At 69.6% G+C, this 115,343-nt stretch carries 100 protein-coding genes, 3 tRNA genes and 2 pseudogenes (1 of these 105 only partly in view); 59 read left to right on the top strand and 46 right to left on the bottom strand.

Annotated elements, in window-relative coordinates; genetic code table 11:
- Positions 1-155 carry the 3' end of a dihydrofolate reductase family protein gene (locus I004_RS0131150; protein ID WP_028438666.1) on the top strand. It extends 457 nt beyond the left edge of the window, so the window shows 155 of its 612 coding nt (coding positions 458-612); its start codon lies off the left edge, out of view; it ends in the stop codon at positions 153-155.
- Here the strand turns inward: I004_RS0131150 and I004_RS0131145 are convergent.
- Both I004_RS0131145 and I004_RS37285 read right to left on the bottom strand, forming a co-directional pair.
- On the bottom strand, positions 149-1,459 hold the full coding sequence (locus I004_RS0131145) for a winged helix-turn-helix domain-containing protein (protein WP_486580741.1): 1,311 nt from the start codon (positions 1,457-1,459) through the stop codon (positions 149-151). The genes I004_RS0131150 and I004_RS0131145 overlap by 7 nt on opposite strands.
- 462 nt (positions 1,460-1,921) lie before the next feature.
- On the bottom strand, positions 1,922-2,851 hold the full coding sequence (locus tag I004_RS37285; RefSeq protein ID WP_078511967.1) for a LysR family transcriptional regulator: 930 nt from the start codon (positions 2,849-2,851) through the stop codon (positions 1,922-1,924).
- A gap of 137 nt (positions 2,852-2,988) precedes the next feature.
- On the opposite strand from I004_RS37285, the gene I004_RS0131130 reads away from it, so the two are divergent.
- From I004_RS0131130 to I004_RS0131110, 5 genes are all read left to right on the top strand, one after another.
- On the top strand, positions 2,989-4,146 hold the full coding sequence (locus I004_RS0131130; protein WP_028438664.1) for a PrpF domain-containing protein: 1,158 nt from the start codon (positions 2,989-2,991) through the stop codon (positions 4,144-4,146).
- Between the two features lie 163 nt (positions 4,147-4,309).
- Positions 4,310-5,434, top strand: coding sequence for a type 2 periplasmic-binding domain-containing protein (locus I004_RS37280; protein ID WP_037978520.1), 1,125 nt, complete (start codon positions 4,310-4,312; stop codon positions 5,432-5,434).
- A gap of 92 nt (positions 5,435-5,526) precedes the next feature.
- Positions 5,527-7,512, top strand: coding sequence for a tripartite tricarboxylate transporter permease (locus I004_RS0131120; protein ID WP_028438663.1), 1,986 nt, complete (start codon positions 5,527-5,529; stop codon positions 7,510-7,512).
- Positions 7,509-8,030 carry an AbrB family transcriptional regulator gene (locus I004_RS0131115; RefSeq protein ID WP_028438662.1) on the top strand — a complete coding sequence of 174 codons (522 nt, stop codon included), beginning with the start codon at positions 7,509-7,511 and terminating at the stop codon, positions 8,028-8,030. The genes I004_RS0131120 and I004_RS0131115 overlap by 4 nt, the downstream gene beginning before the upstream one ends.
- Complete coding sequence (locus I004_RS0131110) at positions 8,027-8,545, top strand: AbrB family transcriptional regulator (RefSeq protein ID WP_028438661.1); 519 nt, start codon at positions 8,027-8,029, stop codon at positions 8,543-8,545. The genes I004_RS0131115 and I004_RS0131110 overlap by 4 nt, the downstream gene beginning before the upstream one ends.
- A 5-nt stretch (positions 8,546-8,550) precedes the next feature.
- Here I004_RS0131110 and I004_RS0131105 read toward each other — a convergent pair whose 3' ends face one another.
- Positions 8,551-9,288 (bottom strand): GntR family transcriptional regulator, encoded by a 738-nt coding sequence (locus tag I004_RS0131105; RefSeq protein WP_199779498.1) that lies wholly within the window; start codon positions 9,286-9,288, stop codon positions 8,551-8,553.
- A gap of 99 nt (positions 9,289-9,387) precedes the next feature.
- Here I004_RS0131105 and tcuA point away from each other — a divergent pair, with 99 nt between their 5' ends.
- The 3 genes from tcuA (at position 9,388) to I004_RS0131090 (ending at position 13,568) form a co-directional block, all read left to right on the top strand.
- On the top strand, positions 9,388-10,869 hold the full coding sequence (gene tcuA, locus I004_RS0131100) for an FAD-dependent tricarballylate dehydrogenase TcuA (protein WP_028438659.1): 1,482 nt from the start codon (positions 9,388-9,390) through the stop codon (positions 10,867-10,869).
- A 5-nt stretch (positions 10,870-10,874) separates the two neighbouring features.
- Positions 10,875-12,035, top strand: a complete 1,161-nt coding sequence (locus I004_RS0131095; protein ID WP_078511965.1) for an isocitrate/isopropylmalate family dehydrogenase — start codon at positions 10,875-10,877, stop codon at positions 12,033-12,035.
- A gap of 234 nt (positions 12,036-12,269) precedes the next feature.
- Positions 12,270-13,568, top strand: coding sequence for a hydroxyacid-oxoacid transhydrogenase (locus tag I004_RS0131090; protein ID WP_028438657.1), 1,299 nt, complete (start codon positions 12,270-12,272; stop codon positions 13,566-13,568).
- Between the two features lie 52 nt (positions 13,569-13,620).
- Here I004_RS0131090 and I004_RS37275 read toward each other — a convergent pair whose 3' ends face one another.
- Together I004_RS37275 and I004_RS0131080 are read right to left on the bottom strand one after the other, a co-directional pair.
- A complete protein-coding gene (locus I004_RS37275; RefSeq protein ID WP_051345638.1) occupies positions 13,621-14,220 on the bottom strand; it encodes a GNAT family N-acetyltransferase in 600 nt (199 codons plus the stop codon).
- Positions 14,221-14,284: 64 nt separating this feature from the next.
- On the bottom strand, positions 14,285-15,469 hold the full coding sequence (locus I004_RS0131080; RefSeq protein WP_028438656.1) for a Gfo/Idh/MocA family protein: 1,185 nt from the start codon (positions 15,467-15,469) through the stop codon (positions 14,285-14,287).
- A 178-nt stretch (positions 15,470-15,647) separates the two neighbouring features.
- Between I004_RS0131080 and I004_RS37270 the strand changes: the two genes are divergently transcribed.
- The 6 genes from I004_RS37270 (at position 15,648) to I004_RS0131050 (ending at position 22,285) form a co-directional block, all read left to right on the top strand.
- Positions 15,648-16,841 (top strand): ROK family transcriptional regulator, encoded by a 1,194-nt coding sequence (locus I004_RS37270; protein ID WP_051345637.1) that lies wholly within the window; start codon positions 15,648-15,650, stop codon positions 16,839-16,841.
- 107 nt (positions 16,842-16,948) lie between these two features.
- Entirely contained in the window at positions 16,949-18,217 is a 1,269-nt protein-coding gene (locus tag I004_RS0131070) for an ABC transporter substrate-binding protein (RefSeq protein WP_028438655.1), read from the top strand.
- 1 nt (position 18,218) lies between these two features.
- A complete protein-coding gene (locus I004_RS0131065; protein ID WP_028438654.1) occupies positions 18,219-19,205 on the top strand; it encodes a carbohydrate ABC transporter permease in 987 nt (328 codons plus the stop codon).
- Positions 19,198-20,124 carry a carbohydrate ABC transporter permease gene (locus tag I004_RS37265; protein ID WP_078511964.1) on the top strand — a complete coding sequence of 309 codons (927 nt, stop codon included), beginning with the start codon at positions 19,198-19,200 and terminating at the stop codon, positions 20,122-20,124. Before I004_RS0131065 ends, I004_RS37265 begins: the two co-directional genes overlap by 8 nt.
- 86 nt (positions 20,125-20,210) lie before the next feature.
- On the top strand, positions 20,211-21,266 hold the full coding sequence (locus tag I004_RS0131055) for a Gfo/Idh/MocA family protein (protein ID WP_028438653.1): 1,056 nt from the start codon (positions 20,211-20,213) through the stop codon (positions 21,264-21,266).
- Positions 21,263-22,285 (top strand): Gfo/Idh/MocA family protein, encoded by a 1,023-nt coding sequence (locus tag I004_RS0131050; protein WP_028438652.1) that lies wholly within the window; start codon positions 21,263-21,265, stop codon positions 22,283-22,285. The genes I004_RS0131055 and I004_RS0131050 overlap by 4 nt, the downstream gene beginning before the upstream one ends.
- 154 nt (positions 22,286-22,439) lie before the next feature.
- Here I004_RS0131050 and I004_RS0131045 read toward each other — a convergent pair whose 3' ends face one another.
- From I004_RS0131045 to I004_RS0131035, 3 genes are all read right to left on the bottom strand, one after another.
- A complete protein-coding gene (locus tag I004_RS0131045; RefSeq protein WP_028438651.1) occupies positions 22,440-22,958 on the bottom strand; it encodes an AAA family ATPase in 519 nt (172 codons plus the stop codon).
- A 110-nt stretch (positions 22,959-23,068) separates the two neighbouring features.
- A complete protein-coding gene (locus I004_RS37260) occupies positions 23,069-24,145 on the bottom strand; it encodes a hypothetical protein (protein WP_037978508.1) in 1,077 nt (358 codons plus the stop codon).
- Positions 24,142-24,504, bottom strand: a complete 363-nt coding sequence (locus I004_RS0131035) for a PadR family transcriptional regulator (protein ID WP_051345654.1) — start codon at positions 24,502-24,504, stop codon at positions 24,142-24,144. Before I004_RS0131035 ends, I004_RS37260 begins: the two co-directional genes overlap by 4 nt.
- A gap of 211 nt (positions 24,505-24,715) precedes the next feature.
- On the opposite strand from I004_RS0131035, the gene I004_RS0131030 reads away from it, so the two are divergent.
- Positions 24,716-25,204 (top strand): cupin domain-containing protein, encoded by a 489-nt coding sequence (locus I004_RS0131030; RefSeq protein ID WP_028438649.1) that lies wholly within the window; start codon positions 24,716-24,718, stop codon positions 25,202-25,204.
- A gap of 196 nt (positions 25,205-25,400) precedes the next feature.
- On the opposite strand, the gene I004_RS0131025 is transcribed toward I004_RS0131030, so the two are convergent.
- The 5 genes from I004_RS0131025 to I004_RS0131005 all read right to left on the bottom strand — a co-directional run bounded on the left by I004_RS0131025 (position 25,401) and on the right by I004_RS0131005 (position 32,117).
- Positions 25,401-27,086, bottom strand: a complete 1,686-nt coding sequence (locus I004_RS0131025) for a glycoside hydrolase family 13 protein (protein WP_028438648.1) — start codon at positions 27,084-27,086, stop codon at positions 25,401-25,403.
- A 178-nt stretch (positions 27,087-27,264) separates the two neighbouring features.
- Positions 27,265-28,905: a glycoside hydrolase family 13 protein gene (locus tag I004_RS0131020; RefSeq protein WP_028438647.1), complete on the bottom strand. Its 1,641-nt coding sequence runs from the start codon at positions 28,903-28,905 to the stop codon at positions 27,265-27,267.
- Positions 28,906-28,951: 46 nt separating this feature from the next.
- A complete protein-coding gene (locus tag I004_RS0131015; RefSeq protein ID WP_028438646.1) occupies positions 28,952-29,785 on the bottom strand; it encodes a carbohydrate ABC transporter permease in 834 nt (277 codons plus the stop codon).
- Complete coding sequence (locus I004_RS37255; protein WP_078511963.1) at positions 29,782-30,852, bottom strand: carbohydrate ABC transporter permease; 1,071 nt, start codon at positions 30,850-30,852, stop codon at positions 29,782-29,784. Before I004_RS37255 ends, I004_RS0131015 begins: the two co-directional genes overlap by 4 nt.
- 14 nt (positions 30,853-30,866) lie before the next feature.
- Entirely contained in the window at positions 30,867-32,117 is a 1,251-nt protein-coding gene (locus tag I004_RS0131005; protein ID WP_051345636.1) for an ABC transporter substrate-binding protein, read from the bottom strand.
- A gap of 735 nt (positions 32,118-32,852) precedes the next feature.
- Between I004_RS0131005 and I004_RS37250 the strand changes: the two genes are divergently transcribed.
- Positions 32,853-33,953, top strand: a complete 1,101-nt coding sequence (locus tag I004_RS37250; protein ID WP_486580731.1) for a LacI family DNA-binding transcriptional regulator — start codon at positions 32,853-32,855, stop codon at positions 33,951-33,953.
- A gap of 37 nt (positions 33,954-33,990) precedes the next feature.
- Here the strand turns inward: I004_RS37250 and I004_RS0130995 are convergent, their stop codons facing one another.
- Positions 33,991-34,686, bottom strand: coding sequence for a hypothetical protein (locus I004_RS0130995; protein WP_028438644.1), 696 nt, complete (start codon positions 34,684-34,686; stop codon positions 33,991-33,993).
- Between the two features lie 317 nt (positions 34,687-35,003).
- Between I004_RS0130995 and I004_RS37850 the strand changes: the two genes are divergently transcribed.
- From I004_RS37850 to I004_RS0130975, 4 genes are all read left to right on the top strand, one after another.
- Positions 35,004-35,801 carry a helix-turn-helix domain-containing protein gene (locus I004_RS37850; protein ID WP_051345635.1) on the top strand — a complete coding sequence of 266 codons (798 nt, stop codon included), beginning with the start codon at positions 35,004-35,006 and terminating at the stop codon, positions 35,799-35,801.
- Positions 35,802-35,997: 196 nt separating this feature from the next.
- Positions 35,998-36,966, top strand: coding sequence for a glycoside hydrolase domain-containing protein (locus I004_RS0130985; RefSeq protein ID WP_078511960.1), 969 nt, complete (start codon positions 35,998-36,000; stop codon positions 36,964-36,966).
- Between the two features lie 195 nt (positions 36,967-37,161).
- The gene (locus tag I004_RS37240; RefSeq protein ID WP_078511959.1) at positions 37,162-37,782 is read left to right on the top strand and encodes a SigE family RNA polymerase sigma factor; all 621 of its coding nucleotides are present in this window, start codon (positions 37,162-37,164) and stop codon (positions 37,780-37,782) included.
- 194 nt (positions 37,783-37,976) lie between these two features.
- Entirely contained in the window at positions 37,977-39,629 is a 1,653-nt protein-coding gene (locus tag I004_RS0130975) for a long-chain fatty acid--CoA ligase (RefSeq protein ID WP_028438642.1), read from the top strand.
- Between the two features lie 118 nt (positions 39,630-39,747).
- Here the strand turns inward: I004_RS0130975 and I004_RS0130970 are convergent, their stop codons facing one another.
- Positions 39,748-43,413, bottom strand: coding sequence for a PAS domain-containing protein (locus I004_RS0130970; protein ID WP_028438641.1), 3,666 nt, complete (start codon positions 43,411-43,413; stop codon positions 39,748-39,750).
- A 487-nt stretch (positions 43,414-43,900) separates the two neighbouring features.
- On the opposite strand from I004_RS0130970, the gene I004_RS0130965 reads away from it, so the two are divergent.
- From I004_RS0130965 to I004_RS37230, 5 genes are all read left to right on the top strand, one after another.
- Positions 43,901-43,991, top strand: a tRNA-Ser gene (locus tag I004_RS0130965).
- Between the two features lie 223 nt (positions 43,992-44,214).
- Positions 44,215-44,287 (top strand) — tRNA-Arg (locus I004_RS0130960).
- 745 nt (positions 44,288-45,032) lie between these two features.
- Positions 45,033-45,347: a circadian clock KaiB family protein gene (locus I004_RS0130955; protein WP_051345634.1), complete on the top strand. Its 315-nt coding sequence runs from the start codon at positions 45,033-45,035 to the stop codon at positions 45,345-45,347.
- Positions 45,340-46,845 carry a circadian clock protein KaiC gene (kaiC, locus tag I004_RS37235; RefSeq protein ID WP_078511957.1) on the top strand — a complete coding sequence of 502 codons (1,506 nt, stop codon included), beginning with the start codon at positions 45,340-45,342 and terminating at the stop codon, positions 46,843-46,845. Before I004_RS0130955 ends, kaiC begins: the two co-directional genes overlap by 8 nt.
- Before the next feature lie 13 nt (positions 46,846-46,858).
- Positions 46,859-47,920, top strand: a complete 1,062-nt coding sequence (locus tag I004_RS37230; RefSeq protein WP_051345633.1) for a SpoIIE family protein phosphatase — start codon at positions 46,859-46,861, stop codon at positions 47,918-47,920.
- A 326-nt stretch (positions 47,921-48,246) separates the two neighbouring features.
- Here the strand turns inward: I004_RS37230 and I004_RS0130940 are convergent, their stop codons facing one another.
- Both I004_RS0130940 and I004_RS0130935 read right to left on the bottom strand, forming a co-directional pair.
- Complete coding sequence (locus I004_RS0130940; protein WP_028438639.1) at positions 48,247-48,594, bottom strand: DUF1330 domain-containing protein; 348 nt, start codon at positions 48,592-48,594, stop codon at positions 48,247-48,249.
- 462 nt (positions 48,595-49,056) lie between these two features.
- Positions 49,057-49,293: a hypothetical protein gene (locus tag I004_RS0130935; protein ID WP_158677156.1), complete on the bottom strand. Its 237-nt coding sequence runs from the start codon at positions 49,291-49,293 to the stop codon at positions 49,057-49,059.
- Positions 49,294-49,702: 409 nt separating this feature from the next.
- Between I004_RS0130935 and I004_RS0130930 the strand changes: the two genes are divergently transcribed.
- From I004_RS0130930 to I004_RS0130915, 3 genes are all read left to right on the top strand, one after another.
- A complete protein-coding gene (locus I004_RS0130930) occupies positions 49,703-50,965 on the top strand; it encodes a PP2C family protein-serine/threonine phosphatase (RefSeq protein WP_051345632.1) in 1,263 nt (420 codons plus the stop codon).
- Between the two features lie 286 nt (positions 50,966-51,251).
- Complete coding sequence (locus I004_RS0130920) at positions 51,252-52,289, top strand: uroporphyrinogen decarboxylase family protein (RefSeq protein WP_028438635.1); 1,038 nt, start codon at positions 51,252-51,254, stop codon at positions 52,287-52,289.
- A 297-nt stretch (positions 52,290-52,586) separates the two neighbouring features.
- Entirely contained in the window at positions 52,587-53,345 is a 759-nt protein-coding gene (locus tag I004_RS0130915; RefSeq protein ID WP_028438634.1) for an alpha/beta hydrolase, read from the top strand.
- Between the two features lie 81 nt (positions 53,346-53,426).
- Here I004_RS0130915 and I004_RS0130910 read toward each other — a convergent pair whose 3' ends face one another.
- Positions 53,427-54,893 (bottom strand): amidohydrolase family protein, encoded by a 1,467-nt coding sequence (locus tag I004_RS0130910; protein ID WP_486580725.1) that lies wholly within the window; start codon positions 54,891-54,893, stop codon positions 53,427-53,429.
- Positions 54,894-54,933: 40 nt separating this feature from the next.
- Positions 54,934-56,199, bottom strand: a complete 1,266-nt coding sequence (locus I004_RS0130905) for an MFS transporter (protein ID WP_051345631.1) — start codon at positions 56,197-56,199, stop codon at positions 54,934-54,936.
- Positions 56,200-56,396: 197 nt separating this feature from the next.
- Between I004_RS0130905 and I004_RS0130900 the strand changes: the two genes are divergently transcribed.
- The 6 genes from I004_RS0130900 to I004_RS37225 all read left to right on the top strand — a co-directional run bounded on the left by I004_RS0130900 (position 56,397) and on the right by I004_RS37225 (position 61,633).
- A complete protein-coding gene (locus I004_RS0130900) occupies positions 56,397-57,209 on the top strand; it encodes an IclR family transcriptional regulator domain-containing protein (RefSeq protein ID WP_028438631.1) in 813 nt (270 codons plus the stop codon).
- Positions 57,210-57,323: 114 nt separating this feature from the next.
- Positions 57,324-58,493, top strand: a complete 1,170-nt coding sequence (locus tag I004_RS0130895; RefSeq protein WP_028438630.1) for a CoA transferase — start codon at positions 57,324-57,326, stop codon at positions 58,491-58,493.
- A gap of 57 nt (positions 58,494-58,550) precedes the next feature.
- Positions 58,551-59,372, top strand: a complete 822-nt coding sequence (locus I004_RS0130890) for a citryl-CoA lyase (protein ID WP_028438629.1) — start codon at positions 58,551-58,553, stop codon at positions 59,370-59,372.
- A gap of 20 nt (positions 59,373-59,392) precedes the next feature.
- Positions 59,393-60,256 (top strand): DODA-type extradiol aromatic ring-opening family dioxygenase, encoded by an 864-nt coding sequence (locus tag I004_RS0130885; RefSeq protein ID WP_028438628.1) that lies wholly within the window; start codon positions 59,393-59,395, stop codon positions 60,254-60,256.
- Positions 60,253-60,612 (top strand): hypothetical protein, encoded by a 360-nt coding sequence (locus tag I004_RS0130880; RefSeq protein WP_028438627.1) that lies wholly within the window; start codon positions 60,253-60,255, stop codon positions 60,610-60,612. The genes I004_RS0130885 and I004_RS0130880 overlap by 4 nt, the downstream gene beginning before the upstream one ends.
- Positions 60,613-60,619: 7 nt before the next feature.
- A complete protein-coding gene (locus I004_RS37225; protein ID WP_078511956.1) occupies positions 60,620-61,633 on the top strand; it encodes a zinc-binding dehydrogenase in 1,014 nt (337 codons plus the stop codon).
- Positions 61,634-61,730: 97 nt separating this feature from the next.
- On the opposite strand, the gene I004_RS0130870 is transcribed toward I004_RS37225, so the two are convergent.
- Positions 61,731-62,468 carry a class I SAM-dependent methyltransferase gene (locus tag I004_RS0130870; RefSeq protein WP_028438626.1) on the bottom strand — a complete coding sequence of 246 codons (738 nt, stop codon included), beginning with the start codon at positions 62,466-62,468 and terminating at the stop codon, positions 61,731-61,733.
- 274 nt (positions 62,469-62,742) lie between these two features.
- Between I004_RS0130870 and I004_RS0130865 the strand changes: the two genes are divergently transcribed.
- The 3 genes from I004_RS0130865 to I004_RS37220 all read left to right on the top strand — a co-directional run bounded on the left by I004_RS0130865 (position 62,743) and on the right by I004_RS37220 (position 65,992).
- Complete coding sequence (locus tag I004_RS0130865) at positions 62,743-63,597, top strand: caspase family protein (protein WP_028438625.1); 855 nt, start codon at positions 62,743-62,745, stop codon at positions 63,595-63,597.
- A gap of 562 nt (positions 63,598-64,159) precedes the next feature.
- Positions 64,160-64,681, top strand: a complete 522-nt coding sequence (locus tag I004_RS0130860) for a M23 family metallopeptidase (RefSeq protein WP_028438624.1) — start codon at positions 64,160-64,162, stop codon at positions 64,679-64,681.
- Positions 64,682-64,906: 225 nt separating this feature from the next.
- Positions 64,907-65,992, top strand: coding sequence for a peptidoglycan recognition protein family protein (locus I004_RS37220; RefSeq protein WP_037978503.1), 1,086 nt, complete (start codon positions 64,907-64,909; stop codon positions 65,990-65,992).
- Positions 65,993-66,247: 255 nt separating this feature from the next.
- On the opposite strand, the gene I004_RS0130850 is transcribed toward I004_RS37220, so the two are convergent.
- The 3 genes from I004_RS0130850 to I004_RS40670 all read right to left on the bottom strand — a co-directional run bounded on the left by I004_RS0130850 (position 66,248) and on the right by I004_RS40670 (position 70,277).
- Positions 66,248-67,078: a YceI family protein gene (locus I004_RS0130850; protein WP_028438623.1), complete on the bottom strand. Its 831-nt coding sequence runs from the start codon at positions 67,076-67,078 to the stop codon at positions 66,248-66,250.
- Between the two features lie 261 nt (positions 67,079-67,339).
- The gene (locus tag I004_RS0130845; RefSeq protein WP_037978659.1) at positions 67,340-69,766 is read right to left on the bottom strand and encodes an MFS transporter; all 2,427 of its coding nucleotides are present in this window, start codon (positions 69,764-69,766) and stop codon (positions 67,340-67,342) included.
- Positions 69,767-70,070: 304 nt separating this feature from the next.
- Complete coding sequence (locus tag I004_RS40670) at positions 70,071-70,277, bottom strand: hypothetical protein (RefSeq protein ID WP_486580720.1); 207 nt, start codon at positions 70,275-70,277, stop codon at positions 70,071-70,073.
- Between the two features lie 376 nt (positions 70,278-70,653).
- On the opposite strand from I004_RS40670, the gene I004_RS0130840 reads away from it, so the two are divergent.
- Complete coding sequence (locus I004_RS0130840; RefSeq protein ID WP_028438621.1) at positions 70,654-70,878, top strand: hypothetical protein; 225 nt, start codon at positions 70,654-70,656, stop codon at positions 70,876-70,878.
- A gap of 192 nt (positions 70,879-71,070) precedes the next feature.
- Here the strand turns inward: I004_RS0130840 and I004_RS0130835 are convergent, their stop codons facing one another.
- The 5 genes from I004_RS0130835 to I004_RS0130815 all read right to left on the bottom strand — a co-directional run bounded on the left by I004_RS0130835 (position 71,071) and on the right by I004_RS0130815 (position 75,398).
- Positions 71,071-71,961 (bottom strand): RNA polymerase sigma factor SigF, encoded by an 891-nt coding sequence (locus I004_RS0130835; protein ID WP_028438620.1) that lies wholly within the window; start codon positions 71,959-71,961, stop codon positions 71,071-71,073.
- 198 nt (positions 71,962-72,159) lie between these two features.
- Entirely contained in the window at positions 72,160-72,951 is a 792-nt protein-coding gene (locus tag I004_RS0130830; protein ID WP_028438619.1) for an RNA polymerase sigma factor SigF, read from the bottom strand.
- Between the two features lie 361 nt (positions 72,952-73,312).
- Positions 73,313-73,474 carry a hypothetical protein gene (locus I004_RS40020; protein WP_199779502.1) on the bottom strand — a complete coding sequence of 54 codons (162 nt, stop codon included), beginning with the start codon at positions 73,472-73,474 and terminating at the stop codon, positions 73,313-73,315.
- A gap of 288 nt (positions 73,475-73,762) precedes the next feature.
- Positions 73,763-74,350, bottom strand: coding sequence for a hemerythrin domain-containing protein (locus I004_RS0130820; protein ID WP_028438618.1), 588 nt, complete (start codon positions 74,348-74,350; stop codon positions 73,763-73,765).
- Positions 74,351-74,540: 190 nt separating this feature from the next.
- On the bottom strand, positions 74,541-75,398 hold the full coding sequence (locus I004_RS0130815; RefSeq protein WP_028438617.1) for an LLM class flavin-dependent oxidoreductase: 858 nt from the start codon (positions 75,396-75,398) through the stop codon (positions 74,541-74,543).
- 399 nt (positions 75,399-75,797) lie between these two features.
- On the opposite strand from I004_RS0130815, the gene I004_RS0130810 reads away from it, so the two are divergent.
- The 4 genes from I004_RS0130810 (at position 75,798) to I004_RS0130795 (ending at position 78,045) form a co-directional block, all read left to right on the top strand.
- On the top strand, positions 75,798-76,397 hold the full coding sequence (locus tag I004_RS0130810) for a sulfite oxidase-like oxidoreductase (protein WP_028438616.1): 600 nt from the start codon (positions 75,798-75,800) through the stop codon (positions 76,395-76,397).
- On the top strand, positions 76,367-77,122 hold the full coding sequence (locus I004_RS0130805; protein WP_028438615.1) for a ferredoxin reductase: 756 nt from the start codon (positions 76,367-76,369) through the stop codon (positions 77,120-77,122). The genes I004_RS0130810 and I004_RS0130805 overlap by 31 nt, the downstream gene beginning before the upstream one ends.
- 1 nt (position 77,123) lies before the next feature.
- The gene (locus tag I004_RS0130800; protein WP_028438614.1) at positions 77,124-77,408 is read left to right on the top strand and encodes a DUF6510 family protein; all 285 of its coding nucleotides are present in this window, start codon (positions 77,124-77,126) and stop codon (positions 77,406-77,408) included.
- Positions 77,409-77,472: 64 nt separating this feature from the next.
- A complete protein-coding gene (locus I004_RS0130795) occupies positions 77,473-78,045 on the top strand; it encodes a GNAT family N-acetyltransferase (RefSeq protein WP_028438613.1) in 573 nt (190 codons plus the stop codon).
- 1,107 nt (positions 78,046-79,152) lie between these two features.
- Here I004_RS0130795 and I004_RS37215 read toward each other — a convergent pair.
- On the bottom strand, positions 79,153-82,212 hold the full coding sequence (locus I004_RS37215; RefSeq protein WP_051345630.1) for a tetratricopeptide repeat protein: 3,060 nt from the start codon (positions 82,210-82,212) through the stop codon (positions 79,153-79,155).
- 243 nt (positions 82,213-82,455) lie between these two features.
- Here I004_RS37215 and I004_RS37210 point away from each other — a divergent pair, with 243 nt between their 5' ends.
- Positions 82,456-84,894: an NB-ARC domain-containing protein gene (locus I004_RS37210; RefSeq protein ID WP_078511954.1), complete on the top strand. Its 2,439-nt coding sequence runs from the start codon at positions 82,456-82,458 to the stop codon at positions 84,892-84,894.
- A gap of 549 nt (positions 84,895-85,443) precedes the next feature.
- Here the strand turns inward: I004_RS37210 and I004_RS0130775 are convergent.
- Complete coding sequence (locus I004_RS0130775) at positions 85,444-86,682, bottom strand: hypothetical protein (RefSeq protein ID WP_199779497.1); 1,239 nt, start codon at positions 86,680-86,682, stop codon at positions 85,444-85,446.
- Between the two features lie 767 nt (positions 86,683-87,449).
- Here I004_RS0130775 and I004_RS40665 point away from each other — a divergent pair.
- Together I004_RS40665 and I004_RS40660 are read left to right on the top strand one after the other, a co-directional pair.
- Positions 87,450-87,715, top strand: a pseudogene (locus I004_RS40665) (UTRA domain-containing protein); the annotation flags it as partial.
- A gap of 238 nt (positions 87,716-87,953) precedes the next feature.
- Entirely contained in the window at positions 87,954-88,220 is a 267-nt protein-coding gene (locus I004_RS40660) for a hypothetical protein (protein WP_051345628.1), read from the top strand.
- 21 nt (positions 88,221-88,241) lie between these two features.
- On the opposite strand, the gene I004_RS0130760 is transcribed toward I004_RS40660, so the two are convergent.
- A complete protein-coding gene (locus tag I004_RS0130760) occupies positions 88,242-88,778 on the bottom strand; it encodes a DM13 domain-containing protein (RefSeq protein ID WP_486580714.1) in 537 nt (178 codons plus the stop codon).
- Positions 88,779-89,199: 421 nt separating this feature from the next.
- Here I004_RS0130760 and I004_RS40655 point away from each other — a divergent pair.
- Positions 89,200-89,396, top strand: a pseudogene (locus I004_RS40655) (IS481 family transposase); the annotation flags it as partial.
- A 133-nt stretch (positions 89,397-89,529) separates the two neighbouring features.
- On the opposite strand, the gene I004_RS0130750 reads toward I004_RS40655, so the two are convergent.
- The 4 genes from I004_RS0130750 to I004_RS0130735 all read right to left on the bottom strand — a co-directional run bounded on the left by I004_RS0130750 (position 89,530) and on the right by I004_RS0130735 (position 91,324).
- A tRNA-Ser gene (locus I004_RS0130750) sits at positions 89,530-89,614 on the bottom strand.
- 97 nt (positions 89,615-89,711) lie between these two features.
- Entirely contained in the window at positions 89,712-90,206 is a 495-nt protein-coding gene (gene tadA, locus I004_RS0130745; protein WP_028438608.1) for a tRNA adenosine(34) deaminase TadA, read from the bottom strand.
- A 35-nt stretch (positions 90,207-90,241) separates the two neighbouring features.
- Entirely contained in the window at positions 90,242-90,787 is a 546-nt protein-coding gene (locus I004_RS0130740; RefSeq protein ID WP_028438607.1) for a tRNA adenosine deaminase-associated protein, read from the bottom strand.
- Positions 90,788-91,033: 246 nt separating this feature from the next.
- Positions 91,034-91,324 (bottom strand): hypothetical protein, encoded by a 291-nt coding sequence (locus tag I004_RS0130735; RefSeq protein WP_486580711.1) that lies wholly within the window; start codon positions 91,322-91,324, stop codon positions 91,034-91,036.
- Between the two features lie 91 nt (positions 91,325-91,415).
- On the opposite strand from I004_RS0130735, the gene upp reads away from it, so the two are divergent.
- The gene (upp, locus tag I004_RS0130730) at positions 91,416-92,051 is read left to right on the top strand and encodes a uracil phosphoribosyltransferase (RefSeq protein WP_028438605.1); all 636 of its coding nucleotides are present in this window, start codon (positions 91,416-91,418) and stop codon (positions 92,049-92,051) included.
- A 132-nt stretch (positions 92,052-92,183) separates the two neighbouring features.
- On the opposite strand, the gene I004_RS0130725 is transcribed toward upp, so the two are convergent.
- From I004_RS0130725 to I004_RS37195, 5 genes are all read right to left on the bottom strand, one after another.
- On the bottom strand, positions 92,184-92,858 hold the full coding sequence (locus I004_RS0130725; RefSeq protein ID WP_078511952.1) for a LytR C-terminal domain-containing protein: 675 nt from the start codon (positions 92,856-92,858) through the stop codon (positions 92,184-92,186).
- A 95-nt stretch (positions 92,859-92,953) separates the two neighbouring features.
- Entirely contained in the window at positions 92,954-93,250 is a 297-nt protein-coding gene (locus I004_RS0130720; RefSeq protein ID WP_028438603.1) for a type II toxin-antitoxin system VapB family antitoxin, read from the bottom strand.
- Positions 93,251-93,539: 289 nt separating this feature from the next.
- Positions 93,540-95,099 carry a M28 family metallopeptidase gene (locus I004_RS37200; RefSeq protein WP_051345627.1) on the bottom strand — a complete coding sequence of 520 codons (1,560 nt, stop codon included), beginning with the start codon at positions 95,097-95,099 and terminating at the stop codon, positions 93,540-93,542.
- Between the two features lie 447 nt (positions 95,100-95,546).
- Positions 95,547-96,728: an acyltransferase family protein gene (locus I004_RS0130710; protein ID WP_106965485.1), complete on the bottom strand. Its 1,182-nt coding sequence runs from the start codon at positions 96,726-96,728 to the stop codon at positions 95,547-95,549.
- 351 nt (positions 96,729-97,079) lie between these two features.
- Positions 97,080-98,195 carry a tetratricopeptide repeat protein gene (locus I004_RS37195; RefSeq protein WP_078511976.1) on the bottom strand — a complete coding sequence of 372 codons (1,116 nt, stop codon included), beginning with the start codon at positions 98,193-98,195 and terminating at the stop codon, positions 97,080-97,082.
- Positions 98,196-98,639: 444 nt separating this feature from the next.
- Between I004_RS37195 and I004_RS0130700 the strand changes: the two genes are divergently transcribed.
- Positions 98,640-100,886, top strand: a complete 2,247-nt coding sequence (locus I004_RS0130700; RefSeq protein ID WP_037978644.1) for a terpene synthase family protein — start codon at positions 98,640-98,642, stop codon at positions 100,884-100,886.
- An 88-nt stretch (positions 100,887-100,974) separates the two neighbouring features.
- Here the strand turns inward: I004_RS0130700 and I004_RS37845 are convergent, their stop codons facing one another.
- From I004_RS37845 to I004_RS0130685, 3 genes are read right to left on the bottom strand one after another with little or no spacing between them, the layout of a single operon-like run.
- On the bottom strand, positions 100,975-101,502 hold the full coding sequence (locus I004_RS37845) for a hypothetical protein (RefSeq protein ID WP_051345626.1): 528 nt from the start codon (positions 101,500-101,502) through the stop codon (positions 100,975-100,977).
- Positions 101,503-101,562: 60 nt separating this feature from the next.
- Positions 101,563-103,119 (bottom strand): sensor histidine kinase, encoded by a 1,557-nt coding sequence (locus tag I004_RS0130690; RefSeq protein ID WP_486580707.1) that lies wholly within the window; start codon positions 103,117-103,119, stop codon positions 101,563-101,565.
- A complete protein-coding gene (locus tag I004_RS0130685) occupies positions 103,116-104,018 on the bottom strand; it encodes a response regulator transcription factor (protein WP_078511950.1) in 903 nt (300 codons plus the stop codon). The genes I004_RS0130690 and I004_RS0130685 overlap by 4 nt, the downstream gene beginning before the upstream one ends.
- A 315-nt stretch (positions 104,019-104,333) precedes the next feature.
- On the opposite strand from I004_RS0130685, the gene glgC reads away from it, so the two are divergent.
- The 3 genes from glgC to I004_RS37180 all read left to right on the top strand — a co-directional run bounded on the left by glgC (position 104,334) and on the right by I004_RS37180 (position 108,081).
- On the top strand, positions 104,334-105,554 hold the full coding sequence (gene glgC, locus I004_RS0130680) for a glucose-1-phosphate adenylyltransferase (protein ID WP_028438598.1): 1,221 nt from the start codon (positions 104,334-104,336) through the stop codon (positions 105,552-105,554).
- Between the two features lie 461 nt (positions 105,555-106,015).
- Positions 106,016-106,456 carry a DUF485 domain-containing protein gene (locus I004_RS37185; RefSeq protein WP_037978498.1) on the top strand — a complete coding sequence of 147 codons (441 nt, stop codon included), beginning with the start codon at positions 106,016-106,018 and terminating at the stop codon, positions 106,454-106,456.
- Entirely contained in the window at positions 106,453-108,081 is a 1,629-nt protein-coding gene (locus I004_RS37180) for a sodium:solute symporter family transporter (protein ID WP_051345625.1), read from the top strand. The genes I004_RS37185 and I004_RS37180 overlap by 4 nt, the downstream gene beginning before the upstream one ends.
- On the opposite strand, the gene I004_RS0130665 is transcribed toward I004_RS37180, so the two are convergent.
- Together I004_RS0130665 and I004_RS0130660 are read right to left on the bottom strand one after the other, a co-directional pair.
- Positions 108,053-108,268, bottom strand: coding sequence for a DUF397 domain-containing protein (locus I004_RS0130665; RefSeq protein ID WP_028438597.1), 216 nt, complete (start codon positions 108,266-108,268; stop codon positions 108,053-108,055). The genes I004_RS37180 and I004_RS0130665 overlap by 29 nt on opposite strands.
- A complete protein-coding gene (locus tag I004_RS0130660; RefSeq protein ID WP_028438596.1) occupies positions 108,265-109,095 on the bottom strand; it encodes a Scr1 family TA system antitoxin-like transcriptional regulator in 831 nt (276 codons plus the stop codon). The genes I004_RS0130665 and I004_RS0130660 overlap by 4 nt, the downstream gene beginning before the upstream one ends.
- Positions 109,096-109,218: 123 nt before the next feature.
- On the opposite strand from I004_RS0130660, the gene I004_RS0130655 reads away from it, so the two are divergent.
- From I004_RS0130655 to fdhA, 7 genes are all read left to right on the top strand, one after another.
- The gene (locus tag I004_RS0130655; RefSeq protein ID WP_037978638.1) at positions 109,219-109,464 is read left to right on the top strand and encodes a hypothetical protein; all 246 of its coding nucleotides are present in this window, start codon (positions 109,219-109,221) and stop codon (positions 109,462-109,464) included.
- Positions 109,461-109,730: a hypothetical protein gene (locus tag I004_RS37175; protein ID WP_486580704.1), complete on the top strand. Its 270-nt coding sequence runs from the start codon at positions 109,461-109,463 to the stop codon at positions 109,728-109,730. The genes I004_RS0130655 and I004_RS37175 overlap by 4 nt, the downstream gene beginning before the upstream one ends.
- Before the next feature lie 101 nt (positions 109,731-109,831).
- A complete protein-coding gene (locus tag I004_RS0130645) occupies positions 109,832-110,074 on the top strand; it encodes a type II toxin-antitoxin system prevent-host-death family antitoxin (protein ID WP_028438594.1) in 243 nt (80 codons plus the stop codon).
- Positions 110,074-110,448, top strand: a complete 375-nt coding sequence (locus I004_RS0130640; protein WP_028438593.1) for a type II toxin-antitoxin system VapC family toxin — start codon at positions 110,074-110,076, stop codon at positions 110,446-110,448. Before I004_RS0130645 ends, I004_RS0130640 begins: the two co-directional genes overlap by 1 nt.
- Positions 110,449-110,884: 436 nt before the next feature.
- The gene (locus I004_RS0130635) at positions 110,885-112,282 is read left to right on the top strand and encodes an FAD-binding oxidoreductase (protein WP_051345624.1); all 1,398 of its coding nucleotides are present in this window, start codon (positions 110,885-110,887) and stop codon (positions 112,280-112,282) included.
- A gap of 216 nt (positions 112,283-112,498) precedes the next feature.
- Positions 112,499-113,284 (top strand): DNA-formamidopyrimidine glycosylase family protein, encoded by a 786-nt coding sequence (locus I004_RS0130630; protein WP_028438591.1) that lies wholly within the window; start codon positions 112,499-112,501, stop codon positions 113,282-113,284.
- A 145-nt stretch (positions 113,285-113,429) separates the two neighbouring features.
- Positions 113,430-114,659, top strand: coding sequence for a formaldehyde dehydrogenase, glutathione-independent (gene fdhA / locus I004_RS0130625; RefSeq protein WP_028438590.1), 1,230 nt, complete (start codon positions 113,430-113,432; stop codon positions 114,657-114,659).
- A gap of 110 nt (positions 114,660-114,769) precedes the next feature.
- On the opposite strand, the gene I004_RS0130620 is transcribed toward fdhA, so the two are convergent.
- Positions 114,770-115,072, bottom strand: coding sequence for a hypothetical protein (locus tag I004_RS0130620; RefSeq protein WP_158677154.1), 303 nt, complete (start codon positions 115,070-115,072; stop codon positions 114,770-114,772).
- Between the last annotated feature and the right edge of the window lie 271 nt (positions 115,073-115,343).

Below are 115,343 nucleotides of genomic sequence, written 5' to 3'. Positions count from 1 at the left end.
GCCTCTTCGACGAGGGTGAGACCGCGATCCCCTTGCGACTGATCTCGTCGGAGGCGTTCCGGACCGGCGTGCTGAACCTTGTCTACGCCCCGGACGCGACGGTCGGCGACGCCACGTACGACGACGCCAAGGAGCACCTGCCCCAGGGCTACTGAACTGGCCCGGTGGTGTGGGTGCGGGGAGGTTCCTGAGGGGTGGTGACCGCCTTCGCCAGCTTCCCGGCGAGGTCGCCCTTCCTGGCCACCGAGACGTGTTCGAGGCCGAGCCAGCGGGCGAGCAGCCGCAGTTCGTCCGCCAGTTCCAGAGCCACCGCGCCGAGATCGGCCCCCGGCTCGGCGAACGCACCGAGCACCCGCAGGACCCCCGCACCGCGGTCCCTCTTGACGTCGATCCGTGCCACAAGAGCGTCGCCGAGGAGGAACGGAAGCACGTAGTAACCGTGGACCCGCTTGGCCGCCGGGGTGTAGAGCTCGATCCGGTGGCGGAAGTCGAAGAGCCGTTCGGTGCGTGACCGCGACCAGACCAGCGGGTCGAAGGGCGTCAGCAGGGCGCGTGCTTCGCGCACAGGCGTGGGAAGCCGTCCCGCCGTGACGTAGGCAGGGGCACTCCAGCCCTCGACCCGGGTCGGGGTGAGGAGGCCGGCCTCGACCAGTTCGGCCAGGCGCGCCTTGGACTCCTTCCGCGGCAGGCGGAAGTAGTCGCCGAGGTCGGGCTCGGTCGCGACGCCGAGGCGTGCCGCTGCGATCAGCAGCAGCTGCCGCTGCGCCTCGTCTTCGGCCGGGGTCGGGGCGTCGAGGACGCCCTTCGGCAACACCCGCTCGGGAAGGTCGTAGCGGCGCTCGAAGCGGACACGATGGTCGGCGCAGACGAGGCCGGCGAAGAAGAGGTAGTCGAGCGCGATCTTGGCCTCGCTCCAGTTGTACCAGGGGTTTTTGGGCTTGCGCACCGGAGCGGCGAGCTCGGCGGCACGGATCGGCCCCCGCTCGCGCACAGTGCGCAGAACCGACTGGAGCAGTTCGGGCTTCTCCGCGGCCAGGAGGCGGGCCGGCTTCTCGGTGAGCGTTTCCGCCCGCGCCATCCGCCAGCGCAGCAGCGGCTGCATGTCGACCGGCAGCAGCGAAGCTTCGTGTCCCCAGTACTCGAACAGGCTGCGGTCGCTGCCGGCTCGCGGTGCGGGTCCGGCGGCGTCAGCATGTGAGGCCAGGCGGTCGAGGATGGTCCGCGAGTAGGGGCCGAGCCGGGAGAAGAGCGGCATGTAATGAGCGCGGCAAAGGACGTTGACCGAGTCCAGCTGCAGCAGGCCGACTTCGTCGATCCCACGCCGCAGGCGTCGGGCGTCGACCCGGCCGTTGGGCCGCGGTCGGCCCAGGCCCTGCGCTGCGAGTGCGACGCCTCGCGCCTCCGCCGCACTCAGCTCGATCTCGGCGCCGAGGCTCACCGTCCTTGTTCCGGCGCTCACGTTGATCGCCTCCTACCTTTCGATGGCGCCGGAGGAGACGCACACCGGTCTTCGTGGACGGTTCGAGGATGTCCCACTCGTGGTAGAACCTTCGACGACCGCCCGGAGTGTGCCCGTCAGGCGTGTGCAAGCGTAGCCCCCTCCTCGGCCGGGTCGGGTGCAGCGTCAGGTGGTGGACCTGCGGAAGCCGTGGCGGTGGCCGGTTCGGCGGCGCCCGTGACGTGCAGGATTCAGGGAGCGCAGGTTGGGGAGCGCGGCGACGTGAACGCCGACTGGCTCACCGTCTTCCAGCTGCCTGCCTACGCGCCGGACCTGAACCGCCTGATCACGGGTGGCTGACCGGCATCACGCGTTCACGTTTCATGGCGTCCTCTCCCGAAGTCCTCCCGCTCTGCCGGGAGTTCGGCTGCGCGTGCGCGCACCTCAGCCGGTCACCGGAGACCCGCCGTCGGCGACCGCGGATCACGAAGCCGGAGCCTCGCGGTTCCAGCCGCCCTCCCGTACCACCTGCCGCAGGATCCTCGCCATCGCCGTCCCCACCGGGGACGGCGCACGGTCGGCGGAGTGGGCGAGCATGATCCGTCGCGACGGTGCCTGGCCGCCGAGTTCGAGGACGCGCACGTCCTCGCGCACTCCGCTCAAGGCCAGTTGAGGCACGAGCGCGACGCCGAGGCCCGCGGCGACCATCGCCTGGGCCTCCTGGTAGTCGTGCGCCTCGAAGGCGACGGCGGGTTCGTAACCGGCCGACTGGCATGTCCTCAGCAGCACCTCGACCACGGGATGGTGGTCGGCCCGCGTGATCCACCGCTCCTCGGCGAGCTCGTCCACGCCGACGGCGTCCCGGTCGGCCAGGCGATGGCTGCGCGAGACGACCAGCCGCGTCGGGTCGGCGAGCAGCTCGTGGACGCTGAGGCCCTGCTCGTCCAGCCGGGACCACTCGTAGTCCCAGAGAACGGCCATCTCGATCTCCCGCGAGTGGAGCAGGTCGAGCAGCCCGGTGAGGCGGGCGCTGCGCACGGAGAGCGAGACGTCCGGGTGGCGTGAAGTGAAGCTCGTGATCGCGAAGGGCAGCAGCGAGGCGCCGAAGGTGGGGAAGGTGCCGAGCCGCAGCGTGCCCGCACGCGCGCCGCGGATGTCCTCCAACTGCTCGCGCAGCGCGGCCAGTTCACGTTCGATTCCGGCGACGTGCTCGACCACCGCACGCCCGGCGTCGGTGAGGTCCACCCCTTTGGCATGACGGGCGAGGACGCGGAGGCCCAGTTCGGTCTCCAGTTTGCGGATCTGCTGGGAGACGGCGGAGGGCGTGTAGGCGAGCCGGTCGGCGGCGGCGGTCATCGATCCGTACCGTGCGACCGCGGCCAGCAGCCTCGACCGTCCGATGTCGACATGCACGGGACGGGACTTTAGCAAAAGTTAAGCCTGCGTGGAGAGATGGGAGATGGTGTTCAAGCCGCACCTGTAGCAGGGTGTCTCCCACTTGGCGTACAGATTGCATGCAACTTGCATGGCGAAGGGGAGGCGGGCGAACGATGCAGGTACCGGCGGTACTGATGCGGGGCGGGACCAGCCGGGGACTGTTCTTCCACGAGTCGGACCTTCCCGCCGACCCGGAGCTGCGCGACCGGTTCATCCTGGCCGCGTACGGCAGCCCCGATCCGTACCGCAGGCAGGTCGACGGTGTCGGCGGAGCCACCTCCGCCACCAGCAAGGTGGCGATCATCGCCGACGGGACCCACCTCGGCGTCGACGTGACGTACGAGTTCGGGCAGGTCTCGATCGACCAGCCGTTGGTGGACAGGACGGGCACCTGCGGAAACATGTCCGCCGCCGTCGGGATCTTCGCCGTCGACGAGGGGCTGGTGCCGGCGACGGACCCCGTCACGCAGGTGAAGTTCCTCAACATCAACACCGGCAAGGCGGTCACCGCCCACGTGCCCACCCGCGACGGCCGGTTCGATCCGACGGGCGACTTCGCGATGCCCGGTGTCCCCGGGACGGGCTCCAGCATCCGGCTCGACTACCTGCACCCCGGCGGCGCCGTCACCGGCTCGCTGCTGCCCACGGGGCAGACGGTCGACAAGGTGGACGTTCCCGGCATCGGGACCGTCGAGATGTCCATCGTCGACGCTGCCAACCCGCTGCTGTTCGTCAGGTGGGAGGCCCTCGGCCTGACAGGCAGGGAACTCCCCGACGAGATCGACTCCGACCACGAACTACTCGCCCGGCTCGAACTCGTCCGCGCCTCCGCGGGCGTGCACATCGGGACGGCGTCATCCGCCGAGGACGCGACGAAGCGGACGCCCTCGGTCCCGAAGCTGGCCCTCGTCGGACCGCCGTGCGACTATCCCCTGCCGGACGGCACCGTGCAGAGTCACACGGGCCAGACGCTGAGGGCGTCGATGATGTCGATGGGCAGGCTCCACCGGTCCTACGCGCTCAGCGGAGCCATCTGCACCGCCGTCGCCGTGGCGATCCCCGGGACCCTCGTCTCCCAGGTCGCCCGGGCCGGTTCCCCTGACGACGAGATCCGAATAGCTCATCCCTCGGGCGTGCTTCCGATGACGGCCCAGGTCGAACGCAGCGGCGACGGATGGGCCGTGCCCGTCGTCTCCGGCTACCGCACGGGACGGCGGCTCATGGCCGGAGAGGTCCTCGTGCCCGACGCGAGGGTCGCCTCTCCCGCGTAGCGGTCCCGAACCCGCATCCCGATCCCCGATCCGCGAGCACGAATCCCGTATCCCCGAGTCCTTGATCCCCGAGCCCCCGATCCGACGAAGACAAGCTCAGCAGCCAGGTGGACGCCTGCCGCAGGTCAGCCAGGACACGTCACCGCTCAAAGGAGGACCCTCGATGAGCCGCAAACCGATGGCACGAATACGCGTAACCGTGGTGGTGGCCGCGGCCGGCCTCGGGCTCGGAGCCTGCGGCAACCCCCAAGGCGTCGGGGACGACGGCAAGACCGACGCGGGGGCGAAGGTCCCGTCACGCGTCGAGATGGTCATCCCCTACGACGAGGGCGGCGGCACCGACACCTGGGCGCGCTTCCTCGCGCCGTATCTGAAGAAGCACACCGCCGGCGGCCCGACGTTCCTGCCGGAGAACAAGCCGGGCGGCGAGAGCATCACCGGCTCCAACGAGTTCGTGCGCTCGGGCGGAACCGACGGCAAGGAGGTCCTGGTCACCTCCGGGACCACCTACTACCAGGCGCTGCTGAAGCGTCCCGAGGTCGAGTTCGACTTCTCCAAGATGCGGCCGCTGATCATGAACGGCTCGGGCGGCGTCATCTACACCTCTCCGAAGTCCGGCATCAAGAGCGCGAAGGATCTGGTGAAGTCCAAGAAGAAGCTCAAGTACGGCGGCATCAGTGCCACCGGTCTCGACATGACGATGCTGCAGGCGATGGACGTGCTGAAGAAGCCCGTCGACGCCACGTTCGGTTTCGAGGGACGTGAGACGGCGCTGCTGGCCTACCAGCGCGGCGAGGTCGACATCGACTACCAGACCACGTCCGCCTACAAGACCCAGGTGGAGCCGCTGGTCAAGAAGGACAAGGCCGTTCCGCTGATGTCCTTCGGCGTCATCAAGGACGGGAAGGTCGTCCGCGACCCGAACGTGCCCGACCTGCCGACGGTCGAGGAGTTCTACAAGAAGATGTACGGCAAGAAGCCGTCCGGGTCCGCCTACGACTCGTACAGGGCCTTCCTCGTCCCCGGCTGCACGTACCAGAAGGGCCTGTGGGCGAACGAGGACACCCCCGACTCGATCGTGAAGGCCTACTGGAGCTCGGTCGACAAGCTCAAGAAGGACAAGGAGTTTGCCGAGAAGAGCGGCGACGTGCTCGGCGGCTACCCCCTCTACTCCGGTGAGAAGGGGGAGAAGCAGATCCAGAAGGCGTTCGAGATCGACCCCTCCGCCCGCAAGTACGCCCTCGACATGCTCGAGCGCGAGTACGGCGAGAAGCTCGGCGGAACCTGACCGGCCCGTCCCCGGGGGCGCCTTCGCACGGCGGCGCCCCCGGTGCGGTGTCCCGGAGCGAATGTGAAGCAGCACCCCGAAAGGCTTGATCGATGCTAGACGCCGCGTTCAGCGCGCTGGGCAACCTCTTCGCCCTGTCGAACTTGATATTCCTGCTGCTGGGAGTCGGCTCCGGCCTGGTCATCGGCATGATCCCCGGACTCGGCGGCACGGGTGCGGTGGCGATGCTGCTGCCGTTCGTCTTCGCGCTGGAGCCGACGCAGGCGCTGGCCCTCATCATCGGCGCGGTCGCCGTCGTCCACACCTCCGACACCATCGCCTCGGTGCTGCTGGGCATACCCGGGTCCGCCTCCGCGAGTGTGCTGATGCTCGACGGACATCAGATGGCGAAGAAGGGTCAGGGCGCGCGGGCGCTGTCGATCGCCTTCATGTCGTCGATGATCGGCGGGCTCCTCGGCGCTCTCGGGCTGACGCTCTCGATACCCGTCGCCCGCCCGCTGGTTCTCAGCTTCGGCGCGCCCGAACTGTTCATGCTGACGCTGCTCGGCGTATCGCTGACCGCGGTGCTCTCGCGCGGGAACATGGTCAAAGGGCTGCTCGCCGGCGCGTTCGGACTGCTGCTCGGGGGGATCGGCGCGGCACCGGCGGCGGCCGACTACCGGTTCACTTTCGGCTCGCTGTTCCTCTCCGAGGGCCTCGACCTCGTCGCCGTGGCTCTGGGCATCTTCGGCATCGCCGAGATCGTCACGCTGGTCGGCACCCGTTCCAGCGTCGCCACCGGGTCCGGACTCGGCAGCGGCTGGCGGACGGGCCTGCGCGACGTGCTGCACCACTGGCGCCACGTCATACGCGGAGCCCTCGTGGGGATGTGGGCCGGTGTCCTGCCGGGACTGGGCGCCACCGCGGGGACGTGGATGGCGTACGGTCAGGCGAGGGCGACCACCCGCAAGGAGACCAAGAAGACCTTCGGCAAGGGGGATCCCCGCGGGATCATCGCGCCGGAGAGCGCCAACAACTCCGTCGAGGCCGGGGACCTGATCCCCACGCTGCTGTTCGGGATTCCCGGAGGCGCTCCGGCGGCCCTGCTCCTGGGCGCCCTGCTGGCCTTCAACATCGAGCCGGGTCCGGCGATCATCACCAAGGACCTCGACATCGTCTACACGATCATCTGGTCCTTCGCGCTGGCCAGCATCCTCGGGGCGGCGGCCTGCTTCCTGCTGAGCCGTCCGCTGGCGAAGCTCAGCTTCGTGCGGTTCCCGGTGCTGGCCGGCGGGCTCATCGTCGTACTGTTCACCGCCGGCTTCCAGGAGTCCGAGCAGATCGCGCTGCTCCAGGTCATGCTCCTGCTCGGCGCCCTCGGGTGGGTCATGAAGGTGTGCGGCATCCCACGGGCGCCGTTCCTGATCGGCTTCGTGCTGAGCCTGCCGATGGAGCGCTACTACTTCCTCACCGCGAACCTCTACAAGTTCGACCAGTGGGTCGTGCGCCCCTGGGTCCTGATCCTTCTCGGCGTGCTCGTCGTGCCGACCGTCTTCTCCCTGGTGAAGAAGCTCCGCTCCCGCCGCGACGAGGAGGCGGCCGACGAGCCGGACGACGAGGTGGGCGAGGGGCCGCAGCCGCCGAGGATCTGGGGCGTCGTGGTCCCGGCCGCCTTCCTCGCGGTCTTCGTCGCGGCGTTCGTGATCTCCCGCGGTTACAGCAGCCAGGCGCGGCTCGTGCCGGGGCTGGTGACGGTGGTCGGAGCCGCGATGGCCGCGACGGCACTCGTCATCGGCATCCTCGCGCTGCGGCGGGCCGGGGCGCGGGAGGAGTCCGAGCGTGAGGCGTGGGTCGTCGAATGGCGCGCCGTGCTGCGCTCGTTCGGATGGCTCGTCGTGTTCATCGCGCTCACCTACGTCCTCGGCGTGCTTCTCGCGGCGCTGGTGTTCCTGCCGCTGTTCCTGCGCCGGGTGGCAGAGATGAGCTGGCGCACCATCGCCGTCTACACCGTGTGCACGGTCGCGGCGCTCGGCGCCCTGGCGGCCTTCGCGGACATCGCCCTGCCCATCGGCTATCTCACGCCGGTCGGGCTGCTGTGAGCGAGGCGTCGCCCTCCTTCCCCCGTGCTGCGGTCGGACTGCTGGCCGGGGCGGCCGGCGGGCTGCTGCTCACATGGCTGCGGGTACCGGCCGGGACGCTGGTGGGTGCCGTGCTCGGGAGCGCGGTGGCCGGCGGCGTCGTGAACGCGCGGCGGCATCCGGTGCAGCGCTGGGTGCGTACGGCCGGGCTGGTGCTGATCGGCTGTGTCTCGGCGGCACGGCTCGACGGGGAGAGCCTGGAGATGATGGGGCGCATCGCGCTTCCCGTCCTGGGGGCCGTGCTGCTGCTGCTCGTCCTCAATGCCGTGCTGGCGCGCTGGCTGATCCTGCGTCACGGGCTCGACCCGACGACGGCGGTTCTCGCCTGTGCGCCGGGCGGGCTGAGTGAACTTGCCGTACTCGCGGTCAAGGAGCGGGCGGACGTCCCGACCGTCACCGTCATCCACCTCGTCCGCGTGCTGCTGGTCGTCCTGGTGGCACTGCCGGCGCTCGTCTTCGTCCTGGGCCGATCGGCATGACGGGCGCACCGGGCCTGGTGCTGCTGCTCGGGCTCGCCGGCGCCGGGGCAGGGCTCGGCCGGATGCTGCGTCTGCCGATGTGGCCGGTCACGGGCTCGATCCTGGGGGCGGCGACGGCTCCGCTGGTCGGGCTGGGCGGCGTCGTACCGCCCGGGTGGTGGTCGGTGACCGGCCAGTTGCTGGTCGGTTCGGGTGTCGGCTCCATGGTGGGACGAGGCTTCTTCGCCTCCGTGCGGCGCGTCAGCGGGCCCGGGGCCCTCGTTGTGCTGCTGATCGTCGCCGTGGGAGCCGGTGCGGGGGCGGCACTCGCGGCGAGCGGCGCGCTCGAACCCGTGCCGGCGCTGCTGGGCTCCGTCCCGGGTGGCGTCGGGGAGATGGTCGCCGCGACGGCGGGGCTGGGCGGCGACAGCGGACTGGTCGCCGGGATGCATCTGATCCGGTTGGTCGTCGTGCTCTCGGCGCTGCCCTTGCTGCTGCGGTGGGCCCGCCGCCGGTACGGCCGGAGCGGAGTATGACGGCGTCAGCCGCCCAGCAGCACGGCGAGCCGGATCTCACGGGCGCGCCGCATATGGGCCCTGGCCTCCGCCTCGGCCGCCTCGCCGTCGCGTTCCTTAACCGCGCGGGCGACCGCCTCGTGTTCGGCCAGGACCTCCTCGGGCCGGCCCGGATGCACGAGGGTCGTCGCCGGGAGCCGCCGCACGGCGTGCTCGACCTGGTTGAGGAACCTCTCCAGGTACGGGTTGGCTGCGCCGGTGCGCAGTGCCCTGTGCCAGGCGAGGTTGAGCTTGGACAGGCCGGTGACGTCACCGCGCTCGGCGGCTTCCCGCATGCTCGCGTTGATCTCGTCGAGCTGGTCGACCAGTCCCTCCGGACACCGCACGGCCGCCAGCCGGGCGGCGAGCCCTTCGAGGTCCTCGCGGACGACGTAGAGAGCGAGCACGTCCTCCAGCGACAGGGCGGCGACCATCGCGCCGTGGTGGGCGGTCTTGACGACCAGGCCCTCGTCGGCGAGCCGCTTCAGCGCCTCACGGACCGGGGTGCGGCTGACCTTGAAGGCAGCCGCGAGTTCGCTCTCACGCAGCCACGTGGACGGGGAGAGGACGCCGTCCAGGATCGCCTCTCGCATGGCGCCCGTGACGTCGTCGGTCGTGCGGCCCCGTACCGCTGCCCCCTGGTGCAGGTAAGCGCGAAGGCGCTCCACCGACTCCTCTGACTGACTCGTGATGCCGCTGGTCGTAGGTGCTTTGTCCTCCTGCACGGAGTGAACCGTACGGGAGTGGTCAGATCGTCCGCAAGTTGCGTACAATTCTGAGTCGATTGCATGCAATTTGAATGTGACAAGGATGCGGGAGTGGGCATGGCAAGTCGGCGAGTCATCGTTGTCGGAGCGGGAAACGCGGCGCTGTGCGCGGCGTTGGCCGCGCGGGAGCAGGGCGCGGAGGTCCTGGTCCTGGAGCGGGCGCCGAAGAAGGTGCGCGGCGGCAACACCGCGTTCACCGCCGGTGCCATGCGCGTCGTCTACTCCGGCGTCGAGGATCTGAAGAAGCTGATGCCCGACCTGACCCCGGAGGAGATCGACAGCACCGACTTCGGGAGCTACACCGCCGAGGCGTATCTCGACGACCTGGCCCGCGTCACCGAGTACCGGACCGACCCCGAACTCGCCTCCACCCTGGTGGAGAAGAGCCTGCCGACCCTGCTGTGGATGTCGGAGAAGGGCGTGCGCTTCGTGCCGATCTACGGGCGGCAGGCCTTCAAGGTGGGCGGACGCTTCACCTTCTGGGGAGGCCTGACCGTCGAGGCGTCCGGCGGTGGAATGGGTCTCGTCGAGGCCCTGACGCGCGCGGCGGAACGGGCGGGGATACGCATCGAATACGGGGCGCGTGCCCTCGGACTGCTCCAGGACGACGGCGGCGCAGTCCAGGGTGTGAGCCTGCGTCAGGACGGCCGGACGCGTGAGGAGCGTGCCGACGCGGTGGTGCTGGCCAGCGGTGGCTTCCAGTCCAGCCCCGAGATGCGCGCCCGTTACCTGGGCCCCGGCTGGGACCTCGCCAAGGTACGGGGAACGATGTACAACACCGGCGACGGTCTGCGGATGGCGCTGCGCGCGGGGGCGAGCCCCGCGGGGAACTGGTCCGGCTGCCACGCCGTCGGCTGGGACCGCAACGCCCCCGAGTTCGGTGACCTGGCGGTCGGCGACAGCTTCCAGAAGCACAGCTATCCCTGGGGCGTCATGGTCAACGGCCGCGGCCGGCGGTTCGTCGACGAGGGCGCCGACTTCCGCAACTACACCTACGCCAAGTACGGCCGCGTGATCCTGGAACAGCCCGGCCAGTTCGCCTGGCAGGTCTTCGACCAGAAGGTCACGCACCTGCTCCGCGACGAGTACCGGATCCGCCAGATCACCAAGGTGACCGCGCCGACCCTGGAGAAGCTGGCCGAGAAGATGGACGGGGTGGACCCGGCCGGGTTCGTGGCGGAGATGGCGGCCTACAACGCGGCCGTCGACACCGGCACGCCGTTCAATCCGAACGTTCGGGACGGCCGCGGCACGACGGGCCTCGCCGTCGACAAGACCAACTGGGCGAACACAGTGGACGAGGGGCCGTTCGAGGCGTACGCGGTGACGTGCGGCATCACCTTCACGTTCGGCGGCGTGCGCATCGTTCCCGACACCGCGCAGGTCCTGGACACCGACATGAATCCGATCTCCGGTCTCTTCGCCGCGGGGGAACTGGTCGGCGGGCTCTTCTACTTCAACTACCCCGGTGGCACCGGCCTGACGAACGGGTCGGTCTTCGGGCGCATGGCCGGGAGCTCGGCCGGACGGGCGGAGTGACGCCGATGCCAGGAGAGCGGGAGCAGCCCGAGCAAGAGCAGGACCGGGACCGGGCGCGGAACGAGGAGCAGGACCGGGACCGGGCGCGGGAAGCCGGGCCGGAGCCGCTGGACCTCGTGGTGATCCCCGGGGACGGCATTGGGCCCGAACTGGTGGACAGCGCGCTGCGCGTGCTGGAGCGGCTGGCGGCCATGGACGGCTTCGAGTACCGCGTCACCACCGTCGAGGCGGGCGCCGGCGCGTACCGGAACACCGGACGGGCACTGCCGGAGGACGCCGTGGACCGCCTGCGCGCCGCCGACGGAGTGCTCAAAGGTCCCGTGGGTCTCCCCGGCGTCAGGCATCCGGACGGTACCGAGGCCGGGCTGCTCGGCGGACTGCTGCGGATCGGCCTGGACACCTTCGCCAACGTCCGGCCGATGAAGCTGCTTCCGGGCGTCCCCGGCGGCACGCGGCATGACGCGGGCGAGATCGACTACGTGGTGGTGCGCGAGAACACCGAGGGCCTGTATCTCTCGCGGGGAGCGGGCGCCGCCACTGCGCACGCCGCCTGCGACCAGCTGATGGTCACGCGCGCGGGCACCGAGCGCGTCGTGCGGTACGCGTTCGAGCTGGCGCGGGCGCGCTCCGGCGCCCCCGTCGACGGTGCACGCCGGGTGACCTGCGTCGACAAGAGCAACGTGCTGCGCAGCTACGCGCTCTTCCGCAGGGTGTTCGACGAGGTGGCCGAGGAGTACCCGGACATCGAGACCGAACATCTCTACGCCGACGCCGCGGCGCACGACCTCGTGGCGCGACCGCAGTGCTTCGACGTGATGGTGATGGAGAACTTCCTCGGAGACGTGCTCAGCGACCTCGGCGCCGCCACGGTGGGGGGCCTCGGCATGTGCGGTTCCCTCAACGTCGGTGCGGACGCGGCCTACGCGGAGCCCGTGCACGGCAGCGCTCCCGACATCGCGGAGCAGGGCATGGCCAATCCGCTCTCCCAGATCCTGAGCCTCGCGCTGCTGCTGGACCACGCGGACCTGCCCTCATCGGGTGACCGCGTCAGGCGTGCCGTGGAGTCGGCGCTCCTGCTGGGAGCCGTCGAGCTGGGCGAGAGGGGACAGCCCGCGGGAGGGACGCAGTCCGTCACGGCGGCCGTGTGCGAGAACCTGAGGCCGTGAAGCCGTGAAGCCGTGAAGCCGTGAAGCCGTGAAGCCGTGAAGCCGTGAAGCCGTGAAGCCGTGAAGCCGTGAAGCCGGGGGCGCCGGGCGGGCCGGGCAGCCGGCTCCGGCGAGGCAGAACCGGTAGGCGGAACCGGAGCGTCCGTGTCGCGGTGGTCGCACGCGGGCATCCGCAGTTGGGAGACCGGCACGGCTGGTTCCTTCCTCAACCGCGAGCGTGGAGGCGTACATCCGATGAGCAGTGGCAGCGACGTGGACCCGGCCGAGGAGACGATCTTCACCTGGGGGGCGCCCCCGCTGAAGTTCGGTGCCGGCGCCTCCGACGAGATCGGCTTCGACATGGCGCAGTTCGGGGCGGAGCGTGTGCTCGTACTGACCGATCCCGGCGTCGCCGCTCTCGGGATTCCCCAGCGCGTGGCCGAGAACATGAAGCGGTACGGCATCACCGCGGAGGTCTTCGACGGGGTGCACATCGAACCGAGTGACGCCGCCTTCGAGACGGCCGTCGACTACGCGCGCGCCCAGGGCCCCTGGGACGGGTTCGTGGCCGTCGGCGGCGGCTCGGCCATCGACACCGCGAAGGCGGTCAACCTGCTCACGTCCTGCTCCGGCGAGTTGATGCACTACGTCAACAAGCCGATCGGACGGGCGGAGGTGCCGCCGCACCAGCTCAAGCCGCTCGTCGCCGTGCCGACGACCGCGGGCACGGGCGCCGAGTCCACAGCCATGTGTGTGCTGGACGTCCTGTCGATGAAGGTCAAGACCGGCATCAGCCACTGGCGGCTGCGTCCCACGCTCGCGGTGGTCGACCCGCTGCTGACGATGAGCCTTCCGCCCGAGGTCACCGCGTCGGCGGGCATGGACATCGTCTGCCACGCCCTCGAGTCGTACACGGCCAAGTGGTACGGGGATTCCGGCCGGCGCCGCCCCGAGGAGCGGGTGACGTACTGCGGCTCGAACCCGGTCTCCGACCTGTGGTGCGGGAGGGCGATGGAACTGATCGCGAAGTCCTTCCGCCGGGCCGTGCACAGCGGGGCCGACGACGTCGAGGCGCGTACGGACATGATGATGGCGGCGACCTTCGCGGGCATGGGCTTCGGGAACTCAGGCGTCCACATCCCGCACGCCAACGGCTACCCGATCGCCGGCATGGTGAAGGACTACCGTCCCGCCGGCTACCCGCAGGACGAGCCGATGGTGCCGCACGGGCAGGCGGTCTCACTGACGGCGCCGGAGGCCTTCCGGTTCAGCTTCCCCTCCGCTCCCGAGCGGCATCTGCGGGCCGCGGAACTGCTGGCGCCGCAGACGGAGCGGCTCCCCGACCCCGTCGAGCAACTGCCGCAAGTGCTCGTCGAGTTGATGCGCGACATCGGCATCCCCAACGGCATCGGCGCCGTCGGCTACGGCGAGAGCGACGTGCCGGACTTGGTGCCGGGGACGATGAAGCAGCAGAGGCTGCTGTCGACCTGCCCCCGCCCCGTGGGCGAGGAGGAGATCGAGCGCATCCTGCTGCGTTCCGTGCAGAACTGGTAGCTCCGTCAGGGCCGTTGCCCTGCCCGGCCGTCGCCCCGCCCCCTGTCGTCCCTCAGCCCGCCTCGACCTGACCGGCCGTCGCGGGATCAGCGGCGGGGGGCAGGGGCGAACGGCCGCGCAGGGCCCGCCAGACGACCTCGACACCCGACTCGCCCGGTGCCGCCGGGCCCTCGATGGCGCGCCGCCGCTCGACCTCCGTGAAGCCCAGGCGCATCGGCACTCCCCCGCTGGCCTCGTTGGCCTCGTCGTTGTGGATCTCCACCACGTCGATCCCGGGCAGCGAGAACGCCTCGCGCAGCAGGGCCGCCGCGGCCGCGGTCGCGAAGCCCTGCCGCGTCCACGACGGGTGAATCCAGTAGCCGATCTCCAGGCCACCGGGGCCGATGCGGCGCATCAGGCCGCAGCTGCCCACGGTCGAACCGTCCACCGACACCGCGTAGTTGTACGCCTTGCCCTCGGCCCATTCACGCTCGCACCTGGTCACGAATTCGAGCGACGAATCAGGGCTGTAGCCGTCGTCGGCCCACGGCATCCACGGCACGAGGTGGGCGAGCGATTCCGTGACCACGCGGTAGTGCACGTCGGCGTCCCCGTAGCGCCAGCGGCGCAGTTCGACGCGGTCGTGGCGGAGCCGCTCCGCAGGCTGGTTCATGCGGGGAGCATTCCCCGCATGAACCTGTCCACAACTCGAGGGCGTGTGGAGGCCGTTGCCTTTCTCACGCCTGTCCGCGGGTGTAGTAGGACATCAACTCCTCCGGAAGCGGCGGCACTTCGACAGGAACGTTCCCTGAGCGCAGCGACCTCGCGGCAGCGTGCCCCGCCGCGACCGCCTCACGTGCCGCGAGCGGCGAGGTCTCCGTCGGTCCGCCGGCCGCGGCGAAACGGAGGAACTCCTCCACCAGCAGGCGGTCTGCTCCCCCGTGCATCCCCTCCGACCGCGGTACGGGGACGGTCAGATCGGCGTCGTCGCGGTAGCCGGAGCGGCGGGAGTTCCAGACCTTGATGACCGATCCGTCGAGGTCGCCGAAGTTCTCCAGCCGTCCGTGGTCACCGATCACCGTGTAGTTGCGCCAGTAGTCGGGAGTGAAGTGGCACTGCTCGTAACTGACGAGCACGCCGTTGTCGGTGCGGCCGTGCAGCATGCTGATGTCCTCGACGTCGACGACCGGGTTGAGCCCGCTCAGTGAGGTCGGCGGCCAGTTCGCCTCGGGGTCGTGCCACTCCGACATCCGCTCCCCGCAGCGGTCGCGCCGGTCGGAGATGCCGCCGTAGACGGCGAGTTCGCCGACCGCCGTCACCCGGCGCAGGGAACCACCGGCGAGCCAGTGGATGACATCGAGGTCGTGCGCACCCTTCTGCAGCAGCAGGCTCGTGGTGTTGCGCCGCTCCGCGTGCCAGTCCTTGAAGTAGAAGTCGCCCCCGTGGCCGACGAAGTGGCGGCACCACACGGCCCGTACCCGCCCGATCGCCCCGTTCAGGACGAGCTGCCGCATCCGGCGGACGAAGGGCGCGTGCCGCAGGTTGTGGCCGACGTAGAGCCGGCTGCCCGTCGTTCTCGCGGTGCGCAGGACCAGATCGCAGTCCTCCGTGGTGATGGCGAGCGGCTTCTCGACGAAGACGGCGATGCCGGCGCGCAGCGCATCGAGCACGCACCGCGCGTGGAGATGGTCGGGGGAGAGGACCATGACGGCGTCGAGCCCGCCCGCCGCCAGCATCTCCTCATGCCCCCGGTGTACGGGCACTTCGGGGCCGAAGAGCGTGCGCGCCGCCTCCTGCCCGCGCGGATGAGGGTCGGCGCAGGCCACGACGCGTGCTCCGGCCCCGGGGTGGTGGGCGTGCGACGCCAGCACCGCCCTTTCGCCCACGCCCACGACTCCGATCCGCAGGTCGTCGCTCGACATGGCCCGCCCCTTCTCATATCCAGGAGTCCTTCGTAATTGCCCGGTCGGAAGCCTTCACGCCCGCTCGTGTTTATGCAACAGTCCTCAATCAATCAATCCGTACAAGCGACGCGGACGGGCCTCACAGGCTCCCCGCCTGTCCGGACCGGACCCTGCGTACGTGGAGGAGGTGCACGGGATGCGAGGCCACGACCTGGCCGCTCTCCGGCGGTTGAACACGATCGCCGTGCTGCGTTTCCTGCGCTCCCAGGGGCCGGGCCGTCCGCAGTCGCTCAGTCAACTCGCCGCCGCCACAGGGCTGTCGCGTCCCACCGTCGACCAGGTCGTCGAGGAACTGACCGCCCAGGGCTGGCTCACCGAGGCGTCCGACCCGGTGGCCGGACGCTCCGGCCGTCCGGCCAGGCGCTTCCGGTTCCGGGGCGAGGCGGGGCGGGTCGTCGGCGTCGACATCGGGCTGCACAAGATCGTGCTGCTGCTCTCCGACCTCGCCGGTGACATCACCGCAAGCGAACGCGAGGAGATGGACCCGGACATGGGCGGCGCGGAACGCCTCGCCTTCCTCCGTGCCCGCGTCGCACGCTTCCTCGACGAGCAGAAGGTGCACCCGGACGAACTCTGGGCCCTGTGCGTCGGGGTGCCGGGAGTCGTCGGCGAGACGGGCCGCATCACTTCGGTGATCGTGCCGGAGTGGTCGGACTTCGAGCTGGCGCGCAGGCTCGGCGAATCCTTCCCCTGCCGGATACTCGCCGAGAACGACGTCAACCTGGCGACCCTCGCCGAACACTGGCAGGGCGCCGCCCAACTCGCCGACGACGTCGTGTGTCTGCTGATCGGCCACCGATCCTCGTGCGGGGTGCTGCTCGGCGGCCGGCTCCACCGCGGTCACCGCGGCTGGGCCGGTGAACTCGGGCTGCACCGCGGGCTCGGACTCGCACACGCCCACGAGGCGCTGTCCTGGCGGGGCGAGCGGCGCACCGGGGCCTCCCCGCCGGAGGCAGGGGAAGAGTCGGAGGTCGCGGCGCTCGCCCGCGCCGCCGGTGAGCGGGACCCGGACGCGCTCGACGTCCTCGACCGCTACGCGGCCCGGCTCGCACCCGGCATCGGCGCGCTTCTGCTCGCAGTCGACCCCGAACTCGTCGTTCTCTCGGGCGGGATGACCCCCGTCGGGGAGGCGCTGACCCCGCTGCTCACACAGCATCTGCGGGACGTCGCGCTGGACGTGTCGCTGCACGTGCCGCGCATCACCGTCAGCACGCTGGGCGAGCAGGGCGTGGCGCTGGGCGCCGTGCGCAAGGCGCTCGACAGCGTCGAAGCCCTGCTCTCCGACGCCACCGGTCCCCTGCCCTCCGTGCCGCCGTCCCCGATCCGCTGAGGCGGGCCCGCCCGGCCCGCGCCTGCCGTTCACGAATCAGATCCGGACACGTCGTCCGGACCCGCCCCTCACCCTCCCCGTGCCCACACCGTCCCCGGGAGTCCCCGATGCGAAGGAGAACACTGCTCGCCGGAGCGCTGGCCGCAACGCCGGTCGCCGCCGGCGCGGCCACGGGCTGTTCCGCGGGAGGCGCGTCCGCGCGCACTTCCGGCGGCCGCACCACCATCTCGTACGGGATGTGGGACCAGCTCCAGGTCGCCGGCATGGAGAAGATCATCAAGGCGTTCGAGGCGGAGCACCCGAAGATCTCCGTCACCATCCAGGTCACGCCCTTCACCTCGTACTGGACGACCCTCAAGACCGCCATGCGCGGCGGCTCCGCCCCGGACGTGTTCTGGATGAACGCGGTGAACCTCCAGCTGTACGCCTCGGAGGGCGTTCTGGAGCCGCTGGATCCCTTCATCGAGCGCGACGGGTTCGACATGGGCGTTCATCCGGAGGAACTGCTGCGGATGTACACCTACGAGCGCACGCGCTACGCGATGCCGAAGGACTTCGACACGATCGGGCTCTGGTACAACAAGGAGCTCTTCGACAAGGCCGGCATCAAGTACCCGGACGAGAGCTGGACCTGGGACACCGTCCGGGACGCGGCGGCCGAGCTGACCGACCCGCGTGCGGGCGTCCACGGCATCGCCGCCGAGATGAGCAGGCAGTACACGTACTACAACTCCATCGCCCAGGCCGGGGGTCACGTCATCCGCGACGGGCGCTCCGGCTTCGGCGACCCCCGGACCATCGACGGACTGCGCTTCTGGACCGAGCTGATCGACCGGGGCCACTCGCCCTCGCAGAGCGCGATGACCGACACGAGGGGCCGCCAGCTGTATCTGTCGGAGAAGGTCGCGATGAACTACGACCTCTCCGCGATGGCCTCGCAGATGTACGCGGAGCCCGCGATCAAGGACCACGGCGGTGTCGCCGTGCTGCCGAGGGGGCGCCGGCGCGGCACAACCATCCACGGCCTGGCCAACGCGATATCCGGAAAGAGTCCCAACACCGAGGCGGCGTGGGAGTTCGTGAGGTTCCTCGGCTCGCGGAAGGCCGCCGAGATCCAGGCGCGTGAGGGCGTGACGATCTCCTCGTACGACGGCACGCAGGACGCCTGGGTGAAGTCCATGCCGGAGTTCGACCTGAAGGTCTTCATCGACATGCTCGACTACGCGGTCCCTTATCCGGCCTCGAAGTACACGACGGTGTGGGAGAACCTCCAACCGCAGCTGCTGGGCGGCCCGTTCACCGGCAAGGGCGGCATCGAGGACGCCTCGCGCACCCTGGGCCGCCAGATGGACCTCGCCCTGGAACAGGAGAAGTGACATGGCTGTCTTTCCCTCCACGGCCGGGGCGCAGCAGGCGGAGCGGCGCTTCCGCAACAGCGGGCGCGGCGACCGTCGTTCACCGGCGAGCGGCGGGGGCGCGGGCGCCAAGGGCGGCCGACGCTCGCAACGTGCCGCGTACCTGTTCATCGCGCCCATCGCGCTGGGCTTCCTCGTCTTCTACATCTGGCCGCTGCTGGAGACGTTCTGGTTCAGCTTCACTTCCTTCGGCGCCTTCGGCGGCAACTCCTGGGTGGGCGGCGAGAACTACGAACGTGTGGTGCGGGACGTCACCGTCGGCAGGGCGCTGGGCAACACGCTGCTGTACATGGTGATGGGACTGATGACGCTGCCCGTCGCCATCGTGCTGGCCGAGCTGATGAACCGGCGCGGGCTGCGCGGCGTACCCGTCTACCGGGCGCTGTACTTCATGCCGTTCGTGACGCTCCCGGCGGCCGTCGGCCTGGTCTGGAACTGGCTCTACAACGGCGACTTCGGCATGGTCAACGAGGCGCTGTCGTGGATCGGCGTCGACGGGCGGTACTGGGTCTCCGACCCCTCGACCGCCGTGTACGCGATCGGCATCGTGATGATCTGGTCCCACATCGGCTACTACCTGATCATTTTCACCGCGGGTGTGAAGGCCATACCGCGCGACTACTACGAGGCGGCCGAGATCGACGGCGCCGGGCCCCTGCGCCGCTTCTTCCGCATCACGCTGCCGTTGCTGAGCCCGAGCATCTTTTTCGCCTCCGTCATCTGCATCATCAACTCGCTCCAGCAGTTCGACCTGATCTTCGTGATGATGAGCCCCGAGAACCCGGCGCTCGGCGAGACGCAGTCCATCGTGACGCTCTTCTTCAAGTGGGCCTTCGACGAGAACTCCCAGGGCGCGGCTGCCGCCCTCGCCTTCCTCCTCATGCTGCTGATAGCGGCGCTCACTTACCTGCAGTTCCGGTTCCAGAAGAGGTGGGTGCACTATGCCTGAACCGGCTCCCGTGACACCGGCCGCCGCTGCGGCGGCCGTGACGACACCTGACCCGGCGGCCCCCGCGGCTTCGTCAACCGGGCGCCCGGCGCGCGGCCGAAGGTGCGACCCCGGATCCGTCGCCACCCACGCGGTCCTTTCGCTGGGTGCGCTCGCCATGGTCTTCCCGTTCGTGTGGCAGCTGCTGACCGCGTTCAAGACCATGCCGGAGGCGGTGCGCGTACCGCCGACGATCCTGCCCGAGGCGTGGAACTGGGCGGCGTTCGAACAGGTCTTCACCGCGGTGCCGTTCGCGGAGATGCTCACCAACAGCCTTCTGAACACGGCCGGCCGGACACTCGGGCAGCTGGTCTTCTGCTCCCTCGCCGCCTACGCTTTCGCGCGGCTCCAATTCCGCGGCAGGAACGTGCTGTTCGCGGTCTTCCTGTCGGTGCTGATGGTGCCGCCGCAGCTTCTCGTGCTCCCGCAGCACGAGATCATGATGAAGCTGGGGCTGCTCAACAGCGTCCCCGCGCTCTTCCTGCCGGGCATGTTCAGCGCGTTCGGCACGTTCCTGCTGCGGCAGTTCTTCCTCGCCCTGCCGAGGGAGCTGGAGGAGGCCGCCCGCATCGACGGGGCCGGGCCGTTCCGGATCTTCTGGAGCATCATGCTCCCGCTCGTACGGCCCGCGCTCGCGGCTCTCGCCGTCATCACGGCGATGTGGTCGTGGAACGACCTTCTGTGGCCGCTGGTGGTCAACACCGACCCCGCGAAGGCGCCGGTCAGTGCCGGACTGATCTCCCTGGAGGGGCAGTTCATGACCAACTACCCGGTCATGATGGCCGGTTCGGTCATCGCCAGCCTCCCGATGCTGCTCCTCTACGTGCTGCTCCAGCGCCACTTCGTCCAGGGAATCGCGCTCAGCGGCTCGAAGGGCTGAACCGCCGGGGCCACCACGGCCCGCAACCGCCCCTCGGCCCGTCACCTCGCATCCGCACCCCCGACAAAGGAAGGCAGTCACTCCCTATGCCGGAACTCGCAGTGGGGCTCATCGGCGCGGGCGGCATCGCCCGCGCCCATCTGCCCGCGTGGCTCGAGCTGGGAGCGCGGGTCACCGTGTTCACCCCCGACGACAGCGGAGGGAAACTCGCCGCGCAGTACGCGCAGCAGGGCGTGCGGGCGGCGAGCAGCCTCGGTGAACTCCTGGAGGTGGCCGAGGCGGTCGACGTCTGCACGCCCACGCACACCCATCGGGAGGTCGCACTCACCGCGCTGCGCGCCGGGCGTCACGTCGCGTGCGAGAAGCCGCTCGCGCTCACCGCGGAGGACGTCGAGGAGATGATCGCGGAGGCGGAGCGGGCGGGCGTCCTGCTCTTCCCCGCCCACGTGGTGCGGTACTTCCCCGAGTACGCGGCCATGGCGAAGGCCGTCGCCGGCGGTGCGGTCGGGGAGCCGGCGGTGCTGCGCTTCACGCGCACGGGCACCTACCCGGTCTGGTCTCCGTGGTTCGCCGACCCGTCGCTCTCCGGCGGACTGCTCGTGGACCAGATGATCCACGACTTCGACTTCGCGCGGCTGCTGGCGGGTGAGGTGGCCCGGGTGCACGCGCAGGTACGGGGACACCAGGAGGCGCCCGCGCCGGCGGGCTGCGTCGCCTCGGCCACCGCGGTGCTGACCCACGCGTCGGGCGCGATCAGCCACGTGCACGGAGTATGGGGCCTGCCCGACTCACAGTTCCGCACGACCTTCCGCATCGCCGGACGCCGCGGGGTGCTCCAGCACGACTCCGCGCAGACCAAGGCGTTCCGCGTGATCTCGCAGGGCGGGGCCGCCGAGGGCGAGGGGATCCCCGCGACGAACCTCACCGAGAGCCCTTTCCTCACCGAGCTGCGGGAGTTCGCGGAAGCGGTCCGGGGCGGCCCGGCCCCGCGGGTGACCGCACGGGACGGACTTGCCGCGGTACGCATCGCCCTCGCCGCGTCCGCATCGGCACGCACGGGACGGGCGGTGGCGACCGGCAGCGGCAACGACGAGGCCGCCGGGGACCCCGCGGCCCACGAGACCAGGGAGGTGGCCCGATGAAGGTCGGCGTGCTCTCGTTCGCCCACGTGCACGCGGCGGGCTACGCGAAGCTGCTCCGCGGCATGGACGGCGTCGAGGTCCTCACCAGCGATCCGGAGGGCGGCTCGGCACCCGCGGGCGAGGTGCGCGGCAGCGCGCTGGCCGAGCAACTCGAAGTGCCCTACGCCGACACTTACCAGGAGGTGTTCGACTGGGGACCGGACGTGGTCGTCGTCGCCGCCGAGAACTCCCGGCACCGTCCGCTCGTCGAACTCGCCGCGAAGCACGGCGTGGACGTGCTCTGCGAGAAGCCGCTGGCGACCACCGTGGAGGACGGTGAGGCGATGGTCGCGGCCTGCCGTGAGGCAGGCGTACGGCTGGGTGTCGCCTACCCCGTGCGCTTCAGCCCCGCCTACGCGGCGCTGCGGGAGGCGGTACGCGGTGGCGGCACCGGGCCGGTGCTGACCGTCGCCGGGGCGAACAACGGACGGCTCCCGGCGGACGCCCGCGCCTGGTTCGCCGATGCCCGGCTGGCCGGTGGCGGCGCCCTGATGGACCACACGGTGCACATCGCCGACCTCCTGGACGACCTGTTCGGCGACGCACGCGCCGAAGAGGTCTACGCACAGACGAACAACCTCATGTACGAGGCCGACGGCGTCGAGGTGGAAACCGCCGGTCTCGTGACGGTCCGCTACGGCAACGGCGCCGTCGCCACCATCGACTGCAGCTGGAGCCATCCCGACCATCACCCCACCTGGGGCGGTCTCGAACTCCAACTCGTCGGCGAGCGGGCCACGGTGGAGATGGACGCCTTCGGCCAGGTCGTCTCCGGCTTCGACGAGTCGCGCCGCGAGGGCGTGCTGCTGCCGTGGGGGAGCGACCTCGACGATGCGATGGTTCGGGCATTCCTCCACGGAACGCGGGACGACTCCGCGGTCCAGGTCGCCGACGGTGCGGCCGGCCTCCGCTCACTGCGCATCGCCCTGGCGGGCTATGCCTCGGCACGCTCGGGGCAGCCGGTGCGGCTGGAAGGCTGAGCGAGGCCGCGCACGGACCCGCCGCTACTGCTGCGACCGGTGCAACGACCGGGCCGCCGCGACCGCTTACCGGAGGCGGCAGGACTGACCGCGGGTGGTCATGGCCCCGTGCCGGGACGGGACGCTCACGCGGCTGTCAACCTCGCGGTCGCAGTCAGCCCAGCGCCCCCGCGTCCTCCGCGATCGCCTTCGCGACGTCTTTCGGCTGCCGGTGCGTCGTGTCCACGATCTGCGCCGCGTCGCGCAGCCAGGGCAGCGCTTCCTCGTAGTCGGTGAGATGCCGCAGGCGCCAGTCGTGGCCCGTCGGCCGGTCGTTGACGATCCGGTGGGCGAGGGTGTCGCGGTCGGTGTGGAGCACGTAGTGGTGCACCTCGATGCCGGCTTCGGCGAGGCCGGTGCTGATCTCGGCCCAGTACTGCTTCACGAGGACGGTCTGCGGGACGACGAGGATTCCGCCCACGTAGTCGAGGAGTTGGGAGGCCGTCTCGACGACGAGGTGGCGCCACGGCGGCCAGTGCTGGAAGTCCCCGAGTTCGGGGAGGTCCGGCACGGTCGCGAGCATGCCTCCGACCTGCTCGGTGTCGAAGAACCGTGCCTGCGGGAGGAGTTCGGCCAGCGTCCCGGCGGTGGTGGTCTTGCCCGCCCCGAATGTTCCGTTCAGCCAGATGATCACGGGAGCTGAGCCTAGTCCCGTGGAGGGCACCCGCTCAGCCGTTCGCACGATGGAGACGCGGAGTCCGCCCGTCCCCTCTCCCGCGCGTCACCTCGTCACCCCGCCACCTGTCACCGCCCGTCCGGGGACGAACCCGCCGTCCGCGTCCGCCACTTGCTGCGGTAGTGCCTGACGAGGCCGAATCCTGTCAGCACAGCCATGGCCAAGAAGCCCCACTTGCTCCACCCGATGTCGACCCAGGGTGTCTGGGCGAGTTGCAGCACGGCGATGCCGAAGAGCCCCCACCGCCTGTAGAGGCTGAGCTCCTGGCGGGAGGGGCGCTTCGCGCCGCCCTCCTCCACGAGGCTCAGTGCGTATCGCTCCACGTCGCCGAACTCGTCCTGCGGCCGGGCGCCGGACGCCTCCAGGTGCTGCCGTGCATCGGCGACGAGACGCCGTGCCTCGCTTCGTCTCACGTGGTGCCGCCCCCTGAGCAGCCCGTGGAGGTGCGCGAGCCAGCGGCGGGTCTCGCGGGCGTCAGGTGCGCCGGAGGCAGTCGAGCCACGCCGCGCCGCACGCCGCCGGAGTGCCTCGATCGCTCTGCGCTCAGCCGTGTCGGGCCGCTCCAGTCGCTCGCCCGCCCAGTTGAGCAGCAGGGCCACGACGATGAGCGTCGGAGTGGGTATCCGGCCCAACCCGTCGTGGGGCAGTTCGAAGAAGGCCAGGGCGGTCGGGCCGGTCAGCGCGAGCGCGACGCACAGCGTGACGAGTGCGGCGCGCCGGTGGCCGGCCGCCCGGAGGGAGTGCGCGCCTCCCAGAACGGCGCAGATGACCCCGAGCAGGAAACTCCCCACGAGCCCGGCGACGGTGACCCGGATCCACAGCCCCGCGTCGATCCACGCGAGGATTCCGCCCAGGAACATGTAGAAGGCCGGCATTGTCAGCGGCGCGCCCCAGTATTCGTCCATGCTGACGTTGTCGTAGTCCGTCCGCGCACGCTTCGAGACGGGGATACGGCTGGTGGCGACGGAGTCGGCGTACTCCTCGGGATCGCCGAACGCCTGCCGGAGGCTCTCGCCGGACTCCTCGCAGTGGGCGACGGCTTCTGCCACGCAGGCCTCGGCGGTCTTCTCGTCCAGTCCGCGCTCCATCAGCGCGGTCGTGAATTCGTCGTCCCAGCCGATGTCTTCTTCCGTGGTGCTGCTCATGCGGTGCGGCCCTTCTGGACGTTGGTGGTCAGCAACTGGTCCATGCGTTCGGCGAAGCGGCCCCACAGGGTGCTCTGTTCCGCCAGCCACCGGGCGCCGGAGGCGGTGAGCGAGTAGACCTTGCGGCCCGGTCCGCCTTCCCCCGCCGCCCACGTCGAGCTGAGGATCCCCTCCGACTCCAGCCGCGCCAGGACGGGATAGAGCACCCCGCCCTTCATCCGTCCGAAGCCCGCTTCGGTGAGGCGCTGAGCCACGGCATAGCCGTGGTTGTCGCCCTCTGCGAGCACGGCGGCGGCCGCCAGTTCGATCACCCCGCGCAGCCACGCGGCGGGTTCCTCGTTCGTCGCTTCGGTGGTCACGAACTGAGAGTAGACGGTTTCGAGCACTAGTCAATATTTCGACTAGTCTTCGTGGTAAGCCCGCCACTGGCCTGTGGTCCGAGCCCGCCTCGGACCTGCGGTGCGGTACGGGAGACGTACGCCCGACCCGGCCCCGCGTCCGATGCCGGACGGCAGCCGCCGTGGCCACAATCGCGGGAACGGGAGAGGGACGGACGGGAAGGAGAGCCGCATGTCGTATCCGGAGCCCCGGTACCTCGGCGAAGGAGGCGAGGTCACCGCGGTGTTCAGGCCGTCCTCCACGGACCCCGACATCACGACCGGGACGGGCAACCGCACGCACTACCTCGCCACGGGCGCCGGCACCGGGGGCGAGTTCGGGCTCTACAAGGTGGACATGGGACCTCGGTCGCCCGGGCCGAGCACGCACTTCCACCGTTCGATCTCGGAGTCGTTCTACGTGCTGTCCGGGGAGGTGCAGCTCTTCAACGGCGAGCGCTGGATCACCGGACGTGAGGGGGACTTCCTGTATGTGCCGGTCGGCGGGCTGCACGCGTTCAAGAACGCCTCCGACGGCCCGACGTCGATGCTCCTGCTGTTCTCGCCCGGCGCACCCCGCGAGGAGTACTTCGAGCGGGTGGCCGAGATGGCGCAGCGCGGAGGCAAGGAGTTCGAGGACTTCCTCGTGAAGCACGACAGCTTCTTCGTCGACACGGAGTGAGGGCGAGGAAAGCGCGCCGCACCTGAAACGGCAACGGCACGGCGGCCCCCGTCGCTCGCCCGGGGATACCCGCCGTGCCGTTCGCTCCGTTCGCTCCGTTCGTGCGGTCGGCACGGAGCCGGAGGCCGTCGGCCGGTCTCAGCCGTCGGCCCGTGGCCATCGGCTCCCGGCCGAGGACCGCCGTCCGCTCCGGTCCTCAGCCCTCGCCGGCTCCGTCCCGCAGCCACACCGTCGTCTCCCCGGGGATGCCCTCGCCGTTCAGCGGGCCGCTGCTCAGCAGGACCTCACCCTCGGGCAGCGGCTTCGTGTCCGTGCCGAAGTTGGTCAGGCAGTGCCATCCCTCGGGACGTACGAAGTGCAGCAGGCCCTCCCGCTCCGACTCCTCGTCGCCGCGCCACGTCAGCGACTCGTCGGTGCCGACGAGCTTGTGCCGCAGCCGCAGCGCTTCCCGGTAGAGCTCCAGCGTGGAGCCCTCCTGGCCCTCCTGCGCCTCCGCGGACAGCTCGCCGAAGCCGGCGGGCTGCGGCAGCCACGGGTTCTCGCCGCCGAAGCCGAACGAGGCGCCCGTACGCGTCCACGGCAGCGGTACGCGGCAGCCGTCGCGCCCCTTGCGGGTGTGCGAACTGCGGATCCACGTCGGGTCCTGGAGGTCCTCCTCCTTGAGAGAGGCGACCTCGGGCAGCCCCAGCTCCTCGCCCTGGTACATGTACGCGGACCCCGGCAGCGCCAGCTCCAGCATGGTGGCGGCCCGCGCCCGCCGCAGCCCGCGCTCGACGTCGGCCGGCGGCTTCGTGCCGCCGCTGAGCAGCCACTCGTCGGTGTCGGTGCCCTCAGGGAGCGCGAAGCGCGAAGCGTGCCTGATGACGTCGTGGTTGGAGAGCACCCACGTCGCCGAGGCCCCGGCCTCCTGCGCCGTGCGCAGCGAGACGTCGATGACGCGGCGGAGCTCCTGCGCGTCCCAACCGGTCTTCAGATACTCGAAGTTGAAGGCCTGGCCCAGGCCCTCGGGACGTGCGTAGAGCACCAGGCGGTGGTTCTTCACCCATGCTTCGGCGATGCCGACCCGGGGCGGGTCGTACTCGTTGAAGACCTCGCGCCAGTCCCGGTAGATCTCGTGGACCTCGTCGCGGTCCCAGAACGGGTGGCTGCCGTCCTCCAAGTCCTCCATCTGATCGTCGAAGGAGATCGGCCCCATGTCGCGCAGCGGGTCCTCGAGGTCCTTCATCAGGGCGTTGGCCACATCGATCCGGTAGCCGTCGACGCCGCGGTCCGACCAGAAGCGCAGCGTCTTGCGGAAGTCCTCGCGCACCTCCGGGTTCTCCCAGTTGAGGTCCGGCTGCTCCGGCGCGAAGAGGTGCAGGTACCACCAGCCGTCGGGCAGCCGGGTCCAGGCCGGGCCGCCGAAGGCGGACTGCCAGTCGGCCGGCGGCAGTTCACCGTTCTCACCCTTGCCCTGGCGGAAGACGTAGCGCTGCCGCTCCGGCGATCCTGGCACGGCACGCAGCGCCTGCTGGAACCACTCGTGGTCCTCCGAGGTGTGGTTGGGCACGATGTCGATGATCACCTTGATGCCGAATCGGTGTGCCTCGGCGACCATCGCGTCGAAGTCGTCCAGCGTGCCCAGGCGCGGGTCCACGTTGCGGTAGTCGGCGACGTCGTAACCGCCGTCGGCCAGTGCCGAGGGGTAGAAGGGGCTCAGCCAGACGGCGTCGACCCCGAGTTCGGCGAGGTAGGGCAGCCGGGAGGTGATGCCGGGTATGTCGCCCAGGCCGTCACCGTCGGAGTCGGCGAAGCTGCGGGGATAGATCTGGTAGACGGCGGCCTGCCGCCACCAGTCGGGGCCGTCCTGGCGGTGCGGTGCGGATGCGGTGCGGTCGGTCACGTGAGTCCTCGCTCATACGGTCCTGTGCGGATCAGTGGTCTGGTGTCGATGGGGCCGGGGTCCCGGTGGCTCAGCGGCTCGTTCGGAGGCGTCGAAGGAGAGCCGCCGAAGACCTGGACGGCGCCCCGCGGTTGGGGGCGCGGGCGCCCTGGGCCCGGAAGCCGTACGGAACCGGCGCTCACAGTGCGAGCCATACCGCGGCGTCCGGCGCCAGGTAGCCGTCGTCGAGCTGCCGGCTCGCGAGCAGCACCTCGTGCCGCTGCGGCAGCCGGTACGGCTCGGCCGAGAAGTTGACGACGCACGCGAAGTCAGGATCGCGGTTGAAGGCGAGCACTCCCTCGGGGGCATCCCACCAGGTCAGGCTGCCCTCGCCGAGGGCAGGACACGCGCGCCGCAGGTGCAGGGCGCTGCGGTAGAGCTCCAGCATCGATGCGTCGTCACCGGTCTGGATCTCGACGCTGTGCTCCTTCCAGTGCGCAGGCTGGGGCAGCCAGGGCTCGCCGGTGGCGCCTTCGGGGCTGAAGCCGAACGGCGCCGTCTCCCCGGACCACGGAATGGGCACGCGGCAGCCGTCACGTCCGCGGTCGGTGTGCCCGGACCGCTCCCACATCGGGTCCTGGAGGACGTCGTCGGGCAGGTCCTCGACCTCCGGCAGGCCCAGTTCCTCACCCTGGTAGATGTAGGCGCCGCCGGGGAGGGAGAGCATCAGCAGGGCGGCCGCGCGGGCCCGCCGCACTCCGAGTTCGAGGTCCAGGGGACCTTCGGGCCGGAAGCGCTCGTTGGCCACCCACTTCTTCACCTGGTCGCGGCCGAAACGACTGGGAGGGCGCGCGACGTCGTGGTTGGAGAGCACCCAGGTGGCCGGTGCGCCGACCGAGCCGAGCGTGGCGAGCGAGTCGTCGATGACCGCCCGCAGCTCCTTGGGGCCCCAACTGGCCATCAGGAAGTCGAAGTTGAACGTCGTGTGCAGGCCGTCCTGCCGTACGTAGGCGGCGAGCCGCTCGGGGGTCTCCGCCCAGGCTTCGGCGACGAACGACCGGTCGCCGGGGAACTCATCGGCCACCCGACGCCACGCGCGGTAGATGTCGTGCACCTCGTCGCGGTCCCAGTGCGGGTGGGCCACCCGTTCCTGAGGCGCCGGGCCGTCCGGGTCGACGCGCGGTGGCAGATCAGGCAGTTCGGGGTGCTTGATCAGGCCGTGCGCCACATCGATGCGGAATCCGTCCACCCCACGGCTGAACCAGAAGCGCAGGATGTCCTCGAACTCCGCCCTGACCTCCGGGTGTTCCCAGTTGAGGTCCGGCTGCTCCGGGGCGAACAGATGCAGATACCACTGCCCGTCGGGCACCCGGGTCCAGGCCGGACCGCCGAAGACCGACCTCCAGTCATTGGGCGGCTCGGCGCCTTCGGGGCCGCGCCCGGCCCGGAATATGTAGCGATCCCGCTCGGGACCGCCCGGCCGGTCGGACAGTGCGGCCCGGAACCACTCGTGCTGGTCGGAGGTGTGGTTCGGCACGATGTCGGGGATGACGCGGAGGCCGTACTGGTGCGCCTCCTCGATGAGTTCCTCGGCCTCGGCCACGGTGCCGAACTGCGGGTCGATCTCACGGAAGTCCGCCACGTCGTAACCGTGGTCGGCCATCGGCGACTTGTACCACGGGTTGATCCAAATGGCGTCGACGCCCAGCGACTTGAGATACGGCAAGCGGGAGCGAATGCCCGCGATGTCACCGACTCCGTCGCCGTTCCCGTCGGCGAAGCTGCGGATGTAGACCTGGTAAATGACGGCACTGCGCCACCAGGGTGCGGTGCTTGACATGCTGCTGCAGGCTCCTTCGAGTAAGTGATCCGCGGAGAAGGCCGGGCTACTTCGCCGAACCGGAGGTGAGGCCGGCAACGATGCGGCGCTGGAAGACGATCACCAGGACGACGAGCGGGATGGTGACGAGCACGCCCGCCGCCATCTGGCTGCCGAACGGGACCTCGAATTCAGAGGCGCCGGTGAATTTGGAAACGGCGACAGGAGCGGTCTGCATGTCCTCCTTGTTCGTCATCGTCACGGCGATGAGGAATTCGTTCCAGGCGATGATGAAGACGATGATCGCGGTGGTGAACAGGCCGGGCGCGGCAAGGGGAATGATGATCTTGCGGAACGCCTGGCCCCGCGTGCAGCCGTCGACCATGGCCGAGTGCTCGAGTTCCTCCGGCAACTGCCGGAAGAAGGTCGTGAGGTTCCATACAGCGAGCGGCAGCGCGAAGGACAAGCTCGGCGCGATCAACGCCTGATAGCTGTTGATCCAGCCCAGGTCCGTGAACAGCTTCAGCAGCGGGACCACGATCGCCACCACGGGAAACATCGAAGTGGCGATGATGACCGTGAGCACGACGCGCTTGAAGCGGAAACGGAGCCGTGCCATGGCGTAGGCGGTGAAGGTGGCCAGTACCAGAGCCACGGACGTGGTGACGCCGGCCACGACGATGCTGTTGAGCATCGCCCTGGTGAACGACTGGGAGGGGTCGAAGACCGCGATGTAGTTCTCGAGGGACGGGTGGCTGGGAAGCGGCGCGTTCTCGAAGATGTCCGAGGTACGCCGAAGGCTGGACACCACCATCCAGTAGAACGGCGCCAGGCAGTAGGCGACGACGACGGCGACACCCACATACGGAAGCCACCTGCGGATCTTTACCGGGATGTTCATGCCGACACCTCCGTGCGACGTCGCGTCAGCCACCGGCGGCGGCGCTTGGGGGTGGGGTCGTCGTCGCGGACGAGATCGGTGCCCAGCAACCGGACGAAAGCGAGCGCGATCAGGAAGACATAGATGAAGAGGACCACCGCGTATGCCGCGGCCGGTCCGAACCGCACGTTCGACGCCTCGTCCTGGGCCAGCATCGACAACGTCTCCACCGATGCCTTCTTCGCGCCGATGAGCACGTAGGGAAGTTCGAACATCCGCAGTGCGTCCAGCGTCCGGAACAGCACGGCCACCAGCAGCGCGGGCTTCACCAGGGGCAGAGTGATGTTCCAGAACTGGCGCAGTGCGGTTGCCCCGTCGATCCGGGCGGCTTCGTAGACCTCCTTGGGGATCACCTGGAGGCCGGCCAGCACGAGCAGACCGATGAACGGCGCGGTCTTCCACACCTCGGCGATGATGACCGCGACCTGGGCGTGGAATCCCTCCGTGGTCCACAGGACCTGCTCGCCGATGATCTTGTTGGCCACGCCGTCGCTGTTGAATATCCAGCGCCAAAGGATCGCGGAAATGGCGGTGGGGATCGCCCATGGGATCAGGATGCTGGCACGGACCAGTGCCCGGCCCTTGAATGCCTTGTGCATGATCAGCGCCATGGCCACGCCGATCACCGTTTCCAGCGCGACCGTGGTGACGGTGAAGAACGAGGTGTTCCAGAAGGCGTTCCAGAACCGGGAGCCCGCCTCGCCGAAGATGTCGGCGTAGTTGGACCAGCCCACGAACGGTTCCGTCTTGCTGACGAACCCCGTCTTCGGGTCCAGACCCGCGGTGCCGTAGAGCGAGTCCCTCAACGCCAGGATCGTGGGGTAGAGCACGACGATCGTCAGCACCAGCAGAGTGGGGGAGACCAGCAGCGCGGCCATCCGCGCCGATCCCGACGTCGCCCCGGGCTGCCGGCGCCGGCGCTTCGCCGGCGCCGGCAGCCCGTCGGGCGAACTGCCGCCCGAGCGGTCGCGCGACGACTGATCCGCACCGGCCGTCGCACTGCCGCCAGGGTTATGCGTTTCCACCATGAGCGGGCCGCTCCTTACTGCTGCGCCGTGGGCTTCTGAAGGGCCTTCTGCAGGTCCTTCAGGGCCTCAGCACTGCTCTTGGTGCCCGTCATGGCTGCGTAGGCCTCCTTCTGCATCGCACTGCTCGCGTCGCCGTAGTTGACGACGCGGGGACGCGGCTCGGCGGTCAGGATCGACTTCTTGAGCGTGGGCAGGTACGGGAATTGCTTGACCAGCGCCTTTTCGGTGTAGAGGCGCTCGTAGGGCGGCGCGAGAGAAGCCTCCTCGAGGGCGAACCGGGCCTTCTGCTCACTGGTGAAGAACTTCATGAAGTCGATCGCCGTGGCCTTGTTCTTCGCCGAGGACGACAGGGCGACGTTGTGGCCGCCCAGGCTCGAGGTGCCGGGCCCCTTCAGGCCGGGCAGAGGGGCCACGTCGAACTTCCCCGCGACCTTGCTGGAACCGTCCTTCTTCGATGCGAGGGAGTGCACGTACGGCCAGTTCCTCAGGAAGATCAAATCCCCACCCTGGAAGGCCTGTCGGCCCTGTTCCTCCTGGTAGGTGGTGGCTTCCTTGGGGATCGTCTTGTCCTTGACGGACTTGGCGAGGAAGTCCAGGCCCTTCTTCGCCTCGGGGGTGTCGAGGTTCGGCTTGCCCTTCGCGTCGAGCACTTCACCGCCCGCGGAGTTCACGGCCTCGGAGAAGTTGACCGTCAGACCCTCGTACTTCTGGTGCTGCCCCGCGTAGCAGTCCATTCCCTTCGCCTCGGGCAGCTTCTTGACCTTGGCGCAGTCGTCCTGCATCTCCGCCCAGGTGGCCGGGGCCTTGTCGATGCCGGCCTTCTCCAGCAGGTCTTTGCGGTAGTAGAGCAGACCGCCGTCCGAGGCGTGCGGGATCGAGTACTGCCCGCCCCGGTACTTCCCGGTCTCCACGACAGGCTTCATCATCTTGTCCAGCGGGAACTTGTCCGCGGGCAGCCTGTCGATCCACTGATGGGCCGCGAACTCCGAGGTCCACACGACGTCGAGGGACAGCACCGAGTACGCGTCGGACTTCGTCTGCGCGTTCTGGATCATCTGCTGACGCTGCGCGTCGGCGTCCGTGGGCAGCTCGACGAAGGTCACCTTTTCCTTCGGGTGCGCCTTGTTCCATTTGTCGATCACCTTCTGGACGGACCCTCCGGCGTCCTTGCCGGCCACGTACTTGATGGGGCCGCGGCCCTTGAACGAGGGGTTCTTCTGAGCGGCGTCATCGCCACCGGACGATCCGCAGGCGGTTGTGGCCATGAGGCTGGCAAGAACGACAGCCGAGCACTGAACCGCCCTGGTAGCACTGGTCTTCACGTTGTCTCTCCTAACGGTGTGGAACCGAATCGGCCGGATCGTTCCGGCGCGCAGCCGCTGACCGGTTCCGGCGAACGAAGGCGTACTCCCCGCTGGGACGAAGGCACACAGTTGTCCGCCGATCCCCGGCGGTGCGAACTCTGCGGGTGGGCGCAGCGATGACGGCGACCCCTGTCCCGTTGTCACGGTTGCCCGGGCGGGTCACGTACGCGTAGGCCTCGGCAAGCAGATCTCCATCGGCAACGTCCCAATACAGGCCATCGACAGCCGAGCGGTCACTCCAGGGGCAGCACCTGGTGACCCTCTCGGGACTCGCTGCAGCCATGCGAATCTCATCCCTTCACCGGCCGCGCTTTCAGACGGTGTGCATGGACGCTCAAACGGCCTGATAAAGGCGCTGTCATAGACGTGTTGAACGACCGACCTGCAGGTCAAAGCCATGAAGACGCACGCAACGCGTGCATGGTGTTGACTACTTCAAGACAGCGCGTTCAACGTATGGATGCATATGCGGGAAGTCAATGGGTGTCACGCAGGGATCTCTCGAACTTCTGCTATGGAATGTCCGTTTTGGGCCGAGAAAAACCAAGCATTCAAAGGTTGAATCGTCGCGAACTTCCGTGGCAGCGCTGTCATAAGCTGCCGCTGCGAGGGGCTTCCCGTGCTAGCGTCCCCGTCATGCCACCAGCGCAACGGCACCCCACGATGGTCGATGTCGCCGTACGGGCCGGGGTCTCCCCTTCCACCGTCTCTCGCACGCTGCGCGGGCTCTCGACCGTCTCGCCCGAAGTCCGCGTCAGGGTCGAACAGGCAGCCCGCGAGCTGAACTTCGCGGTCTCCAGGCAGGCCGCCAGTCTGGCCACCGGCAAGACGGGGGTGGTAGCCGTACTCACACCCGTTCTCAACTCGTGGTTCATGGGCTCTGCGTTGGACAGCCTGGCGCCGATATTGCGCGCGGCGGGCATGGATCTGCTCATCTACGTCACGCCCAACATGACCGAACGCGCCGACTTCTTCGAACGTCTTCCGGCCCGGCGGAACGCCGACGCCCTGCTGGTCTTCTCCTTCGACCTCACCGAGGAGGAAGGTGCGCGTCTGGACGACCTGGAGATTCCGGTCATCTACGTGAGCCAGCACGCCGAGGGGCGAGCGAGCGTGTACATCGACGATGTCGCCGGGGGGCGCCGCGGCACGCAGTATCTGCTCAACCTCGGACACAGCCGTATCGCCTTCGTGAAGACGATCGGTCCCAGTGGGTTCAGCTTCAGCTCCAACGAACGGCTGACCGGCTACCGGCAGGCGCTCACCGAAGCGGGAATCCCCCTGGACGACAGTCTTGTGGTCACCGCCTCCAGCTTCGGCGACAAGCGAAGAGTCGTGGAGTCGGTCGGGCAGCTGCTCAGCCAGCGGCAGCCACCCACCGCGATCTTCGCCGAACAGGACCAAGCTGCCGTCTCGGTTCTCTGGACGCTGCGCAAGAGCGGCATCGACGTCCCCGAGCGGGTATCCGTACTCGGCTTCGACGACCATGAGATCGCCCGGTGGTCAGACCTGTCCACCATCGCCCAGTCGCCCACGGACATCGGACGTGTCGCCGGCGAACTGGTTCGTTCACTTGTCAACGACAGCGATGCCGACCAAGGCCAGCACATCGTCCTGCCAACACGTCTGATCCTGCGGGCCAGTACGGCGCCGTTGTTGCGCGAGGAGACGCTGCCCCACAGTGGCGCGGACCCACTGGAGGCGGCGTCCCCCGCTCACGCCGACGACGGCTCCTGACGGCCGGCCGGCGAAAGAAGCGACCAGGCCGCGGAGGCTAGTCGTTGTCGTTGTGGAACGTCACGCCCCGCCAGTCGGTGACGCAGTCGCGGTCCATGAAGACCCAGCCCAGGTTCGAATCGCGCACGACGACCGCGGGGTTGGAGCCGTTGGTCGTGTACCGGTACTGCACCTGGGCCGCAGGTGTGCCGGCCGGGTCGCGCAGTGAACCGCTGTTGTAGTCGCTGGAGTTGTAGTAGTTGAGGAACGCGCCTCCCGAGCAGGCCGGGTCGACCGAGACGGCGCTGCCGTCCTCCGCCTCGTGGGCGCGGGCGTTGAAGTCGGAGCCGAACGAGCGGCGGTGGCCTATCCGTTCCTTCGTCGCGGCGCTGCACGACTCGTCGGCCGTGCCCGTGGGCGAGCCGCTGAGTGCGCCCGGCGGCACCCAGGCACACAGGTTGTTGCCGCCGTAGTTGTGCCCGTAGTGGTAGTCGCTCTGCGCGGTCTCGTGCACGTCGAAGGCGGTGCCGGCCAGCGCCGTACCGACGAAGTAGCCGCACACCTTGTTCTGCAGCCAGGTCCCGGCCGGGACGGTGCCGTGGTTCTTGCAGGCCTCGGGCTTGGGGGAGTTGGCCTGGATCGTGTAGCGGTTCACGGCGGCCTCGGCGTCGGAGGACCAGAGCGTGAGCGTGCTTCCGAGCGCGGTGATCAGGGCGCCGGCGAAGACGAGTTGGAGCTTCCTCTTGATGGTCATCGGTCTTCTCTCTTCGAGCGTTCGGTTGTCCGGTTGCGCCGGACACGTCGAGACGGCTCGAAGTGCCCGGGGCTCGCATCGGCCCGCCGGATCCCGGTGCGCACCGTTCCGGCACCGCGCCCGCCCGCCGCGTGAGAACATGCGGGCGTTCCCGGAGCGCAGGGGCCGGTGAACCGCCGAAGTGCACGGCGGACGAGCCGGGTTGATTCTTCGGTCCCGCCGCCTGGCACCGCCACGGGTTGCGTGCGACCAGGGACAACGGGAGGTGCGCGAGCCCCTGACCGGCGAAGAGGGACGTGGATGAGGGAGGCAGGGACGTGCCCGAGCCAGGCAGACGCCCGCTGAAACCGCTGCCCGACGAACTCGGCGGGCCTGTCAGAGACTTCACGGAGCAGCTGCGTGCCGTCTACCGGTACAGGACGGAGCTGAACCAGCGCGAGCTCGCCGAGGCGCTGCATCTCACCAAGTCGCCTGTCTCCCGCTACGTGAACGGCCAGGAGGTCATGCCCGCCGACACCTTCGCCGCCCTGTGCGATCTCGCCGGGCTGACGCCCCGGGAGCGGCAACGGCTGGGCAGGCTGCGCGAGCAGGCGGCGGAGGCCGCCGAGCGCGGAAGGAACGAGCCGGAGCAGGACGGGGAGCAGCCGGCGCGGCCCGGACAACCCCGGGAGGCGGGACGCAGGGACACCCCGACAGCTCTGCTGCAGCGCCTGCGCCTGCCGGCCAGGCTCCGCTCGCCGGCCGGGCTGGTCGCGCTGGCGGCCGCGGTCGCGGTCTGCGCGGGGACGTTCGCGGTGGTGTGGTCGGACACCTCGGGGACGCCGGACCGCTCGCGCAGCTCCGCGAACATGACGGCCGACGAACCGGACAGCAGCTCGAGTTGCCGTATGACCCGCGTCTACCGGGTGATGCGGGAGGGGGACATCCTCGACGCCGACCGCAACGACATCGGGGACGTTCACACCGACGACGTCTTCCGCCTCGACCAGGCTCCCGCGGGGCGCCCGTACCGCTTCCGCGACTACGGCCATGTCGCCGGCAGCCGCACGAAGGGCTACGTCGACCAGGCCAAGCTCACGTCCCTCGGCAGCCGCTGCGTCGGCGAGCGCGGCTGAGCGGCCCGCTCCGCCGGGACGGTCCCGGCCGGCACCCGGCAATGGCGGACAGGGGTAACGGGCATGGACGCGCGGCCTGTTCGGGCAGCGGACCCGCGCCGCGGGAGTCACCGGGCGGACGGCCCAGTCGGGCGAAACCGCTGCTGCGGCGGCGAGCCTCAGCGGCGCCGCCGCGTGGTGCCCGTTCACTCGGGCCATGTGGCATAAAAATCACATCATTCGCAAAACCGCCGTCTCCCTTGCCTCGATCACCCTGCTCACCGGCCTCGCCGCCACCGACGAGATCCCCGCGCACGCCGCGAGCGGGCAGGCGGCCGACCCGGCCCCAACTCCGACGGCCACCGCGACGCCCGCTGCGACGTCTACCGCGACCGCCACTCCCGGCGCCCGCAAGGGCTCCGTCTCCGGCAAGCGGCTGAAGCGCGACCCCCGCCTGACAGGCGCCGAGATCTTCCAGGGCCATGCCTTCGACACCTGCCACACCCCTTCTTCGTCCCTCATGCGTGCATGGGACGGCACATCCCCGTTCGGCGCGGTCGGCGTCTACATCGGCGGCCGTGCCCGGGCATGCCCGAACCAGCCGAACCTGAACACCTCCTGGATGCGGTCCGTGGACCGCATGGGCTGGAAGGTGCTGCCCATCTACATCGGTTCGCAGTCGCCCTGCGTCGAATCCGCGCGTAAGGGCCGGTACTCGATGAGCCACACCGCGCCCACCCGGCAGGGCCTGCGCGAGGGACGCGACGCCGTGGCCGCGGCCAAGAAGCTGGACATGGCCAGGCACAGCGCCGTCTACCTCGACATGGAGTCCTACGACAACTCCTCGACGCGCTGCGCCGCCACCACGCTCAGCTTCATCCAGGGGTGGAACCGCTCCGTGCGCAAGGCGGGCTACCTCCCCGGCTTCTACAGCAGCTCCAACTCCGGCATCGCGCACATGAACGGCGCGCGCAAGGCGGGCAGGAAGGACCTTCCCGATGTGCTGTGGTTCGCGGACTGGAAGGCGAAGGCGTCCGTGACCAGCAACAAGTACATCGACGCGGGTGCCTGGCAGCCGCACCGCCGCATCCACCAGTACGACGGCAACGTGACCCGCACCTACGGCGGCCGCCGCCTGACCATCGACCGCAATCTCGTGGACGCCCCCGTTGCCGTCATCCCCTGACCCCCGGCCCGAACCGCTCGTCCCGGCACGGCGCCCCGGACCCGGAGGCGCGCCCCTGAGGCACCCTGACCCCCGGGTACCCCCGGGGTCCACCCAGCGGAGGTGGAGCCGGCACCGCCTCTCCCCCCAGAGGCGGAGGCCGCTTCGGGACCTCGGGGCGATCCGCGGCGGGCCGCCCGCTCCTAGCGTTGAGCCATGACCACGCCTGGGACAGCCGGGACGGCCCGCAACACCTCTCCGTCCGTGACGCCGCTGACGTTCACGTCGTACGTGCGGGACCGCGGGCCGGTGCTGCTGCGCACTGCGCGCTCGCTCACAGCCAACCCCTGCGACGCCGAGGACCTGCTCCAGACGGCGCTCACCAAGACGTATCTGGCCTGGGAGCGGATCGAGGACCACCGCGCGCTCGACGGCTACGTGCGCAAGGCACTGGTGAACACGCGCACCTCGCAGTGGCGCAAGCGCCGAGTCGACGAGTTCGTGTGCGACGAACTGCCCGAGCCCGAGCCGCAGCAGGGACCCGACCCCGCCGAGGCGCAGGCGGTGCGCGACGCGCTGTGGCACGCCATCCTCAAACTGCCCGCCCGGCAGCGCGCGATGGTCGTGCTGCGCTTCTACGAGGACCTGAGCGAGGCACAGACGGCCGCGGTGCTCGGGGTGTCCGTGGGGACGGTCAAGAGCGCCGTCTCGCGCGCGCTCTCGAAGCTCCGCGAGGACCCGCAGCTCGCGACGGACGTGCTGGGCGCCGGAGAGGACGAGCCGGCCGAGCCGGCCCGGACCGCGGAGCCTGCTCATGAGGCGGCCGCGGCGGCTTGAGCAGTGCGGCCTCGGTCCGGCAGAGGTGCGACCGAGGTGCCGCAGACGTGCGGACGAGACGGTTCCCGGCGTTCCCCGGTGCGTGCCGCACCCCGTCCTGCCTTGAAGTTCTCGCCTCCGAGTAGTGACGTACCGCGCGGTATGCGTCCAGAATCGCAGCACCAGTACCCGTCCGTAACTCGGGGAGGCCCCAGGTGCTCAGCACAATGCAGGACGTACCCCTGCTCGTTTCACGCATCCTCCGTCATGGTTCGACCGTTCACGCGGAATCGACGATCACGACCTGGACGGGAGAGGGGGAGCCGCACAGGCAGAGCTTCGGGGAGACGGGTGAGCGTGCCGCCCGGTTCGCCCACGCGCTCCGCGACGAGCTGGGCATCGTGCGCGACGACCGCATAGGCACCCTCATGTGGAACAACGCCGAGCACGTGGAGGCGTACTTCGCCGTCCCCTCTATGGGGGCGATCCTGCACACCCTGAACCTCCGGCTGCCCACGGACCAGCTGGTGTTCATCATCAACCACGCCGCCGACCGCGTCATCGTGGTCAACGGCTCCCTGCTCCCGCTGCTCGCTCCCCTGCTGCCGTCCCTGGAGTCGGTCGAGCACATCGTCGTCGTCGGTCCCGGTGACACCTCCGTGCTCGACGGCTGCCGCCAGTCCGTGCACGACTACGAGCAGCTGCTGGAGGGCCGCCCCTCCACCTACGACTGGCCCGAGCTGGACGAGCGCGACGCCGCCGCCATGTGCTACACCTCCGGCACCACCGGCGACCCGAAGGGCGTCCTCTTCTCCCACCGCTCCATGTATCTGCACAGCATGCAGGTCAACATGACGCAGTCCATGGGCCTCACGGACGCCGACACCGCGCTGCCGGTCGTGCCGATGTTCCACGTCAACGCCTGGGGACTGCCCCACGCGACGTTCATGACCGGCGTGAACCTGCTGATGCCGGACCGCTTTCTGCAGCCCGGCCCGATCGCCGAGATGATCGAATCCGAACGCCCCACGTACGCCGCCGCCGTACCGACCATCTGGCAGGGACTGCTGAGCGAACTCGTCGAGAAGCCGCGCGACATATCGAGCCTGAAGCTGGTCACCATAGGCGGCTCCGCGTGCCCGCCGGCGATGATGCGGGCCTTCGAGGAGGACCACGGCGTGCGCGTCTGCCACGCCTGGGGCATGACGGAGACCTCGCCCCTGGGCAGCTTCGCCCACCCGCCCGCCGGGCTCAGCGCCGAGGACGAGTGGCCGTACCGCATCAGCCAGGGCCGCTTCCCCGCTTCCGTCGAGCCCAGGCTGGCCGCGCCGGACGGCAGCTTCGCCCCCTGGGACGGGAAGTCGCCGGGCGAGCTGGAGGTGCGCGGCCCTTGGATCACCAGCGCCTACTACGGCGGCGCGACCGGCGAACCCCTGCGCCCCGAGGACAAGTTCAGCCCCGACGGATGGCTTCGCACGGGCGACGTCGGCGTGATCACCCCCAACGGCTATCTGACGCTCACCGACCGCGCCAAGGACGTCATCAAGTCCGGCGGCGAGTGGATCTCCTCCGTCGAGCTGGAGAACGCGCTCATGGCACACGAGGCCGTCGCCGAGGCGGCGGTCGTTGCGGTGCCGGACGAGAAGTGGGGGGAGCGGCCGCTGGCCACCGTCGTCCTCAAGGAGGGCGCGGACAACGTGGGTTACGAGGAACTGCGTGCCTTCCTCGCCGAGCGCATCGCACGCTGGCAGGTGCCGGAGCGGTGGGCGCTCATCCCCGCCGTGCCGAAGACGAGCGTCGGCAAGTTCGACAAGAAGGTGCTGCGGGGGCAGTTCGCGGCAGGAGAGCTGGACGTCACCCGGCTCTGAGAGGGACGGACGGGGCCGGTCCGGGCAGACGCGCCGGGGCCGGCCCGGGCGGGCACGGCCGCGGAATTCCCGTGCCCGCCCGCGTCAACGCGCGGAGATCATGTTCCGAACGGGACGCTCACTGCGCGCCGATCTTGGACAGCATGTCCACGATGCGCTGCTGGACCGCGTCGCTCGTCGACCGCTCCGCGAGGAAGAGCACCGTCTCGCCCGTCGCCAGTCGCGGCAGGTCCGCCGGGTTCATGTCGGCGGACGTGTAGATGACGAACGGCGTCCGGCTCAGCAGCCTGTTCACCCGCAGCCAGTCGATGATCCCGGCACGCCGGGTGCGCACCTGCATCGCGTCCATCACGACGAGGTTGGGCCGCATCTGCGCCGCCACGTTGACCGCGACCTCGTCCGTCTGCGCGTGCGCGACCTGGATTCCGCGCCTCTCCAGGGACGCGGCCAGCGCGCCCGCGATCGGCGGCCGCTCCTCGACCAGGAGCACACGCGGCGGGTGCTGCTCGCTGTCGCGCGGGGCGAGGGCCTTGAGGAGGACGGCCGGGTCGGCGCCGTACGCGGCTTCGCGGGTCGCCTGCCCGAGCCCCGATGTGACCATCACAGGCACCTCGGCGGCGACCGCCGCCGTACGCAGCGCCTGCAGCGCGGTGCGCGTGATCGGGCCGGTGAGCGGGTCCACGAACAGCGCGGCGGGACGGGCCGCGATCTGAGCCGCGACCTCCTCGCGCGAGTGCACGATGACGGGACGGTAGCCGTGCGACGAGAGCGCGTGCTGCGTCGCGGCGTCCGGTTCCGGCCACACCAGCAGCCGCCGCGGATTGTCCAGCGGCTCGGGCGGCATCTCGTCGTCGGCTTGGCTCGGCAGGGGGAAGCCGCGTCCGTCGGTCAGCTCGACGGGGCTGTTCGGGCCGTCCAGCGGCTCCGGACCCTCGGCGGTGCCCGCCGCCGGGGCGCCGATGGTGAACTCGCGCGCCGGGGGCGGATTCCCGTGACCGGGCGCCGGTCCCCTGCGGCCCTGCGCCTGCCGCTCGGCAGGCTGCTGCCCACCGGCCTGCCCGCCGCCCTGATCCGGCGCCGCCAGCTTGCGACGCCTGCCCTGACCGGGCGGCGTCGACGGAGTGGACGGTATGGCCGTCGCCGGCGCGGGCGCGTGCGCCTGATGGGGCGAGGGCACCGGTGCGCGGGTCGCGGAGTGCCCGTAGGCCTGCGGACCGCCGGCCCTCTCCGTCATTCCCGGCGTGACGGGGACGCCCTGGCCGAGCGTCTGCACGCGGTGATGCCCGGTCTCGTACGACGCCTGCTCTTCGGCACTCGGTGCGCCGGGCATCGGCAGGCCGCGCGGCTGCTGCGGAATGTTCTGCGGCAGCGGTCCGCCGCCCAGGATGGGACTGGCGGCGACCACCTGGTGCTCCACCGCCTGCTCGCCCTGCCCGGACTCCTGCTCGGGCTGCGGGGCGCTCTGCTGTGCCGGAACCTGCTGGGCGGGGAGCTGCTGCGGCACGGCACCGTTCTGCTGTGCGGCCGCCGCTCCCTCGTCGGCCGCCGGGGCCGCACCGTTGCCGGCGGACTGCGGCTGACCGGGCGCCGCCGCGAACTGGACGCCCTGCTGGCCGGTTTCGCCCTCTGCCCGCGCGAGCCTGCGCGCCCTGCGGCCGCCCGACTGCGCGCCGTCATCGCCCTGGCCGTGCTGTGCCTGCTGGGCCTCCGCCGGCTGCGGCTGACCCGGCTGTTCCTGTGCGGGGCGGCGGCCCCTCCGGCCCGTTCCCGGCTGAGCCTGCTGGGAGGGCAACGGCTGTGCGCCCGCGGCCTCTTCGGCCTGCGCGGGCTGAGCCTGCATGCCGGCACCGTCCGTACCGGCCGGGGGCGGTGAGAGCGTTCGCCGCGACCGCCGGCCCGCGCCGGCCTGCTGCGGCACCGTCATACCGGCCGCGTCCGCACCCGCGGCTGTGTCACCGGCTGCGCCCTGCTGCTCCTGCTGTGCCTCGCCCGGGCTGGGACGGCCACGGCGGCGGCCGGTCGGCGTCCCCTCGTCCTGCTCCTGTGTGTGCCGTGCCTGGAACTGGTCCGGGATGCCCGCTGCGGGCGGCGCGTCCGAGACGTCGCCCGTGCCCGTCCACGCCCCTGCCGGCTGGTCCGCCGGCGCCTCCGTGCCGCGCACAGGCTGCGCGGGCACCGGCATCACCGTCGTCTCGTTTCCCTCGCGGCTTCGCTGAGCGGACCCCTCGCCCGTGGCACCGGCCCGGTCACCACCGGCGGCCGCCTCGGCGGCGGCTACCGCGGTGTCCGCCTTGAGGGGCACTTCGAGCACGTACGCGCTGCCGCCCGCGCCCGGCACCTCGTGCGTCTGCAGCACACCGCCGTGCCGCTCGACCGTGCCGCGGACGATCGGCAGATGCACGGGATCGCCGCCGCCGTAGGGCCCGCGCACCTCGATCCGTACGACGTCTCCGCGCTGGGCCGCGGCGACCACGATCGTGTTGTCGACGCCCGGCGTCACCACGAGGGTGTTGCCCGTCGCGTCGACACCGGCCACGTCCGCGATCAGATGCGCCAGCGCGGTCGTCATCCGCTCGCCGTCCACCTCGGCCTCGATCGGCGGCGCGTGCACCACGAACTGCGCGCGCCCCGGCCCGATCAGCTCGACCGCGCCCTCGACGCCGTTCGCCACGACCGAGTCCAGGGACGTCATCTCGCGGCGCAGCTTCTCCCGGCCCGCGTCGAGGCGCTGATAGCCGAGCACGTTGTCCACGAGCGTCGTCATGCGGGCGTAGCCCGCCGCCAGGTGGTGAAGGATCTGGTTGGCCTCGGGCCACAGCTGCCCGGCGGGGTCGGCGGCCAGCCCGGACAGCTCGTCGCGAAGCTGGTCCAGCGGCCCGCGCAGCGAGTCCTGCAGCACGGCGAGCAGCTGCTCGTGCCGCGCGGCCAGCGATTCCTGGGCACGCCGGTCGCTGAAGGTCACCACAGCGCCGACCAGTTGCTCGCCGTCGCGCACCGGTGCCGTCGTGATGTCGACGGGCACGGCCTGCCCGTCCTTCGCCCACAGCACATGACCCGCGCGCACCCGGTGCTTGCGCCCCGACTTGAGGGTGTCGCTGAGGGTGGTCTCCTCGTACGGGAGCGGATTCCCGTCCGGACGCGAGTGCAGCACCAGCGAGTGCAGGTCCTGCCCGCCGAGGTCGCCTGCGCGGTAGCCGAGGATCTGGGCCGCCGCCGGGTTGACGAGGACGATCACTCCGTCGGTGTCCACACCGATGACGCCCTCGGACGCGGCGCGCAGGATCATCTCGGTCTGGCGCTGCTGGCGGGCGAGTTCGGCCTCGGTGTCGAGGGTGCCCGTGAGGTCCCGTACGACGAGCATCAGCAGTTCGTCGCCCGTGTAGGAGTTGCCGCTGCCGGGGCCGTGATCGGCGAAGGCCGCCTCGAAGGCCGAGGCGTAGGGCGTGCGCCCGTCCTCCAGGTTCGCGCTGGTGACCTCGACGTTGAACTCGCTGCCGTCGGTGCGCCTCGCGACCATGCGGGTAGGCAGCTGGCGCTGCTCCAGCTCTGCGGCGGCCTCGTCCGGCCTGCGCATGGAACCCGGGATCCGCTTCGCATCGAACTCGGGCAGCAGATCGAGCAGCCCTCGTCCCACCAGTGCGGTGCCGGGGGCCTCGAACGCTTCGAGCGCGATGGTGTTTGCGTTCACCACCGTGCCGTTGCAGTTGACCAGCAGCAACGCATCAGGCAGTGCGTCGAGTATGGCGGCGAGACGAGCAGCGCCTCGGGACGGCCTGCTGCTCACGACGGAATTTCCTCCCTGCTGACACATCGTGCGGGTGACCGGTCGCCCGGCCCTCTGCGTTCGGTCACGGCTGCCAGTGTGCCGCCGACCCCGGGCGTGCCACCAGAGGGGAGTCTACGGCCAGCGGGCATATACGCGGCCAGTGCTGTACGGAGTGCACAAGAGAGGGGTGCGTACGGGACGGCGGGCGCCGCCCGGGCGCTGCCGCGGGCCCCCGCTCCCGGGCGCGGCCGTCCCGTGGCCCCTCCGGGACGATCTTCCTGGTGCCGGTCAGGTCCGGGGTCAGGCGCCGGGTCCGGTGTCGTGACGTACGGGCCGCGCGGGTCGTCGGCCGGAGTGCGGATCATTCCCGGTCACCGGCGGTCGGTGCCGCGAATCGCTTTGCTCGGCGGTGCCGGGACCGAGTACGGTAGGGGTCGATTGGAGACAGCCCGTGAGGCTGTGCCATCATCGGCACGCACCGCTCCGTCAGGTCGCGGTCGTGCGGGGAGGCTTCGCCTAGTCTGGTCTATGGCGCCGCACTGCTAATGCGGTTTGGGGATAACCCCCCATCGAGGGTTCAAATCCCTCAGCCTCCGCTTCCGATCTCCAAGATCGCCGAAACCCCGGCTCTCGTGGCCGGGGTTTCGTGTGTGCGGAGAAGGGTCTCGGGAAGGGATCGAGAGGCTTGTCCCGTCAGGGTGTCGAGAAGGTCTTTTCGCAGCTCAGAGTGGGTGCGGAGAACAGATTTCGCCTCTGGGCGCCGTTCATGTAATGTTGTTCCCGCAACATCGCAGGGTTGATCAACAGCCCACGTGTCAAGCGCTCGTAGCTTAACGGATAGAGCATCTGACTACGGATCAGAAGGTTGCAGGTTCGAATCCTGCCGAGCGCGCACAGGTCAGAAGCCCCTTGGGAACTCCCAAGGGGCCTTTGCTTATGCCGTTGACAGCAGTGATTGCCAGCAACCGCCACAGAGCGGGCTTCAACGACTGCTGGAGCTGCACCTGGGTCGCCGTCCTCGTCTTCTCGTCGCTGTCGTTGAGGACGTCTCCGACACGACCGAAGGCATGTCGCGCACGTTCGCTACGAGTTCACAGACCTGGAGGGGTCGATCGCGGCCATGCGCGAGTCGTTGCGGCTGCCCATTCAAGAGCGGCAAGGTCCGTGCGGTACGCGAGTTGACGGCGCGCGCCTGGGAGGTTGCTGCGATGAGGGGGCTGTCGGCCTGACCTCTCGCCCCCGCCCGTCGGGTCCCCGGGGGGACACGGCAGGGGCTTGCCGCCACAGCATCGCGACCCAGCGCGCGTGCGCCTACCGCATCACCCGTATGGCCGTATCCCGCGGGCGCCCGGCGGCATGCGGGGTGATCGTGAGAGGGCGGAGCAGCCCATCTGCTCAGCGGCACGACCGTCGGTGGGCCGCCGTGCGCATACGGGCAGGGCCTGTACTCCTGCCTCTGACAAGGGCTGCGCAGCGTGTCTCCTGATGGAGTTCCCGGGTGCTACTCGGTCTGGAAAGGGCAGGTGCCTGGATGGACGTCACGGGAAGCCGGTCGAGGCGGGACGGTGCCGCGGGCTGTGGCGACCGGGCAGCGGCTCCTCAGCGTTCCGGGCAACCCGGCAGGGGGGTGATGGTTGGTGACGGACTACGCGTTCCGCCTTTTTGTGGCTGGGCAGTCTGAGCGGTCCAGCGCTGCCGAGTCGAATCTGCGTGCCCTTGCCGAGACCCGACTGCCGGGCGGGTACGAGGTGGAAGTGGTGGACGTGGTGGATCGGCCTGGGCTGGCGGAGGAGCAGCGGATCCTGGCCACGCCGACTGTGGTCAGACTGCGGCCGCTGCCGCAGTTGCGGGTCGTCGGGGACCTGTCCGACCCTCCGAGAGTCGCGAACGCGCTGGATCTGCCGGGTGAGTCGCAGGAAGTCCGGGAGGAGAAGGAGGCGGGCGGTGCTTGAGACCGAGGCGATCGAGCGGGTTCCCACCGGGATCAACGGGTTCGACGAGGTGGCGATCGGCGGACTGCCGGCACACAGGCCGACTCTGGTCACCGGCACGACCGGCAGCGGTAAGACGATCTTTGCCGGGGAGTTCATCGCCCGCGGGATCGCGAAATACGACCAGCCGGGGGTGTTCGTCACCTTCGAGGAGACGCCGGAAGCGATCCGCCGCAACTTCGTCTCGCTGGGCTTTCCGATCGAGCAGTGGGAAGCCGAGGGGAAGTGGGTGTTCGTCGATGCCGCCGAGAGCAAGGACGAGGAAGCCGCCGTCATCGGAGCCTACGATTTCGGCGCGCTGCTGTCCCGCATCGAGCACGCGGTCCACCGGATCGGCGCCTCCCGGGTGGTGCTGGACTCGCTGGGGGCCGTGTTCGCCCGGTACGCCGACCCCGGGATCGTCCGCCGGGAGAGCTACAGGCTCGCTTCCGCCCTGACCTCGCTCGCAGTCACCTCGATCATCACGGCCGAGCGGAACAGTGAGTACGACGGCGTATCCCGGTACAGGGTCGAGGAGTTCGTCGTCGACAACGTGATCGTCCTGCGCAACGTGCTGTACCAGGAGCGTCGGCGCCGGACCGTCGAGATCGTCAAGCTCCGCGGTGCCCCGCACCGCACGGGGGAATGGCTGTTCACCATCGACCCTCGCGATGGGTTCGTGGTCATCCCCCTCGCTTTCCTCGGTATGCCGTCCACGCTCGCATCCAGTACCCGCGTGTCCTCGGGTAACTCCGGGCTGGATCGGATGTGCGGTGGCGGGTTCTACCGGGACGCTGTCGTCCTGCTGTCCGGGCCCTCCGGGTCCGGCAAGACACTGACCAGTCTGAAGTTCCTGGAGGCCGGTGTCGCAGCGGGAGAGCGCTGCTTGGGGTTCACCTTCGACGAGACCCGCGAGCAGATGAGGCGCAACGCCAACGGGTGGGGAATCGACCTGGAGGCCATGGAAGAAGGCGGCCAGTTGAAGGTGGTGTGCGACTACCCCGAAGTGGCCTCCTTGGAGGACTACTTCATCCGGATCAGGCGGGCCGTGATGGATTTCCAGCCCGAGCGCCTGGTCATCGACACCCTGTCCGCGCTGGAACGCATCGCCACACCGAGGGCGCTCCTCGACCTGGTCATCGCGCTGGGCGCGGTCGTCCGTCAGCACCGCATCACCACGCTGTTCACCTCCGCCCCCACCAGCCGCTTCACACCTGCGCAGACACCTTCGATCGCGCGTGAACTGGCCAGCCTCACCGACGTCACCATCGCACTGCGGTACTTCCAGAACGCCGGGATGATCAAGCGCACCGTAGCCGTCGTGCAGAACCGCGGCTCCGCCCACGACGAGGCCGTGCGCCAGATCACCATCGACTCGGGCGGCATGCACATCGGCGCCCCGGTCGCCACCCTCGACGACATGGAAGCCGTCGGCCTGGACACGCCACCGTGGCCGGGCGTCATCGGCGATGACATCTGAGCGGCGTACCCCCATGGCGAGAGACAGGCCCGGAGCCGGGACCAGCGGACTCGGAGGCGACCTCATCGACCTGGTCATCTCCGCGTCCGCCGACGGGATCATCGCCGTGGACGATCAGGGGATCGTCCGGCTGTGCAATCCAGCCGCGACGGAGCTCTTCGGCCGCCCCGCCCAGGACCTTATGGACACCCCCTTCGGTTTCCCGATCGTGGACGGCCAGTCGACAGACGTGGAGCTGAGGCAGCCCGGGGGCGGCGTCAGAGTTGTCGAGATGCGCGTCAGCGCGACCACCGCGAACGGCGCTCCGCTGTCTGTCGTCTCGCTGCGGGACGTGACTTCCCGATGGCTCGCCTTCCAGCGGCTGCTGCTGCCGACACTGCCGGACCTGTCCCCCCTCCAGACGGCCGTCGTCTACCGGCCCGCCGCGGAGCAGCTGGGCGGTGACTGGTACGACGCGCTCCCGCTGCCCGGCGGCTCCGTCGGTGCCGTCATCGGCGACGTCGCCGGGCACAGCCTGCAAGCCGCCGCCGCGATGGCCCAGATCCGCAACATGCTGCGTGCCTTGTTCTACGACCAGCCTTCCGCGCCCGGCTCGGTGCTGGCCACACTCGACCGGACGCTGCACGCGATCAACGAGAACCCCGTCACCACCGCATGCGTGGCCTGCATCGAGCCGAGCGGCGACGGCTGGCGGCTGCGGTGGAGCAGCGCGGGCCATCTCCCGCCCCTGCTGCTCACCCCCGTCGGCGCGGCCGAGTACCTGTACACCGAGCCCGGACTGCCGCTCGGTGTCGAGCCGGGCAGGCACCGCTTCGCCAGCACGCGGTCCCTGCCCGAAGGCGCCACGGTGATCTTCTTCACCGACGGGCTGGTGGAACGCCCCGGCCAGTCCATCGACGTGGGCCTGACCTCCCTGGCCGCCATCGCCGGCGGCAGCGCCCACCTGCCGCTGGACGAGCTGTGCCGGACCCTCGCTGATCAGCATCTCGGGGACGACCACGACGACATCGCCATCCTTGCCCTGCGCCTGCCCGCTCAGCCCCACGACGGAAGCTCTGCGCGACAGCAACGCTGACAGCAACGGCACCACACGAGGGCGGCCGCCAACTCGCTGTCGCTCATGGTCCCGTGGCCTCATGCGGCGCAACGAGATCGTGTGCCCGAATCCACGGATCAGAAGGTTGCAGGTTTACAGCACCAGACGCCTCTTCGACATCGCCAGACCCTGACGCCGAGGTCATTCCGATGTCCTGAACCAGAACACCGCCGAGCTCGCACATCAAAGAAGCCCCTGGGAATCTCCCCGGGGCTTTGTCGTGCCGTACAGCACCGACGTACAGCGACCGCGCCGACCGGTGCGGAACGTCGCTTCGGAAAGCCGGACTCGGCCGAGCCCGAGTGCTATTCCGCCGGCAGGGCCTCCCGCATCGCCTTCACAGCGGCAGTCGGGTCGTAGTCCTCGGGGACGCCTTCGACCAGGATGATGTCGCCCTCGATGTGCCGGGAGCGCAGCGGTGCGATCTCCCGGTATGCAGGTGAGTCCCACCAGGCCCGCGCCTCGGCGATCCCCGGGAAGCCAATCATCACGACGTGCCCGCTCCATCTGCCTTCCTTCACCTCGTGTTCCGTGGCGTGCACGAGGTAACGCCCGCCGTGCGGCTCGAAGGTGGCGGGGAGTCGCTCGATGTACTCGGCGATCTCCGGGTGCGGAGCGGCCTGTTGCAGGTGAGCTATGACGTAGGCGGGCATGGCTTCCTTCCGGTCGATGGAGCTGCGTATGCCGAGAGCGTGCCATGCCGGCGCACAGGGCTCGATTACCTGAGAGGTAAGCGGAGCCCGCACCGCGGACCGGCTGCGCACATGTCCCCTGGCGTGCCCGATCGGACGGAACCCCACGGGGAACGGCGGTCGGTCACGGGACATGGGGACGAGAGGGGCCCCGATCGTTCGTCCATCAGCTCGTTCTGACCAGCAGTCATGGGGTCATGGGCTGCCCGAGCGGCTGTTCCACCACCGGAGCAACGCGGACGGGCGGCGCAGCGACCACCCGCATGTTGTCACCGCAGACACCCGGGACACGCGTAACGAGCGACTGTTCCGTGACCCGGCAGCTCCGGCCCCATGCCGCTGCACCGACCTGGTGTGAGCGGGGCCGACTCGACTGCCGGCCCCTTCAAAGACGCGCGGGTGCCCGGGCGTCGCTACGGCGTTTCAGTTGTTGCCGCCGCCACCACCTGTGCCAGTGACGACGGTCGCGTCTCCGCCGGTGGCGGAACCGGAGGTCTGGCCGTTGCCGCAGCCGGAGCCGCGGGAGGCGTCACCGTTCGGCTGGTTGCAGGTGACGTTCGGGAGCTCCGGGGGCTCCCATCCGCCGGCGGAGGCGACGCCGGTACCGACCATGCCGAGGCTGCCGACCACGGCGGCCACGACGGCAGCTTCGCGAAGCATGCGCATGATTTCTCCACTTCATGGCGCGCTGAACACGATCCGTAGGACCGCGCAAGGAACAGCAGTAGCTATTTCACGAAGGAGCGTCACTTCGGCTCCAACACGCCGCTGTTACCTGACTCGCCCCTGCCTGCGGCGGGCGGCGACGTGGGACTCGCTGCCTTCGGGCTGCTGCCCGCCCACGTCGGCCGGGGGCTCGGAGGCTACGCCTTGGCCCTCGCACGTCGGGGATGGGCGACGGATCCGGCAGACGCGGAGACGGTGCGGCGCGCGTGGCTGCACACCACCCTTGTCGCATGGCGCAGCCCCTCCGGCGCTGCCGTGACCTCCCTTCCAATCAGGTGAGGCGCACGGCTGGGTCGTTGCTTTTGAACCGTTCTATTGGTTATGCGGGGATAGTCGTTCGCCAATGGGAGGGGCACCGGTGGAGCAAGGTCGAAAGCCGGGTCGCCGGGTGAATGTGGACCTCTCGGAGGGGTTCGGTGAGCGGCTGCTGGGGCAGCTGCTGGACCGGGCTCACGAGATGCCGGCGCACCTCATCGCGCCGCTGGTGGCCGAAGAGGCCGCCAAGGTCGGCGGCCGGGACGTCTCCATCTACCTGCAGGACTACGAGCAGCTGATGCTGGCGCCGCTGCCGGGCCGTGGACTCCGTGTCGGTGACGCGTTGCCCATCGACGGTTCACACGCGGGTCAGGCATTCCTCAGCAAGCGTGTGGTCGAGGAGCGGCAGGCGGAGCACGTGCGGATGTATCTGCCCTTGCTCGACGGCAGCGACGTCGTGGGCGTCATGGCCCTCACCCTGGACGCAGTCGAGGAGGACGACCGGAGGCTGCTGCGCAGGCTCGCCGGCCTCGTCGCGGACATCGTGGTCACCAAGAGCAGCTACACCGACCAGTTCTTCAAGGCTCGGCGTCGTGGCAAGTCGTTGACCGTGGCCGCAGAGATCCAGTGGTCCCTGCTGCCTCCGCTGTCGATGAACACCCCTCAGGTGTCCCTGGCCGGCGCCTTGGAACCCGCCCACGCGATCGCCGGGGACAGCCTGGACTACGCCCTCAACGACAACATCCTGCATCTGGCCGTCATCGACGCCATGGGTCACGAGCTGAGCGCGGCCGTGCTGGCGACCGTCGCCATCGGCGCCTACCGTCACGCCAGGCGTGCGGAGATCGGGCTCGCTGAGCTCTATTCCTTCATGGACAGAGCTGTCGACGCGCAGTTCGGGCCGGAGCAGTTCGTGACGGCCCAGATGCTGCGCCTGGACGTGGAGACCGGCCAGCTGCAGTGGGTCAACGCGGGCCACCCGTCGGCGCTGTTGATCCGGGGTCACCGAGTCATCCAGAAGCTGGAGAGTCCGACCACGTTGCCGGTCGGCTTCGGCGGCGCCGTACCGCAGGTGTCCACCATGCAACTGACCAAGGGCGACCGGGTGATGTTCTACACCGACGGCCTCATCGAGGAACACCGGATCGGCGGGGAACAGTTCGGCGAAACACGCATGATCAACACCATCGAGCGCACCGGACCGCTCTGCGACGGAGTAGCGCAGATGGCACGGGAGTTGTCCCAGTCCCTGCTGCGGGAGCGGGGCGGGGCCACCACCGACGACGCGAGCCTCTTCCTCGTCGAATGGCACGGCGGCAGCGCCGACCACCTCGCCGTCCCGGACCTCTGACGCTCCGCATCCGGACGACCCACGACCTCCCGGCCTCGCAACGCCGGGTCCCCAGCAGCGGGCCGAAGGATTCTCCCGTGCCGAGCCGCCCCCAGGAGGTCCCGGTGACCGCGGGCCTCCTCGCTGATGTTCTCCGCGTGCGTGGCGCGATCGTCTCGCGTGCGCCCGAACTGCCGTGCCGGCTCCTCCCCTTTCACCTCGGCGGGAGCGTGCCGCCCAAGAACCGGAAGATGAGATCGTGGGAGGTGTATTGCCTGACCGGGTGAAGTCCTGCACAGTTCGCCCCATGCGGAACCTTCCACTCTTCCCCGCGTCGTTGGTCGGCAGCTATGCGCAGCCCGAGTGGCTCATCGACCGGGCGAGACTGGCCGACCGGTTCCCACCGCGGGTCCGCGCCCGTGAGCTGTGGCGGCCGGATCAGGAGCATCTGGCCGAGGCACAGGACGACGCCACCCTGCTCGCCATCCGGGCGCAGGAGCGAGCGGGCCTCGACGTCATCACCGACGGCGAGATGCGGCGGGAGAGCTACTCCAACCACTTCGCCACCGCGCTGGAAGGCGTGGACATCGACAACCCCGGCGAAGCGCTGGACCGCAGCGGCCACCCCAACCCGGTACCGCGTGTCGTGGGCCCGATCCGGCGGCCCCAGCCGGTCCAGGCCGACGACGTGCGCTTCCTGCGCGCCAACACCGACCGCGTCATCAAGGTCACGGTGCCGGGCCCGTTCACGATGTCGCAGCAGGCGCAGGACGACCACTTCGGCAGCCGCGAGGCGATGGCCATGGCCTACGCCGAGGCCGTCAACGCCGAGGTGCACGACCTCTTCGCGGCCGGTGCCGACATCGTGCAGCTCGACGAGCCCTACATGCAGGCACGTCCCGAGCCGGCGCGCGAGTTCGGCCTGAAGGCGCTGAACCGGGCGCTGGAAGGCGCACCGGGAACCACCGCGGTGCACATCTGCTTCGGCTATGCGGCGATCATCCACGAGCGGCCGTCGGGCTACTCCTTCCTTCCCGAACTCGCCGACTGCGCCTGCGATCAGGTCTCGATCGAGACCGCACAGTCCGGTCTCGACACCTCGGTGCTCAAGCACCTGCCGGACAAGACGGTCATCCTCGGCGTCATCGACCTCTCCGATCCGGCCGTGGAGAGCGCCGAGACCGTGGCGGCCAGGGTCAGGCGCGCGCTGCCGTACGTGAATCCGGAGCGCATCGTCGTCGCGACGGACTGCGGCATGAAGTATCTGCCGCGGCAGTCCGCCGAGGGCAAGCTTCGCGCGATGGCCGATGCCGCCGAGATGCTGCGTGCCGAGGCGATCGGCTAGGGCCTGTCCGGGCGCAACGGGCCCCGGCCCGGGCCTCGTTGCCGGGGGCGCCGCGCGAGCGGCCCCCGGCATGGCGTTCCTCCTCCCCAACCGGTGCCGCGCCGGGCGACGTTCGCCCCGGCGAACGGCCTGCGCGGAGGGGGCTGGCAGCGCCCGGGCGTGGTACTTTGCGGCGTCGCTGCGCGCTGCTGCGAACCGAGGAGGTGAGACCGATCAACGCAAGGACAGGTCGGGGCTCCCTCCTTCGCACGGCATAGGGAGTGCCCGCGGAAGGCATCCCGAAAGGCTTGCACCGCAATGCAGTTCACCTCTGAGACGTCCTCGGACGGCGTCCGCGAACAGCTCTTCACCCTCGACGGAATCCCCGGCGTGCTGTGGACGCCGGAAGGCGCCGCCGGCACCCGCCCCCTCGTCCTGATGGGACACGGCGGCGGCCGGCACAAGAAGGACCCCGGCATCGTCGACCGTGCGTTCCGCTTCGTGACCCGTTGCGGGTTCGCGGTGGTGGCGGTCGATGTGCCCGGCCACGGCGACCGGCCGAAGGACGAGGATTACGACAGGATCGCGACCGAGAACCAGGCCCGCGTGGAGGCGGGGGAGGAACTCGCCCCGCTGATCGCCGACTTCCAGGCGCTCGTGGCCCGGCAGACCGTCCCGGAATGGCGGGCGGTCCTGGACGCGGTCCAGCAGCTCGAACACGTCGGCGCAGGCCCGGCCGGATACTGGGGCGTGTCGTTGGGATGCGGCCTCGGCGTTCCGTTCGTCGCCGCCGAACCGCGCGTGCGCGCCGCGGTGCTGGGACTGGGCGGTGCGCCCGCACTGGCAGAGGCCGCCGCGCGGATCACCGTCCCGGTCGAGTTCCTGGTGCAGTGGGACGACGAACGGGTGCCACGCGCCCGCAGCCTGGAGCTGTTCGACGCCTTGGCCTCGGACGGGAAGACGCTGCACGCCAATCCCGGCAAGCACGGCGAGATCCCGGCATTCGAGCTGGACAGTGCCCTGCGGTTCTTCGCCCGGCACCTCGGTCCGGACCGCCGCGTGGACAGTCGCCCGTAGCGCGCGAAGCGCCGGCCGGGATCCGCTCCCGGCCGGCGTTCGCCCGAACACCGGCCGGCGCGACCGGAGTTCGGGGGGCGGCTAGCCGGCGGCCTTGTGCGTGGCGGCGCTGCGGAACCCGGTGTACGTGTACGGGTTGTCCAGCACCTCGGTCTCGGGGACGTCCGGGTTCATGCCCTGCCGCCATGCCTCGTCCCCGAGCGCGCCGCGCAGATGATCGACGGTGGCCTCGACGGTGCGGCGGACGGCCGGGAGGTCGACGTCGACGAGCCGGTGGTCGTGCTTGACCACCCGGCCGTCGACCATGACCGTGTGCACGTCCCCCCGCTGCGCCTGGAACGCGACGTGCCCGTACGGGTTGAGGACCGGGAACATGACCGGTGACTCGTCGTTCTTGATGAGCACGATGTCGGCCTTCTTGCCGGTCTCGAGACTGCCGACCGTGTCCTCCATCCCGAGAGCCTTCGCCCCGCCGCGGGTCGCCCACTCGACGACCTGTTCGGCACGCAGGCGGCAGTGCGTGACCGTGCCGCCCACGGCGTGCGCTTCCAGGTGCTCGCGTGCGCGGTCGGCTCCGAGCGTCGAGCGCATCGCCGAGAAGAGGTCGCCGCTCCACCAGGCGCTGGTGTCCATGGAGAGTGCGACGGGTATGTCGTGCGCCCTCAGCACCCATGTGGGCGGGTAGCCCTGGCCGCAGCTCTGCTCGCTCTCCGTGGACACCGACACGGTTCCTCCGGTGGCCGCGATGCGGTGGTAGGAGTCGGCGCTCAGCGTCGCCGCGTGCACGTAGACGGTGCCGGGGGTCATGAACCCGTGGTCGTGCATGAGGCGGATGCTGTCGTCGTTGGTCGCGCCCCACACGCCGGCGTGCGTCGTCACCGGGGCGCCCAGCTCGCGCGCCACCTCGAAGGCGGCCCGCTCGGGGAACTCCGGATCGCCCGTCACGTCGAAGGCCATCTGGAACCCCAGCATGTCGCTGCCGCTGAACCGCCTCTCGACGAAAGCGCGGAACTCCGGCTTCGCCGACCAGTCCCAGGGCGCGGCCTGGATGTTGCCGTAGGCCAGCACGAACCGCCCGGGCACGGCCTCCAAGGCGTCGACGGCGGCCTCGGCGTGGTCGGTGGTCTGCAGTCCGTGCGACCAGTCGACGGTCGTGGTGACGCCGGCGTCGAGCGACTCGACGGCCGACAGCAGGTTCCCGGCGTATATGTCCTCGGGCCGGAAGAGCTTGCCGTGTTCGAGGTAGTACCAGACGAAGTACTGCGTCAGGGTCCAGTCCGCGCCGTACCCGCGCATCGCGGTCTGCCACATGTGCCGGTGGGTGTCGACCATGCCGGGCATCACGATGCCGTCGGCGGCGTCGATCTCGACGGTGCCCTCGGGGACCTCCAACCGCCTTCCGACGGCCTTGATGCGCTCACCGATCACGAGCACGTCCGCGTCGGTGAGCACCGACCTGCGCTCGTCCATCGTGAGCACGGTGCCGTGGCGGAACACGACGGCACGTTCTGACGGGAACATCCGCTGAGGCGAACCGCCGGTTGTCATGTTCGTCCTTTCCAGCTCTGTGCACGCGTGCGGGTGGTGGTCACTTGGCCGGGGAGGCGTACGGGACGAGCATCTGCGAGGAGCGCACCAGGCTCAGTCCGGCGATCCCGAGGACGGGCAGCAGCGTCAGCTGCCACAGTCCGGCGCCCTCCCACCCGATGCGCCCGACGAGCCAGGCGAAGATCAGGCCGGAGAAGGCGGCGCCGACGTAGTAGGTGAGCATGAACATCCCGGCGCCGCGTCCGACGTGTTCGGGCCGCACCGCCCGCTGCATGGCCGTGGTGCAGTTGGTGAACAGGAAGCCGCTGGCGAACGTGCCGATGAGGAAGGCAAGTACGTAGTGGGCCGCCGGCGAGGTCACCACCTGGTAGGCGAGGAAGGTGCAGCCGGCAGCTCCGACGAACCCGACGGCGAGCAGCATGCGCTGGTCGTAGCGGTCCCCGAGCCAGCCGGCGGGCAGGGCCATCATGGCGCCGAACCCGGCCATGGACAGCGCGAAGGCCGCCTCACCGGGGGAGAAGCCCAGCTCCTTCGCGAGGAACGTGGGGTAGAGGCCGAGGAAGCCGTAGAAGACCAGGCCCGAGACGACGCAGGCCACCCCGAGTCCCAAGGTGTTGCGGTTGAGCGGGTTCGCGGGCACGTGGTCGTACGTCTGCGCCGCGGCGCCCGGTGTGCCGACCGCCTCGGTCAGCTTCTTGGACACGGCCGCCACCATGAGCAGCGACATGACCACGCCGACCGCGGCGAAGAGGTAGAACGGTCCCCGCCAGTCGCCCCATGCGGCGACGATCTGCGTGCCGACGAGCGGGCCGAGGAAGATGCCGAGGCCGAACGAGACGCCCACGACCCCGGCGGCCACCGCCCGCCTGTGGAAGAAGAAGGCACCGACGACCGCGTAGAGGGCTGCCGCGTGTATGCCCTCGCCGACGCCGGAGAGCAGCCGGTAGGCGCTCATGTCCACGAAGCCGCCGGCCAGAGGAACGCCGACCGTGCCGGCCGAGTACATCAGGACGGCGATCACGAGGATGTTCCGCCGCGAGAGCCGGTCCGCGAGGAAGCCGCCGACGAGGCCGGCCGCGGCCAGACCCAGCGTGAAGCCGGTGGCCAGCGTGCCGCCCTGTTCGAGGCTGAACCCGAACTCGCCGCTGATGGCGGGCAGCAGCGGATAGAAGATCTGCCGGTCCATCGCGTTGAGCATGTACGAGAGGCACAGGACGCCGAAGCCGACGGCGACCACCCTCGGTGCGGTGCCGGACCCTCCCGGCGTGTTCCCGGTCTCCACCTGCTGCTGCGGAACGCTCGTCACGGCGTGCTCCTCGGGGTGTCCGGTGTGCGGACAGTCGTCCGTGGGGCAGTAAAGTAAGAGCGGACCTGGACGGTGTCAAGGTCACGGCACTTCGGGAACGTGCCTCATGGTTCACTGAAAGGTCCGCGAGTTCGCGACCGCGCGTCGGGGGCCCGGGAACGTGCCGTCGCAAGACGCAGCCAGCTGCAGGAGTGCCGATGCCCCGCCGTGACCCAGACCCCGACTTCATCGAGTCCATCGCTCGGGGCTTCGACGTCATCAAGGCGTTCGACCAGCATCGGCCGGTGATGTCGCTGAGCGAGGTCGCCGCGGCCGCCCAGCTGGCGCGTCCGACGGCGCGGCGGATCCTGCGCACCCTGGAGTCGCTCGGCTATGTGCGCGCGGTCGGCGGCGGCTTCGCCCTCACCCCGCGGGTTCTCGAGCTCGGCCTGACGTATGTGCAGGGCATGGGGCTGTGGGAGGTGGCGCGCACCCACATGGAGAAACTCGTGGCGCAGACGAACGAGTCGAGCTCGATGGCGCAGCTCGACGGCTCCGACATCGTCTATGTGGGCCGGGTCGCCGTACCCAAGATCATCACGCTGGCTGTCCAGATCGGCACGCGCTTCCCGGCCCCGGCGACATCACTCGGAAAGATCCTGCTGGCCGATCTCGACGAGAGCGAGCTGGAGCGCACGCTCGCCGAACCGAGCCGCGCGGGCGTCGTCGCGAAGTGGCAGCCCGAACGGGCCGAGCTGGACGCCGCGTTGCGCCAGGTGCGGGCGCGCGGCTGGGCCCTGACCGACGAGGACCTGGCCGCCGGCATCCGGTCGATCGCGGCGCCGCTGCGTGACGGCACCGGCAAGGTCGTCGCCGCCATGAACGTCACCGTCCATGCCGCCGAGACGTCCGTGGAGACCCTCACCGGGGAGTACCTCCCGCTGCTGCGGGAGACGGCGAGCGCGGTGAGCGCCGAGCTGGCGCTCCACGACGCGCTGCCCCGCACGGTGGTCGAGCCCGAGGTCTCCTGACCCGTCCTTGACCGGGGCCGCTCTTGACATCGGCAGTGCGCGCGCCGATGCTGCCCGCGTCCGGACAGTTGTCCGGAGAGCGGGCAGGGAGGGCCTCTCTTGTTCGATGTCCCGGTGGATGACGCGAAGCAGGGCCAAGGGCGCCGGCCTCTCGAAGGGCTGCTCGTCGCCGATCTCTCACGCATCCTGGCGGGGCCGTACGCGAGCATGCTGCTGGCCGACATGGGCGCCGACGTCGTCAAGGTGGAGGGCCCCGACGGCGACGACACCCGCACATGGTCGCCCCCGCTCCGCGACGGCGTCGCCACGTACTACCTGGGCATGAACCGCAACAAGCGGTCGATCGCGCTCGACTTCCGCGACGCCGACGACCGCGCCGTCGCCCAGGAGCTGGCAGCGCGGGCCGACATCGTCCTGGAGAACTTCCGCCCGGGCGGCCTCACCAAGTTCGGCCTGGACTACGACACCGTGGCATCGGGGAACCCGGCGGTCGTCTACGCCTCCATCAGCGGATTCGGCTCGGGCGGCGGCGCCGCCCTGCCCGGCTACGACCTCATCGTGCAGGCGATATCGGGGCTGATGAGCCTGACCGGCGACCCCGACGGACCGCCCTTCCGCTCCGGTATCTCCGTGTTCGACGTGATGTCCGGCATGCAGGCAACCATCGGGGTCCTGGCGGCACTTCAGCATCGCAACCGCACCGGCCGCGGGCAGCACGTCGAGGTCAACCTGCTCGCCACGGCCCTGTCGGGGATGGTGAACCACACCAGCGCCTACGTCGCCGGGGAGGTCGTCCCGCACCGCATGGGCAACGCACACCCCAGCCTCTTCCCGTACGAGCCGCTGCCCACGGCCGACGGCGACCTGATCATCACGGCCGGCAACAACGGGCAGTTCGCCAACCTGTGCAAGGTGCTCGGCGTGCCGGAGCTGGCGGAGGACCCGCGGTTCGGCACCAACCAGGAACGCACGGCCAACCGCGAGCAGCTCCGGCCGCTCCTGGTCGAACGCCTGCGGACACGGGGGCGGATGGACTGGTTCCGCGAACTGCTGGACGCGGGCGTCCCGTGCGGGCCGATCAACACCGTCGAGGAAGGCGTCGCGTTCGCCGAGCAGTTGGGCCTGGACCCCGTCGTACGGGTCGGCGAGGGCGACAGCGCGGTCCCCTCCGTGCGCAACCCGATCACCTTCTCCGAAAGCCCCGCGCGCTACGACCTTCCGCCCCCCGCGCTCGACGAGCACGGTGCCCAACTGCGGGCCTGGCTCACCGGACCCCGCCCCTGACGACGGACACCGACACCGCTGACGACCGGACACCGAAACCGCCGAGGAGTTCACCGAGTGGACGACAGCTCACCGCCCGGCACACCGTCGTACCCCACGTCGCTGGGGACGTCGGACGCCGAGACGATCTCGCTGCTCGGGCACGATCTGGCCACCGAGCTGATGGGCAACGTCGGTTTCGGCGAGCTGGCGATGTGGCTGGTGACGCAGCAGCGCCCGACGCCCGGCCAGGTCCGCCTCTTCGAGGCGGTGCTCGTCGCCCTCGCCGACCACGGCTTCACTCCGACCGCGATCGCCGCGAGGCTCACCTATCTGTCCGCCCCGGACTCGCTGCAGGGCGCGCTGGCGGCGGGCCTCCTCGGCGGCGGGTCACGGTTCCTGGGCGTCACCGAGGACTGCGGCCGCTACTTGGCCCGCGTACTGGAGGAGCACCGCGCGGAGCTTCCGGAGGACCCGGACGACGAGGCCGGATGGGACGTGCCGGCGCTGGCGGCGGTGCGGGTGGCCAGGAAGTCCCGCAGCATCGTTCCCGGGCTCGGGCACCCCGTGCACAAGGAGCGGGACCCGCGCACCGCGAGGCTGATGGACATCGCCGCCGAGGAGGGTCTGAAGGGCCCGCACCTGCGGCTGTTCGAGGCCATCGGCCGGGTGCACCCCGACGTACTGGGCAGGCGCCTGCCGCTCAACGGTGCCGGCGTGTGCGGTGCGGCACTGGCCGATCTGGGCCTGCCGGGGGAGCTGCTGCGAGGGTTCGCGCTCCTCGCGCGCACCGCCGGCCTGCTCGGGCAGCTCGCCGAGGAGACCCGCAGGCCCGTGGCGAGCGACATCTACCTGTCCGTGGACCGCAACGCGTTCTCCGTGCCCCCGGAGACAGCCTGACCCGAACCGAAGGAGCAGCCATGGCCGAGGTCGTCGCGGTGATCGCCTCCACGCACCATCCCTTCTACTACCGGGCCAGCACGTCCACCGGTGACGAACGGCCGCCCTTCGCCGACGAATGGGTGGCGAAGATCGAACGGTTCCGCGAGACGCTGACCCACGCAAGGCCCGACGTGCTGGTGATGGTGGGCAGCGACCACTTCCATCAGCTGTGGCTGGACAACATGCCGCAGTTCCTTGTCGGCAAGGCGCCGTTCTACGACGGGAACTTCTACAACGAGGAGCGCGAGTTCGGGTTGCCGCGAATGCTTCTCGACGGGCACCAGGAGCTCTCGGGGCACATCCTGCGGCAGGGGCTGGACTCCGGGTTCGACCTCGCGTTCAGCGAGGAGCTGCGCATCGACCACAGCATCACGTGCCCCGTCATCACGCTGCGGCCCGAGGCGGACCTGCCGATCGTGCCCGTCTACACGAACATCTTCGCCCCGCCCCTGCCGCAGCCGAAGCGCTTCGTCCAACTGGGCCGTGCCATCAGGGAGATCGTGGAGTCCTGGCCCTCGGACCAGCGGGTGGCGATCATCGGGACCGGCCATCTGTCGCTGGAGCTGGGAGGGCCCCGCCAGTTCGGCGAACACGGCCCCGACCCCGAGTTCGACCGCAAGGCCGTCGACTGGATCGCCAACGGTGACCTGGAGGGCTGCCTGAGCGAGGTGAGTCTGGAGAGTCTGCACGCTCCGGGGAACGCCACTCACGGATTCATGGACTTCATGCTGATGATGGGCGTCGCCGGTGAGAACGCCAAGGCCGACCACGTCGACAGCCTTGACCTCTTCCACACCATGGAGGCCTACTTCACCTGGTATCCGAACGGAGCACCGGCATGAGCAAGTACCTGGTGGACAAGTTCCTCTACACCATCGACCGCGACCCCGAACTCGTCGAGCGCTACCGGGACGATCCGCGCGGCACCGTCGAGTGGTGGGAGGACGAGCAAGCCGGCAGCATCCTCAACTGCGTCCGGGCGGAGACCACCACCTGGCTGACGTTCGAGCCCGGGGAACGAGAGGCGCTCGCGACGCACGACTACCCGCGGCTGTTCGAGCTCGGCGCCCATCCCTTCCTCACCCTCACCCTGTTCATCGCCATGTTCGAGCGCGACCACGAACCACTCGGGTTCCAGAAGGAATACGCCCGCAGGCTGGGGCACTTCCAGCTGCCCTACCCCGACTACGCGACCTGAGGCAGCGGTGCGAGCAGCCGTCATCGAACGCCACGGCACACCGCCCGCGATCGGGGAACGCCCGCCGCCCGCAGGCGCCGAGGCACACGCGCTGGTCAGCACGACGGCGGCCCCGATCACGCCACTGGACATCCTGTGCGCCACGGGCACGTCGTACTTCGGCCCGCCGCCGCTTCCCTACGTACCCGGCGTCCAGGGAGTGGGCGTCGTCCAGGACGCCGAGGGCCTGACCGGCGGGACCCGCGTCTGGTTCCCCACCTCTGCCGGGATGGCACCGGGCGACGGCAGTATGGCCCAGCAGGTGCTCCTGCCCGAGGCCGAACTCATAGCGCTCCCGGACGGCGTCGAGGACACGCTGGTCGCGGCACTGGGGCTGTCAGCCATCGCCGCATGGACGGCCCTGACCTGGAAGGCCGGGCTGCGGCCGGACGAGAAGGTGCTTGTCCTCGGCGGTGGCAGCGTCGTCGGTCAAGTGGCGATACAGGCCGCCCGGTTGTGCGGCGCCGGCCAGGTGGTGGCCGCCTCCCGTTCGAGCCGAGCCCAGGAACGGGCGAGGGCGTGCGGCGCGGACGCCGTCGTCGCCCTGCGCGACGACGACGAGCCCGACGAGCTGGCCGGGAGGCTCGCGAACGTCTGCGCACGGGACGTCGACGTCGTGATCGATCCGCTGTGCGGCGTTCCGGCAACGGCCGCGCTCCAACTCCTGGCGCCCGGCGGCAGGTTGGTCAACCTCGGAGGCTCGGCCGGCGACACCGCGACCTTCAGCTCCGCGACCGTGCGCAGCCGCTCGGCCCGGGTCCTCGGCTACACGAACAACGAGATCAGCACCGAGCGGAAGGGCGAGGCCCTGCTGGCCGTGCTCCGGCACGCGGCGGCGGGACGCCTCTCCGTCGACCACGAGGCCGTGCCGCTCGACGGGCTTCCCGACGCCTGGGAACGACAGGCGCGGGGGCTGACCGAACGGCGCATCGTCGTCGACCTCACCGTGCACGGCCAGGGCGGCGGATCCGCTTCGCCGTGAGCGGGCGGGGTCGTCATGGGCTCGCCCGCCGGTGCGCCGCCTGTACGTGCGCCGCCCGTACGGGCCGGTCCTGCCACGGCGGCCCCCGGGGCCCGGCTCAGCTCCGCACGGCGACGGTGATGATCTCCGGGCTGCCGTCGGTCAGAGGCCCGGCGTCCCAGTCCCCGTACTGCTCCGCCACCGTCAGCCCGGCCTCCGTCAGGAAGGACGACAGCGCCTCCGCGCCGAGGAACCTCAGCGTGCTGCGGGACGTCTGCGGCACCTCCCAGCGGGGCCCGGTGAGGGTATGCGTGAAGGTGACGAGGTCGCCCGCGACCGGTGACTCCACCTCGTGCCACGAGCGCAGCACGCCACCGCCGGGATCCGTCACCTCGACCTCGTTCTTCGGGACCCACTGCTCCCAGGCGCGGGCGGCCGGGTTGCGCGTCTCGAACATGAAGCGGCCGTCGCGGGTGAGTGCAGAGCGGATCGAGGCGAGCGAGGAGCGCAGCCTGTCGTCCTCCACGAAGACCTGGAACGCGTGCCCGGTCATGACGGCCAGCTCGAACTCGCCCTCCCAGCACGCGGTTTCGGGCTCACCGAGCACCCACTCGACGCCCGGCCGCCTCCGGCGCGCCTGGGCGAGCATCGCCTCGGCCGGGTCGAGGCCGCACAGTCTGCCGGTGTGGCCGGCGTCCCGGGCCATGCGGAGCAGCTCACCCGTTCCGCAGCCGACGTCGAGGACCGTACGGGCCGACATCACGAACGGCAGATAGAAGTCGAAGTCGTCCCTCCCGGCGCAGAGCGTGTCGTACAGCTCGGCGAGTTCCGGCTCGGAGAACAGGCGGTCGACCATCGGGCCTGTCTAGTGGGCCCGGTGCGGCAGGCGCCACCGGATATCCGCCTGTGGGCCCGGCGGGACGCGGGCTCCGGGCCGCCGTCCCGGTGATCGGGTCCTGGTGAGCCGTCACCGGTGCCTGTTCCCGGCCGTCCGGTCCCTGCGTCACCCGTATGGCCCAGCAGGTCCTCTCATGCCCCCGAACGGGGGGTTAGCTTCGCGGAAGGACCCGTCCAGCGGGCGTGAGCTGCACATCCGTGCTTCTGCTCGCCCGAAGGGAAGGAGACGTTCCATGGGCCAGGGCATGTCCATCCACATAGGTCTCAACAAGGTCGATCCCAAGAAGTACGGCGGCTGGGACGGCAAGCTCATCGCCTGCGAGAACGACGCACGGGACATGGACCGCCTCGCCAAGGAGGCCGGATTCCGGGACCGCACGACGCTGTTCACCAAGGACGCCACGGTCGACAACGTGAACTCCGAACTCCGCAAGGCCGCCAAGACGCTCGGAGCCGGGGACATCCTGCTCTTCTCGTACTCGGGTCACGGCGGACAGGTGCCGGACATCAACGGCCCCGAGGACGAGCCCGACCGGCTCGACGAGACTCTGGTCCTCTTCGACCGGGAGTACATCGACGACGAGTTGTTCAAGGAGTTCGAGGGGTTCGCCGAGGGCGTCCGCATCCTCACGTTCCTCGACAGCTGCCACAGCGGCAGCGGTGTCAAGGTCCGCGAGATCCTCACGCCGGAGGCGATGCGGGACCAGTTCCAGACGACCGAGCCCGCCGAGGTCGAGCAGACCTCCCGGCTGATGCCGTTGGAGAAGCAGTCGGAGATGTACGAGCGGGACAAGGACTTCTTCGACTCCATCCAGCGTGAACTCAACGCCAAGGACAACCGGGACCTCGGCGCGTCCGTTCTGCTCATCTCGGCCTGTCAGGACAACCAGCTGGCGGGCGACGGCCTGCGCAACGGCATGTTCACCGGGAAGCTCCTCGAAGTGTGGAACGAGGGCAAGTTCTCGGGCGGCTACAGGGCGTTCCACCGCGAGATTCTGAAGACGATGCCCGCGGTGCAGAGCCCCAACCTCTTCCTGACCGGGCGGAGCAACAAGAGGTTCGTCCGGCAGCGGCCTTTCACGATCTGACAGCTGCCCATCGGCGGGAACGATGTCGCCCCGGCCCCGCCTGGCCGTGCTCCTCGAACGTCCCCTGTCCGCTCAGGCCCAACGCGCCGAGCCGGCAGGGGCGTTCGGCGTGCGCTCACGGGCCGCTCGCTGGCGACTGCCGTTTGCCCCGCCCGGTCGTCGGCGCCGGGCGCGAGATGTCGAAGGTGCTCCCCGATGTCGCACCGCCGAGGGTGCTCCCAGGGGGCCCTCCGGCCGTGAACCCTCCCGCCCCATCGGGGAGTTGAGGCAAGCACGCGAGGGTCATCAGGCCCACGCCCGAACCGCTGCGGATTTCGTACCTCAACACCCCTGCGACACCGCTCAGTTCGTCCACAACGTGAGACGGCACTTTCCTTCAGTGGTCGAACCAAGGAAGGAAGAGCCCGAATTCGCTTGGCTGCGGGTGATTCGTACGGGCCGAATCCTTCACGTGACACAGAAAGTGTCACTTGTTGGCGGAACAGGGTTGTCGCGTACATGGCCCGCTGCGTCTACTGGCGGTCGCACGGAATTCGTCTTCATCCGTGGAAGGAAACCCCCCATGTTCCGTCCCCACAGCAGACGTGCCAAGCGCGCGTTGCTCGCTCTCGCGGCCGCCGGCGGCTGCGTGATCGCGACCGCTGTCGCCGTGCCGGCGAGCGCCGGCACCGCCGACGGCGCGAAAGCGGCCTATCAGGGCTCGTGTCCCGTCGGTGCCGAGATCAGTCAGGGCTATCACGACGGCCACGACGGAGTGGACCTCGCCGCCCCCATCGGCACCCCCATCTTCGCCGCAGGCCCCGGAGAGGTCACAGAATCGGGCCCGGCCTCCGGCTACGGCCAGTGGGTGCGCATCAAGCACCCGGACGGCTCCGTGTCCGAGTACGGCCACATGAGCGAGCGATTCGTCCAGGTCGGCGACACCGTAGAGGGCGGAGCGCGGATCGCCTCCGTCGGCAACGAGGGCCAGTCGACGGGCCCGCACCTGCACTTCGAGGTCCACCTCGACGGCGGCACCGGCGTCGGCGACGACCCGCTGGCCTACATGTCCGAGCGCGGCGTCTCCCTGCCGTGCACCCCCTGACCTGCTGATCCGGCCGGCGGCGGCCACCCGCCGCCCCGGCCCGCACATCCAGGCATCCAGGAAAGGCGCCGAATCCCTCCCGGCACCACCACGCGTGCCTGGAAGGGCGTACGGGCGCACCGCGCCACCCCTGTCACCGGCAGAGATCCAGCGCGCCGGCCGGCGCCAGGAGCAGCAACCCCCCCACCACGCGCTGGAGTTGGATCCAGAGAGGCAACAGAGCCGATGAACACACGGAAGAGAGTCCTGGCAGCGGCCGTCGGTGGCGCGCTGGTGGCGGGCCTGGCGGTGGCGACCCAGCAGGCCACGGCCGCTCCCCCCGCGGAAGCGCCGTCGATGAACGAGGCGTTCACGCAGGCCGCCAAGGAGTTCGACGTTCCGCGCGACCTCCTGGTCTCCGTGGGCTACGCCGAGACGCACCTCGACGGCCACAAGGGCAAGCCCAGCCAGGACAACGGCTTCGGCGTGATGCACCTGGTCAGCAACCCCGAGCGCAAGACGCTGGAGCAGGCCGCCGACCTCACCGGCGAATCGAAGACCGACCTGAAGAAGAACGACGCCGCCAACATCCGCGGCGGTGCCGCCGTTCTCCGCGCCAAGGCCGACAAGGCCGGTCTGAAGGCGTCCGACCGGAAGCGCGTCGAGGCCTGGTACCCGGCGGTCGCCGCCTACGGCGGTGCCGAGAACGCCTCGCTCAAGCGCCTTTACGCCGATGCCGCCTACGACTTCGTCAGCAAGGGCATCCCGTCCAAGGGCACCAAGGTCCGCATGTCGGCGGAGAAGGTCACGCCCGAGCGCGGCAAGCTCGCGAAGGCGGCGGCCCCCGGCACCGGCACCAAGAGCGACGACTACCCGCCGGCGATCTGGAACCCGGCCGACCCGGCCAACTTCAACACCGGCCGTGACGCCGCGATCTCCCAGGTCGTCATCCACGTCACCCAGGGCGCGTACGCGGGCACGATCAGCTGGTTCAAGAACCCCGAGGCCCAAGTCAGCGCGCACTACGTGGTGCGGTCCTCCGACGGTGAGATCACCCAGATGGTGCGCGACGCCGACACCGCGTGGCACGCGAGGGGAGGCAACGCCTCCGGCCTCGGCATCGAGCACGAGGGCTTCGTCGACGACCCGTCGTGGTTCACCGACGCCATGTACCGCTCCTCGGCGGCACTGACGAAGCACCTGTGCGACAAGCACGGCATCCCGAAGGACCGTGCGCACGTCGTCGGCCACAACGAGGTCCCCGGGAACGACCACACCGACCCGGGCCCCAACTGGAACTGGGACACGTACATGGGCTACGTGAACAGCTGACGGACCAGGGGCGCCACGGCGCCGACCGAGAAGTGATCCGGTGACCCGGCCACCTGCGCCGGGCCACCGGGTCGTCCATACGAGGGCCCCCGGGGTCACTCCGGGAGCCGGGCCCGGAGCCCGGGGGTCCTCAGCCGTTTCCGGCATTTCGCCGCCGCCGTCCGGGAGTTACCGCAGGGCGCTGTCCTGTCCCTGACCCGCGGTTGCGCCCTCGGCCCCCGACCGGGCCAGTGCCCCGCTCGTCCGCTGGCGCGCCTACTCGAGGTCCGGCAGCTCCTCGCCCTGCACCGCCTGGATGTCCAGCTCGATCCTGAGCGTCGTGCCGATCGCCGCGATCCCGGCCGCCAGGATCTGGTTGTAGTTCATCGCGAACTCCTCGCGCTTCAGCTCCGCCGTCGCGCGGAAGGCGGCCCGCGTGCCTCCCCACGGGTCGGGCCCGTAGCCGAGGTACGTCAGGTGCAGCGTGACGTCGCGTACGACTCCGTGCATCGCCAGCCAGCCGTGCACCGTCCAGCGGTCCGTGCCCGCCGGCTCGATCGCGTGACTGCGGTAGGTCAGCTGCGGGTGACGCTCGACGTTGAGGAAGTCCTCGGAACGCAGATGCGCGTCGCGGATCCTGTTCCCCGTCTGGATGCTCGCGGCCTGGATGACGGCCTCCACGGAGGACTTCTCCGGCTCCTCGTCCACCTCGATGCGGGCCTGGAAGTCGGTGAACCGGCCGTGCACGCTGGATATCCCAAGGTGCTGTGCCGTGGCCCCCACCGTCGAGTGGACGGGGTCGACGGTCCACGGGCCGGGCGGCGGCAGTTCGGTGCCTCCCTGCCGCACGAGCACGAGCGTCCCCAGGTCCGCCCTGCCGGAGGCGGTGACGAGCGCCGTGGCCGCGGCGGGCGCATAGCCGAGAGCGGTGGCGATCACCGTGTACGGGCCCGCGGGCAGTGCCTCCTCGCTCTGTGCGACACCGTCGTCGTCGGCCTCCACACGGAGCACCTGTACGCCCGTCATATCGGTGACGGTCAGCACGGCGTGCTGTACCGGCCATCCCTCTCGGGTGTGGATCTGCGCCCGTACGCCTGCGCCTGCCATCTGTCGATTCGCTCCTTCTCACTCGGGCCCGGTCTGTCCGGCCCGCCCCGTGACATGTCCCGGAACCGGGGCCGCCCGCCCGACGCCCCGGCCCAGTCTTCCCTCCGCGTCACCGACGCGGGAAGTGCGTTGCGGGATCTTCCGGTTCCGCTCTGCGCACCTCTTGGTCCGGCCTTCGGGCGGCGTCCGCTTTGTGTCCCTTCCCGGCCGCCCGGGCGCCCCTTCGAACCGCTCAGGGGTGCCCGGACGACGGGACGAGGCTCACTCGTCCGGGTGGTGCAGCTCGATGTCATGGGAGTCCGGTCCCGCGCCCTCGACACTCAGGGCACTGGCCACCGGCGGATACCCGCTGGCGATGATCGAGTACTCGCCCGCGTCGAGGTCGGTGAACCCGTACGCGCCGTCCTCACCTGTCGTGGCGGTGGCGACGACGTTCCCCGCCGCGTCGACGAGCGTCACGCGCGCGTCCGGGAGGGGACTGGCGTCGACACCGGCACGGATGACGCCCTGCACGCGGGCGCCCGCCGCCAGCTCGACGTCGATGCGGGTGATGCCCTGCCCCTCGACCTCCACGGGCCGGGCCACGGGCCGGAAACCGGGCGCGTTGACCGCCAGCGTGAAGGTGCCGGTGACGAGCTCGTCGAAGGCGAACTCGCCGCGCTCGCCGGTGCGTCCGGTGGCCAGCACCTCGCCGCGGTCGTCGGTGACCACGACCATCGCCGCCCGTACCGGCTGCCCGTCGCCCGAGCCGCGCACGCGCCCGGCGAGCCCGCTGGTCGCCGCCAGGAGGACGTCGTGGCTCAGCGGCTCGTCGCCGACGGTCAGCGTCGTCGCCTGCGGCTGGTGACCGTCGGCGGCGGCGATCAGGACATAGGTTCCGGGGCCCGGGGTGTCCATGCCGTAGCGGCCGTTGCCGCGCGCCACCGACCGCCCGAGCTGACGCCCGCTCAGCGAGATCAGGGTCACGGCGGCACGCGGCACCCCGTTGCCCTCCGCGTTCCTGACAGTGCCGAGCACGCAGTGCTGGGAGTTGGCCAGGGGCTCGTTCGGGTCGCCCTCGCCCGGCGCGGGCCGCGCGGGCTGGTATCCGGGCGGGATGAAGTCGCCGGCGTCGCCCTGCCCCGCCTGACCGGCGGCGAACGCGGGGTTCTGCTGGAGGAAGTCCGCGGCGGCGGCTTCGCCCTGGCTCATGCCCGGCATCGTCTTCAGCGGCACCTCCTTCACCCACAGCACGAGCAGCAGGCCCAGCAGCGCCGCGGGCGCCGCGTAGAGGTAGATGTCGCCGATGCCGTGCCCGTACGCGGACTCGATGACCTCACGTATGGGCTTGGGCAGCTTCGCGAGGTCGGGGATCTCGCTGCCTGCGCCGCCCGTCGGGCCGCCGTGCCGGATGCCGAGCTTGTCCAGGCCGTCATCGACGTAGTCCGTGATGCGGTGTGCGAGGACCGCGCCGAGCACGGACACACCCACGGCGCCGCCCAGCGAGCGGAAGAAGTTCACCGACGAGCTGGCCGCACCGAGGTCGGTCGCCTCCACCTGGTTCTGCGTGGCCAGCACCAGGTTCTGCATCATCATGCCGACGCCTACACCCACGCCGGCCATGAAGACCGCCAGCTGCCAGTACTCGGTGTCGTGCCGCATCGTGCCCAGCAGGCCGAGGCCCGCGGTCAGCAGCACGCCGCCGGAGCAGAGCCAGATCTTCCACTTGCCCGTGTGGCTGATGACCAGCCCGGAGAGGGTCGTGGAGAGGAACATCCCGACGATCATCGGGATCGTCATGACGCCCGCCATCGTCGGCGATTCGCCGCGTGCCAGCTGGAAGTACTGGCTGAGATAGACCGTCGCGCCGAACATCGCGATGCCGACGAACATGGAGGCCATCGACGTCAGCGCGATGGTGCGGTTGCGGAAGAGCCGCAGCGGGATGATCGGTTCCTTCGCCTTGGCCTCGACGAGGATGAAGAGCAGGGCCAGCAGCACCGAGCCGCCGACCATCGAATAGCTCTCCCAAGACAGCCAGGCGTACTTGTCGCCGGCGAACGTCACCCAGATCAGCAGCAGCGAGGCCGCCGACGCGACGAGGAAGGCACCGCCCCAGTCGATCTTCACCTCGCGCTTGAGCACCGGAAGGTGCAGTGTCTTCTGCAGCAGCAGCAGCGCGATGACGGCGAAGGGGATGCCCGCGTAGAAGCACCAGCGCCAGCCCAGCCAGCTGGTGTCGGTGATGACGCCGCCCAGCAGCGGCCCGCTCACCATCGCGACGGCGAAGGACGCTCCGATGTAACCGGTGTAACGGCCGCGCTCCCTGGGGGAGATCATCGCGGCGATCACGGTCTGGGTCAGGGCGGAGATGCCGCCCATGCCTATGCCCTGCACCGCACGCGAGGCGATCAGCATGCCCGTGTTCTGCGCGAGACCGGCGCTGGCCGAGGCGAGCACGAAGATGATGATGGCCGTCTGTATCAGCACCTTCTTGCTGAACAGGTCCGCGAGCTTGCCCCACAGCGGGGTCGACGCGGTCATGGTCAGCAGCGACGCCGTCACCACCCAGGTGTACGCGCTCTGCCCGCCCCCGAGCTCCGAGACGATCTTGGGCAGGGCGTTGGCGACGATCGTCGAGGACAGGATGGCGACGAACATGCCGAGCAGCAGCCCGGACAGCGCCTCCATGATCTGCCGGTGCGTCATGGGCGCGGCGCCCCCCGGTCCGGAGGAGGCGGACGCGTGATTCTGCGAAGCGTCGCCTGCCCCGCCTCCGGAGCCGGCGCCCTGCACACCGGACGGTGTGGTCGTGGCCATTCTTTCCCTAACTCTTCTTCAGTGCGGTGCAGTGTTCCTGCTGTGGTCGCTGTGCTCGCTGCGGTCCGTGGCCGTGCCGGCCCCGCCGTCCTCCGTCTTCGACGTCCGGGCCGGACGGCCCGGTGAGTACCGGCCCGTCGCGACGGAGGCACGACGGTCCCCGAAGCCTTCCCGAAGGCGCCCGGCATCCCCTTCAGCTGCGATGTCCTCCCCGCTCTGCTCGGTCCAGTCGTGAAGAAGCCCTCCAGGGCCCCGGTCGTGGCCCCGCAGAGCGTGTCCAGTTGTCGGCGCCCCGTTCGCCGGGGCACGGCAGCCGGGAGCGTCCGTCCTGCGGAACGGGCGCCCGCTCGATCCACCCACGCTCCACCGTGTGTGTGACGTGGCCACTGGTGACAGACATGTCTACCGCCATCAGCTCCGCGAGACGACCCATACGCATCTCGTCTCGTTGTGAAGATGCGTCAACACAGGGGCGTCGGCGGGCGGTCGGCCGGCCGTACGCCCCGCGAACAGGCTCCCGCCGGACGGAGCCGAGGCCGCCCGTACGCCGGGCCGGCCCCTCATATCCGCTGCGTGCGGCGCGTACGGGCATCGTCGCTCAGAAATCGTTGCTTTAGGCAACTATAATTTCCATGTGTTGCCGTACGCAAATGATCGGTATGCAAGCGGAGGCAAAGAATCAGCAAAGCGCGGCTGTTCCTGCCGCTCGGATCCACGCGCGACCACCGGGCCCGGGACTGTTCCCGCCCTCGGAGCGTTCGCTATCGTCCTGCCCCATGGCTCACAACCCGCATGCCCCGCAAGGCCCGGACCCGTCCCAGGACGCGGCCGGCAGCACGCAGATGTTCCGCGCGTTCGTCGACGAGGAGAACGGTGGCGCGAGCGCACAGCGACGCGGCGCACCGGAGGTGCAGTCGTCCCGCCCCCGGGTCGGTCTGATCGTCGGCGTCGTCATCGCCGTCGCAGTCATCGTGGGCGCGGTCGTTCTGGCGATCTCCTGACCCACCCCGTCCCGCACTCGCGCACGAAGTGAGTCGGGCCGTCCCGGATGGCGCCCCGGAGCGTGCGTCCCGGTCCACGGCCGGGGCGGTCGAGGCGTGCCCGGCCCTGCCGCAGTCCGGCGCCGGAAGCGTGGCGCGAACGACGTGCCCGTACGTCAGCGGTGCGTACGGGCGGAGCGCACACGACGGCGCTCACTCCTCCGCGATCAGCCCTTCACGCAGCTGCGCCAGCGTGCGCGTCAGCAGCCGGGAGACGTGCATCTGCGAGATGCCGACCTCCTCGCCGATCTGCGACTGCGTCATGTTGGCGAAGAAGCGCAGCATGATGATCTGCCGCTCACGCGGAGGCAGTTTGGCGAGCAGCGGCTTGAGCGACTCGCGGTACTCCACGCCCTCCAGCGCGCTGTCCTCGTAGCCGAGCCGGTCCGCGAGCGAGCCCTCGCCGCCGTCCTCCTCCAGCGCGGGGGAGTCCAGCGAGGAGGCGGTGTAGGCGTTGCCGACGGCCAGCCCGTCGACGACGTCCTCCTCCGACACCCCGAGGGCGTGGGCGAGTTCGGGGACGGTCGGGGAGCGGTCCAGGGTCTGCGACAGCTCGTCGCTCGCCTTGGTGAGCGCCAGGCGCAGCTCCTGAAGGCGCCTGGGCACCCGCACCGACCATGAGGTGTCACGGAAGAAGCGCTTGATCTCACCGACCACCGTCGGCATGGCGAACGTCGGGAACTCCACGCCCCGCTCGGCGTCGAAGCGGTCGATCGCCTTGATCAGGCCGATCGTGCCGACCTGGACGATGTCCTCCATGGGCTCGTTGCGGCTGCGGAAGCGCGCCGCGGCATACCTCACGAGCGGCAGGTTGAGCTCGATGAGCGTGTCGCGCACGTACGTACGCTCCGTGCTGGGGGCATCTCCCGAGCCGCCAGGCTCAGGGGAAGCTTTGGAGAGCGTGGCGAGCCGCAGGAAGAGGGAGCGCGAGAGGGTGCGCGTGTCGATGGCGTGGTCGGCGGGGGCTTCGGGGGCTCCCATGGCGTCGACGGCGTCGGTCGTGTTCTCTGTGAGCACCTTCGAGCTGCCCAGTTCTACGGACATGCCACCCCCTTGAGGTCGCGGACGGATCGCAGCGGCGCCCTCGTGTGAGGGGGGCACCTCCCCCTGCATACCGGAAGCGCCGTCGCGTCAAACGCAGCTCTTGCAGAATGTCACAAGTAGGCAACACGACGTAGCCCCATGTCGATAAAACTGCACAGCTGAGGAAGTTGAGCCGCCAACTTGCCTCACTCTGTTCGGTTATGCCTCGATTCGATTTGCGGCACGGAGGCGCGCGAAGCTGCGCGACAGCAGTCGCGATACGTGCATTTGGGACACACCCAACTCGGCACTGATCTGTGACTGCGTCAGATTCCGGTAGTAGCGCAGGAGCAGGATGCGCTGTTCGCGCTCCGGCAGCTGGACGAGCAGGTGCCGTACGAGGTCGCGGTGTTCGACGCCGTCCAGCTCCGGGTCCTCGTAGCCGAGGCGGTCGAGCAGGCCCGGCAGGCCGTCCTCGCGTTCCTGCGCCGCCTCCAACGACGTTGCGCGGTAGGAGCGTCCGGCCTCGATGCAGGCCAGAACCTCCTCCTCGGTGAGCTTCAGGCGCTCCGCGATCTCGGCGGTAGTGGGCGAGCGTCCGAACGCCGTCGTCAGGTCCTCCGTGGCGCTGCTGACCTGCACCCACATCTCGTGCAGGCGCCTCGGTACGTGCACCGTGCGGACGTTGTCCCGGAAGTAGCGCCGGATCTCCCCGATGATCGTCGGCATGGCGAACGTCGGGAACTGCACGCCCCGCTCGGCGTCGAAGCGGTCGATGGCGTTGATGAGTCCGATCGTGCCGACCTGGACGACGTCCTCCATCGGCTCGTTGCGGCTGCGGAAGCGCGCCGCGACGTAGCGCACCAGGGGAAGATTGGCCTCGATGAGTGCGGTGCGCACTCGTTCGTGTCCGGCGGTGCCGGGGTCCTGCTCGGCCAGCTGCTCGAAGAGCTCCTGGGTCAGCGCCCGGGCCTCCGCGCTGCGGCTCTCGCGGGTCTGGGTCGCCGCCACTCAGCCACCACCTCTTCGGGTCCGGGTCGGTTTCGATCCACGCATCGGCCAAAAGCGGTCATAGCATCACAAGACATGTGCAACGTGCGCAAGCACCGTAAATTGCCGTGTTGGTGGTGAGTTGAGGAGTTTCACCGGCGCCTGTAGGGACCACCGGACGCGGATGCCGGTACGACTCGCGGGCCCGTACGGCTCCCGTTCGTGCGGGAACGCGGCCCTCGCACCGGTGACGGGCCAGGGCCGAATGCCGGGAAGCGGCGGGACGTGCCGGTGTGCCCGTGCGTGCCGAGCGCCTGAGCGGTGCTCGCGGAACCTGCGGGAAGCCCGCGGGAAAAGGGGAGCGGTTGCGCCGTCAGGGGCGCTACCTGACCACCTCGGTCATGAAGTTCCCGACTCCCTGGGCGGCGCTCGATATCCCCTCGAAGCCGATCTGGACGAGGTCCGCGGCCCTGGCGGGGGACGTGATGATCGTATACAGGGCGAACACGGTGAGGACGTAGATCGCGATTTTCTTCGCCTGCACCATCCAGCTCCTCCCGCTGCTGCCCGTGCTCCCCCTCTTAGCAGTCGGGTGAGTCTAACCACCGGTGCGGGCGGGTCGATCCATACGTACGGCGGCAAAGTGGCCGTAATCAGGGCGTTTTGACCAGTGCTCCACGCGTCGTTCCCCGATCGTTGCACCGGCTTCACACGTCGGGCCGCCCCACGGGGGTCCGGCGACGCACATCGGTCGGCCCCTCCGGGGGTGCTGCCGTCGTGTCCGGCCTGGGGAGGGCCGCCGGGGCGGGGAGCGGCCGGACGGCGCCCCGTGTCAGCGACGGCGGCGTGTGCCGCCCAGAGCGTCCCTGGCCCGGTCCAGGAGCGACTCGAAGGGGGTGGCCGCCCACTGGGCCGCCGGCGATCCCGCCGTGGCGGGATGCGGGTGTGTGGGCGCGGTCCGCTCCGCCCTCAGCAGCCTCCTGCCCATCTTCTGCCGCTGCTCCTGCGAGCAGCCGTCGCGTACGGCCGGGAACTCCTCCAGCTCCTCGCGGTCCGCGTGACCACGGAAGGCCTTCTCGAACTCCGAGAGCTTCGCCTCGAATTGGGAGCGGTCCGGGTTCATCTGCTCCAGTTCGGAGAGGATCCGCTCGGCCTCCCTCTCCTCCGCATTGCGTGCCGCGGCCTCGTCCTCCCCCGCGGTCTTCCGCGCGACGGGACGCAGGATCATCTCCTCGGCGGCCTCGTGCGTGGCCAACAGGGCTCTGAATTCGCCGAACTTCGCTCTCTTCGCGTCGCCCAGCGTCACGTGCACCTCGGCGAACAGCTCCCGGATGCGGGCGTGTTGGGTCAGCAGGATGCCGATGATGTCGTCCTGCGGGAGCTTCGCCGCCTCGGCGCGTTCAAGTGCTGCGTTGCTCACGGGGACCCACTCCTCCGTACGCCGGCGTCGTCGCACCCTCCGGCCCCGTGCCGGGGGCGCCGGACGACGGCGTCGGCGACCATGTCACTCCCGTTCCGGGTCACCTCGCATTCCCCGGGCAAACACCACGGCCACCGGGCGGACCCACCGGGCCGGGGGCGCACGCGGCGCGGGGGCGCCGGTGACGGAACTAGAAGACCGGCGGGCCCTGTTCGACGCGGCGCAGCACCGGTTCGAGCCGGTCGAGACCGTCGCTGCCCTGGAACTGCCGCTCGTCCCACCAGGTGCCCCCCGCGTCGATGAGAGGCCCGAGCAGGTCCCGCGCCTTGGCGGGAGCGGAGGGACTGACGCCGCCGAGGACGATCTCGAAGGAGCCCTTGCCCTGCCCGCGGTGCCTGCCGACATACGCGACGAGATCGCGCACCTCCTCCACGGGCGGCGCATGCCCGTGCTTCGCCGAAGCGAACAGAGGCACCGCGCCGTCCCAGCGGGCGGCCCGGCGCATGGGCGGCCGGTTGGGCCAGAAGCCCGCGATCCACACCGGTGGACGGGGACGCTGCACGGTGCCGGGCAGCAGCGCCACGTCCCGGGCACGGAAGTGCCGCCCCTCGTGGTTCACCGGATCGCCCGACCAGAAGCGGCTGAGCAGATCGAGGCCCTCGTCCAGGCGCTGGGCCAGCACGACCGGGTCGGTGGTCTCGCCGAAACTGCCGTACTCGTCCTCCGCCGGGCCGCCCAGCCCGGCGGCGAAAAGGACCCGGCCGCCGCTGAGGTTGTCCAGCGTGGCCACCTGCCGGGCGAGCTGCTGCGGACGGCGGCGGGCGACCGGGGTGACGAGCGTGCCCAGCCTGATCCGGGACGTCGCGAGCGCGGCGGCGGTCAGCAGCATCCACGGATCGCCGAACGGCCTGGGGTGGCGTCTGTGCAGCACGTGATCCCACACGAAGAGCCCGTCCCACCCCGCCCTCTCCGCCGCCGCGGCCACCTTCGCCACCGCTCGCGGGTCCGCGAAGTCACCGAAGTTCGGAACATTGACGGAGAAGCGCATTCCGGCATCGTGTTCCGCGCCGGAGGCGGCATCAAGCGAATAACAGGCTGTGGACGGCGAGTCGGGCCCGGCGTGCGGACGGTTGGGACGCCGCTAGGACGCTGCGTCTCTCGGAGCCGCAGGGACGCCTGACGCCGCACAGACGCGCTCGCCGGGCTGGCAGCCCCGTTGCGCCGAACGGCTCCTCCGGTCGCGGCGCCGATCGCCGGACCGTACATTCCAGGGAGCTCGACGATCGTCCCCGCCGGTCGTGAGCACGCCGCCGCGACCGCGCTGCGTCCCGTATCCGCCGGGATTCGCCTTTCGTGTGTGCACACCCCTGTCTTCGCCGTGCCCGAAACGCATCGAGCGACGCCGGCATCCGCAGTCCGGCGACCCGTACGAAGGGAGCAGTCCCGCATGGGCGTTGTTTCCCCTGGTTTCCGGGGCCGGCCCCGGGAGTCCTCCCGCCGGCTGCCGCCGGGGCAGTACGAGACACACGACTTCCCCGTGCTCTCGGCCGGACCGACACCGCGGATCGCCAGGGAGGACTGGGAGTTCACGGTGACCACCGAAACGGGGGACCGTCACTCCTGGAACTGGGCCGAGTTGACCGCCTTGCCCAGCGAGCACCCCACGGTCGACCTGCACTGCGTGACGAAGTGGTCGAAGTTCGAAACGCGTTGGCAAGGTGTCTCCCTCGACGTGCTGCTGGCGCAGGTGGAGACCGCCGCGGACTTCGTCATGGTCAGCTCCTACGGCGGCTACACGACCGACATGCCGCTCGAGGACCTGCTGGACGGCCAGGCATGGATCGCCTACGGCTACGACGGCGATGACATCCCGCCGGAGCACGGTGGCCCCGCCCGTCTGCTCGTCCCCCATCTGTACTTCTGGAAGTCGGCGAAGTGGGTGCACGGCATCCAGCTGCTGCCCCAGGACGAGCCCGGCTTCTGGGAGAGCCTCGGTTACCACGACTACGGAGACCCATGGCGCGAGCAGCGGTATCAAGGCGACTAGGCACACGCCTGCGCTGGCAGGTGGCCACGCTCGTGGAACGGCGGGCGGAGAACGAGGGCGCAAGCACCCTCGTGCTGGACGTCCCGGACTGGCCGGGTCACCTCGCCGGACAGCACGTCGACGTCCGGCTGACCGCCGAGGACGGCTACAGCGCCCAGCGAAGCTACTCGCTGGCCTCGGCACCCGACGCGCGGCACGTCGAGATCACCGTGCAGCGGGTCGACGACGGCGAGGTCTCCCCGTACCTGGTCGACCAACTCGCCGTCGGTGACCCGATGGAGCTGCGCGGACCCGTCGGGGGATGGTTCGTGTGGTCCGCCGGGCAAGCCGATCGTGTGCTGCTCCTGGGCGGCGGATCCGGTGTCGTGCCCTTGATGGCCATGATCCGTGCCAGGCGTGCGAGCGCCGACCCCACACCGTTCCGGTTGCTTCATTCCGTACGCAGCCCGAAGGACCGCTACTACGTGCCCGAGCTGCGACGGGGCGACCCCGGCCTGGCGACGGAGTTCCTCTACACGCGGACCTCTCCGGACGGCCGGTCACGTCCGCCCGGCCGGATCCGGCAGGAGGACATCACCGCCTTCGCGTGGCCGCCGGAGACCTCACCGATGTGCTACGTCTGCGGCCCGACCGGATTCGTCGAGACCGCCGCGGACCTGCTCACCGGCCTGGGCCACCACCCCGACCACATCCGCACCGAACGATTCGGCCCCAGTGGAGGCTGACATGAACCACCAGCCCGACAGCGACGAATACGAGGACGGCAACGCCCTCGCCGGCCCGCTCTCCGAGATCTTCGCCGTCGACCTGACCAGCGCCATCGGCCGCTGCGCGAACTGCGGCGCGACCGAGCCGGTGGCCCGCCTGCACGTCTACACCCGAGCACCCGGCCTGGTGGCGCGCTGCCCCCACTGCGCCCACGTGACGCTCCGCATGGTGCGCTCCCCGGACAACGCATGGCTCGACATGAGCGGCACCGTGGCTCTGCGCATCCCTCTGACGTCCGGATGAGAGGGAGCACGGGCACGCCGGTCGGCCGTACGGCCTTGTCGGTGCGGCGTGGCATCGTGGCGCCATGACCATCGACGTTCGCCCGGCTTCGGTCTTCGAGGACGTCCGCACCCTGGTCGGTCCGAAGTCACCCGATGCGAACGTCTGCTGGTGCCTGAGCTACCGGATTCCGTCCAAGCTCAACAACGAGCTTCGCGGGCCCGCCCGCGGCGAGTACGTCGCCGAGCTGTGCCGTGCCGATCCCGCTCCGGGGGTGCTCGCTTACGACGGTGACGAGCCGGTCGGCTGGGCCGCTGTGGCGCCGCGCTCGGACACCTCCTTCGCGCGCAACCGGAAGATCCCGCACGTCGACGACCTGCCGGTCTGGTCGCTGTGGTGCATCCGCGTACGCCCCGGTCACCGGAAGAAGGGCATCTCGCACGCCCTCATCGCCGGCGTCGTCGAGTTCGCCCGCGCCAACGGCGCCCCGGCGATCGAGGCGTACCCCCTCGACAACGGCGACGCCAAGGTCGATCTGACGATGGCGTACGCCGGGCTCCGCAAGAACTTCGAACGCGCTGGCTTCGCCCACGCCGCCGACACCTCGTCCGTGCTGGCCGGCCACCCTCGGGTCCTGATGCGGCTCGACCTGCGCTGAGAACCGCCCCTCGGGAACAGTTGAGCAGGCCCTTGGGGCGAGAACACGACAGGTGTACGGCTTTTACCTATTGGCCCAATGTTGTGCATGCTCGGAGATTCGCATGAGTACGGACACCGCGGTGAGGGAGCGCCGCAACGAGGATCGGTAGCGCATTCTGGACACGGCTTACGGTTCCACCGTCCCGACTTCGACACTGGGCCTTCATCGGCGTACTGCTCGAGTGGCGACAGGGCCATCCGCTGGCCCTCGCGAGCATCCGGTACCTGGCGAACATCCGCACGATCGTGCGGAACCTGGCCGACGAGGCCGGGCTGCGCGACACCAAGGGCTTCGCCCCCGCTCCTGGCACATCCTGATGATGGGCGCGATCATCTCCGCCACCGTGACCTCGACGCCGCCGACCGCGCCCAGGACATGGGCCGGGACCGCATCGACCGGCACCGGTGAGCCCACGCAGCGCCGTCCACTGCCGCAGCTTCTCCCACGCCGCACGGGTGTCGGACGCTGTGCGCTGAGGAGGCGCTCGCGTTGGTGCGACGCGTTCCAGGTGCATTGACCTGGAGGGTTGTCAACACCGCTGATGAGTGAGTGGCCTGCATGGGCAATCAAGGACAGGGGCGGACCCTTGTGGGAACGCCCCTGTCTTCACCGGTATCGCAACTCGTTTTCGCACGGGTGCAGCCAGAAGACAGCGCCCGCCGTCGTCCAGCTTGTCTCTATTTGCATAAGTGAGGACTAGTCAGGGACGGTAGTGATCTCGATTCCTGCGCGCCTTGCACCCATGTGCATCGTGTTACGCCGCGGATGTCCCTTTGTCTACTGCGCTGATCACGTAAGGTATACAGACGGCAGCGGCAAGGATGATCCAGGTGCGTATCCCATTCATGGCGCGGCTCCTCAGGGTCCGGTCGCGGCGTCGGCAGTGCCTGCCTGTTTCCACCTGCGACTGTATTAGGACTGCAAAGGATCACACCTGCGGGCCGCGTTGTCCAACTCGAACAGTGGCCTCCCGGATCTTGCGCTGAATGCGCACAGAATCGCCATAAGTGCACGAGTTCGTGCAGGTCGGGAGGTTGCAGGAGACCGGCGGGCGCCCGCAGACCCTCAGGTGTGGCCGGAGCCGGCCGTCCCGTGTCGTGTGCGTTCCAACGCCGCCTTCGACTCCGCTTCGTCCGGCCGTGAGTTGATCTCCCGGCTGAGTGCGAGGCTCGCTTCCAGGTTCGTGCGAGCCCGCTGGAAACGCCCGGTCGCGGCCTCTGCTTCGCCCAGGGCGCGGAGGGACTGACACTCCTCGAGGGCCGCCCTTATGGTGCGCGATATGGAGAGCGCTGCGATATGACGAGGGATCGCCTGCTCGCTTCGTCCGGCGGCGTGGAGTGTCCGGCCCATCCCGGTGAGGGCGATGGCCTCGCTGCGACGGTCGCCCGCGCTGCGCAACGCCGGGAGCGACTTCTCGTAGAGCTCCAGGGCTTCGTCCAATTCCCCGCGAGCGCGCAGAGTGTCCGCCAGGTTCATCTGGAGGATCGCGTGCTGTCCTTGGCTGCCGAGTTCCTGCGACAGCTTGATCGACTGGCGGTAGAAGTCGATGGCCCTGTCCAGATCGCCTTCCTGCTTGTGCAGTTCGGCGATGTTGTTGAGCGCGATGAACTGTCCACGGCGGTCGTCGGCACCGCGAAACCGTGCGAGTCCTTCGATGAAGTAGGTCAAGGCATCTTTGTTGTGCTCAAGGCCGAGGCAGATCATGCCCAGAAGGTTGAAGCTCCTGGCTTGCTGAAGTGGATCCGGCCTCGCTCTACGAAGCTGTAGCGCTCGGTGTTGGAGGTCAAGGGCTTCGGTAAGCCTGGCGGTGTGCCAGCAGGAGATGGACAGCTGGTGGAGGGCTTCCGCCATCAGGTCTTCGTCGCCAGCCTGTTGTGCCGATTCCAAGGCTTTACGGGCGCACCGGGTTGCCTGGTCGTAGTTGCTGGCGCTCGCGCAGACGATGCTCTGGTCGATCAGGGCCCGTCGGTATGCGGCGTCGTCGCCTGCGCTCATCCAGTACTCGGTGGCCGACTGGAGAAGGGGAGCCGCAGTGCTGGCATACCCCTGACTGTTGAGGAAACCGGCGAGCGTGTGAGTCATCAGGGCCAGGTGACGGGGCGACTTGTGGGCACGGGTAAATTCCAAGGCCGCCAGCAGACTGGGACCCTCGATGGTGAACCAGTGCTGAGGATCGGCATCGTGCCGTGTGAGCACGGCGCCCTCGTCGGGCAGAGCTATGCGTTGACGGCCCGGATAGGCGAGGCGGTCGGCACGGTCTGCGGCGTGCAGATAGTGGGCGAGTACGCGATCGAGGGCCTGCTGTCTCTCGTCCGACGATTCGCCTTCGGTGAGCATCACTGCGTATTCGCGGAGCAGGTCGTGAAGGCGATATCGGTGTGGAGACGGTTCTGAGATCAAGTGGCAGGCGAGCAGCTCTTCCAGCACGCTTTCGGCCTCTTCGAGAGGAAGACCGGTGAGTGCGGCTGCGGCGTCCGGGCCGAACTCCGAGGCGATGTGCAGGCCTAGATGGCGGAAAGCCCGCTGCTGTGTGGGATTGAGCGCTTGGTAGGAGACCTCCAGCGTCTGGGCCATTGCTCGGTGAGGAGCCCGTATCTCGGGCAGTCGTCTGCCTGCTCGGTTTAGACGTTCGACCAGGTCGGAGAGGTTCCAGGCAGGACGCGAGAGCAAGCGGCTTACGGCGATGTCCAGGGCGAGCGGCAGATAGCCGCACAGACGCGCGAGGGTGGCAGCTTCGGCAGAGTTGGCCACGCGCCCCTCTCCGAGGGTGTTGCGCAGCAGAGCAACCGCGTCCCCGGGAGGCAGCACGTCCAGTGCGACGTGCTGTATCCCCGGAAGAGCGGCGAGCCGGTGACGGCTGGTGATGATCACCACCGATGAGGAGTCTCCGGGAAGCAGAGGGGAAACCTGCTCGACGGAGGCGGCGTCATCCAGGACGACCACGAAACGGCGCTTCCTGGCAGTCGTACGCCACATTGCGACAAGGCTGTTGTAGTCACGAGGGATCTCTTCTCGGTCCTCGACGAGAGGCAGGATCTCGCGCAGGGCCTCCGACGAAGACATTTGCGTCTGCTGAGGTGCCTGGCCGCGCAAGTCGACGAACAGTGTCCCGTCGGGGAAGTCGTCGCGCATCAGGCGGGCCGCATGCGAGGCGAGGGCGGTCTTGCCGGAGCCGGGCATGCCGGTGATGACTGCCGCCGTGAAACGGGCCGTTGCACCCTTCGCCTGTTCCCTTGCCTTCAACGCGCTTGTGAGAAGGTGCAGTTCAGCTTGCCGCCCGACCCACGCCACATCGGGCGGGAGCGTATCCGGGTACTCGGAGACCTGTTTCGGAGCAATGACGGCCGGCGGCGGTTGGGTCAGCAGATCGGCCGCGGGCCTCCCGGCAAGGATCCCGCGGTGTATGCGTGCGACCTCCTCGCCCGGGTCGGTCCCCGACTCTCGCCGCAGATGGTGCTGCAGAGCCTGCAACAGCCGGCCGGCTTCGTTCGTACGTCCAGAGCCATGGAGCGCAAGCGCGAGCTGCCCGGCAAAGGACTCGTTCGTCCTATGGCGCTCCGAAAGGGGCTGCAAGCCCGCAACGGCCTCGGCGTAGCGGCCCGAGCGTAGTGCGATGTCCGCCTGGAGCAGCGTCGCCGCCAGGTACTTCTCCCCGACGAGACTGCGTACGTGTGCGGCCCATGTGCCGGGCAGTCCGGCCAGGGGCTCACCGCTCCATAACCGGGAGGCCGACTGGAGCGCCGCGAGCGACTCCTGCTCGCTGCCGCCGTCGGACAACCCGTGTCCCTGCTCCACGAGGGCGAGGTACCGGCGCAGATCAACGGCGTCCGGATCCATTTGCAGCGTGTAGGTGTGTGTGCGGCTGAGCACGGCCGGGGCGTGTGCACCGGCAACAGCGGCAAGTGCCTTGCGGATGTGGTGGATGTGCACATACAGGGCTTCGCGTGGCTTGCTGGGCGGGTGTTCGTCCCAGATCCGGTGGACGAGTCTGTCCAAGCTCACCGTTCGGCCGGCGTCCCACGCCAGAGCCGCAAGGGCCAACCGTGCCTTGGGAGACCCGAGTGGGCTGCGATTCTGCCCGTTTCTCAGCTCGACCGCGCCCAGCAACAGTATGCGGAGCTCCACCAGCGCCCCTCCCGCCGGTACGGCAAGTCCGTCTGTCGAGGATGACACGGAGGAATATCCACAACTACGTCCATGCGATAGGAGGTCCGAAATTACTCGCAGTGTTAACCCGTGGTCGATCTTTGCCCGTGCCGGGTAGGTAGCGGCGGGGGAACGGCTGAGGGGCGAAGCCCACAGCGTGTGCCCGAACTGACGTCAAGGTAAGCCTGGTCCGAGGGGGATTGCACAGTGCGGAACACAGACATGGCCGCAGCACTGTTATCGGCCATGATTTCGCACAGGCCAATGCAAGATTCACTAGCCGGGCGTGAGCTGGACGAACTCATTCACCGGGCCCGACCGGATGCGGAACTTTTCCGACAGTGGGAGGAAGCCTTCGGGGCCGAAGGCCCGCTTCCGGCGCTGTTACTGGTGTCGAACTGGTTGGCCGAGCAGGCCGAGTCTTCCGCCGCCGACCGTACGTGGAGAGCGGATCTGGAGACCTGGCTGGAGGTCTACCGGCCGCCGCTCCCGGGGACTCACAACACCATCAGCGGATCTGCCGTCCTGCGAGGCCCCACCCTTCAAGTCGGCTCGCTGGTCGGGGGCGTTCACTATCACCACGAGACCGCAACCTCTCCCGACGTGCCCGTGGTGCCTCGTCAGTTGAGACCCGCGCCGGCACACTTCACCAACCGCACTGCCGAATTGGACGACCTGCACCGAATCGGAGACTTAGGGAGAGAGCTGGGGCCCTCTCTGGCCGTGATGAGCGGTCCGGGCGGCGTGGGAAAGACGGCACTGGCGTTGCAGTGGCTGCACGCGGTGGCCGACCGCTACCCGGATGGCCAGCTCTACGCCGATCTGGCAGAAGGAGCGGACGGAGAGCCAGCGCTCACGGGCTCGATCATCGGTGGTTTTCTGCGAGCGCTCGGCCTGGAGGGCGAGCGCATTCCCGTACAAGTGCAGGAAGCGGCCGGGCTTTTCCGTTCGATCACCGCGGGCAAGCGCATCGCGATCCTGATGGACAACGCTGTCTCCGCGGCCCAGGTCAGAGCGCTGCTGCCGGCGTCGGCAGGAAGCACCGTGGTTGTGACCACGAGATGGCGCCTCGGTGGCCTGACTGCGGACGGCGCGGAGTTCGTGCCGGTCGCGCCGTTGCAGGAGCAGGCGGGCACACAGATGTTGACGAGCACCGTCGGCGAGCGACGAACCGCAGCGGAGGCGGACGCGGTGGCAGGACTCGTGGGTCTCTGCGCTGGACTTCCACTCGCGCTGTCCATTGCCGCAGCACGACTCGTCATGCGGCCTGAATGGCCGATCGACCGGGTCGTGCGAGAACTGACGGACGAACAGCGACGACTGCAAGCACTGGCCGTGGAAGAGGTGTCCGTCCTGAGCGTTTTCGACCTCTCCTATGACGGGCTCCCACCCGAGGGTGCACGCGCCTACAGACGAGTGGGCCTCCACCCGGGCCCCGAGTTCTCCTGCCAAACCGCGGCAGCCATGCTCCAGTTACCCGAGGAGCACACGACTGCGCTGCTGGAGCAGCTTGTCGATGCGAGCATTCTGGAGGTTCGCGGGACCGACCGGTACGGCTTCCACGACCTCGTGCGCATCCACGCGCGGCAGCGTGCCGAGGAAGAAGACAGCGCGTCGGTCCGCGAAGGCGTCATCCGGCGGCTCATGGAGCACTACGTTGCTTTCGCCGTCGCCGCCGACCGGACGGTGACACCACTGGAATGGCACCTCGGTGGTCCCGACTGCCTGGAGATGCGTGATCCACACCCTGTCGTATTCGAGTCCGGCGGACACGCCCTGCAAGCGCTGGAAGCCGAACTGCCGAACCTGATGGCTGCGCTGCGAGCTGGCTACGAGTGCCGACTCGACGCCTCGGTATGGCAGTTGGCGGAAGCGATGTGGTCGCTGTTCCTGCACCGCAAGCACTTTCCCGACTGGATCGCCGCGTACCGGCTGGCGGTGGACGCCTCCACACGCTGTGGTGATCACGCCGCCCGGTCACGCATGCACCACCACCTCGGCTTCGCCTTCCACAATCTTCAGCGGAGCAACGAAGCCCTTGAACAAGGGACGGCCGCGCTCAATGCGGCACGTGTAGCCGGACATGGTCAGGCAGAAGCAGAAGCACTCGGCCTCGTCGGCATGGCATACCGCACCCAGGGACGCTTCGACGAAGCCGCCGAGGTGCTGTGGCAAGCCGTCACGCTGGACCAGGAGGCCGGAAGAACGAGAGCGGAGGCCCTCGGCCGGCGAAGACTCGGCCAGAACTTCATCGCGGGTGGGCGGCTCGATGACGCCATCGGCCAACTCACCCAAGGACGGCTCCTCGCCCGCTCGTTGTCCGACGACAAGGTCACCGCCATGACCACGGTCTGGCTCGCGGATGCGCTCACTCGCGCCGGTCGTCCGGGAGAGGCAGTTGCTCTCGTACGGGAAGCCTGGTCCGTCCTAGCCGGATCTGGATCCAGCCAGTACCGCGCCCAAGCGTCGATGGTCTGGGCCGAAGCCGCCGAAGCACTCCAGGACCTGACGACCGCTCGCGACCTGCTCCGTCGATCTCAGGCCCTTTACATGGAAGCGGGAGCGCCGAATCTGGAACGGGTCGACTCGGGGATCGCCAGAGTGGAGGCGAAACTCGCGGAGTTCCGCACCCTGCGCACTCCGCCTCCTGACGGTGCTTAGGCGTGTCGTCCGGATCTTGCCGGACCTGGTCCTTTCTGATCCGCCAAGATCCGAACAACGGATCTTAGACCTGGGAAACGAACGGTGCGAGCAGCTCGGTGAGCCCGTAGCCGACAGCGAGCCAGGGATAGACGCACACTCCGCACACGGGCTCCGCTGTGGAAACATGGCTGAGGACAATCCGTTCGGCAGAGGTGTGGAACACGGTCTGCGACTCCCCTGCAGGAACTGCTGCCAGAGCGCATCCCGGAGCCCGCGCCAGCAGGGCCTCAGCACCTTTCACGGACTGCCCGACCGTCGCCCGGACACGGCCGAGCACCACGTCAGCGCTCTCCCACCACCGCATGACACTGCCCTCCACAGCGACGAGAAACCGGTTGGAGACCCCGCACAAGCACTCCTTGGGTGACCTCGCAGGCGGATCCCAGACCCACACCGAGGCGCCCCTCAGCTCCCGGCTGTGCCGAAGACAGCGCCGTACACTCAGGTTTGCGAAGGCTTGAGGCGCGGGCCTCGGCCCTGGGAATGTGTGCGTACACGTGAAGCAGTTCATCCCGCCTCCTCCAACGGCAGATCACCCCGGATGCGGACCGGGGCCGGCAGCGGTACGGCGGTATTGGGAACAGGCCGGTCAGGTTCCGGAAGTTCCATCAGGCGATACATTGTGTGCCGCAGAATGCCGGCAGCACGCCCCGGCTCCGATGTGATGAGCCGTTGGATCCGGTCCCGACGGCCCCACTGATGTCGGCCCATCGCCTCCCGCAACTGCTCCGCCAGCGGCATGTCCATCCGCAGACCGGTGGCCTCCCGGTTCACCACGTCTGCGAGGCTTCCCGAGCGAAGGAAACCATCGTTCGGGCATGAAGCGAGCATCACCGGAGCACCGATGGCCGCCCCGTAGCCGGTGACCGACCCGTGGTCTCCGATGATCAAGTCGCCTGCTGCGAGGGCGGCCCGCCACCCTTCTTCGGGCGGTAAAAGGATCAACCCCGCACGCAGACAGTCCGTCAGCCATGCATGTACCGTCCACGCCCCGTGTACACCCCAGATATTGGGGTGCAGCACCGCTGCCACCCGGTACTCCCGCGGCGGCAACTCGCTCAACAGCCTGTCGAGCAGGTCCGGATGGGTTCCGAGGGCCGACTCCGGTTGCCAAGACGAGGTCATGACGACGAATTTCTGATCCGGTCGCACCCCGAAGGCCCGCCGATAGCGATATCTCATCGGCAGGCTGGCCACCAGCCGGTCGAAGCAGAAATCACCGGAGATGACCGCCACCGGTACCGCTTCAGGGCAGGACTCGCGCAACACCGCCAGTTCGCCCGCATGCGCGAGTGGCAGTGCGGCAGGTACCAACCGTCCTCGATGGACCAAAGTGTTCCGGTCCAGACCGTGAGTGGGCTGCGCATCGGGACCGGCGCTCCGTGCGCGCAGCCGGGACGGCAACGCGCCCGCGCCGTGCGGTAGCAGCATCACCTTGCCGTGCAGCTGTTCCACGGCCATGTCACTCGCGGCGAGTACCAGATCGAACTGACACTGAACGGCCTGCTGCCAAGGCAGTAGCAATCCCCCCTGTGCCCTCACCAGTTCTTCCGCACCATGACACCAAGCGCCGTTCGGAGCCGGTGCCACGGTGAACATCACCACGACACGGTGATCCGACTCCAGCAGCGCAAGAACGTCCATCAGCCGGATGCCGGCCACCAAGAACGGCACGACGACCAGAACAGTTCGAGATCCCTCGCGCAGGACCCGGTTACCAGCCCCCAGCCCGACCGGGCCGTTCATCCACGCGGCACCCCCCGTCATCGCCCACCCCCCGCACTCGTAATGCCTTCGAGACGCCTTTCGTGTGCCATAGCGACATCCCCCGAACGTCGGCTGTCTCTTCCCGTCCGGAGTGCTGCCCCTGGGGCGCCGTGGATTGCTTGCACGGACCTTGCGAAAACCTTGCTGTGGAGTTGATGGCTGATTTGGGCTCGGACTCAATGCTGGCGCGGCGATACGGCTTCTGAACCAGCGAGCCCGGATGCCTTCCCCGACTCCTTCACGTCGGACCTGATCAGGCGTCCCTCGTAGGACCGGTGAAACGCGATCAGTTGCTGCAGGGCAACAGCGCACGCGAGGGCAGCCGGCACGCGGCGGCACTCGGCGACGGCGTGCTCCTGTGTGTGCCCGCGCTGCACGGCTCCTCGGCGGTGACGGCTTCCGCGCCCCTGGCGATCGACTTCGTGTTCGCGGCCGCTGGTCAGCTGATGTCACGGTCATGGCGGTGCGGCAGGCCGTCACTCCGGCCGGGATGCAGGTCGCGGGGCCGCGACGATCAGCACGCCCGCATGAACGGTTGCCGGAACCTTCGCGCGATCCACGCCGCCGTTTCTTACAAGGACGAGATCCTCAGGTTCGTCCAGGCAAGCTCCAGGAGCGCCGGAGCGACCAGCACAGTCCCATACACAGGGCCGATAGAGGCCGAGTTCGAGGTGGAAGCACACCCGCTGACTCGCCTGCTCAGTGTGGGGGAACTTTGCCGAGCGCGTGTCATCAAGATCGATGTCGAAGGCGGTCCCTACGCCGGCCGCAGCGTCGTCGAGCGGATGGCGGAGATCGGCGTCACCGTCAGCCATGCGGTTGAGCAGCCCGAACCGCGGCATGCGACGGCCGAGGAGATCGCTCTCCTCGGCCTGACACGCAGCGCCCTGGTCACCCGGATTCAGCGCACGTACTACAGCGACGAGGGGCGCCGGTCGAAACCGCGGACATCGTGGTGCCGGCTTCGCTTTGCGAGATCGTGTACGAGGTGCCGATCAACACTGCTGAGTAGCTGTGGGCGCGAGCCGTAGCCATGGGTGAGCAACGCAATCTCGGGCCTGCAGCTTGGCACGTTTGTCCATATTGTTACAGTTGAATTGCTCGGGATCTTACGGACGCCGGAGCGGAAAATGGGCGGTCACCAAGGACGTCATGCCGCACACTCCAGGAAAACGTCTTCAGTTCCTCAGCCTCAATGGGGCCATGGGATACGGGCAGATAGCGCTGCAACCGAATCTCCGGCGGAATCGATGGTCGAGCAGCCGAAGCGCAAGAAGCACCGCGTCTTCTTCTGGACGTTCCTGGCCGTCCAGCTCATCTTTCTGATCTGGCTGATCCTCGGGATCGTCTCCGCTGCCGGAGCACCTGACTGTGTCGGACTCTCGCAGGAGGATTGCGAAGCGGCTAAGGGAATCGGAACCACCATCGGGGCCGGTGCCATCGTGGCGTTCTGGGTGGCGGTGGACTTCATCTTGGCCGTCTCTTACTTGATCTACCGAGCGGCGAAGAGGAACTGAACTGACGCCGTACCGGTGCGATCAGGCGCGGGACAGTTCGGCCGCTCCGAAGGAGACGTCGAAGCGGTCGCACCAGATCGTCACGCTGCTGTATTCGTCCAAGTCCGCCCCGGCGGGCAACGTGTAGTTCTGGCTCCCCTTGTTGCCCTTGAGCCCGCCCAGGCTGAGGTGAGCGCCGTCGTCGAAGACGTGCCAACCGGCCGTACCCGGCTTCACCTTCGCGTCAGTGATCCAGACCTTCAGGTCGGGACCGTTGCTGGTGTTCAGGTCCTGCAGGCGGAGGACCCGGGACCCGTCCTGAAGCTCGACGACCTTCGCACGCCCGGTGGTGTCGTGTTCGTGGGTGATGAACTCGCCCGATGCCAGCGTCCTCGGCTCAGCCGGCTTCTCGGCCTTGCCCGATCCCGCGGAGTCACCAGGCGTCTCGGGCTCCGGCGGTCCGTCCGACTTCTCTGGCGCGGAAGCGCCGGGAAGCGCCTCATCGACCTTCTCGTCCGTCCACAGCTTCCACGGCTGGAACAGATACAGGCCCGCGGCGACGGCTATCAGGCCGACCACCAACACCCCTTTGACCAATGGTTTCCGTGCCCACTCTGATGTCCTGCGCACCGTAGCCTCCCGCGTGCTCTGCCTTGTAGCCGGGATTCCACACCACGCAAGTCCTTCTGTCCCGGTCGAGGGGGCCGCGGGGTCCTTACGATTCGCGAACCTCCAGATTTCCGCTGCCCGCCCGGGGGCGGGGGGCGCACTTCCGAGCGCGCCGCGGGGTTGTAGTAGCACTGGCGGCTGATGCCGTAGTAGCGGCAGGAGGCGGCAACGCTGCCGCTCACCTCATCCACATGCCGCAGCACGGCCAAGCGGTGCTTGGCACGTCGGTATAGATCGCGTTCGGTCATCACGCAGGTCTCCTAAGGATGAGAGACCCACCTGTCAATAACGTCCGTCAGTTTCGAGCCCGGTGACGCCGGGGGTTTCGAAGCGGGGTCGCTCGTCGTATCGCCGGTGGGAGCTGGGAGGGGCCGATGCAGCTGTGGCAGATGGACATCGTCGGCGGCGTCTGGCTTGCGGATGGGGTCGGAGTGCAAGGTGATCACCGGTATCGATGACCACTCCCGGTTCGTGGTGATTGCCAAGGTGGTGGCACGGCCGACGGGCCGCGCCGTCCGCCTGGCCTTCGGCTAAGCACGCTGAGAGCTTGGACCCTCCCGACCGCGCGCTGCTGGTGGCGTTCCGGATGTCAACTGAGACCGAACCCGAGACGCCCCACGCAGAAGGGCCGGACCCCGTGGGGCCCGGCCCTTCTGACCTGCGGTAGCGGTGGGATTTGAACCCACGGAGAGTTGCCCCTCACTCGCTTTCGAGGCGAGCTCCTTCGGCCGCTCGGACACGCTACCGAGACGCACTCTAGCCCAACGGGTGCCGTGTGCCGAAATCCGTTCGGGGGAGAGGCCGTGGGGGCCCGTGCCGTCCCGGCCGCCGGGCGGCGGTGCCTCAACAGGGGCCGGGGGAGCCGCGGAAGAAGTCCTTGAGCAGTGCTCCGCATTCGTCGGCCAGCACCCCGTGGATCACCTCGGGGCGGTGGTTGAGCCGCCGGTCCCGTACGACGTCCCACAGCGAGCCCGCGGCGCCGGCCTTCGGGTCCACCGCGCCGTAGACGACGCGCTCCAGGCGGGACAGCACGCTCGCGCCGGCGCACATCGTGCACGGTTCCAGCGTGACCACCAGGGTGCAGCCTTCCAGCCGCCACTCTCCGTGCAGGGTGGCCGCAGCCGCCCGGATCGCGATGATCTCCGCGTGTGCGGTGGGGTCGCCCCACGCCTCTCGGGCGTTGTGGCCGCTTCCGATCACTTCGCCGCCGGGGCCGAGAACTACCGCCCCCACCGGTACGTCGCCGCCCTCCCGTGCCCGTCCGGCCTCGCGGAGGGCGCGGCGCATCGGCTCCCTCCAGCGGTCGCGGACGGGATCGGGCACGGGAGAGTCGGTCATGAAGCCAGTTTCCTACCGCTCCGCGACGGCGCGGGCTACCGCACTGCCTCCAGGACGTCGGTGCAGCCCAGCGCGTCCGCGATCTCGCTCAGTGCGTCCTCGGGAGCGAGGGTGAGCAGCGTCTTGTCCTCCATTCCGAGGTCCGCGAGAAGGCCCGAGTCGCCCAGAGGACCGATGGGCGCGCCCTCGGCCCCCTCCGGGCCGGTCTCGTCGCCGTCGGCTGTGTCCTTGGACTCCGGCTCACCGTCCTCGGTGCCGTCCAGGTCCACGAGCTGGTCCAGCGCGTCGGGATTCTCCGGCTCGCGGCCGAGGAGCTCATCCGAGAGGAGGATCTCGCCGTACGAGCTGCGCATGGCAGCGGCCGCGTTCGAGACGAAGACGCGCGGGTCGTCCTCGCCCTCAACTCTTACGACGCCGAACCACTCGCCCTCCTGCTCGATGCAGGCCAGCACAGGCTCGTCGTCGGTCGCGGCCTCCCGGGCCAGGTCGGCCAGGTCGGCCAGGGTCTCCACATCGTCGAGCTCCGTGTCGCTCGCTTCCCACCCGTCTTCGGTGCGCGCGAGCAGTGCGGCGAAATACACCGTGACTCTCCCACTGGTTTCTGAGGTGCCCGATGGCTGCTGACGAGGACATCGCCCCGCCCCAATCGGCATCGTGGCAGAAACCGCGGCCGTGCGAAGGGTCTTCGACAGTGCGTCGTGCGGGTGTTTGCGCAGATCTCTTGTGCGGACCGTGTGATGAGAACGCAGTGTGACCGATTCTTGACCAGGTGTTGTGATTTGGCTGTGTCTGTCCTGTGGGGTTTTCACGCTCTGCACATCATCGCTTTACCAACGGAACGTGCGCATCCGCATCGCCTGGCGCATGCGCGCGGTGCGCGTACGGCGAGGCTGCACCCGGTCGCGCAGCTCTTTCGCCTCGCTGCGCTCGCGCAGGAAGCGGGCCCGGCGGCGCAGGCGCTCCGTGCGCGCCTCCGTGGCGGGGGCACCGCCCGCCGTGCCGCTGCCGCGCGACTTGGCGGCGTTGCGTGCCGCGCTCACCTTCCGGTCGCGCGCGTGGCCGGGATCACCGGCCGGGCGTGAGTTCCTGGCGTCACTACCGTTCTGCGAGTCGGACATCTGTACACCTCCGGCTACTTGACCACCTTCCCCCGTCGCGCAGGGGTACGCCAGTACGAGCCGTACTCATGCCTCCGCTAGTGTCGGGACCATGCGGATCCACGCCGTCGACCACCCGCTGGTGGCACACAAGCTGTCCACGCTGCGCGACGAGCGCACCGACTCACCGACGTTCCGGCGTCTCGCCGACGAGTTGGTGACGCTGCTCGCCTACGAGGCGACGAGGGATGTGCGCACCGAGACGGTCAACATCACCACTCCCGTCACCGCCACCACGGGTGTGCGTTTGTCGCACCCGCGCCCTCTCGTCGTGCCGATCCTGCGCGCCGGGCTGGGCATGCTCGACGGCATGGTGCGGCTGCTCCCGACGGCCGAGGTCGGCTTCCTCGGCATGATCCGCGACGAGGAGACACTCCAGGCGTCCACCTACGCCAACCGGATGCCGGACGACCTCTCGGGGCGTCAGGTGTACGTGCTCGACCCGATGCTGGCGACCGGCGGGACGCTCGTCGCCGCGATAGACGAGCTGATCCGGCGCGGCGCCGACGACGTGACGGCGATCTGCCTGCTGGCCGCGCCAGAGGGCGTACGAATGATGGAGCGCGAGCTCGAGGGGACTCCCGTCACCGTCGTGACGGCCTCGATCGACGAACGCCTCAACGAGAACGGCTACATCGTTCCCGGGCTCGGTGACGCGGGCGACCGGATGTACGGCACCGTGGGCTGACCGCCTCCGGCGGTCGCGTGCGCCCGCGTCTCCGGGCGACTCCTGCCCCGGCCGGCTCTTCCCGCCGGACCGGGCCGCCCGGATCCGTCACCGCGTTCTCGCCGACGGGCCGCCGACGCGGTCGACGCTCCGTCAGTCCTCGCAGCGGTCGCGGGAAGGAGACGGCTTCGGGTCGCTCAGAGCCGTCAGCGCGGCGTCGGCTTCCTTCTCCTTGGTGAGCTTCTCGTACGCCTTGCCGATGATGAAGTCGACGTCTTCGCCCTTGCGGTCGTCGAACTGGTTCTCGACGTCCTTGAACTGAGTGCCCAGCACCTTCAGGCGGGCGTCGCCGTCGTCGCCGGGGGCTCCCATCAGGATGCCGGTGTTCTCGACCTTCTTGTCGAACTCCTTGGGCGCGTTCGTCACCTCGCCGATCTTGAAGCCGCGCTTCTTGAGCTTGTCGGCGATGGACTTGGCGAGGCCGCTGCGGTCCGTGGCGTTGAGGACGTTGACCTTGATCGAGTCGGGTTGGGGAAGGTCGATCTTCTTGCCGTCACGCTTCGGGCTCGGCTTGTCGGCCTTCGCGTCGGTGGCGCAGTCCGCGCCTCCGTTGCCCTTTCCGCTGCTGCCGGCGGCGCTGGCGGAGGTGCCGCCCGAGAAGATGTCGATGAGTTGAAGCGTTCCCCACCCGCCGAGGGAGAGGGCACAGACCGAGGCGAGTGAGGCGAGCACGATCCTGCGACGGTTTCGGGGGCGGCGCATGCGGGGGTAGCGATTTCCCGTGATGCGGTACTTTCCGCCCATGCCGGGGGGAGTCAGCATGCTCATGGGCGCAGAGTAGTGCGGGATGCAGGCGATGCCTACTAGATGATCAATGGTTGTGACGTGGTGACCCTGAAAGGGCTAGTGACGCTGACGCCGGTTCAGTCAAGTTCCAACACGCGCGCGTGCAGAACTTGTCGCTGCTGAAGGGCCGCTCGCACGGCGCGGTGCAGCCCGTCCTCCAGATAGAGGTCGCCGCTCCACTTCACGACGTGCGCGAAGAGATCCCCGTAGAACGTCGAATCCTCCGCCAGCAGGGTCTCGAGGTCGAGTTGACCCTTCGTCGTGACGAGCTGGTCGAGGCGCACCGGGCGTGGGGCCACATCCGCCCACTGGCGGGTGCTTTCCCGGCCGTGGTCGGGGTACGGCCGCCCGTTTCCGATTCGCTTGAAGATCACACGGAAAGCCTACCGGGCCAGCGGCTCCGGGCGCAGCTTCCTGTGGTTCTTACAGGTGCACGTGGCGGGGCTGTGGGCTGCGCGGAGATGGGCGTGGACACGGGGGTGATGCGACGGGGGAAGGGTGCCCGGGACGGACGGCGGCGCCGGGGCAGGACGGGGCGCACGCGCCCGGTGCCCGCGCCGTGCGAGGGGTGACGAGGTATCGCACGGGCGGGCACCGGACGGCGGACGCCGGGGAGTGCACGGGCGCGCCGGTAATGGGCTCCGGCGCGCCGGCGCGCTTGCGTCAGGGAAGGTCGCTGACGTCCCGTGAGTAGTGCCCGACGGCGTTGGCGATCACCTTGACGTTCAGGTCGAAGGCCTTCTTGCTGATGTTGTCGAGGTCGTCGCACTCCTGGTGGTAGCAGCCGTCGTACGCGGCATCCGCCTCGCCGCCCCACAGCTTCTGCTCCTCCGCGGTCTTGATGCCCTCCGCGCCCGTCTTCGAGCCGCCGCCCGGGATGCCCGCCTCGATGAAGGGGCCGTAGTCGGAGCGGCCGTCGAAGTCGGCGCCCCGCGTCTCCTCGCCCTGCGACTCGATGAAGTCGACGATGTCCTTTTCCAGTTGGCCCGAGCCCTCGGGGCCGGGACCGGAGCCCTCGCCGTCGGAGTCGTCACCGTCATGGACGAAGAGCCCGTAGTTCGGAGAGGCGATCATGTCGAAGTTGAGGTAGAGCGCGATCTTGTCGCGTTCGGCGTCGGAGAGTTCGGAGACGTAGTGGTCGGCGCCCTGGAGGCCGACCTCCTCCGCCGTCCACAGGGCGAAGCGCACCTTGTTGCCCTTGTCGCCGTGACCGCCGCTCTTGGTGCCGCCTGCGCGGGCGAACTGGAGCGCGGTCTCGAGGATTCCGGCCGAGCCGGAGGCGTTGTCGTTGATGCCGGGGCCCTCGCTCACCGAGTCGAGGTGCGCGCCGAACATCGCCACATTGTTCTCGTCGCCGCCCGGCGTCTCCGCGATGACGTTGGGCGTGCTGCGCGTCTCCTGGAACTCCCGCAGCTCCACGTTCACCGTGACCTCGCCCGAGCCGGCCTCGGCGGCGAGCGCCTGGCCGTCCTTCTGGCTGATGCCGCCGGTCGGGATGACGCCGCTTTCCGGGTCCCCCAGGGTGCCGTTCAGTTCGCCCTCGGTGTTGTTGTAGATGACCGCCGCGACCGCGCCCGCATCGGCTGCCGCCTTCTGCTTCTCGGCGAAGGTGCAGCCGCCGCGCTGGACCAGTGCGATCTTGCCGTCGAAGTCGCCGGCCGCGTAGTCGGCCGCCGTGCAGCCCGACGTCGCGTCCGCGTCCTCGGGAACGGGGGCGAGGGCGGCCTTCGTGCCGCCCTCGGGGGTGCTCTTGGTGTACGTCATCAGCTTGACCGGCACGTCCCGCTCGTCGGGCGAGGTGACCGTCATCTTCTCGGCAAGCGTCTCGCGGTAGACGAAGTCGAAGTTCTGGTACGTGACTTCGTAGCCCGCGGCCTTGAGCAGCGTGCCGGCGTACTTCGCGGACAGTTCGTGCCCCCGCGAACCGGCGGCGCGGTTCCCGTCGCTGTGACGTGCGATGGCCTGGAGGGCCTTGAGGTGCTTCATGGCGCCCTTGCCGCCCGTCCGTCGGACGAGCTTCTTCGCCAGCCGGTCGCCCTCCTTGGCCGCGGAGGCCTTCTCGGCCGCCGAGGCGGACGCCTTGGCCGCCGCGGACGGGCCCGCCGCCGCGGGTGAGGCGGCGGCGGTCAGCAGCAGCGGTGTGGCGAGCGCGGTGGCAGCCAGCGCGGCGAGCGAGCGGCGTCCGAGCCGTCGGCCCGGCTCGGTGACGGGTCTCGCGGGCAAACCGGCTGTTCGAGGCGGTACGTGCACTGTCGGGGTCCTTCCGGTGCGTACGGCGGCAGGCGGCACACCCGGGCCCGAGGCGTCCGGCCCGGTGTGCGCCATGTCCGGGTTACGGACGTGTCGTACCGAAAGCTAGCGGTCGCGGCGCCAACAGGGAACGGATGTGCGGCAGTTGGCCGTGACCGGCTGCGTCGCCCCGGATGACCCGGATGGCCGAGGCCGGCCCCTGCTCTGGCCCCTGCCCTGGCCCCTGCCCGTGCTCCGGACCGGCGGATCGGCCGGCCGACCGCCCCCGGCCGTCCCGCACCAGGCGCGAACAGGCGCGAACAGGCGCGAACCGCGGCACCGGGCAACCGGCACACAGCCCGGGGGGCCGGTAGGACGGATGAGGCCCGTAGCGCGGTCTGCGCGTACGGGCCTCGACGGGGGTGTTCGTCTGCTGCCGCGTCAGCTCCTCAGGCGCATGCGGGCCGCCGCGGAAGCGTCCTCCTTGAAGGCCCACCCCAGCTTCGGCTCCATCGCGAAGCGGAAGACCCGCTGGACCGGCGGTGTGCACAGCACGGTGATCAGCGCGGCCGCGATGCAGGTAACCCCGATCGCGCCCAACGGCGTGTGCACCCAGTCGACTTCGTACCAGTCCCCGAAGCGAGAACCCTTTGCGACGAAGCCGTGCAGCAGATAGCCGTAGAGCGTGCCGGCGCCCAGAGCCGTGAACCACATGTGGCGGCCGGGGACCCAGGCCAGGAAGCACGCGGTGAGCACCATGGAGCAGCCGAAGAGCGCGAAGGTCATGATGACGCCGACCCACCACGGGGCGCCCATCTCCTGGGCGCTGTTGTAGTGGTAGAACCACGCGGCGTTCATCCGCTCCACCGCCCAGTACGCCACGACCAGGGCGAGCGCCACCACCGGCAGCGACAGCAGCCGTGCCCTGCCGCCGCGCACCAGGTCGAAGTGCTCGGGCTTGAGGAAGAGCCCGATGACGAAGAACGGCAGGAACTGCAGAACGCGTTGGAGATCCATGTCGTCGCCGATGTCCGGCGAGATGGACGCCAGCACGGCCACCGCGAGGGCGAGCGCGACGGGCCAGCGCACCGTCTTCCACAGCGGTGTGGTCAGGCGCCAGATGAACAACGCGCCCAGGAACCAGGTCAGATACCAGGGGTCGAGCAGGCTGATCGGGTACGTCGGGTCGTCGTCGGCCCAGCGCTTGAAGAGGGTGTAGGCGACCTCGAAGAGGACGTACGGCACGGCCACGCCCGTCAACAGCCGCTTGAGCTGGTGCGGTTTGCCCTGGAAGCTGCGTGAGAAGTAGCCGGAGATCACCATGAAGGCCGGCATGTGGAAGGTGTAGACGAAGACGTAGAGGGCGCCCGCGGCGCGTGAACCGTCCCGCAGCGGCTCCCAGGAATGACCGAGCGCGACCAGCACGATCGCCAGGTACTTGGCGTTGTCGAAGTACGGGTCGCGCTGCTTTTCCTTGGGCTGCTTCGGTGCTGCCGCTTCGGGCGGCCTGCCGGGCGCCGGGCCGTGCCGTGCTTCGCCGCTTTCCTGGCGGTGCGGCGCGGCGGGTTCGGCCGGGGGGAGGGGAGTCCGGGCCGCTGTTCGCGATTGCAGTTCCTGTCTCACGGGACCTCCCTGGGAGGGCGTGAGGGACAGCGGACGGGAGCGGTGAAAGGGGAGGGGTTGAGCATCGGCTTCACTGTAATAGTGCTGCTCGGGCTCACCAATTCGCCCTGTGAGGACGCCTGTTGACGGCGCAAAAGATCTGCGGTGTCGGTTCTCGCGGAGTTGGCCGGACTGTGGAAGGGGCGGACGGGGACGGGCCGGGTGCGTCTCTTCCGGGGGACGGGGGTTCGTCGCACTCGTGTCAGGGTCATGGCATACGGGTTCCCCCGAACTCCCGTTCCGTGCCTGTCACTTCTGTCCGAACCCCGTTCCCGTCCGACCCGCCCGTCCGCGGATGGATCCGCGGACGTCTCAGGCGGCCGCCGCCTTCTCGCCGTCCTCCTCCGCGCCGCGCTTCCCGTCCGTCGCCCGCTTTCCATTCGTATCCGGCGTGTCCCGAGCGGGCGCGAGGCCCAGCTCCGTACGGGCGTCGTCCGTGAGACGGCGTGCGTGGTGCAGCCCGATCGACTCCAGGGCGCGCCGCAACTCGTCGAGGTCGGCGGCGGTACGGGCGGGCTCACGGCCGAGGCGGGAGTGCGACTTGACCAGCCCGAGGCGTGCCAGTGCCTCTCCACGCCGCTCGCCGATGACGAGGAACTCCGACCGCGCCTGTTCGTACATGCTGCGGGCCTCGTAGTAACGGCCCGCCCGGTAGAGGACGTTGCCCCGCATCTTGTGGTTGTAGGCGAGCGCGCCGGCCAGGTCCATGGCGCGGCACAGCTCGGCCGCCTCGGAGAGCAGCGCGAGAGCGCGCTCCGTGTCGCCGTCGCGCACGGAGACGAGGTCGGCGACCCCGCGGAGCGCCCAGGCACGGCCCCGGCGGTCGTCCGCGTCCTCGGCGATGGCCGCGGCCTCCTCGAACATCGCGAGCGCCGAGTCGTAGGCGCCGGTGTTGCGCCGCATCTGGGCGATGCCTTCCAGCGCCCACACCATGTGGCGGGCCTCGCCGCGTTCGCGCGCCTCGGCGAGCAGTTGCTCGTGCAGCTCGTCGACGGCCTCGTAGTCGCCCTGGATGCGGCCGGTCTCCGCCAGCCCGGCGAGCGCGTAGCCGCGGGCGAGTATGTCGCCGTCGCGCTCGCCCAGTTCGGCGGAGAGGGCGAGCAGTCTTCGGGCGAGCGGCATCGCGCCGCGCTGGCGGGCGAGCGTGCCTCCGCTCCATGCCGCCCAGGCCATCGCGCCCGCGTCGCCGGCGCTGCGGGCCGTCCGGTAGCTCGCCTTCCAAGCCCGGTCCGCCTCACCGGTGTTGCCGAGCCGCCGGTGCGCCTCTGCGACGGCGAGGGAGCAGCGTGCCGCCTCCTGCCGGGTGCCCTCCCGCTCGGCGGTGCGCAACTGCTCGGTCGCACGGACGAGTACGTCGGCCAGCGAGGAGTTGACTGACAGTGACCCGAGAGTGCCCTGGTACTCGGGCGCGAATGCCTTGCCGTACATGCCCATCCCTTCCGCGGTCCCGTGCGGGGTCCGATCGCCGCCCAGCTATACGCAGGGGGTATACATCGCGTGTATAGACGCGCCGTGGGGCGCACGGGTTGAGTGGTACGGATGTGAATTCCGAAAGGATTCACGGGTGTTGGGCCTTGGCTGGGACGGCCGTCCCAGTGGCGCTCCGGTGGTTGTGCGTGGGCTTATATGACTGTTTTCTGCGATGGATACGGCGCCCGGGCGTCGGGTAGTGCTGAGCCCGACCGGGGGCGGGAGGCGGACACACCGGCGTGTGTCGGCCGCGTCGCAGAGGGCTCGACGCCGCCCCCGGCAGACCTTGCGGAGCAGCCTCGTACGACGACGCGACAGACGGCGTGAGACGGGTGGCGACGAGAGAAAGGCCGGGGCACATCGGTGACAGCGGGCAACCCCTTCCAACTGCCGGACTTCTACATGCCGTATCCGGCGCGGCTCAACCCGCATCTGGAACAGGCACGGGCGCACTCCACCGCATGGGCACGCGAAATGGGCATGCTGGAGGGCTCCGGCATCTGGGACCAGGACGATCTCGAAGCCCACGACTACGCGCTGCTGTGCGCCTGCACGCATCCCGACGCCACGTCCGCCGACCTCTCACTCGTCACCGACTGGTACGTGTGGGTCTTCTTCTTCGACGACCACTTCCTGGAGAGGTTCAAGCGCACCCCCGACCGTGAGGGCGGGAAGCAACACCTCGACAGGCTCGCCGAGTTCATGCCGATGGCCCTGTCCGCGGATATGCCCGAACCAGCGAACCCCGTCGAGGCCGGTCTGGCGGACCTGTGGGCCCGAACGGTCCCGCGCATGCCGGACGGCTGGCGCGCCCGGTTCGCGGAGAGCACCCAGAATCTGCTGTATGAGTCCCTCTGGGAGCTGTCCAACATCGGCGCGCACCGCGTCCCCAACCCCGTCGAGTACGTCGAGATGCGGCGCAAGGTGGGCGGCGCGCCCTGGTCCGCCGGGCTCGTCGAGTACGTGACGGGCGCCGAGGTGCCAGGACGGATCGCCGCGTCACGGCCGATGCGTGTGCTGCGGGACGCCTTCTCCGACGCCGTCCATCTGCGCAACGACCTCTTCTCGTACCAGCGGGAGGTCGAGGACGAGGGGGAGAACAGCAACGGCGTACTCGTGCTGGAGCGCTTCCTGGAGTGCGCCACGCAGGAGGCGGCCGACGCCGTCAACGACCTGCTGACCTCGCGTCTGCAGCAGTTCGAGAACACGGCGCTGACCGAACTCGCCCCGCTCTTCGCGGAGTCGGGACTCGATCCGCGGGAGTGCGCGGGTGTGCTCGCGTACGTCAAGGGACTTCAGGACTGGCAGTCGGGCGGCCACGAGTGGCACATGCGCTCCAGCCGCTACATGAACGAGGGCGGTGCGGGAGCGAGCGGCGGGGCGGCCGCAGGCGGGCTGCTGCCCGGACTGTCCCGGCCGCTGCCCGAGCCGTGGCTGCGGCCGAGGGGGCTGGGCTCGTCCGCGGCCCGGCCCGGTGCGGCGAGCGGCGTGCGCACCACGCCGCGGGCCGAGTCGGCGCGTGTCCGCAGCTTCACCCACGTCCCGTACCGCCAGGTGCGTGCCTCTCAACTGCCCGATTTCTGCATGCCGTTCACGGCCCGGCTCAGCCCGCATCTCGAGCCGGCCCGGCGCAACGTCGTGGATTGGGCGCACCGCACGGGCATCCTCCAGCCGCAGCCGGGCGTGCCCCTCTCCCAGGTGTGGGACGAGCGCCGGCTGATCGACAACGACCTGCCGCTGTGCGCCGCGGGCATCCATCCGGACGCTTCACCGGACGAACTCGACCTGAGTTCCTCCTGGTTGGCGTGGGGAACGTACGGCGACGACTACTACCCGGTGGTCTACGGGCGCGGGCGCGACCTGGCCGGCGCCAAGGCCGCCACCGACCGGCTCCCCGCGTTCATGCCCCTCGACGACCCGTGCGCGACCCCGCCGCCGGCCACCGCGCTGGAACGCGGGCTCGCCGACCTGTGGGCCCGCACCGCGGGACCGATGGCCCCGGACGCGCGCCCCGCCCTGCGCCGGGCCATCGAGGACATGACGGGCAGCTGGCTGTGGGAACTGGCCAACCAGGCGCAGAACCGCATCCCCGACCCCGTCGACTACATCGAGATGCGGCGCCTGACCTTCGGCTCGGACCTGACGATGAGCCTGTGCCGACTGGCGCACGGCGGGAGCATCCCGCCGGAGATCCACCGCAGCGGGCCCCTGCGCTCACTGGAGAACGCCGCGTGCGACTACGCGGCCCTGCTCAACGACGTCTTCTCGTACCAGAAGGAGATCGAGTACGAGGGCGAGATCCACAACGGCATCCTCGTCGTGCAGAACTTCTTCGACTGCGACTACCCGGCGGCACTCGGCATCGTGGACGACCTGATGACCTCGCGGATGCGTCAGTTCCAGCACGTGGCGGCCCACGAACTCCCCGTCCTGTGCGACGACTTCGGACTGGACGAGGAAGCGCGCCGCACCCTCTGCTCGTACGTGGAGGACCTGGAGAACTGGCTGTCGGGCATCAAGGCCTGGCACGAGGGCTGCCGCCGCTACCGCGAGGAGGACCTCCGCCACGCCCCCGACCGGCAACACACCCCGAGGGGGCTGGGCACCTCGGCGGCCCGCGTCCCCCAGCCCGTGGGGCGGGGGACGTGACCGGAACCGGGGATCACGCCCGTCCGCCCCCCGCGGCGTGGACGGGCGCGACCCCCTTCGGTGGACCGAACGACAGGGCCTCAGGGCGTCAGCTGTCGCTGCTCTCGCCGCTGCTGTTCTTCTCGCTCTTGCCGTCGTCCTGCGTGGCGCACCAGGCGCGGACCTTCTTCAGGCCCTCCTCGCGGTCCTTCAGCCTGACCTTGAGTTCGCGGCGGTCGTCGAGGCGGTCGTTCAGGAAGTCGGCGATGACCCCGTGGCCGGCCTTCTTCGCGTTCTCGATGCGCTTCTCCAGGCGGTCGATGGATCCGCGCGTGCGCAGACCGCCGTCGAGCCGGTTCTGGACGCGGTCGATGCGCTTGTCGATCTTCGGGGCGTGTTTGCACAGCGCCTTGGAGCCGTCGGCCTTGGGCGCGTGCTTCGCGAGCCTCTTCTTGGCCTTGCCGAGGCGCTTCTTGGCCTTGTCGTGCCGGTCCTTGGCCGTTTCGGCCTGCGTCTGCGACGTGTCGGCGGACACCGGACTCGCGTCGCTGCCGGCGACCGCCGCTGCGGCACCGCCCGTCGCGAGCAGCGCTGCGACGGTGGACAGGGCGACGACGGTTCCCTTCGTTTTCCTCATGACGGTCTCTCCTCCTTGTCGGGACGGCACGAGTGGGGATCGCCCGCGCGGTCCCGGACGTTAGAGGCCCTCTTTGTGAATTCCCTGTGAGCCGGAAGCGGTCCCGATCAGCCAGTCGCGCTGCGCGGGAAGCCGCGGGTCCGCTGCGCTCGCCTCGCGGGGCGCCAGCGGGATGCGCACCTCGACGCGCGTGCCCTGTCGGCCGTCGGGCCGCTCCCGTATCTCGACCGTCGCCCGGTGCAGCGCCGCCTGCTGCGCGACGAGCGTGAGCCCGAGTCCCGAACCGCTGCTCTCCGCGCCGCGCCGGAAGCGCTGGAAGACCGCCGCGCGCTGCTCCTGCGGGATGCCCGGGCCTTCGTCGTCGACGGTGAGGATCGCGACAGGTCCCGCTGGTGACGCGTACGGGCGCACCGCGACCTCGACGGCGCCCGCCGCTCCGCCGTACAGGTTCCGGCGCCCGTGCGTCAGCGCGTTGCCGATGAGGTTGTCGAGCAGTGAGCGCAGGCCGGGCTCCCAGCCGTGGACGGTCAGTCCGGGCTCGGCGGCGGCAAGGCTCACCGCCGCCGCACGGTCTCGCCGCCCGGCGTCCGCCACCGCCGCCTCGACCACCTCACCCAGGTCCAGCGGTCCGAACGCGTCCGCCTCGACGAGGTCGCCCTGCCCCAGCTCCCGCAGCATCACCAGCAGGCCCAGCAGCCGGGAGTGCTCACGCCGCAGGTCCTCCAGCACTTCGTCGCGGTCCTCGCCCGCCAGCTCCGGATGGGTGGAGAGGATCTCCAGATTGGTCTGCATGCTCATCAGCGGGGTGCGCAGTTCGTGCGCGGCCGACGACGAGAAGGACCGGGCGGTGGCCAGCGCCTGCTTCGTGCGTCCGGCCTGCTCGTCGTAGCGCGCGAGCACTGTGCGCAGCGTCTCCGCGAGATCGTCGACCTCGGTGATCCCCGTCGGGGTGTGTTCCAGCCGCGACGTGTCCGCGCGCGGATCCAGGCCGCTGGTGCGCCGCTGCAGCCTGCGCAGCGGACGGCTAGCACGCGAGGCCGCGGCCCACGCCAGCAGCGCGGAGACGGGCGCGGCGACGATCGCGACACCCAGCACCCGCCGTCGTACGAAAGCGAGTTGGGCCCTCCCGGTGGTGTCGGGGGAGAAGAGCCACAGCGTGCCGTCGACCCCGGCCCGCTTGCCCTGCACCGGCACCGAGAGCACACGCCAGCTGTCCACCCTGCGCTTGCGCGGCATGCCCTCCGGTGTGCCCTTGCCCCGCTCCTGGACGGTGACGGGGCGCGGTGCGGCCTTGGGCAGCCGTGTACGGGCATCGGGCTGCGGCCCTCCGGAGAAGGTGCCGTCGGGACCGACGACGCGGATGCCCACGTCGAGGGCCGCCGCGTAGAGCCGCCGCTCACGGATCTGCTCGGCACGCGGCTTGTCCGAAGAGGCCACGCGCAGCAGCCGCCGTGCGTCCTTCTTCACCACGGCGGCGCGCTCCCGCAGATGCGCGTCCTGTTCGGCGTGCAGGTCGCGCGAGACCAGCGCGAACAGCAGCCAGCCGGAAGCGAGGACGAGCAGGGGCACGGTGAGGCCGACCGCCAGCGCGATGCGTGTGGAGAGCTTCATCTTCATGGGCCTGCCCCTTGCTTCTCCTCGCGCAGTACGAAGCCGACGCCCCGCACGGTCTGCAGCAGCCGCGGCCGTCCGCCGCTCTCGGTCTTGCGGCGCAGATAGCTGATGAACGTGTCGACGGCGTCCGTCCGCACCTCGAAGTCGTAGCCCCAGACGCGCTCCAGCAGCTGGTCCCTGGTCAGGACAATGCCGGCGTTGCGGGCGAGTACGAGGAGGAGTTCGAACTCCCGGCGGGTCAGCGGCAGCGGCTCGCCCTCGCGGTGCGCCTCGCGGGTCGCCGGGTTCAGTACGAGGCCGCCGACGCGCACGGCCTCGGCGGCTCCGGGTATCGCACCCGGCCCGGAGGCGTCCACGGATCCGCCGAGGCCGGGTCCTGGACCGGCAGCGGCCATCCCGCCACCCGCCGCGCCCCCCGTGCCGCCTGCCGTACCCGGCGCGGGCGCCCGCCTGCGCAGCAGCGCGTCCAGGCGCAGCACCAGCTCCTGGAGCGCGAACGGCTTGACCAGATAGTCGTCGCCGCCGGCCTGGAGCCCCGCGATGCGGTCGGCGGTCTCATCGAGCGCGGAGAGCATCAGCACGGGCACGTCGTCTCCGCCGTCGCGCAGCGCCTGGCACACCTGGATCCCATTCACGTCCGGCATCGAGATGTCGAGCACGACGACGTCGGCGGGCCGCTCCCGCATGAGGGACAGCGCGCGGCGCCCGCCCTCGGCCAGTTCGACGGCGAACCCGTTCAGCCGCAGTCCGCGGCTCAGCGAGCGCCGGATCGCCGCGTCGTCGTCGACGACCAGGACCCGCCCGCGGTCGCCGCCCGCCGGGCCGGCGGCTCCGGCCGTACCGGCCGTTCCGGGCGCCGCTGCCCGGCCCGACCAGGACCCCGCAACTCCGTTCCCGCTCATCGTCCTCCCCTTCCGCCTCCCGCCCCACCTGCCGTGTGCCGCTTCTCCGTGCAGTCTGGCGTGCGCACCTTCCGGCCCGCGAGCCCCCTTCACCCCGCCCTTCCCCTTGATCGACGTTTGCCGCTCCGCAATCGTGCGTACAAGGGGTTTACGGGACACGGACCGACCGCCCCGGGGAGTCCACCGGGCGGGGTGCGATGCCGGGAGCGTGTGGCGTGCGGTGAGCGAGGCGAGCACCGGGCGCGGGGTGGGACGAGGTTGACCGGCGGCCGGGCGCGTGCGCGGCCGGGAAGATCAGGCGGCGGAGGTTTCGGGATGGCAGCAGGACCGCGCGTACTGGGCATCGTGCTGGCAGGCGGCGAGGGTAAGCGACTGATGCCGCTCACGGCGGACCGCGCCAAGCCCGCGGTCCCCTTCGGCGGCGTCTACCGGCTCGTGGACTTCGTACTGTCCAACCTCGTCAACGGCGGGATCACCCGCATCGCCGTCCTCACCCAGTACAAGTCGCACTCGCTCGACCGGCACATCTCGACCACGTGGCGGCTCACGGGCCTGCAGGGCGACTACGTGACGCCCGTCCCCGCGCAGCAGCGGCTCGGCCCGCGCTGGTTCATGGGCAGCGCCGACGCGATCTACCAGTCGCTCAACCTCATCCACGACGAACAGCCCGACTACGTCGTCGTCTTCGGTGCCGACCACGTCTACCGCATGGACCCGCGGCAGATGCTCCGCCAGCACATCGCGGGCGGTGCGGGTGTGACGGTCGCGGGCATCAAGGTGCCCCGGGACCAGGCGAGTTCGTTCGGGGTGATCAACACGGATCAGGGGAGCGAGCGCGTCAAGGAGTTCCTGGAGAAGCCCGAGGACCCGCCCGTACTGGCCGGGGACCCGGACCACGTGTTCGCCTCGATGGGCAACTACATCTTCTCCACCGACGTCCTCCTCGACGCCCTGCGGAGGGACGCGGAGAACGAGGACTCCGTCCACGACATGGGCGGCAGCATCCTGCCGCTGCTCACCGACCGGGGCCAGGCGCAGGTCTACGACTTCGACGACAACGAGGTCCCGGGCGAGAGCGAACGCGACCACGGCTACTGGCGCGACGTCGGGACCCTCGACGCGTACTACGACGCGCACATGGATCTGATCTCGCCCGAGCCCGTCTTCAATCTCTACAACCGGTCCTGGCCCATCTTCACGAACCAGGCGCAGCTGCCCCCGGCGAAGTTCGTCCAGGGCGGTATCGCGAGCGAGTCGATGGTGAGCACGGGTTCGATAATCGCTGGTCAGGTGACCGGTTCGGTCCTGGCGCCCGGGGTCGTCGTCGAGGAGGGAGCCGTCGTGCAGGGCGCCGTGCTGCTTCCGGGCGTGCGGGTGGGCCGCAACGCGGTGGTGCGCCAGGCGATCCTCGACAAGAACGTCGTGGTTCCCGAGGGAGGGACCGTCGGCGTCAACGGCGAACACGACGCCGAGTACTGCACGGTGTCGGCCGACGGCATCGTGGCGCTGGGCAAGGGGCAGCAAGTGCGTCTGTGAGCGTCGGCGGCCCGTTCGGCTCGCTTCGCTGACCGGGCATCAGCAGTGGGCCGGACGGGGAGGCGCGTCGGCCCGGAGGCCCGCGTGGCCGTCCGGTCGGGCGTTCTCGGCGCGACGGAAGGCGAGGCCGCAAGTCCCGCCGGGGGCTGCCGACTTGCCCGTGCAGCAGGGCCCGCCTGTGTGAGCGCCCCGGCACGTTACCTTCACCGACTCCCTTCACACGCGGCCCTTCAGTGATCACCATTAGCGGCCCTAAACTGCCGTAACCCCCGGTAAACAACCGGCTGTTCGCAGCCTTCCCGTGTCTCGGTGCATCAGGCTGCCCCAATGACCCGCTGGAGAACCTTTTGACTTTCGCCCGTCGCCCCGGCATGCCTTCACACACCCACCGCCGGGCGCCGCAGAGTCGCCGCAACGACCCTATGGTTCAGGGGAGTTCGGGGTTTCTCCGACGGGATTCCATGCGGCCGGCCTACCGGACGGGCTCCTCCAGCGAGGCCCTGACCGCCGCACGCCGCACCCAGCTCCACAGGGGCCTCGGCCTCGTCCTCGGCGTCTTTCTGCTGTACGCGCTCGTCTCCTGCCTCATCCCCGGACTGCTGCCGCTTCAGGTCTTCGGCGGCCTCCGCGTGGGTGAACTGGCCGCGGCCGCACAGGTGTTGCTCATCGCTGTCGCGGTGTTCCGTCACGACCGCCATGCCCGGCGGCACGTCGAACCGCTCGCTCAGCGGGTCGCCAAGCGCGAACCGGCCGTCCAGGCCGAGCAACCCCGTCGCTCCTGGACGCCGGGCACCGCCGAGACCTCGGACGAGGACGGCGGCGGGTTCAACGCCTTCGACTCCTCCCGTGCCTTCGGCGGCCGGACCCACGGGGCGCGCGGCGCAGCGAGGGCGACCACGTGAGTTCACTCGCCGACGAACGTGCCATAGCGATCTCCCTCTTCCTTGTCTTCCTCGCGGGCTGCCTGTTCATCTCCATGCTGACCAGCCCCGACCTGCACGAGGGCATGGACGACTTCTTCGCGCCGCAGGGCAGTACGAATCCCCTGCGCCAAGGGATCGCCTTCACCGGCGACTTCATCTCCGCAGCCGGTGTCCTCTACCTCTGCGGGATCGTCGCCGTCGGCAGCTATGACGGCATCCTCGTCATCGCCGCCACAGCGCTCTCGCCCGTGCTGATGAAGATATGGCTGGCCGAACGCCTGCCCACCGGACCCGGCTGGTCCCTCGGCGACGTGCTCTCCCGCCGCCTGCCCGCCGGTCCCGCCCGCCGCGCCGCCGGCATCGCGACGCTCGTCGTGTCCATCCCGCTGCTCGTCGCGCAGCTCGTCCCCATCGGTCAGATCACCGCCTCGCTGATGGGACTGCCGGGCGAGCACGGCGAGATGGCCGGTATCGCGCTCGTCGGAATCCTCATCCTCTCCTGCGCGGCGATCGGCGGCGTGCGAGGTTCCACGCTGCTGCAGATCGTCAAGACCATCGGGTTCCTGCTCGTCGCACCCCTGCTGGCCGCGCTGGTGCTGGCCCGCTTCGACTGGGACTATGGCCAGGTGCTCGCGCAGGCCGCACAGGGCAGCGGAGCCGGCGAGGCCTACCTCGCCCCCGGGCGGCTCTTCGGCACCGACTTCGTGGGACGCCTCGACACGCTCAGCCTCGCGGTCACGGTGCTGCTCGGCACGGCGTTCCTGCCGCACCTGGTGATGCGCCTCTCCACGAGCCGAACGGCCGAAAGCGCACGCCGCGCGAGCAGTTGGGCCGTCGCCGCCATCTGCCTGATCTCCGTCGCGGTCGCGGTCATCGGCTACGGCATGCAGGCGCTGGCCGGAGCGAAGCAACTCGAGGACGCGGGGCCGCGCGGCAGCAACAACCTGCTGCTGCTCGCCGCCGCACTCGACGGGAGCGACCCCAACAGCCCCGACAGTCCAGGCACGTTGCTCACGTTCATCGCCTGCGCGGCGTTCCTGACCGTCCTCGCGTCCGCGTCGGTGCTCCTCCTCGCGGGCTCCGCCGCGATCGTCCACGACATGGGTCGCCACCGGCACGCCCCCGCAGGCCAGGTCAACCCGCACCGTCCGCTGCGGGCGAGGATCGCACTCGTGATCGTCGGCGTGGTCTGCATCGCGCTGGCCGTCTTCGGACGCACCGCCGACGCGCAGTTCTGGCTCGTCCTCACCTACACCGAGGCCGCCACCGTCGTCCTCCCCGCGCTCGGATGCGCCCTGCTCTGGCGGGACTTCACCCTGCGCGGGCTGCGCTGGTGCGTGTACGGGGGCACGCTCGTCACCTTGGCGCTGCTCGCGGTCTCACCGGCCGTGTCCGGCAGCCCGGACTCCGTCTTCCCGGACGAGGACTGGGTCGTCTTCCCGCTGTACGCCCCGGGGCTCCTCAGCGTCCCGCTCGCGTTCCTGCTGGCCTGGGCGGGCACACGGCTCACCCCGGCGTCACGGATCGAGCCCGCTCCGGCGAACCCCCGACGGACGGGCCGCTCCGAGGACTTGCTCAGCGCGAGCGGAGCGCCCCGCCGCTGACGGCGGCGACGAAAGAGCTCCAGCTCTCAGTTGGGAAGAGCAGCGCGGGCCCTTCCGGGACCTTGCTGTCGCGGACGGGCATCACCCCGTCGAATCCGTCGGCGACCTCGAGGCAGCTCCCGCCTTGCCCATCGCTGTGGGATGACTTGCGCCAGGCGGCCGTGCTCAGATCGCGTGCAGTGCTCATCGTCTCTTGTAGTCCTCAGCTACTGATTCGAGCAGGGTCAGAGAGGCGACCGGCGAGAGCGCGGCGGCCCTGACGAGATCGTATGACTTCTGGTTCTGCTCAACCAGCGAAGGTTCGTCGATGAGTTGCCCCGTGCCCGCCCCTTCGGTGTACGTCACCGGTGGCGCGTCCTTGAACGTCATGCCGGATGCCATGCCGTTCAGTACGGCCTGCGCCGCCGCCTCGAAAGGGAGCACCTGGACCATGATCCGGTGCGCCCGCCCCAACTCCGCTACGCGCAGAAGTTGTTCGCACATGATGGCGGACCCGCCCATCGGGACTCGGAGAACGGCCTCGTGAATGACCGCCCACAACTGGGGAGTTGTTGGGTCGCCCAGCAGCCGCTGGCGGTCGAGCCGGGCCCGTACGTGCTCCTCGATCTCCTCCTCGGGCGCGAAGGGGAGCGTCGCCCGAGTCAGCGCCCGCGCGTACGACTCGGTCTGCAGCAGCCCGGGCACGAGCATCGGCGCGTACTCGCTGATCGTGATGGCGTGCTTCTCCAGCTCCGCCGCGTCCGCGAAGTAGTCGGGGTGCTTCGACTGCCGGGCGAGCCTGCACAGGCGCTGGATGTGCTCACCGCTGCCGAGGACTTCGTCGAACTGCTTGGAGACGTCCGTCTGCGGGCGGCGCACGGCCGACTCGAACTGCCCCACATACGTGCCGGAACAGAAGACGCGCTCGCCCAACTGCTCCTGCGACCACCCGGCCTTCTCCCGGAGCCGGCGAAGTTCCGCTCCGTAGAAGGCGCGTGGCGAGGTGTAGGGGTCGAGCTCCTTGGGCTGAGTCATTGCCGGTTCCCCCGGGTCGAGCAGATCGCTTGCTGGGTCGGATCCCCTACCCAGCGTAGCCGCGACTGGTGACGCTATGAGTGCGAAGCGTGATGAACGGGCAACCAGGGAAAGGTGATCGCAGTGCACTCCCTATATCCGGACTCCTTCGACGACCGCGCCGTCGAGGCCATGACGACATCCACCGAGGCGGTGGTGAAGCTTCAGGAAGCTCTCACCGACCTCGGCATCGTCCTCCCGTCCCTCAGCATTGATCTGCTCTCGTGCAGCCGACCGTTGGACCCGCGTCCCCTCATCGAGCTGGGGCGCTGCAATCTCGAGACGGCCGCCGCGCTGACCGCCGCTCTCCGAAGGGTGGGCGAGGGTTGAGCTTGGACCCCGCGCTGCCGCTCGAAGGCGCGGTCGTCGTCGATGAGGATCGGGGCAGCGTCGGCAAGGTGCACGGACGGCAGGACGGATGGCTGAGGCTCCGCCCCATTCGCGGCGGCCGCGAATGGGAGGCCGACCCCGCCCGCGTACGCAGAGCCACGCCCGCCGAACGGCTCCGCGCCACGCTGGCCGCAGTCAACGCGGTCAGCCGCGCGGAGCCGTCGGACGGCGCGCGGAGGCACGAACGACGCGATGAGCAGGGCTGATGGCAGGGGCCTGCGGGAGGCGGCGTGACGACACAGGGGCGAGGGAGTATGCTTAGTCCACCACTTAGTCAACATCATGACTCGTGTTGGGTGACGGAGCCATGGAAGCTGCTCATCAGTACAACGTGCATGAAGCCAAGACTCACCTTTCCCGGATCCTGGAGCAGGTCGCCACCGGGGAGGAAGTCGTGATCAACAAAGCAGGGGAGCCGGTGGCAAAGGTGGTGCCTCTGCGCCCCAAGGTGCAGCGGACCGGCCGTGGCTCACTCCGCGGGGCCATCCACATCGCGGACGATTTCGAAGAGCTGCCCGACGACATTGCCGACTCCTTCGGGATGCGTTGATGCGCCTGCTTCTCGACACGCACGTAGTGCTGTGGTGGCTGGATGATTCCCCCGAGTTGTCCGGCGAGACGAAGGACCTGATCGATACCGAGCCCGCTGTCTACGTCAGTGCCGTCACGCCCTGGGAGATCGCCATCAAGCAGTCGCTGGGCAAGCTTCAAGGCCCGGACGATCTGGCGGAGCGGGTACGCGACAGCCAGTTCACCGGCCTTCCGATCACCGCCGGTCACGGAGTTCGGGCGGGCCGGCTGCCGACGTTGCACAGGGATCCCTTCGACCGGGTGCTGATCGCCCAGGCCCAGATCGAGGGACTGACCCTCGTGACGAGGGACAAGTGGATTCCTCAGTACGAGGTCCGGGCGATGCCGGTCTGAGAGGGCGCCGATCCCTGCCGATACGGGGGCGCCACGCGCCGGAGGCGCACATGGCGGCGGCAGGCCGGCCCGCGGTGTCACGGAAGGGCCACGGGGCGGCCCGCCGCCGTGTCCGGAGTGCCGGGCCGAATCCCGGGGACGCTGCCCGGGGAGTCTGCCCGGACTGAGGTCCGGACGGGAGCCGGAACCCTCGGCAAGGGTGCCGGTCCGGCTTGCTGGTCCATGCCTCGTACGGCTGGGGCAAGGCCACTCAGCGGATGAGGCTCTCGTAGAGTTGTGCCCGAGTTGCACCTAAAATTACATTTGCCTACGCTACCTGAAGTGAGTTCTCGCGCAACCCCGCGATTCACGGCGGATCTCGCCGCAGCGGTCATCCCCAACAAGGTATGTACGGAGCGGAATTGATCGCTGCCGGCGCCGACGAGGCGAGGACCCGATGAGCAGCCACCGGAACACGGTGACCACAGGCAGCCACCCACGCATCGAGGGCGAGCTGACCAGGCGCGGCGAGAGCGCGTACGAGCGCGCTCGTGAGTCGGCGGTCTGGAACGGGCTCAAGCCCGACCGGTTCCCCGAGCTGATCGTGCGCCCCGCCTCCGAGCGGGACATTCCCCAAGTCCTCGCTTACGCCCGCGAACAGGGCCTGCGCGTCTCGATGCGCTCCGGCGGGCACAACTGGTCCGGCTCCCAACTCCGCGACGGAGCCCTGCTTCTCGACCTTTCCGGCCTCGACCAGTGCGACATCGACCCGGACTCGTCGACCGCGACGGTGGGCCCCGGCGTCATTGGCCGGACGCTCGCCGGTGAACTGGCCCGCTACCGGCTGGCGTTCCCCACCGGCCACTGCCCGACCGTCGCCCTGGGCGGCTACCTGCTCAGCGGAGGCCACGGCTGGAACTCCCGTGAACTGGGCCCGGCCTGTCAGTACGTGGAGGAGATCGAGGCCGTCACCGCCGACGGCCGCACCGTCATCTGCAGCGAGAGTGAGAACCCGGACCTGTTCTGGGCTGCACGCGGAGCGGGATGCGGATTCTTCGCCGTCGTCACCCGCTTCAGGCTGCGGCTGCTTCCGCACCCGGGCTCGATCATGACGGCGCAGTTCACGTTCCCACTGGCCGAGACCGAGCGCGTGGGGAGCTGGGCGGTGAGCACGGCGCGGGAGATGCCGCCGAACGTGGAGACCGGCCTCGTGCTCACGGCCGCCGGTCCCGCCGTGGGCACGGCCGGTCCCGGGCCCCGGCTCAAGATCCAGGCGAGCGCCTTCGCCGCGACGCGGGAGCAGGCGGCGGACGCGCTCGTACCTCTGGACGCATGCCCCTTCCTCGAACGCGCCCTGGAGGTGAGTCCCTCGAGCCCAGTGGCCTTCAGGGACCTGTACGAAGGCGCCGGTTCGACATGGCCCGCCGAGCGGCGGTACGCGGTGGACACCCTGTGGTCGACGGAGTCGTACGAGACCCAACTGGCGCGCAGCGCCGAGCTGATCGCCCGGTCGCCGTCCGAGCACTCCCTGGTGCTCCTCCCCGTGGAGCCCGTCGCCCCCGACCCGCACGGATTGCGGGACATGGCCTTCTCCGCGCTGGGCGAGTCGTATCTCGCCTGCTTCGCGATCTGGGAGGACCCGGCGGCCGACGTGATCAACACGCGCTGGCTGAGGGAGGGCATGGACGAACTCGACCCGACCGGCACCGGAAGCCACTACATCGGCGAGGCGGACCTGGGCGCCGGGGTTTCACGTTCCCGGCGCTCCTACGCGCCCGCCGACTGGGAACGATTGAGGCGGGTGAGGGAGCGATGGGACCCTTCCGGGCTCTTCCAGGACTACCTCGCGCCCTGAAGCCCGCCTTCTCAGGGCGTCTTTCGGCCAGGTCCGAATGACGTGCGCCCGCACCCGCGGACACGGCACTCTCTGCGACGGGCAGCGGTGTTCCGGGCGTTGTCCGGGGGAGGCCCGGAGCACCGCGCTCACTCGTGCCGACTCCGCGTCCAGCGATGACGCCCGTGATCCGGGGTCGATCCGTCCCCGGCGCTCCCGGGACCGGTGGTGAACGGCATGCCTGAACTGCCCGACGTCGAAGGCTTCCGCAGGCTCCTCGACTCCTGCGCACGCGACCGGCGGATCCGCCACGTCGAGGTCTACGACACGGGCGTGCTCCACGGAGTGAGCGCGCAGGGGCTCCGCCACGAGTTGGAGGGCCGCACCTTCACCGAGCCCGGGCGTCACGGCAAGTGGCTCCTCGCCCGTACCGGCGGCCCCACGTTGATGCTCCACTTCGGCATGACCGGACAACTGCTGTGCTGCCGCCCCACGGACGAGCGGCACGCCCACGACCGCGTCGCCTTCACCGTCGGCAGCGACCGCCAGCTCCGCTACCGCGACCAGCGCAAACTCAAGGGCCTCTGGCTCGCGGACGAAGAGGAACTCGCCCGTACCCTGGACGCCCAGGGCCCGGACGCCGCGGCCGTCGGCCCTGACGAGTTCGACGCGCTGCTCCGGCGCCGCCGAGGCGGCGTCAAGTCGGCGCTGACCGACCAGTCGGTGATCGCGGGGATCGGGAACCTGCTGGCCGACGAGATCCTCTGGCACTCCCGCCTGCACCCGTCCCGCCGCGCGAACGGCCTCACCGACGGCGAACGCGCCCGCCTCCACGGGAACATGCGGACCGTCCTCCGCTCGTCCGTGCGCTCGGGCTGCGTACCGCCCCGCGAATCCTGGCTCACGGGCCACCGCGACGACCCGCACGGCACGTGCCCGCGCTGCGGTACGGAACTGAGCCGTGGCCGCACCGCCGGCCGCAGCACGGTCTGGTGCCCCCGCTGCCAGCCGCAGCCAGGCTGACGGGTCGCCACATCGTCACGCAAAAGCCATACAGGTGCAGGTGATGGGACGTTGTGGCTCTGGCTCTGGTCCAGCCGTCCATGCTCACGCAGACTGCCACAAGAGGGACGAACAGTTCCCATACGCGTGGTCGGAGGGACAGTTCATGAGTGGAAACAAGGCGGTCGCCTACATCGAACCCGGCGTCGTCGACGTGCAGACCATCGCCTATCCCGACCTGGAGCTGCACGACGGCCCCGGAGTGGACCCGCGCAACGTCGGACGCAAGTGCCGGCACGGCGCCATCCTCAAGGTCCTCGCGACCAACATCTGCGGCAGCGACCAGCACATGGTGCGCGGCCGCACCACCGCACCCGCGGACCTCGTACTGGGCCACGAGATCACCGGCGAGGTGATCGAGACGGGCCCGGACGTCGAGTTCATCGACGAGGGCGACGTCGTCTCCGTGCCGTTCAACATCGCGTGCGGACGCTGCCGCAACTGCAAGGAGCGCAAGACCCACATCTGCCTCAACGTCAATCCGGCCCGCCCCGGATCCGCCTACGGCTACGTCGACATGGGCGGCTGGGTCGGAGGCCAGGCCGAGTACGTGATGGTGCCGTACGCGGACTTCAACCTGCTGCGGTTCCCGGACCGCGACCAGGCCCTGGACAAGCTCCTCGACCTGGCGATGCTCGCCGACATCTTCCCCACCGGCTACCACGGTTGCGTCAGCGCCGGCGTCGGCCCGGGCAGCAGCGTCTACATCGCCGGAGCGGGCCCGGTCGGTCTCGCCGCGGCGCATTCGGCCCAACTCCTCGGCGCCGCCGTCGTCATCGTCGGCGACCTCAACGAGGAGCGTCTCGCACAGGCCCGCAGCTTCGGCTGCGAGACCGTCGACCTGACGCTCGGCTCCCCGCAGGACCAGATCGACCAACTGCTCGGCGAACCCGAGGTCGACTCGGCCGTGGACGCCGTGGGCTTCGAGGCCAGGGGCCACGGCAAGGACTCCGCCGAGGCACCGGCCACGGTCCTGAACTCGCTGATGGAGACGACGAGGGCAGGAGGATCCCTGGGCATCCCCGGTCTGTACGTCACGGAGGACCCCGGCGGCGTGGACGACGACGCACGGACCGGATCGCTCAAGCTGCGCCTCGGCCTCGGCTGGGCGAAGGCCCACAGCTTCACCACGGGCCAGTGCCCGGTGATGAATTACAACCGTGAGCTGGCCATGGCGATCCTGCACGGCCGCGCGCAGATCGCCAAGGCGGTCAACGCCCAGGTGCTCCCCTTGGAGGACGCCCCGCACGGCTACGCGGAGTTCGACAAGGGCGCCAGCACCAAGTACGTCCTCGACCCGCACGGCGCGTTCGACCGCTTCTCGACGGCCGTCTGACCGACCGCTCCACCGAAGTACGTCACCGTCGGCCGGACATGCGGACGGGCAGCTCAGGAACCGGCTGTGGACCGGTCCCTGAGCTGCCCGACGAGGCTGCCCCTTGGCTCCTAGTCGACGAGGGCGGTCGGCCCGCCGTTGGCGTCACCGGAGGTCTGGTCGTTGTCGTTGTTGCCGACGCCGCAGATGTTCTGCATGTTGCGGGAGTCGGCCAACGTGATGAGGGGGCCGTTGAGGGTGACGAGGCTGCCGAGGTCCGTGGACCCAGCGGTGTCGCCGTTCGACTGGTTGCAGGTGATGTTCACGTCCCTCGGGGGCGCTTCTCCCCCGCCGGCAGCGGCGACGCCGGCACCGAGCATGCTGACGCTACCGACCATGGTCGCCACAAGAGCAGCTTGGCGAAGCTTGGGCATTTCATCTCCACTTCGATGAAGGCTTACGCGATCGGTAATTGATCGCATACAGGCAGTGGAAAACCCTATTCGCCGAAATGGGATATACCGTCGTCCAACACGCCGTTTTGCGCTGGCCCATGGCCGGGCCGTCCGTCGAGGCCGTTTCTGCGGCCTCGTGTTGGGGCCGGGTGAGACATGGTTCAGGGACCGAGCCCGAAGGCCCGGTCCCTGAATGTGTAACCGATGCGATCGGCGTCAGCCGGCGAGGCCCTCTGCGGCACCACCGGTG

It is taken from the genome of Streptomyces sp. TAA486 (assembly GCF_000426165.1).
This window is presented reverse-complemented; position numbering and strand designations above follow the sequence as displayed.

Coding starts and splice junctions, on each gene's coding strand:
- I004_RS0131130 (WP_028438664.1), top strand. CDS start 2,989: ATGCAGGTACCGGCGGTACTGATGCGGGGCGGGACCAGCCGGGGACTG.
- I004_RS37280 (WP_037978520.1), top strand. CDS start 4,310: ATGAGCCGCAAACCGATGGCACGAATACGCGTAACCGTGGTGGTGGCC.
- I004_RS0131120 (WP_028438663.1), top strand. CDS start 5,527: ATGCTAGACGCCGCGTTCAGCGCGCTGGGCAACCTCTTCGCCCTGTCG.
- I004_RS0131110 (WP_028438661.1), top strand. CDS start 8,027: ATGACGGGCGCACCGGGCCTGGTGCTGCTGCTCGGGCTCGCCGGCGCC.
- tcuA (WP_028438659.1), top strand. CDS start 9,388: ATGGCAAGTCGGCGAGTCATCGTTGTCGGAGCGGGAAACGCGGCGCTG.
- I004_RS0131095 (WP_078511965.1), top strand. CDS start 10,875: ATGCCAGGAGAGCGGGAGCAGCCCGAGCAAGAGCAGGACCGGGACCGG.
- I004_RS0131090 (WP_028438657.1), top strand. CDS start 12,270: ATGAGCAGTGGCAGCGACGTGGACCCGGCCGAGGAGACGATCTTCACC.
- I004_RS37275 (WP_051345638.1), bottom strand. CDS start 14,220: ATGAACCAGCCTGCGGAGCGGCTCCGCCACGACCGCGTCGAACTGCGC.
- I004_RS0131080 (WP_028438656.1), bottom strand. CDS start 15,469: ATGTCGAGCGACGACCTGCGGATCGGAGTCGTGGGCGTGGGCGAAAGG.
- I004_RS37270 (WP_051345637.1), top strand. CDS start 15,648: ATGCGAGGCCACGACCTGGCCGCTCTCCGGCGGTTGAACACGATCGCC.
- I004_RS0131070 (WP_028438655.1), top strand. CDS start 16,949: ATGCGAAGGAGAACACTGCTCGCCGGAGCGCTGGCCGCAACGCCGGTC.
- I004_RS0131065 (WP_028438654.1), top strand. CDS start 18,219: ATGGCTGTCTTTCCCTCCACGGCCGGGGCGCAGCAGGCGGAGCGGCGC.
- I004_RS37265 (WP_078511964.1), top strand. CDS start 19,198: ATGCCTGAACCGGCTCCCGTGACACCGGCCGCCGCTGCGGCGGCCGTG.
- I004_RS0131055 (WP_028438653.1), top strand. CDS start 20,211: ATGCCGGAACTCGCAGTGGGGCTCATCGGCGCGGGCGGCATCGCCCGC.
- I004_RS0131050 (WP_028438652.1), top strand. CDS start 21,263: ATGAAGGTCGGCGTGCTCTCGTTCGCCCACGTGCACGCGGCGGGCTAC.
- I004_RS37260 (WP_037978508.1), bottom strand. CDS start 24,145: ATGAGCAGCACCACGGAAGAAGACATCGGCTGGGACGACGAATTCACG.
- I004_RS0131030 (WP_028438649.1), top strand. CDS start 24,716: ATGTCGTATCCGGAGCCCCGGTACCTCGGCGAAGGAGGCGAGGTCACC.
- I004_RS0131020 (WP_028438647.1), bottom strand. CDS start 28,905: ATGTCAAGCACCGCACCCTGGTGGCGCAGTGCCGTCATTTACCAGGTC.
- I004_RS0131015 (WP_028438646.1), bottom strand. CDS start 29,785: ATGAACATCCCGGTAAAGATCCGCAGGTGGCTTCCGTATGTGGGTGTC.
- I004_RS37255 (WP_078511963.1), bottom strand. CDS start 30,852: ATGGTGGAAACGCATAACCCTGGCGGCAGTGCGACGGCCGGTGCGGAT.
- I004_RS0131005 (WP_051345636.1), bottom strand. CDS start 32,117: ATGGCCACAACCGCCTGCGGATCGTCCGGTGGCGATGACGCCGCTCAG.
- I004_RS37250 (WP_486580731.1), top strand. CDS start 32,853: ATGCCACCAGCGCAACGGCACCCCACGATGGTCGATGTCGCCGTACGG.
- I004_RS0130995 (WP_028438644.1), bottom strand. CDS start 34,686: ATGACCATCAAGAGGAAGCTCCAACTCGTCTTCGCCGGCGCCCTGATC.
- I004_RS0130985 (WP_078511960.1), top strand. CDS start 35,998: ATGTGGCATAAAAATCACATCATTCGCAAAACCGCCGTCTCCCTTGCC.
- I004_RS37240 (WP_078511959.1), top strand. CDS start 37,162: ATGACCACGCCTGGGACAGCCGGGACGGCCCGCAACACCTCTCCGTCC.
- I004_RS37230 (WP_051345633.1), top strand. CDS start 46,859: ATGGCGAGAGACAGGCCCGGAGCCGGGACCAGCGGACTCGGAGGCGAC.
- I004_RS0130940 (WP_028438639.1), bottom strand. CDS start 48,594: ATGCCCGCCTACGTCATAGCTCACCTGCAACAGGCCGCTCCGCACCCG.
- I004_RS0130935 (WP_158677156.1), bottom strand. CDS start 49,293: ATGCTTCGCGAAGCTGCCGTCGTGGCCGCCGTGGTCGGCAGCCTCGGC.
- I004_RS0130930 (WP_051345632.1), top strand. CDS start 49,703: ATGGGAGGGGCACCGGTGGAGCAAGGTCGAAAGCCGGGTCGCCGGGTG.
- I004_RS0130920 (WP_028438635.1), top strand. CDS start 51,252: ATGCGGAACCTTCCACTCTTCCCCGCGTCGTTGGTCGGCAGCTATGCG.
- I004_RS0130915 (WP_028438634.1), top strand. CDS start 52,587: ATGCAGTTCACCTCTGAGACGTCCTCGGACGGCGTCCGCGAACAGCTC.
- I004_RS0130910 (WP_486580725.1), bottom strand. CDS start 54,893: ATGACAACCGGCGGTTCGCCTCAGCGGATGTTCCCGTCAGAACGTGCC.
- I004_RS0130900 (WP_028438631.1), top strand. CDS start 56,397: ATGCCCCGCCGTGACCCAGACCCCGACTTCATCGAGTCCATCGCTCGG.
- I004_RS0130885 (WP_028438628.1), top strand. CDS start 59,393: ATGGCCGAGGTCGTCGCGGTGATCGCCTCCACGCACCATCCCTTCTAC.
- I004_RS0130880 (WP_028438627.1), top strand. CDS start 60,253: ATGAGCAAGTACCTGGTGGACAAGTTCCTCTACACCATCGACCGCGAC.
- I004_RS0130870 (WP_028438626.1), bottom strand. CDS start 62,468: ATGGTCGACCGCCTGTTCTCCGAGCCGGAACTCGCCGAGCTGTACGAC.
- I004_RS0130865 (WP_028438625.1), top strand. CDS start 62,743: ATGGGCCAGGGCATGTCCATCCACATAGGTCTCAACAAGGTCGATCCC.
- I004_RS0130860 (WP_028438624.1), top strand. CDS start 64,160: ATGTTCCGTCCCCACAGCAGACGTGCCAAGCGCGCGTTGCTCGCTCTC.
- I004_RS37220 (WP_037978503.1), top strand. CDS start 64,907: ATGAACACACGGAAGAGAGTCCTGGCAGCGGCCGTCGGTGGCGCGCTG.
- I004_RS0130850 (WP_028438623.1), bottom strand. CDS start 67,078: ATGGCAGGCGCAGGCGTACGGGCGCAGATCCACACCCGAGAGGGATGG.
- I004_RS0130845 (WP_037978659.1), bottom strand. CDS start 69,766: ATGACGCACCGGCAGATCATGGAGGCGCTGTCCGGGCTGCTGCTCGGC.
- I004_RS40670 (WP_486580720.1), bottom strand. CDS start 70,277: ATGTCTGTCACCAGTGGCCACGTCACACACACGGTGGAGCGTGGGTGG.
- I004_RS0130840 (WP_028438621.1), top strand. CDS start 70,654: ATGGCTCACAACCCGCATGCCCCGCAAGGCCCGGACCCGTCCCAGGAC.
- I004_RS0130835 (WP_028438620.1), bottom strand. CDS start 71,961: ATGTCCGTAGAACTGGGCAGCTCGAAGGTGCTCACAGAGAACACGACC.
- I004_RS0130815 (WP_028438617.1), bottom strand. CDS start 75,398: ATGCGCTTCTCCGTCAATGTTCCGAACTTCGGTGACTTCGCGGACCCG.
- I004_RS0130810 (WP_028438616.1), top strand. CDS start 75,798: ATGGGCGTTGTTTCCCCTGGTTTCCGGGGCCGGCCCCGGGAGTCCTCC.
- I004_RS0130805 (WP_028438615.1), top strand. CDS start 76,367: ATGGCGCGAGCAGCGGTATCAAGGCGACTAGGCACACGCCTGCGCTGG.
- I004_RS0130800 (WP_028438614.1), top strand. CDS start 77,124: ATGAACCACCAGCCCGACAGCGACGAATACGAGGACGGCAACGCCCTC.
- I004_RS0130795 (WP_028438613.1), top strand. CDS start 77,473: ATGACCATCGACGTTCGCCCGGCTTCGGTCTTCGAGGACGTCCGCACC.
- I004_RS37210 (WP_078511954.1), top strand. CDS start 82,456: ATGGCCGCAGCACTGTTATCGGCCATGATTTCGCACAGGCCAATGCAA.
- I004_RS0130775 (WP_199779497.1), bottom strand. CDS start 86,682: ATGAACGGCCCGGTCGGGCTGGGGGCTGGTAACCGGGTCCTGCGCGAG.
- I004_RS40660 (WP_051345628.1), top strand. CDS start 87,954: ATGGTCGAGCAGCCGAAGCGCAAGAAGCACCGCGTCTTCTTCTGGACG.
- tadA (WP_028438608.1), bottom strand. CDS start 90,206: ATGACCGACTCTCCCGTGCCCGATCCCGTCCGCGACCGCTGGAGGGAG.
- I004_RS0130735 (WP_486580711.1), bottom strand. CDS start 91,324: ATGTCCGACTCGCAGAACGGTAGTGACGCCAGGAACTCACGCCCGGCC.
- upp (WP_028438605.1), top strand. CDS start 91,416: ATGCGGATCCACGCCGTCGACCACCCGCTGGTGGCACACAAGCTGTCC.
- I004_RS0130725 (WP_078511952.1), bottom strand. CDS start 92,858: ATGAGCATGCTGACTCCCCCCGGCATGGGCGGAAAGTACCGCATCACG.
- I004_RS37195 (WP_078511976.1), bottom strand. CDS start 98,195: ATGTACGGCAAGGCATTCGCGCCCGAGTACCAGGGCACTCTCGGGTCA.
- I004_RS0130700 (WP_037978644.1), top strand. CDS start 98,640: ATGCCGTATCCGGCGCGGCTCAACCCGCATCTGGAACAGGCACGGGCG.
- I004_RS37845 (WP_051345626.1), bottom strand. CDS start 101,502: ATGAGGAAAACGAAGGGAACCGTCGTCGCCCTGTCCACCGTCGCAGCG.
- I004_RS0130690 (WP_486580707.1), bottom strand. CDS start 103,119: ATGAAGATGAAGCTCTCCACACGCATCGCGCTGGCGGTCGGCCTCACC.
- I004_RS0130685 (WP_078511950.1), bottom strand. CDS start 104,018: ATGAGCGGGAACGGAGTTGCGGGGTCCTGGTCGGGCCGGGCAGCGGCG.
- glgC (WP_028438598.1), top strand. CDS start 104,334: ATGGCAGCAGGACCGCGCGTACTGGGCATCGTGCTGGCAGGCGGCGAG.
- I004_RS37185 (WP_037978498.1), top strand. CDS start 106,016: ATGCGGCCGGCCTACCGGACGGGCTCCTCCAGCGAGGCCCTGACCGCC.
- I004_RS0130665 (WP_028438597.1), bottom strand. CDS start 108,268: ATGAGCACTGCACGCGATCTGAGCACGGCCGCCTGGCGCAAGTCATCC.
- I004_RS0130660 (WP_028438596.1), bottom strand. CDS start 109,095: ATGACTCAGCCCAAGGAGCTCGACCCCTACACCTCGCCACGCGCCTTC.
- I004_RS0130645 (WP_028438594.1), top strand. CDS start 109,832: ATGGAAGCTGCTCATCAGTACAACGTGCATGAAGCCAAGACTCACCTT.
- I004_RS0130640 (WP_028438593.1), top strand. CDS start 110,074: ATGCGCCTGCTTCTCGACACGCACGTAGTGCTGTGGTGGCTGGATGAT.
- I004_RS0130635 (WP_051345624.1), top strand. CDS start 110,885: ATGAGCAGCCACCGGAACACGGTGACCACAGGCAGCCACCCACGCATC.
- I004_RS0130630 (WP_028438591.1), top strand. CDS start 112,499: ATGCCTGAACTGCCCGACGTCGAAGGCTTCCGCAGGCTCCTCGACTCC.
- fdhA (WP_028438590.1), top strand. CDS start 113,430: ATGAGTGGAAACAAGGCGGTCGCCTACATCGAACCCGGCGTCGTCGAC.
- I004_RS0130620 (WP_158677154.1), bottom strand. CDS start 115,072: ATGCCCAAGCTTCGCCAAGCTGCTCTTGTGGCGACCATGGTCGGTAGC.